The 114236-nt window shown below is 62.5% G+C and carries 104 protein-coding genes and 2 pseudogenes (2 of these 106 running past the window's edge); 53 read left to right on the top strand and 53 right to left on the bottom strand.

What is annotated here, in order from left to right:
• The 9 genes from pilW to OO258_RS00985 form a co-directional block, all read left to right on the top strand.
• Positions 1–519, top strand: the 3' portion of a protein-coding gene (pilW, locus tag OO258_RS01025; protein WP_110744928.1) for a type IV pilus biogenesis/stability protein PilW. It extends 243 nt beyond the left edge of the window; the window shows 519 of its 762 coding nt (coding positions 244–762); the start codon falls outside the window, past its left edge; it ends in the stop codon at positions 517–519.
• Entirely contained in the window at positions 516–1541 is a 1026-nt protein-coding gene (locus OO258_RS01020) for a RodZ domain-containing protein (RefSeq protein ID WP_266028511.1), read from the top strand. The genes pilW and OO258_RS01020 overlap by 4 nt, the downstream gene beginning before the upstream one ends.
• A gap of 3 nt (positions 1542–1544) precedes the next feature.
• Positions 1545–2654 carry a flavodoxin-dependent (E)-4-hydroxy-3-methylbut-2-enyl-diphosphate synthase gene (ispG, locus tag OO258_RS01015; RefSeq protein WP_110744926.1) on the top strand — a complete coding sequence of 370 codons (1110 nt, stop codon included), beginning with the start codon at positions 1545–1547 and terminating at the stop codon, positions 2652–2654.
• A 25-nt stretch (positions 2655–2679) separates the two neighbouring features.
• Positions 2680–3969, top strand: coding sequence for a histidine--tRNA ligase (gene hisS, locus OO258_RS01010; protein ID WP_266028510.1), 1290 nt, complete (start codon positions 2680–2682; stop codon positions 3967–3969).
• 38 nt (positions 3970–4007) lie between these two features.
• Complete coding sequence (locus OO258_RS01005) at positions 4008–4649, top strand: tetratricopeptide repeat protein (protein ID WP_266028509.1); 642 nt, start codon at positions 4008–4010, stop codon at positions 4647–4649.
• The gene (gene bamB / locus OO258_RS01000) at positions 4650–5792 is read left to right on the top strand and encodes an outer membrane protein assembly factor BamB (RefSeq protein ID WP_110744923.1); all 1143 of its coding nucleotides are present in this window, start codon (positions 4650–4652) and stop codon (positions 5790–5792) included.
• 116 nt (positions 5793–5908) lie between these two features.
• Positions 5909–7372 carry a ribosome biogenesis GTPase Der gene (der, locus tag OO258_RS00995; protein WP_105946966.1) on the top strand — a complete coding sequence of 488 codons (1464 nt, stop codon included), beginning with the start codon at positions 5909–5911 and terminating at the stop codon, positions 7370–7372.
• A 149-nt stretch (positions 7373–7521) separates the two neighbouring features.
• Positions 7522–8670, top strand: coding sequence for a pyridoxal phosphate-dependent aminotransferase (locus OO258_RS00990; RefSeq protein ID WP_266028507.1), 1149 nt, complete (start codon positions 7522–7524; stop codon positions 8668–8670).
• Entirely contained in the window at positions 8658–9449 is a 792-nt protein-coding gene (locus OO258_RS00985) for an amidohydrolase (protein WP_266028506.1), read from the top strand. Before OO258_RS00990 ends, OO258_RS00985 begins: the two co-directional genes overlap by 13 nt.
• Before the next feature lie 67 nt (positions 9450–9516).
• Here the strand turns inward: OO258_RS00985 and OO258_RS00980 are convergent, their stop codons facing one another.
• Both OO258_RS00980 and OO258_RS00975 read right to left on the bottom strand, forming a co-directional pair.
• Positions 9517–12072: a sulfite reductase flavoprotein subunit alpha gene (locus OO258_RS00980; protein ID WP_266028505.1), complete on the bottom strand. Its 2556-nt coding sequence runs from the start codon at positions 12070–12072 to the stop codon at positions 9517–9519.
• Positions 12073–12327: 255 nt separating this feature from the next.
• On the bottom strand, positions 12328–14619 hold the full coding sequence (locus OO258_RS00975; protein WP_266028504.1) for a TonB-dependent receptor: 2292 nt from the start codon (positions 14617–14619) through the stop codon (positions 12328–12330).
• 222 nt (positions 14620–14841) lie between these two features.
• Between OO258_RS00975 and OO258_RS00970 the strand changes: the two genes are divergently transcribed.
• Both OO258_RS00970 and OO258_RS00965 read left to right on the top strand, forming a co-directional pair.
• The gene (locus tag OO258_RS00970; protein WP_110744917.1) at positions 14842–15522 is read left to right on the top strand and encodes a Fe2+-dependent dioxygenase; all 681 of its coding nucleotides are present in this window, start codon (positions 14842–14844) and stop codon (positions 15520–15522) included.
• Positions 15523–15525: 3 nt separating this feature from the next.
• A complete protein-coding gene (locus tag OO258_RS00965; protein ID WP_266028502.1) occupies positions 15526–16275 on the top strand; it encodes a tetratricopeptide repeat protein in 750 nt (249 codons plus the stop codon).
• Positions 16276–16330: 55 nt separating this feature from the next.
• Here the strand turns inward: OO258_RS00965 and OO258_RS00960 are convergent, their stop codons facing one another.
• The gene (locus OO258_RS00960) at positions 16331–17494 is read right to left on the bottom strand and encodes a type III PLP-dependent enzyme (protein WP_016713187.1); all 1164 of its coding nucleotides are present in this window, start codon (positions 17492–17494) and stop codon (positions 16331–16333) included.
• Between the two features lie 494 nt (positions 17495–17988).
• Between OO258_RS00960 and OO258_RS00955 the strand changes: the two genes are divergently transcribed.
• From OO258_RS00955 to OO258_RS00945, 3 genes are all read left to right on the top strand, one after another.
• Entirely contained in the window at positions 17989–18486 is a 498-nt protein-coding gene (locus tag OO258_RS00955; RefSeq protein ID WP_266028500.1) for an RNA polymerase sigma factor, read from the top strand.
• A gap of 20 nt (positions 18487–18506) precedes the next feature.
• Entirely contained in the window at positions 18507–19469 is a 963-nt protein-coding gene (locus OO258_RS00950) for a FecR family protein (protein WP_266028499.1), read from the top strand.
• Between the two features lie 107 nt (positions 19470–19576).
• Positions 19577–22006, top strand: coding sequence for a TonB-dependent siderophore receptor (locus OO258_RS00945; protein ID WP_266028498.1), 2430 nt, complete (start codon positions 19577–19579; stop codon positions 22004–22006).
• A gap of 127 nt (positions 22007–22133) precedes the next feature.
• On the opposite strand, the gene OO258_RS00940 is transcribed toward OO258_RS00945, so the two are convergent.
• From OO258_RS00940 to OO258_RS00925, 4 genes are read right to left on the bottom strand one after another with little or no spacing between them, the layout of a single operon-like run.
• On the bottom strand, positions 22134–23291 hold the full coding sequence (locus OO258_RS00940) for a betaine/proline/choline family ABC transporter ATP-binding protein (protein ID WP_110744912.1): 1158 nt from the start codon (positions 23289–23291) through the stop codon (positions 22134–22136).
• Positions 23288–23941 carry an ABC transporter permease gene (locus tag OO258_RS00935; protein WP_003248487.1) on the bottom strand — a complete coding sequence of 218 codons (654 nt, stop codon included), beginning with the start codon at positions 23939–23941 and terminating at the stop codon, positions 23288–23290. The genes OO258_RS00940 and OO258_RS00935 overlap by 4 nt, the downstream gene beginning before the upstream one ends.
• Complete coding sequence (locus tag OO258_RS00930; RefSeq protein WP_110744911.1) at positions 23938–24849, bottom strand: glycine betaine ABC transporter substrate-binding protein; 912 nt, start codon at positions 24847–24849, stop codon at positions 23938–23940. The genes OO258_RS00935 and OO258_RS00930 overlap by 4 nt, the downstream gene beginning before the upstream one ends.
• A gap of 13 nt (positions 24850–24862) precedes the next feature.
• Positions 24863–25576 carry an ABC transporter permease gene (locus OO258_RS00925; protein ID WP_266028496.1) on the bottom strand — a complete coding sequence of 238 codons (714 nt, stop codon included), beginning with the start codon at positions 25574–25576 and terminating at the stop codon, positions 24863–24865.
• Between the two features lie 475 nt (positions 25577–26051).
• Between OO258_RS00925 and OO258_RS00920 the strand changes: the two genes are divergently transcribed.
• Positions 26052–27635 (top strand): peptide chain release factor 3, encoded by a 1584-nt coding sequence (locus OO258_RS00920; RefSeq protein WP_104960827.1) that lies wholly within the window; start codon positions 26052–26054, stop codon positions 27633–27635.
• A gap of 117 nt (positions 27636–27752) precedes the next feature.
• Here OO258_RS00920 and OO258_RS00915 read toward each other — a convergent pair whose 3' ends face one another.
• The 4 genes from OO258_RS00915 to OO258_RS00900 form a co-directional block, all read right to left on the bottom strand.
• Entirely contained in the window at positions 27753–28832 is a 1080-nt protein-coding gene (locus tag OO258_RS00915; RefSeq protein ID WP_266028494.1) for a polyamine ABC transporter substrate-binding protein, read from the bottom strand.
• 52 nt (positions 28833–28884) lie between these two features.
• Positions 28885–29226, bottom strand: a complete 342-nt coding sequence (locus OO258_RS00910; protein ID WP_266028493.1) for a cupin domain-containing protein — start codon at positions 29224–29226, stop codon at positions 28885–28887.
• A gap of 33 nt (positions 29227–29259) precedes the next feature.
• Positions 29260–30666, bottom strand: coding sequence for an NAD(P)/FAD-dependent oxidoreductase (locus OO258_RS00905; RefSeq protein ID WP_266028492.1), 1407 nt, complete (start codon positions 30664–30666; stop codon positions 29260–29262).
• A 64-nt stretch (positions 30667–30730) separates the two neighbouring features.
• On the bottom strand, positions 30731–31531 hold the full coding sequence (locus OO258_RS00900; RefSeq protein ID WP_110744906.1) for an AraC family transcriptional regulator: 801 nt from the start codon (positions 31529–31531) through the stop codon (positions 30731–30733).
• A 212-nt stretch (positions 31532–31743) separates the two neighbouring features.
• Between OO258_RS00900 and OO258_RS00895 the strand changes: the two genes are divergently transcribed.
• Complete coding sequence (locus OO258_RS00895; RefSeq protein ID WP_266028491.1) at positions 31744–32643, top strand: hypothetical protein; 900 nt, start codon at positions 31744–31746, stop codon at positions 32641–32643.
• Positions 32644–33090: 447 nt separating this feature from the next.
• On the opposite strand, the pseudogene OO258_RS00890 reads toward OO258_RS00895, so the two are convergent.
• A pseudogene (locus OO258_RS00890) lies at positions 33091–33172 on the bottom strand (hypothetical protein); the annotation flags it as partial.
• Positions 33173–33565: 393 nt separating this feature from the next.
• On the opposite strand from OO258_RS00890, the gene OO258_RS00885 reads away from it, so the two are divergent.
• Entirely contained in the window at positions 33566–34435 is an 870-nt protein-coding gene (locus OO258_RS00885) for a DMT family transporter (RefSeq protein ID WP_266028490.1), read from the top strand.
• Between the two features lie 284 nt (positions 34436–34719).
• Positions 34720–34941: pseudogene (locus OO258_RS27520) on the top strand (LysR substrate-binding domain-containing protein); the annotation flags it as partial.
• 190 nt (positions 34942–35131) lie between these two features.
• On the opposite strand, the gene OO258_RS00880 reads toward OO258_RS27520, so the two are convergent.
• The 9 genes from OO258_RS00880 to OO258_RS00840 form a co-directional block, all read right to left on the bottom strand.
• A complete protein-coding gene (locus OO258_RS00880) occupies positions 35132–36100 on the bottom strand; it encodes a peptide ABC transporter ATP-binding protein (RefSeq protein WP_266028489.1) in 969 nt (322 codons plus the stop codon).
• Positions 36100–37068 (bottom strand): ABC transporter ATP-binding protein, encoded by a 969-nt coding sequence (locus tag OO258_RS00875; protein WP_110744901.1) that lies wholly within the window; start codon positions 37066–37068, stop codon positions 36100–36102. Before OO258_RS00875 ends, OO258_RS00880 begins: the two co-directional genes overlap by 1 nt.
• A 10-nt stretch (positions 37069–37078) precedes the next feature.
• Complete coding sequence (locus OO258_RS00870; protein ID WP_009685150.1) at positions 37079–38005, bottom strand: ABC transporter permease subunit; 927 nt, start codon at positions 38003–38005, stop codon at positions 37079–37081.
• A 10-nt stretch (positions 38006–38015) separates the two neighbouring features.
• Positions 38016–39026, bottom strand: a complete 1011-nt coding sequence (locus OO258_RS00865; protein ID WP_110744900.1) for an ABC transporter permease subunit — start codon at positions 39024–39026, stop codon at positions 38016–38018.
• A gap of 91 nt (positions 39027–39117) precedes the next feature.
• Positions 39118–40728: an ABC transporter substrate-binding protein gene (locus OO258_RS00860; RefSeq protein ID WP_266028488.1), complete on the bottom strand. Its 1611-nt coding sequence runs from the start codon at positions 40726–40728 to the stop codon at positions 39118–39120.
• Between the two features lie 78 nt (positions 40729–40806).
• A complete protein-coding gene (locus OO258_RS00855; RefSeq protein WP_266028487.1) occupies positions 40807–42186 on the bottom strand; it encodes an OprD family porin in 1380 nt (459 codons plus the stop codon).
• 227 nt (positions 42187–42413) lie between these two features.
• Positions 42414–44006 (bottom strand): ABC transporter substrate-binding protein, encoded by a 1593-nt coding sequence (locus OO258_RS00850; RefSeq protein WP_266028486.1) that lies wholly within the window; start codon positions 44004–44006, stop codon positions 42414–42416.
• Positions 44007–44152: 146 nt separating this feature from the next.
• A complete protein-coding gene (locus OO258_RS00845; RefSeq protein WP_266028485.1) occupies positions 44153–45778 on the bottom strand; it encodes an ABC transporter substrate-binding protein in 1626 nt (541 codons plus the stop codon).
• A gap of 338 nt (positions 45779–46116) precedes the next feature.
• Complete coding sequence (locus tag OO258_RS00840) at positions 46117–46833, bottom strand: SIMPL domain-containing protein (RefSeq protein WP_110744894.1); 717 nt, start codon at positions 46831–46833, stop codon at positions 46117–46119.
• Positions 46834–47035: 202 nt separating this feature from the next.
• Between OO258_RS00840 and OO258_RS00835 the strand changes: the two genes are divergently transcribed.
• From OO258_RS00835 to OO258_RS00820, 4 genes are all read left to right on the top strand, one after another.
• Positions 47036–48292 carry an ATP-binding protein gene (locus OO258_RS00835; protein WP_110744893.1) on the top strand — a complete coding sequence of 419 codons (1257 nt, stop codon included), beginning with the start codon at positions 47036–47038 and terminating at the stop codon, positions 48290–48292.
• Positions 48292–48852, top strand: a complete 561-nt coding sequence (locus tag OO258_RS00830; RefSeq protein WP_025337806.1) for a response regulator transcription factor — start codon at positions 48292–48294, stop codon at positions 48850–48852. Before OO258_RS00835 ends, OO258_RS00830 begins: the two co-directional genes overlap by 1 nt.
• A gap of 219 nt (positions 48853–49071) precedes the next feature.
• Positions 49072–50013 (top strand): AEC family transporter, encoded by a 942-nt coding sequence (locus OO258_RS00825; protein WP_266028484.1) that lies wholly within the window; start codon positions 49072–49074, stop codon positions 50011–50013.
• A gap of 56 nt (positions 50014–50069) precedes the next feature.
• Positions 50070–51431: an amino acid permease gene (locus OO258_RS00820; protein ID WP_110744891.1), complete on the top strand. Its 1362-nt coding sequence runs from the start codon at positions 50070–50072 to the stop codon at positions 51429–51431.
• Positions 51432–51491: 60 nt separating this feature from the next.
• Here the strand turns inward: OO258_RS00820 and OO258_RS00815 are convergent, their stop codons facing one another.
• The 5 genes from OO258_RS00815 to gatC form a co-directional block, all read right to left on the bottom strand.
• Positions 51492–52535 (bottom strand): calcium/sodium antiporter, encoded by a 1044-nt coding sequence (locus OO258_RS00815; RefSeq protein WP_266028720.1) that lies wholly within the window; start codon positions 52533–52535, stop codon positions 51492–51494.
• A gap of 60 nt (positions 52536–52595) precedes the next feature.
• Entirely contained in the window at positions 52596–52970 is a 375-nt protein-coding gene (locus OO258_RS00810; protein WP_054881438.1) for a septal ring lytic transglycosylase RlpA family protein, read from the bottom strand.
• Between the two features lie 128 nt (positions 52971–53098).
• Positions 53099–54544 carry an Asp-tRNA(Asn)/Glu-tRNA(Gln) amidotransferase subunit GatB gene (gatB, locus tag OO258_RS00805; RefSeq protein WP_110744890.1) on the bottom strand — a complete coding sequence of 482 codons (1446 nt, stop codon included), beginning with the start codon at positions 54542–54544 and terminating at the stop codon, positions 53099–53101.
• A gap of 11 nt (positions 54545–54555) precedes the next feature.
• On the bottom strand, positions 54556–56007 hold the full coding sequence (gene gatA, locus OO258_RS00800) for an Asp-tRNA(Asn)/Glu-tRNA(Gln) amidotransferase subunit GatA (protein ID WP_110744889.1): 1452 nt from the start codon (positions 56005–56007) through the stop codon (positions 54556–54558).
• Between the two features lie 15 nt (positions 56008–56022).
• The gene (gatC, locus tag OO258_RS00795) at positions 56023–56310 is read right to left on the bottom strand and encodes an Asp-tRNA(Asn)/Glu-tRNA(Gln) amidotransferase subunit GatC (protein WP_003255165.1); all 288 of its coding nucleotides are present in this window, start codon (positions 56308–56310) and stop codon (positions 56023–56025) included.
• A gap of 205 nt (positions 56311–56515) precedes the next feature.
• On the opposite strand from gatC, the gene mreB reads away from it, so the two are divergent.
• The 8 genes from mreB to tldD all read left to right on the top strand — a co-directional run bounded on the left by mreB (position 56516) and on the right by tldD (position 67627).
• Positions 56516–57553, top strand: a complete 1038-nt coding sequence (gene mreB / locus OO258_RS00790) for a rod shape-determining protein MreB (protein WP_003255163.1) — start codon at positions 56516–56518, stop codon at positions 57551–57553.
• 195 nt (positions 57554–57748) lie between these two features.
• Positions 57749–58765 carry a rod shape-determining protein MreC gene (mreC, locus tag OO258_RS00785; RefSeq protein WP_371921793.1) on the top strand — a complete coding sequence of 339 codons (1017 nt, stop codon included), beginning with the start codon at positions 57749–57751 and terminating at the stop codon, positions 58763–58765.
• The gene (gene mreD / locus OO258_RS00780) at positions 58765–59253 is read left to right on the top strand and encodes a rod shape-determining protein MreD (protein WP_110744887.1); all 489 of its coding nucleotides are present in this window, start codon (positions 58765–58767) and stop codon (positions 59251–59253) included. Before mreC ends, mreD begins: the two co-directional genes overlap by 1 nt.
• 32 nt (positions 59254–59285) lie before the next feature.
• Complete coding sequence (locus OO258_RS00775; protein ID WP_266028482.1) at positions 59286–59897, top strand: Maf family protein; 612 nt, start codon at positions 59286–59288, stop codon at positions 59895–59897.
• 54 nt (positions 59898–59951) lie between these two features.
• On the top strand, positions 59952–61409 hold the full coding sequence (rng, locus tag OO258_RS00770; protein ID WP_266028481.1) for a ribonuclease G: 1458 nt from the start codon (positions 59952–59954) through the stop codon (positions 61407–61409).
• 88 nt (positions 61410–61497) lie between these two features.
• Positions 61498–65319 (top strand): YhdP family protein, encoded by a 3822-nt coding sequence (locus OO258_RS00765; RefSeq protein ID WP_266028480.1) that lies wholly within the window; start codon positions 61498–61500, stop codon positions 65317–65319.
• 14 nt (positions 65320–65333) lie between these two features.
• Positions 65334–66185, top strand: coding sequence for a carbon-nitrogen hydrolase family protein (locus tag OO258_RS00760; protein WP_266028479.1), 852 nt, complete (start codon positions 65334–65336; stop codon positions 66183–66185).
• A gap of 2 nt (positions 66186–66187) precedes the next feature.
• Positions 66188–67627, top strand: coding sequence for a metalloprotease TldD (gene tldD / locus OO258_RS00755; RefSeq protein WP_266028477.1), 1440 nt, complete (start codon positions 66188–66190; stop codon positions 67625–67627).
• A gap of 57 nt (positions 67628–67684) precedes the next feature.
• On the opposite strand, the gene yjgA is transcribed toward tldD, so the two are convergent.
• On the bottom strand, positions 67685–68206 hold the full coding sequence (gene yjgA / locus OO258_RS00750; protein ID WP_009683052.1) for a ribosome biogenesis factor YjgA: 522 nt from the start codon (positions 68204–68206) through the stop codon (positions 67685–67687).
• Between the two features lie 108 nt (positions 68207–68314).
• Between yjgA and pmbA the strand changes: the two genes are divergently transcribed.
• The 6 genes from pmbA to OO258_RS00720 all read left to right on the top strand — a co-directional run bounded on the left by pmbA (position 68315) and on the right by OO258_RS00720 (position 73579).
• On the top strand, positions 68315–69661 hold the full coding sequence (pmbA, locus tag OO258_RS00745) for a metalloprotease PmbA (RefSeq protein ID WP_266028474.1): 1347 nt from the start codon (positions 68315–68317) through the stop codon (positions 69659–69661).
• Positions 69662–69801: 140 nt separating this feature from the next.
• Complete coding sequence (locus OO258_RS00740; RefSeq protein WP_266028473.1) at positions 69802–70203, top strand: FagA protein; 402 nt, start codon at positions 69802–69804, stop codon at positions 70201–70203.
• Positions 70196–71572, top strand: coding sequence for a class II fumarate hydratase (locus OO258_RS00735; RefSeq protein ID WP_266028472.1), 1377 nt, complete (start codon positions 70196–70198; stop codon positions 71570–71572). Before OO258_RS00740 ends, OO258_RS00735 begins: the two co-directional genes overlap by 8 nt.
• 27 nt (positions 71573–71599) lie before the next feature.
• The gene (locus OO258_RS00730; RefSeq protein ID WP_266028471.1) at positions 71600–72061 is read left to right on the top strand and encodes a hypothetical protein; all 462 of its coding nucleotides are present in this window, start codon (positions 71600–71602) and stop codon (positions 72059–72061) included.
• Between the two features lies 1 nt (position 72062).
• Complete coding sequence (locus OO258_RS00725; RefSeq protein ID WP_266028470.1) at positions 72063–72674, top strand: superoxide dismutase; 612 nt, start codon at positions 72063–72065, stop codon at positions 72672–72674.
• A gap of 11 nt (positions 72675–72685) precedes the next feature.
• Positions 72686–73579 (top strand): ZIP family metal transporter, encoded by an 894-nt coding sequence (locus OO258_RS00720; protein ID WP_266028468.1) that lies wholly within the window; start codon positions 72686–72688, stop codon positions 73577–73579.
• Between the two features lie 104 nt (positions 73580–73683).
• Here OO258_RS00720 and OO258_RS00715 read toward each other — a convergent pair whose 3' ends face one another.
• The 10 genes from OO258_RS00715 to OO258_RS00670 form a co-directional block, all read right to left on the bottom strand.
• Positions 73684–73956 carry an HPr family phosphocarrier protein gene (locus OO258_RS00715; protein ID WP_110744875.1) on the bottom strand — a complete coding sequence of 91 codons (273 nt, stop codon included), beginning with the start codon at positions 73954–73956 and terminating at the stop codon, positions 73684–73686.
• A gap of 18 nt (positions 73957–73974) precedes the next feature.
• A complete protein-coding gene (gene rapZ / locus OO258_RS00710; RefSeq protein ID WP_266028467.1) occupies positions 73975–74829 on the bottom strand; it encodes an RNase adapter RapZ in 855 nt (284 codons plus the stop codon).
• 2 nt (positions 74830–74831) lie between these two features.
• Positions 74832–75296: a PTS IIA-like nitrogen regulatory protein PtsN gene (gene ptsN / locus OO258_RS00705; protein WP_266028465.1), complete on the bottom strand. Its 465-nt coding sequence runs from the start codon at positions 75294–75296 to the stop codon at positions 74832–74834.
• Between the two features lie 12 nt (positions 75297–75308).
• Entirely contained in the window at positions 75309–75617 is a 309-nt protein-coding gene (gene hpf / locus OO258_RS00700; protein ID WP_003255135.1) for a ribosome hibernation-promoting factor, HPF/YfiA family, read from the bottom strand.
• 79 nt (positions 75618–75696) lie between these two features.
• Positions 75697–77190 (bottom strand): RNA polymerase factor sigma-54, encoded by a 1494-nt coding sequence (locus tag OO258_RS00695; protein WP_110744872.1) that lies wholly within the window; start codon positions 77188–77190, stop codon positions 75697–75699.
• Between the two features lie 176 nt (positions 77191–77366).
• The gene (gene lptB, locus OO258_RS00690) at positions 77367–78092 is read right to left on the bottom strand and encodes an LPS export ABC transporter ATP-binding protein (RefSeq protein WP_110744871.1); all 726 of its coding nucleotides are present in this window, start codon (positions 78090–78092) and stop codon (positions 77367–77369) included.
• The gene (gene lptA / locus OO258_RS00685) at positions 78093–78617 is read right to left on the bottom strand and encodes a lipopolysaccharide transport periplasmic protein LptA (protein WP_063911362.1); all 525 of its coding nucleotides are present in this window, start codon (positions 78615–78617) and stop codon (positions 78093–78095) included.
• Positions 78604–79176, bottom strand: a complete 573-nt coding sequence (lptC, locus tag OO258_RS00680; protein WP_266028461.1) for an LPS export ABC transporter periplasmic protein LptC — start codon at positions 79174–79176, stop codon at positions 78604–78606. The genes lptA and lptC overlap by 14 nt, the downstream gene beginning before the upstream one ends.
• 8 nt (positions 79177–79184) lie before the next feature.
• Positions 79185–79709 carry a KdsC family phosphatase gene (locus OO258_RS00675; RefSeq protein WP_110744869.1) on the bottom strand — a complete coding sequence of 175 codons (525 nt, stop codon included), beginning with the start codon at positions 79707–79709 and terminating at the stop codon, positions 79185–79187.
• An 11-nt stretch (positions 79710–79720) separates the two neighbouring features.
• Positions 79721–80695, bottom strand: coding sequence for a KpsF/GutQ family sugar-phosphate isomerase (locus OO258_RS00670; protein WP_266028460.1), 975 nt, complete (start codon positions 80693–80695; stop codon positions 79721–79723).
• 249 nt (positions 80696–80944) lie between these two features.
• On the opposite strand from OO258_RS00670, the gene OO258_RS00665 reads away from it, so the two are divergent.
• The 10 genes from OO258_RS00665 to hisC all read left to right on the top strand — a co-directional run bounded on the left by OO258_RS00665 (position 80945) and on the right by hisC (position 88866).
• Positions 80945–81754, top strand: a complete 810-nt coding sequence (locus OO258_RS00665; protein ID WP_110744867.1) for an ATP-binding cassette domain-containing protein — start codon at positions 80945–80947, stop codon at positions 81752–81754.
• Complete coding sequence (mlaE, locus tag OO258_RS00660; protein WP_110744866.1) at positions 81754–82551, top strand: lipid asymmetry maintenance ABC transporter permease subunit MlaE; 798 nt, start codon at positions 81754–81756, stop codon at positions 82549–82551. Before OO258_RS00665 ends, mlaE begins: the two co-directional genes overlap by 1 nt.
• Positions 82551–83036, top strand: a complete 486-nt coding sequence (gene mlaD, locus OO258_RS00655; protein WP_010952152.1) for an outer membrane lipid asymmetry maintenance protein MlaD — start codon at positions 82551–82553, stop codon at positions 83034–83036. The genes mlaE and mlaD overlap by 1 nt, the downstream gene beginning before the upstream one ends.
• Positions 83037–83045: 9 nt before the next feature.
• Positions 83046–83693 (top strand): MlaC/ttg2D family ABC transporter substrate-binding protein, encoded by a 648-nt coding sequence (locus OO258_RS00650; protein ID WP_110744865.1) that lies wholly within the window; start codon positions 83046–83048, stop codon positions 83691–83693.
• Positions 83690–83992, top strand: a complete 303-nt coding sequence (locus OO258_RS00645) for an STAS domain-containing protein (protein ID WP_266028457.1) — start codon at positions 83690–83692, stop codon at positions 83990–83992. The genes OO258_RS00650 and OO258_RS00645 overlap by 4 nt, the downstream gene beginning before the upstream one ends.
• A 117-nt stretch (positions 83993–84109) precedes the next feature.
• Positions 84110–84349 (top strand): BolA family protein, encoded by a 240-nt coding sequence (locus tag OO258_RS00640; RefSeq protein ID WP_003255121.1) that lies wholly within the window; start codon positions 84110–84112, stop codon positions 84347–84349.
• A gap of 23 nt (positions 84350–84372) precedes the next feature.
• Entirely contained in the window at positions 84373–85638 is a 1266-nt protein-coding gene (gene murA / locus OO258_RS00635) for a UDP-N-acetylglucosamine 1-carboxyvinyltransferase (protein WP_266028455.1), read from the top strand.
• A gap of 91 nt (positions 85639–85729) precedes the next feature.
• Positions 85730–86365 carry an ATP phosphoribosyltransferase gene (gene hisG, locus OO258_RS00630; protein ID WP_266028454.1) on the top strand — a complete coding sequence of 212 codons (636 nt, stop codon included), beginning with the start codon at positions 85730–85732 and terminating at the stop codon, positions 86363–86365.
• Positions 86366–86491: 126 nt separating this feature from the next.
• Complete coding sequence (gene hisD, locus OO258_RS00625) at positions 86492–87817, top strand: histidinol dehydrogenase (protein ID WP_266028452.1); 1326 nt, start codon at positions 86492–86494, stop codon at positions 87815–87817.
• A 2-nt stretch (positions 87818–87819) separates the two neighbouring features.
• Positions 87820–88866 carry a histidinol-phosphate transaminase gene (hisC, locus tag OO258_RS00620; protein WP_266028451.1) on the top strand — a complete coding sequence of 349 codons (1047 nt, stop codon included), beginning with the start codon at positions 87820–87822 and terminating at the stop codon, positions 88864–88866.
• A gap of 71 nt (positions 88867–88937) precedes the next feature.
• Here the strand turns inward: hisC and OO258_RS00615 are convergent, their stop codons facing one another.
• Positions 88938–90122 carry an alkaline phosphatase family protein gene (locus OO258_RS00615; RefSeq protein WP_266028449.1) on the bottom strand — a complete coding sequence of 395 codons (1185 nt, stop codon included), beginning with the start codon at positions 90120–90122 and terminating at the stop codon, positions 88938–88940.
• Positions 90123–90261: 139 nt separating this feature from the next.
• On the opposite strand from OO258_RS00615, the gene OO258_RS00610 reads away from it, so the two are divergent.
• The 3 genes from OO258_RS00610 (at position 90262) to OO258_RS00600 (ending at position 92825) form a co-directional block, all read left to right on the top strand.
• Positions 90262–90912: a FadR/GntR family transcriptional regulator gene (locus OO258_RS00610; RefSeq protein ID WP_110744858.1), complete on the top strand. Its 651-nt coding sequence runs from the start codon at positions 90262–90264 to the stop codon at positions 90910–90912.
• Positions 90913–90925: 13 nt separating this feature from the next.
• On the top strand, positions 90926–92206 hold the full coding sequence (locus OO258_RS00605) for a CynX/NimT family MFS transporter (protein WP_266028447.1): 1281 nt from the start codon (positions 90926–90928) through the stop codon (positions 92204–92206).
• Positions 92207–92339: 133 nt separating this feature from the next.
• Positions 92340–92825, top strand: coding sequence for a nuclear transport factor 2 family protein (locus OO258_RS00600; RefSeq protein ID WP_266028445.1), 486 nt, complete (start codon positions 92340–92342; stop codon positions 92823–92825).
• Here OO258_RS00600 and OO258_RS00595 read toward each other — a convergent pair.
• Positions 92804–93676, bottom strand: coding sequence for a hypothetical protein (locus OO258_RS00595; protein ID WP_266028444.1), 873 nt, complete (start codon positions 93674–93676; stop codon positions 92804–92806). The two genes, OO258_RS00600 and OO258_RS00595, sit on opposite strands and share 22 nt — an antisense overlap.
• A gap of 82 nt (positions 93677–93758) precedes the next feature.
• Here OO258_RS00595 and OO258_RS00590 point away from each other — a divergent pair, with 82 nt between their 5' ends.
• The gene (locus tag OO258_RS00590; RefSeq protein WP_256590634.1) at positions 93759–94022 is read left to right on the top strand and encodes a GIY-YIG nuclease family protein; all 264 of its coding nucleotides are present in this window, start codon (positions 93759–93761) and stop codon (positions 94020–94022) included.
• 34 nt (positions 94023–94056) lie between these two features.
• On the opposite strand, the gene yejK is transcribed toward OO258_RS00590, so the two are convergent.
• Positions 94057–95064 (bottom strand): nucleoid-associated protein YejK, encoded by a 1008-nt coding sequence (gene yejK / locus OO258_RS00585; RefSeq protein WP_110745770.1) that lies wholly within the window; start codon positions 95062–95064, stop codon positions 94057–94059.
• A gap of 370 nt (positions 95065–95434) precedes the next feature.
• On the opposite strand from yejK, the gene OO258_RS00580 reads away from it, so the two are divergent.
• Complete coding sequence (locus OO258_RS00580) at positions 95435–95716, top strand: HU family DNA-binding protein (protein WP_003255106.1); 282 nt, start codon at positions 95435–95437, stop codon at positions 95714–95716.
• 50 nt (positions 95717–95766) lie between these two features.
• Here OO258_RS00580 and rlmF read toward each other — a convergent pair whose 3' ends face one another.
• The 5 genes from rlmF to OO258_RS00555 form a co-directional block, all read right to left on the bottom strand.
• Positions 95767–96720 (bottom strand): 23S rRNA (adenine(1618)-N(6))-methyltransferase RlmF, encoded by a 954-nt coding sequence (gene rlmF, locus OO258_RS00575; protein WP_266028441.1) that lies wholly within the window; start codon positions 96718–96720, stop codon positions 95767–95769.
• A gap of 178 nt (positions 96721–96898) precedes the next feature.
• Complete coding sequence (locus OO258_RS00570) at positions 96899–99745, bottom strand: valine--tRNA ligase (protein ID WP_266028439.1); 2847 nt, start codon at positions 99743–99745, stop codon at positions 96899–96901.
• 84 nt (positions 99746–99829) lie between these two features.
• On the bottom strand, positions 99830–100195 hold the full coding sequence (locus OO258_RS00565; RefSeq protein WP_266028438.1) for a DNA polymerase III subunit chi: 366 nt from the start codon (positions 100193–100195) through the stop codon (positions 99830–99832).
• A gap of 5 nt (positions 100196–100200) precedes the next feature.
• On the bottom strand, positions 100201–100629 hold the full coding sequence (locus OO258_RS00560) for a DNA polymerase III subunit chi (protein ID WP_266028437.1): 429 nt from the start codon (positions 100627–100629) through the stop codon (positions 100201–100203).
• Between the two features lie 50 nt (positions 100630–100679).
• On the bottom strand, positions 100680–102173 hold the full coding sequence (locus OO258_RS00555) for a leucyl aminopeptidase (RefSeq protein WP_110745765.1): 1494 nt from the start codon (positions 102171–102173) through the stop codon (positions 100680–100682).
• Positions 102174–102474: 301 nt separating this feature from the next.
• On the opposite strand from OO258_RS00555, the gene lptF reads away from it, so the two are divergent.
• Both lptF and lptG read left to right on the top strand, forming a co-directional pair.
• Positions 102475–103590 (top strand): LPS export ABC transporter permease LptF, encoded by a 1116-nt coding sequence (gene lptF / locus OO258_RS00550; RefSeq protein ID WP_266028434.1) that lies wholly within the window; start codon positions 102475–102477, stop codon positions 103588–103590.
• On the top strand, positions 103583–104644 hold the full coding sequence (gene lptG / locus OO258_RS00545; RefSeq protein WP_266028433.1) for an LPS export ABC transporter permease LptG: 1062 nt from the start codon (positions 103583–103585) through the stop codon (positions 104642–104644). The genes lptF and lptG overlap by 8 nt, the downstream gene beginning before the upstream one ends.
• A gap of 78 nt (positions 104645–104722) precedes the next feature.
• On the opposite strand, the gene OO258_RS00540 is transcribed toward lptG, so the two are convergent.
• From OO258_RS00540 to OO258_RS00505, 8 genes are all read right to left on the bottom strand, one after another.
• On the bottom strand, positions 104723–105211 hold the full coding sequence (locus OO258_RS00540) for an RDD family protein (protein WP_110745761.1): 489 nt from the start codon (positions 105209–105211) through the stop codon (positions 104723–104725).
• A gap of 89 nt (positions 105212–105300) precedes the next feature.
• Complete coding sequence (locus OO258_RS00535) at positions 105301–105513, bottom strand: cold-shock protein (RefSeq protein WP_110745760.1); 213 nt, start codon at positions 105511–105513, stop codon at positions 105301–105303.
• Positions 105514–105870: 357 nt separating this feature from the next.
• On the bottom strand, positions 105871–106992 hold the full coding sequence (gene gcvT / locus OO258_RS00530) for a glycine cleavage system aminomethyltransferase GcvT (RefSeq protein ID WP_266028430.1): 1122 nt from the start codon (positions 106990–106992) through the stop codon (positions 105871–105873).
• Positions 106993–107019: 27 nt separating this feature from the next.
• Positions 107020–108396 (bottom strand): L-serine ammonia-lyase, encoded by a 1377-nt coding sequence (locus OO258_RS00525; protein ID WP_266028429.1) that lies wholly within the window; start codon positions 108394–108396, stop codon positions 107020–107022.
• Positions 108397–108545: 149 nt separating this feature from the next.
• Positions 108546–111401 (bottom strand): aminomethyl-transferring glycine dehydrogenase, encoded by a 2856-nt coding sequence (gene gcvP, locus OO258_RS00520; protein ID WP_266028428.1) that lies wholly within the window; start codon positions 111399–111401, stop codon positions 108546–108548.
• A gap of 11 nt (positions 111402–111412) precedes the next feature.
• Positions 111413–111796 (bottom strand): glycine cleavage system protein GcvH, encoded by a 384-nt coding sequence (gene gcvH / locus OO258_RS00515; protein WP_266028427.1) that lies wholly within the window; start codon positions 111794–111796, stop codon positions 111413–111415.
• Between the two features lie 427 nt (positions 111797–112223).
• Complete coding sequence (gene nhaA / locus OO258_RS00510; protein WP_266028426.1) at positions 112224–113585, bottom strand: Na+/H+ antiporter NhaA; 1362 nt, start codon at positions 113583–113585, stop codon at positions 112224–112226.
• 296 nt (positions 113586–113881) lie between these two features.
• Positions 113882–114236, bottom strand: the final stretch of a protein-coding gene (locus OO258_RS00505; protein WP_266028719.1) for a TrkH family potassium uptake protein. Its footprint extends 1100 nt past the window's final position; only the last 355 of its 1455 coding nucleotides appear in the window; its start codon lies off the right edge, out of view; its stop codon occupies positions 113882–113884.

Raw genomic sequence — 114236 nt, 5'->3', positions numbered from 1 at the left:
CAGGCCGAAGCCGAGCCGGTATTGGCCGAGACCCACTTTCGCAAAGCCCTGCAGGTCAGCCGCGGCGACACGCGAATTCGCAACAATTACGGCAGTTTCCTTTATGCTCAGGGGCGATTTGCCGAGGCCGAGCAGATGTTTCGCCTGGCCAGTGCCGATACCCTGTATCCTGAGCGCTCACGCGTATACGAGAACCTCGGCCTGACCGCCCTGAAGCTCGAGCGCCGCGAGCAGGCGCACGGGTATCTGTCGAAAGCGTTGCAACTCAACCAGCGGCAACCGAAAGCATTGCTTGAAATGGCTGAGTTGTCCTACGAAAACAGGCATTATGTGCCGGCCCGGGACTACTACGATCGTTTCAGCCAGTTGAGCGACCACGATGCCCGTAGCCTGCTGCTGGGCAGCCGCCTTGCCAGGGTGTTCGACGAGCAGGGCACACTGGCCGAGCTTGGCCAGCAATTACAACGACTTTATCCCGGTACGCCGGAATATCAGCAATACCTGTCGGAGCAACGATGAACGCCGCGCATCCCGAAGTAGCAGTAGCGCCTGGCCAGAACCCCGGTGAGCTTTTGCGCCTGGCCCGTGAGAAACGGGGCTGGACTCAAGCCGAGGTGGCCCGCAAGCTCAACCTCACTGTCAGTTCGCTGAACCACGTGGAGACCGGCGCCTTCGACAAGCTGCCGGGGCATACTTTCGCCCGTGGCTACATTCGCGCCTACGCCAAGCTGATGGACCTCGACCAGGCCGCCCTGGTCGATGCCTTCGACCGCCACACCGGTACCCACGCCAAAGGCAGCGATGTGCATTCGCTGGGCCGTATCGAAGAGCCGGTACGCCTTTCGCACAACATCCTGCGCGGTGTCAGCCTGCTGTTGCTGGTGGCCGTGGTGGGTGGCGGCTTCGTCTGGTGGCAGGACCAGGGCAGCCTGCGCGGCAAGGACCTGGCCAAGATCGCCTTGGAGCACGTCGAAGTCGAGAGCGCCGACGGCACTACCCAGATTCACCCGCTCGATGAGCCTGAAGACCAGGCGGTATCCGCTGGCCAGCAAGCTGAAAGCGCGCCCTTGCCGTTGGAACAGGCTGCCGCCGGGCAACCGGCCGCTGCTACCGAGCAGGCACCTGCCAGCCCGGCACCCGGCGAAGCCGTAGCTGTTACCCCTGCACCTGCCCAGCAGGCGCCTGTACAGCCGGCTGTCAGCGCACCTGCCGCGCCGGTAGCGCCGGCTACTCCGGCCCCGGCTGCTGCACCGGCCGCGCCGGCGGTGGCTGCCGCCGAGCCCGCCGCAGTGCCGGCGGGTAGCGCCAAGGTTGCCATCCAGTTCACCGCCGATTGCTGGACCCAGGTCAGCGACGGCAACGGCAAGGTGCTGTTCAGCGCCATCAAGCGCAAGGGGGACAACCTCGAGCTGACCGGCAAGCCGCCATTCGCGGTACGCCTGGGCTTTGCCCGTGGCGCTCAGGTCAGCTACAACGGCCAGGCCGTCGATGTTGCCCCGTTCACCAGTGGCGAGACTGCTCGCCTGAAGTTGGGACAGTAAGTCATGCACGGCGAATCTCCGATCAAACGTCGCGAATCCCGCAAAATCTGGGTCGGCAATGTACCGGTGGGTGGTGACGCGCCCATCGCGGTGCAGAGCATGACCAACACCGATACCAACGATGTCGCCGCCACCGTGGGGCAAATCCAGCGCCTGGTCGATGCCGGCGTGGACATCGTGCGTGTTTCGGTGCCGGACATGGACGCTGCCGAAGCGTTCGGCAAGATCAAGCAGCTGGTCAGCGTGCCGCTGGTCGCCGACATCCACTTCGACTACAAGATCGCCCTGCGTGTGGCTGAACTTGGCGTCGACTGCTTGCGTATCAACCCAGGCAACATCGGCCGCGAAGACCGTGTTCGCGCCGTGGTCGATGCCGCCCGCGACCGTGGCATCCCGATCCGTATCGGGGTCAACGCCGGCTCCCTGGAAAAAGACCTGCAGAAGAAGTACGGCGAGCCGACCCCGGCCGCACTGGTCGAGTCGGCCTTGCGCCACGTCGAGCACCTCGACCGTCTGGACTTCCAGGACTTCAAGGTCAGCGTCAAGGCTTCCGACGTGTTCATGGCCGTTGAAGCCTACCGCCTGCTGGCCAAACAGATCGTGCAGCCGCTGCACCTGGGCATCACCGAAGCCGGTGGCCTGCGTTCAGGGACAGTGAAATCCGCGGTTGGCCTCGGTATGCTGCTGGCCGAAGGCATTGGCGATACCATCCGTATCTCGCTGGCGGCCGACCCGGTCGAAGAAGTGAAGGTCGGCTACGACATCCTCAAGTCGCTGCACCTGCGTTCGCGTGGCATCAACTTCATCGCCTGCCCGAGCTGCTCGCGGCAGAACTTCGATGTGGTCAAGACCATGAACGAGCTGGAAGGGCGCCTGGAAGACCTGCTGGTGCCGCTGGACGTGGCGGTGATCGGTTGCGTGGTCAATGGCCCGGGCGAAGCCAAGGAGGCCCATGTAGGCCTGACCGGCGGTACGCCGAACCTGATCTACATCGATGGCAAGCCGGCGCAGAAGCTGACCAATGACAACCTGGTCGATGAGCTGGAAAAACTCATCCGCCAGAAAGCGGCTGAAAAGGCCGAAGCCGACGCGGCGTTGATCGCTCGTGGCTGACACACAGAATTCGTAAGGACTTTTCGTGAGCAAATCGCTGCAAGCCATCCGTGGCATGAACGACATCCTGCCAGAACAGTCGCCGCTGTGGCGCTACTTCGAAGGCACCGTGGCCGGTCTGCTGGACACCTACGGGTACAGCCAGATCCGCACGCCGATCGTCGAGTTCACCGAGCTGTTCAAGCGCTCGATCGGTGAAGTGACCGACATCGTCGAGAAAGAGATGTACACCTTCGAGGACCGCAACGGCGATTCGCTGACCCTGCGCCCGGAAGGCACCGCTGCCTGCGTGCGCGCCGTGCTCGAACATGGCATCACCGGCAATGGCCAGGTGCAGAAACTGTGGTACATCGGTCAGATGTTCCGCCACGAGCGCCCGCAGAAGGGCCGTTACCGTCAGTTCCACCAGATTGGTGTGGAAGTGTTCAACCTGGATGGCCCGGACATCGACGCCGAGCTGATCATGCTGACCTGGCGCCTGTGGGGCCAGCTGGGCATCCAGGACGCGGTCAAGCTGGAGCTCAACAGCCTGGGCACCAGCGAAGCCCGTGCGCGCTACCGTGACGCGCTGGTCGAGTTCCTCTCGGCGCGCCTGGAGCAACTGGACGAAGACAGCCAGCGCCGCCTGAAGAGCAATCCGCTGCGCATCCTCGACAGCAAGGACCAGAACACCCAGGCGGTGCTGGTGGGGGCGCCGAAGCTTGAAGACTACCTGGACGAAGAGTCGCGCGTGCACTTCGAGGGCCTCAAGGCCCGCCTGGACGCTGCCGGCATTCCGTTCGTGATCAACACCAAGCTGGTGCGTGGCCTGGACTACTACAGCAAGACCGTGTTCGAGTGGGTGACCGACAAGCTGGGCGCCCAGGGCACGGTGTGTGCCGGTGGCCGCTACGACGGTCTGGTCGAGCAGATGGGTGGCAAGCCGACCACCGGCGTTGGTTTCGCCATGGGTATCGAGCGCCTGATTCTGCTGCTGGAAACCCTGGGCAAGGTACCAGAGTCCATCAGTCGCCAGATCGACGTCTACCTGTGCGCCTTTGGCGAACAGGCAGAACTGGCTGGCCTGCGCCTGTCCGAAGGCCTGCGGGACCGGCTGCCGGGCCTGCGCCTGGCGGTCAACGCCGGGGGTGGCAGCTTCAAGAGCCAGTTCAAGAAGGCCGACAAGAGCGGCGCACTGTTCGCCTTGATCCTCGGTGACGACGAACTGGCCAAGCAAGAAATCGGCTTCAAGCCCCTGCGTGGCCAGGGCGAACAACAGAACATTGCCTGGGATGCTCTGGCAGAGCACCTGGAAACCGCGATCGCGCAGGCGTAACGCGGTTCAACAACGAATAGGCGAAAAGGAGTATTGGGGTGTCGAGTACCGATGATGATGACCTGGCAGGGGTCAAGGACTGGTGGAACCGCAACGGCAAGCCGCTGCTGACCGGCGCATTGCTGGCTGGCGTGGTGGTGCTGGGCTGGAATACCTGGCACAAGTACCAGAGCAACCAGTCGCAAGGCGCCTCGCAGCTGTATCAGGCGCTGCTTGAAACCAGCCTGACGCCGAATGGCCAGCCAGACGCCACCAAGGTCGCGGAACTGGCCGGCAAGCTCAAGAGCGAGTTTGGCGGAACCGCCTACGCCCAGTATGGCAGCCTGTTCGTGGCCAAGGTCGCAGTCGAGAGCGGCAAGCTCGACGACGCTGCTGCCGAGCTGAAAAGCGTGCTGGACAAACCGGCCGACGCTACCCTGGGCGAAATTTCGCGCCAGCGCCTGGCACGTGTACTGGCTGCCCAGAACAAGGCCGAGGACGCCCTCAAGCTGCTCGACGGTGACGCCGACAAAGCCTTCCTGGCCAGCCGTGAAGAGTTGAAGGGTGACCTGCTGGTACAGCTGGGTCGTGCCGACGACGCGCACAGCGCTTACGAAAAAGCCAAGGCCGCGCTGTCTGATGATGCGGCGGTCGGTGGCCTGCAATTGAAGCTGGATGACCTGGCTAAAGGGGACGCGTAAGTGATCGGTTGGAAACATGCAGCAGTGCTGACCCTGGCCGTACTGGCCGCAGGGTGCAGCAGCAACAGCAAGAAGGAACTGCCCCCGGCCGAGCTGACCAAGTTCACCGAGGAAGTGGTGCTGAAGAAGCAGTGGAGCCGTTCGATCGGTGACGGCCAGGGTGAAACCTACAACACCCTGGTACCGGCCATCGAGAACGACCGCATCTACGCTTCCGACGTCAACGGTGAAGTCTTCGCCCTCGACCGCATCACTGGCGACGTGGTGTGGAAGAAGGACCTGGAGCTGCAGGTTTCCGGTGCAGTCGGCGTAGGCTATGGCCTGGTCATGCTCGGTACCCTCAAGGGTGAAGTGATTGCCCTGGATTCCAGTACCGGTGAGGAGCGCTGGCGCTCCCGCGTGACCAGCGAAGTGCTGGCTCCGCCTGCCAACAACGGTGACGTGGTGGTGGTGCAGACCCAGGATGATCGCCTTATCGGCCTGGATGCTGCCACTGGCGACCGTCGCTGGATCTACGAAAACTCCCCGGCCGTGCTGACCCTTCGTGGTACCGGTGCGCCGATCGCCACCAACCGCCTGGCCGTCGCCGGCCTGTCGACTGGCAAGGTAGTTGCGGTGGACATCAACAACGGCGTGCCGGTGTGGGAAAGCCGCGTGGCCATTCCGCAGGGGCGTTCCGAGCTTGACCGCGTGGTCGACATTGACGGCGGCCTGCTGCTGTCCGGTGGTACCCTGTACGTCAGCACCTATCAGGGCCGCGTAGCTGGCCTGGACCTGGAAAGCGGCCGCGAGCTGTGGCAGCGCGATGCTTCGAGCTACGTGGGTGTCGCCCAGGGCTTTGGCAACGTCTATGTGAGCGAGGCCTCGGGCTCGGTCGAGGGTATCGACGAGCGTTCTTCCAGCGCCCTGTGGACCAACGACTCGATGGCGCGTCGCCAGCTGACTGCCCCGGAAGTGTATTCCAGCTATGTGGCTGTAGGGGACTTCGAGGGTTACCTGCACCTGCTCAGCCAGGTCGATGGCCGCTTCGTTGGCCGTGAGCGTATCGACAGCGATGGCCTGCGCGCCCGCCCACTTGTGGTCGGTGACACCATCTATGTCTTCGGCAACAGCGGCAAGCTCGAGGCACTGACCATCCGCTGAAGCTATGCTTGAAGCCTTGGCTGGCTTCAAGCCGCGGCGTAGGACACGCCGCCCGTACTCCGGCCGCTGCCTTGCAGCGGCCTTTGCATTTTCAAGAATTCGAGAGTGGAGAGCCGATGGTTCCCGTAATTGCCCTGGTGGGCCGCCCGAACGTCGGCAAATCCACCATGTTCAACCGCCTGACCAAGACCCGCGATGCCATCGTCGGTGACCTGTCGGGTCTGACCCGTGACCGCCAGTACGGCGATGCCAGCTGGCAGGGTCGTTCTTTCATCCTGATCGACACCGGTGGCATCACTGGTGACGAAGTGGGCATGGACGAGAAAATGGCCGAGCAGTCGCTCATGGCCATCGAGGAAGCCGACTACGTGCTGTTCCTGGTCGATGCACGCGCCGGCATGACCGCCGCCGACCAGATGATTGCCGAGCACCTGCGCAAGCGCAACAAAGAGGCGATCCTGGTCGCCAACAAGATCGACAACATCGACGCCGATGTCGCGCGCGCCGAGTTCTCGCCGCTGGGTATGGGTAATGCCATCCCGGTGGCCGGTTCCCAGGGCCGCGGCATCAACGCGCTGATGGAAGCCGTGCTTGGCCACCTGCCGCGCGACCAGGTCGAGGAAGCGCTGGACGCTGAAGTCGCCGAAGGCGAAGAAGCCGTCCGGATTCCTGGCCCGAGCGAAAAAGATGGCATCAAGATTGCCATCATCGGCCGGCCGAACGTTGGCAAGTCGACCTTGGTCAACCGCATGCTCGGCGAAGAGCGCGTGGTGGTGTACGACCAGCCGGGCACCACCCGCGACAGCATCTACATCCCGTTCGAGCGCGACGACGAGAAGTACACCTTCATCGACACCGCCGGCGTGCGCAAGCGCGGCAAGATCCACGAGGAAGTCGAGAAGTTCTCGGTGGTGAAGACGCTGCAGGCGATCAAGGACGCCAACGTGGTGATCTTCGTCATGGACGCCCGCGAGGGTGTGGTGGACCACGACCTGAACCTGTTGGGCTTCGCCCTGGAAGCCGGCCGCGCCATCGTCATCGCCCTGAACAAGTGGGATGGTATGCAGCCGGGCGAGCGTGACTACGTGAAGACCGAGCTGGAGCGCCGGCTGTTCTTCGTCGACTTCGCCGACATCCACTTCATCTCCGCCTTGCATGGTACTGGCGTGGGTAACCTGTACAAGTCGGTGCAGGCCGCGTTCAAGTCGGCAGTGACGCGCTGGCCGACCAGCCGCCTGACGCAAATCCTCGAAGATGCCGTGAGCGAGCACCAGCCACCGCTGGTCAACGGCCGCCGCATCAAGCTGCGTTACGCCCACCTGGGTGGTGCCAACCCGCCGCTGATCGTGATCCACGGTAACCAGACCGAGAAGATTCCGAAGTCGTACTCGCGCTACCTGGAAAACACTTACCGCCGCGTGCTGAAGCTGGTCGGTACGCCGATCCGTATCGAGTACAAGGGCGGCGAGAACCCGTATGAGGGCAAGAAGAACACCCTCACCGATCGCCAGGTCAACAAGAAGCGCCGCCTGATGTCGCACCACAAGAAGGCCGAGAAGAAGCGTCGCGACAAGCGCTGATTCCGTGGCGGCTTCTTCGCGGGCAAGCCCGCGAAGAAGCCTTTTGATCCAAAGCAATCCCCCTAATGTTTCAACCTTTTTCCTGACCGCTCGATCCGCTATGCTCGGACCTCACCCCGTGCCGGATACACCCCAGGAAAGAGGGCTTCATGATCCGCAGCAAACTGCCGAATGTCGGCACGACCATCTTCACTACCATGTCCCAGCTCGCCGTGCAGACCGGCGCGCTTAACCTGTCGCAAGGTTTTCCCGACTTCAACGGCCCGCAGGCGCTGCTCGATGCAGTAGGCCGGCATGTGGCCGCCGGGCATAACCAGTATTCGCCGATGACCGGCTTGCCTGCGCTGCGCCAGCAAGTGGCGGCCAAGGTCGAGCGCTTGTACGGCGCCAGGGTGGATGTCGACCAGGAGGTGACCATCACCCCCGGCGCCACCGAGGCGATCTTCTGCGCCATACAGGCGGTGGTGCATGCCGGCGACGAGGTGATCGTCTTCGACCCTTGTTACGACAGCTACGAGCCTTCGGTGCAGCTGGCCGGTGGCCGCTGCGTGCATGTGCAGCTCAGTGACGGCAACTTCCGTATCGACTGGCAAACATTCAGTGATGCCCTGAGCCCGCGTACGCGCATGGTCATCCTCAATTCGCCGCACAACCCCAGCGGCGCACTGATCACCCGCGAAGACCTTGACCAGCTGGCACGCCTTATCGCTGACCGCGATATCTACCTGGTCAGTGATGAAGTCTACGAGCACCTGGTCTACGACGGCGTGCGCCACGCCAGCGTACTGGCCCACGCACAGTTGTACCAACGTGCCTTTGTGGTCAGCTCGTTCGGCAAGACCTACCACGTCACCGGCTGGAAGACCGGTTACGTGATTGCCCCGCCGGCGCTGAGCGCCGAGCTGCGTAAGGTGCACCAGTACGTCAACTTCTGCGGGGTGACGCCGCTGCAGTGCGCGCTGGCCGATTTCATGGCCGAGCACCCAGGGCATGTCGATGAGTTGCCGGCCTTCTACCAGGCCAAGCGCGACCTGTTCTGCGGTTTGCTGGAAGGCTCGCGCTTGCGCTTTACCCGCACGGCGGGCACTTACTTCCAGCTGGTGGACTATTCGCAGATCCGCCCGGACCTGAACGATGTCGACATGTCGCTGTGGCTGACCCGTGAGCACGGCGTGGCGACCATTCCGGTATCGGTGTTCTACCAGCAACCCATCCCCGAGCAACGCCTGGTCCGCCTGTGCTTTGCCAAACGAGAGGAGACGCTGCATCAGGCAGCGGAAAAACTATGCGCGATCTGAGCACACTGCCGAACCTGAAAGTCGCCCTGGTGCAGACCACCCTGGCCTGGCATGACCGTGAGGCCAACTATGCGCACTTCGAGGTGCTGCTGGAGCAGGTAGGTGAAGTGGACCTGGTGATCCTGCCGGAAATGTTCACTACCGGTTTTTCAATGCAGTCGGAAAGCCTGTGCGAGCCGGAAAATGGCCCGACCTACAAATGGCTGAAGGCCCAGGCCAAGAAGTCCAACGCAGTGATTACCGGCAGCGTGATCATCCAGGCCGCAGATGGCAGCCACCGTAACCGCCTGCTGTGGGCGCGCCCGGACGGGGAGATCTTGCACTACGACAAACGCCACCTGTTCCGCATGGCGGGTGAGCATAAGCACTACACCCCGGGTGAGCGCCAGGTGCAGTTCGAGATCAAGGGTTGGCGGATTCGCCCGCTGATTTGCTACGACCTGCGTTTCCCGGTGTGGAGCCGCGATGCCCAGGACACCGATCTGCTGCTGTATACCGCCAACTGGCCGGCTGCTCGCCGCCAGCACTGGAACCGACTGTTGCCGGCGCGAGGGATCGAGAACCTCTGCTATGTGGCGGCGGTGAACCGGGTGGGTACGGACGGCAAAGGCTTTGCCTATTCGGGCGACAGCCAGGTGCTGGACTTCCAGGGCGAGAGTTTGCTGAGTGCCGGGGAGGCAGACGGCGTGTTTACCGCCGTGTTGAGCGCTGCGGAGCTGGCAGCGTACCGGGCCAAGTTCCCGGCCAACCTGGACGCCGATACCTTCGAGCTGCACTGACAGCCTGTACTGGCCTCTTCGCGGGTAAACCCGCCAAGAGGCCGGGGCGAGTTACATCAATGCCTGGTCAGTAAACATCCCGCCTATATCGCCCATCCTCGATCAACTGCTGCACAGCGGCTTCCCCAAGCATGCCGTTGAGCGCAGCATCCACCCCTGCAGCCATCCCTTGCAGGCTGCCGCAGACATACACACAGGCGCCCTCAGCCACCCAGCCCTTGAACGCTTCAGCCTGCTGCAGCAACACATCCTGCACATAGACTTTTTCGGCTTGATCCCGCGAAAACGCAAGGTCCAGGCGTGCCAGATCGCCGCTTTGCAGCCACCCTTGCAGCTCCTCACCACACAGCAGGTCATGCGCGCGATTACGCTCGCCAAACAGCAGCCAGTTACGCTGCTCACCGGCATTCACCCGCGCCCGGAGCAGGCTGCGCAGGCCGGCCAGGCCGGTGCCGTTGCCAATCAGTATCATCGGTGCGGCGGTTTCTGGCAGATGGAAGCCGCTGTTACGGCGCAGGCGCAGGCTCAGGGTGCCATTCAACGGCAGGTACTCGGTCAGCCAGCCGGAGCCCAGGCCCAGGCTGCCATCGGCATGGCGTTCCTGGCGCACGATCAGCTCCAGCACACCATCACTGGCAATCGAGGCAATGGAGTACTCGCGGCTGCCAATCGGCACCAGGGCATCGACCATCGCCTGTGGATGCAGGCCGATAAGGTGATCGCGGCGTGTTGGTAGCTGGCGACCCGCGAGGGCCTGGGCAAGTGTTTCGTTCAGGCCATTCACTTGCACCGGGGTATTGGCGTCCAGCGCCATGCCTTTGAGGAACGCGTCGATCCGCGGTTGCCCATTCAGCGGCAGAATTTCCACCAGGTCACCGGCCTCCCAGCTGGCAGGCGCTTGGGGCTGCAGGCCGAGCAGGTAAACCGGCTGCCCCTGGCTGCCGGGGTTGAGCAGTTTGCGGTGCACCAGCGACCAGCTACCAAAGCTTGGCGGCTGCCAGGCGGCCACCGGCTGGGCACCCGTCAGCTGCGCCAGTTCCTGTTGCCACTGCTGCAGGGCCGCCTGATCGGCGTTGTCCACTTCTACCGGGCTGAACGCGCTGCTGGCACCGCGCTCGCCCAGCCACGCCTGCAGACGCCGGGCGAAGCCGCAGAAGTGCGGGTACTGGCGGTCGCCGAGGGCGAGCAGGGCGTAGTTGAGGTGGTTCAGTGCCCACGGCTGGCCTAGTACCTTGCGCTCGAAGGTGCGGGCGCTGTCAGGCGCTTCGCCGTCGCCGAAGGTGCTCACCACAAACAGCGCACGGCGGGCTTGGCGCAGGTCATGTTCACCCAGTTCGGCCAAGGCGCGTACCTGCACCGGCATGCCGGCGGCCTGCAGCTGGCTGGCGCTCTGCCAGGCCAGTTGCTCGGCGAAGCCGCTTTGGCTGGCAAAGCCGATCAGCCAGCTATCGCCGCTGCCATCGTTGCGGGCAACGTTGCCGCGGGCGGCACGCACCTGGCGCTTCTTGCGGCGGCGGTCGAGGTACAGCAGCCAGCCAGTGACGAAGAACAGTGGCATGGTCAGGCTGGCGACAGTGACGATGATGCGCCCTGGCAGGCCGAAGTACTCGCCCACGTGCAGGGCGTAGACGCTCTGCAGCAGTTGGGCCTTGAAGGACTTGTCAGTGTAGCGGTCGTGGTTTTTCACCTGGCCGGTGGCCGGGTCCAGCACCAGGGTGTTGAAGGCGCGAGGGTGTTCGGCGCTGTCGAGCAGGTAGAACAGGTTTGCCGGTTGCCCGCCGACCGGGGGCAGTCGCAGGTTGTAGGTGGCAAGGCCTGGACCTGCGGCGTTCTTGAGGTTGGCCCAGATGGCGTCGTAATCGACCACCAGTGGCGGGGCATTCTTGTCGACCTTCTGCGGCCCGTGGCGCCCACGGCCTTCGCCGCGCTTCTGTTGCTGACCCGCAGCCGGTTTATCGGCCAGCAGTTTGTTCAGGCCCTCGCGGTACCACTCATAGGACCAGAACAGGCCGGTCAGCGCGAACAGCAGGTAAAACAGCAGGCACCAGGTACCTGCGACGGCGTGCAGGTCCCAGTTGAAAGCACGGCCTTTCTTGGCCCAATCGAAGGTCAGCCAGGTGCGCCAGTCCAGCGCTTTGCGCGGCCAGCGCAGGTACAGGCCGGAGAGGCAGAAGAACACCAGCATGAGGGTACAGGCACCGGTGATCTGCCGGCCGGTATCGCCCATGGCCAGGAAACGGTGCAGGGTGAGCATGAGGTTGAAGAAGTCTTGCCCGGCCACTTCACCCTTGAGTTCGCCGGTGTAGGGGTCGGCGTAACGCAGCTGACCGCGGCGCTCGCCCGGTGGCGGCGTGAAGAAGATGCGTGCGGCGTTGCCTTCACGCACGTCGACCCACAGCATCGATACCTTATCGTGCTGCTGGGCTTCGACCCGTTGCACCAGTTCAGCTGGCGGCAGCACGCCTTCGGCGCGTACTTCGACCTTGAGCACATCGGCATTGAATGCGCGCAGCAGTTCTTCCTGGAACGAGTACAGCGCCCCGGTAACGCCCATCAAGGCCAGCACCAGGCCAGCGGTGATGCCAAAGAACCAGTGCAATTGGAACAGCGTCTTCTTCACCACATCGATCACCTTGTGTTGCTGCCGCAGACTGCGCGGCGTGCATTATGCCTTGATACGCAAAAGCCCCGCTCATTGAACGGGGCAGGGGGTGGCCTGCCTTTAGTGATGCCCGTGCTTAACCCTTCGCGGGACAAGCCCGCTCCCACAGATACACCACAGGATTCGAGCGCTGTGAGGGATCTGTTGGAGCGGGCTTGCCCCGCGAAAGGGCCGCTACAGGAGCAGCCTTTCCAGCGGATCAACCCAACGCCGACATCAGAAGTGCACGCTGGTGGTCAACAGTGCAGTCCGCCCGGCCGCCTGGTTGGCGAAGTGGGTGGAGAATGCCTTGTCGTAGTACACCTCGTTGGTCAGGTTCTGTACGTTCAGCTGCAGGTCGATGTTCTTGGTCAGCTTGTAGGCGGCCATGGCGTCGTAGCGTACGTAGCTGTCGACCATGGTGGTGTTGGCCACGTTGCCGTACACGTCATCCACGTAGAACGCACCACCGCCCACGGTCAGCTTTGGCGTGATCGAGTAGGTGGTCCACAGGCTGGCGCTGTTGTTCGGCGTGTTCGGCAGCTGGTTGCCGTCGTTGGCCTTGCCCACCGGGCCGCCGTCGATCTGGCGAGCCTGCATGTAGGTGTAGCCGGCGAATACCTGCCACTTGTCGGTCAGCTTGCCGCTGGCCGACAGTTCGATACCTTGAACCCGGGTTTCGCCGATGTTCTCGTAGGTGTTGGTGTTGACCTGGACCCGGGCGTTTTCCTTCTCGGTGCGGAACAGCGCCGCGGTCAGCGACAGACGCTCGTCAAGCAGGTCCCACTTGGTACCGATCTCGTAGTTGGTGGTTTCTTCCGGCTCCATGTCGCTGCCCAGCAGGTTGCCGTTACGGTCTGGCGTGCCGCCCAGCGGGTTGCCTTCGGTACCTTCGCCAAGCATGGCGCCAGGTGGCGTGGCGGAGGTGGCATAGGACACGTAGATGCTGCCGTTTTCGGCCGGCTTCCACACCAGGCCCAGCTGGCCGGTCACGAACTCGCTGACATCTTTGCCTTTGGCGGTGGTGGTGCCCGCAGCGTTGTAGGTCTTGTAGTCGGTGTCGAAGTGGTCGTAGCGCAGGCCCATGTTGACCAGCCACTCCGGGGTCAGCTCCAGCGTGTCGAACACGTAGATTGCCCGGGTCTTGCTGTTGGTGGTGGTGCCGGCATAGTTGCGCGAGATGGTGCCGTTCCACGGATCATCCGGGTTCGGGTTGCTCAGCGAGGTGCAGTTGTAGCCGCTGGTGGCGCCGATCATGCCCGGGGTGCAGTTGGAATTGGCAGCGCCGCCAGGCACGGTGTCAGTGTTGACGGTGTAGCTCGAGCGCTCGCTCTCTTCTCGGCTCAGCTCGATACCGGTCGAGAAGCTGTTTTTCAGGCCGCCGACGTAGAACTCGCCGAACAAGTCGGTCTGGTTGGTAGTGGTGGCAGTGTTGCCGACGCGGGTGTTGGCACGGCGCCAGACACTGCCGTTGTTGACGTTGCCCTTGCTGTCGTCAGGCTGGGTCAGGATGTAGTCCTGCATGCTGTTGCCGTGACGCAGTGTGTTCTTGATGGTCAGCGAGTCGGTCAGGTCGTGCTCGATGGCGAAGGTGGCGATGTCCACGCGGGTTTTGCGGAAGTCGCGACCGGTCAGGCCATAGAAGTTGTCGCTGTCGCCACCGTCGTTCGGCTTGCTCGGGTGCGCCGAGGTGCGCCCGGCGCTACCGTTTGCAGGGATGGTGTACGGAATGCCCGAGTCCGGCAGGTCGTCGCTTTCCAGGTGGTAGTAGTCAAGGTTGACGCGGGTTGGCGTACCCAGGCCGAAGGCCAGCGACGGGGCGATACCCCAGCGATCGTAGTTGACCTTGTCGCGGCCGGCGACGTTGCTTTCGTGGGTCATCAGGTTCAGGCGGCCAGCAACGGTATCGCTGAACTGATAGTTGCCGTCGAACGTGTAGCGCTGAGTCTGGTCGCTGCCCCAGGTCCAGGCGCCGTCCAGCGAGTTGCCCAAGTGTGCGCGCTTGCTCACCAGGTTGATGGTACCCCCTGCTGCCCCACGGCCGCCCACGGCCGAGTTTGGCCCTTTGGCCACTTCCACCGACTCGATGGCGAAGATTTCGCGGGTTTGCGCGCCAGTGTCACGCACGCCGTCCAGGTAGGTGTCGCCCTGGGCGTCGAAGCCACGGATGAACGGCCGGTCGCCTTGCGGGTTGCCGCCTTCGCCAGCGCCGAAGGTAATGCCTGGCACGGTGCGCAGGGCATCCTGCAGGGTCAGCGCGTTGGTGTCCTTGATCACCTGCTGCGGGATCACGGTAACCGAACGCGGGGTGTCCACCAGCGGTGCGGTGTACTTCTGCGAAGCGGCCTTTTCGACCTTGTAGTCGGTGCTGGCCTGTTCAGCCTTGCCGTTGACGCTGGTGGCGTCCAGGGTGATGGCGCTGCTGGCAGCCGGGTCGGCGGCGTGAACCGACGAGGCGCTTAGCGCGACACCGATGGCGGTAACGATCAGGCGTGGTGAGCTCACTGCAGATGGTACGTACTGGCGCATTGCTAAGAACCTTCCCCAAGGTGTTGAGGCGGCGGATACTAATGTAAGCAATTGTGACTCACAATTGAGATTCGTTACCATTCGTGAAGAATTTACAATCTTTACAATTTGCCCTTACGGTTTCATGCAGCTGAAACGTCTTAAGCGGTGAATGGGGCTTGTGTAGCGCAAAAGGGAATCAATATCATTGGCGCCTTTACATTTCCTTACGGTGCCGCCGCCATGCTGCTTCACATCCCAGGCCTGTTCGACGCAGATGAACTGGCCCGTATCCGCAAGGCGCTGGAGCAGGCCGACTGGGCCGACGGCAAGGTTACGGCTGGCTACCAGTCAGCCAAGGCCAAGCACAACCTGCAGCTGCCAGAAGGCCATGCGCTGGCCAAGGAAATCGGTAGTGCGCTGATCGACCGCCTGTGGAAAACCCCACGCTTCATGTCGGCAGCCTTGCCCCACAAGGTGTTCCCGCCGCTGATCAACTGCTACCGCGAAGGCGGCAGTTTCGGTTTCCATATCGACAATGCCTTGCGCCAGCCCAAGGGCAGCCCGGAGCGGGTGCGCACCGACCTGTCCTCGACGTTGTTCCTCAGCGACCCGGACAGCTACGACGGCGGCGAGCTGGTGATTCAGGACACCTTTGGCGAGCAGCAGGTCAAGTTGGCCGCCGGTGACCTGGTGCTATACCCCGGTACCAGCCTGCACAAGGTCAACCCGGTTACCCGTGGGCAACGCTATGCCGCGTTCTTCTGGACCCAGAGCCTGGTACGTGAGGACAGCCAGCGTGCGTTGCTGTTCGAGATGGATAACGCCATCCAGCAACTGACAGCCGACGTACCTGAGCACCCTGCGCTGCTACAGTTGACCGGTACCTACCACAACCTGCTGCGCCGCTGGGCCGAGGTCTGAGCCGTGTCCTATCAGTTGCGACGTGAGGAAGTAGTGGATGTGGCCGGCTTGCAGGCCATGCTCGAGGAGAGCCCCGGCAAGGCCGCCCAGGCAATTCTGGCAGCGGCGGGGCAGGGCGCGATCGAGGCACAGTTGCTGCTGGGGCAGATCCTGCTGGATGGCCGTGGTATCCAGGAGGATGCCACCGTTGCCCGCCGTTGGTTCGGTATTGCTGCACAGGGCGGTAGTCCCATGGCGCACAACATGCTCGGCCGTTGCCTGGAGCATGGCTGGGGGGGGGAGCCAAGCCTGGAACAGGCGGCCATTCATTATGCGCGTGCCGCAGACGCTGGGCTCGACTGGGGCCTTTACAACCTGGGTAACCTGCTGGCTACCGGGCGCGGGGTGCCGGCCAATCAGGCGCAGGCGCTCATGTGTTACGAAAAGGCTGCGCAGTTGGGGCATGCCAAGTCGATGAACCTGTATGGGCGTTACCTGGAGCAGGGTATTGCCACGGCACCGAGCCCCGCGCGGGCGGTGCGCTGGTATCGACGCTCGGCCGAGGCGGGGGATTTCCGCGGGATGTTCAGCCTGGCGTTGGTGTTGGTCGAGCGCGGGCAGTTGGCCGAGGCAGGGCAGTGGCTGGAGCAGGCCCGGGTTGCGGGGAACATGAATTTCCTGCGTGCTGCGTTGGTAACCCTGCAGGGCGCGGGGCCGGTGTTGATGGCCTTTGCCGCACGGTATGCCGAAGAGATCGAGCGGCGCGGCGAGTAAGAGGCCTGCACAGGAGAGCACACATGAAAACGGGGCCTTGCGGCCCCGTTCTGCATTACAGGTAGTAAGCCTTCAGCGGCGGGAAGCCGTTGAATTCCACTGCGCTGTAGCTGGTGGTGTAGGCGCCGGTCGACAGCCAGTACAGGCGGTCACCGATGGCCAGGTTCAGCGGCAGGCCGTACTTGTAGTTTTCGTACATGATGTCGGCGCTGTCGCAAGTCGGGCCGGCGATGACCACTTCCTCGGCTTCGCCTTTCTTCTCGGTCCAGATCGGGAACTTGATGGCTTCATCCATGGTTTCGATCAGGCCAGAGAACTTGCCCACATCGGTGTAGATCCAGCGCTCGACGGCGGTACGCGACTTACGTGCAACCAGCACCACTTCGCTGACCAGGATACCGGCGTTGGCGATCAGCGAACGGCCTGGCTCGAGGATGATTTCCGGCAGTTCGTCACCGAAGTCTTCCTTGAGGAAGCGAATGATCTCTTCGGCGTAGGTTTCCAGGCTGTTGGTCCGGGTGATGTAGTTGGCCGGGAAGCCGCCACCCATGTTGATCAGCTTCAGCTCGATGCCGTCTTCTTCCTTCAGGCGCTCGAAGATGACCTTGACCTTGGCGATGGCGGCGTCCCATACGCTGATGTCGCGCTGCTGCGAACCGACGTGGAAGGAGATGCCGTAAGGCACCAGGCCCAGGTCGCGGGCGAGGATCAGCAGATCCATGGCCATGTCGGTCTGGCAGCCGAACTTACGCGACAGCGGCCAGTCGGCAGTGGTCGAGCCTTCGGTCAGGATACGCACGTACACTTTCGAACCCGGGGCGGCCTTGGCGATGTTGCGCAGGTCGGCTTCCGAGTCGGTGGCATACAGGCGTACACCCTTCTCGTAGAAGTAGCGGATGTCCTTGGACTTCTTGATGGTGTTGCCGTAGCTGATGCGGTCGGCGCTGACGCCGCGGCCCAGCACTTTGTCCAGCTCGTAGATCGAGGCGATGTCGAAGCTCGAGCCTTTCTCTTTGAGCAGGTCGATGATCTCGACGGCCGGGTTGGCCTTGACCGCGTAGTAGACCTTGGCGAATTCGAAACCGGCGCGCAGGTCGTCATAGGCCTGGCTGATCATCTGCGTATCGATGAGTACGAACGGGGTTTCCTGCTTGTCGGCGAACGCCTTCATTTTCTGGAAGGTGTCACGCGCGAAATAGTCTTCGACCTGGATCGACATGCTCAGGGACTCCATGGGCAAACAAAAAGAATAAGTGGCTGCAAACTGAACGTCCTCCGTATCCCCACTTTGGTTCGCCTACTCAGTACTTGAGCCGGATGGATCGTTTCCAGCATGGACGTTCGGCGCGCACTTTAGGGCGTGAAGAATGCAGAATCAACAGGCAATCCGGGCGTGATCGGCGTTGATCGACGACCAGCCATTTGAATAACCGACTCGTGTGACCGGCTGATGTTCCCCGCGATGTTTCAAGCGTAAAAAATTGTGGAATGGAGCGTGTTGGGCCCTTCGCGGGCAAGCCCGCTCCTACAGGGGATACGCGTTCAATGTGGGAGCGGGCTTGCCCGCGAAAAGGGCGGAGGTGTTCATATTTATGGCCACATTTTCCTGGTACCCCCGTACAGGAAATCGCCTATAAATTTTTTGTTACCGACTGGCGGATTTGCCGGTTTTGATGAGAAACATTACTATTCGCACCCTTGTCTGCCTCCCTGATGACCCCGACCGTGTCCGGACCCAAAGGCTTCCTCGACCACTACCATGAGCTGATCGGCACCTGGACGCGCAAATTGCGCAGTCGGCAGCAGGCCGAGGACCTCACCCACGATGCCTTTGTCCGGGTACTGGAAAACCCGCGCGAGCGGGTCGAGCAGCCACGCGCCTACTTGCACCAGACCGCACGCAACATTGCCGTGGATGGTTTTCGCCGTGAGGATCGCCGCCAGGCCCTGGAGCAGGGGGGCTTCGACGCCGCTGCTGCCGGCAGTGGCGACCCAGAGGCGTACGTGCATGCGCTGGAGCTGGCTGACAGCGTGGAGCGGGCGCTGGCCGAGCTGCCACTCAACTGCCGGCAGGTGTTCATCTGGCAGAAGCTCGAGGGCCTGACCCAGGCCGAAATCGCCGAGCGCATGGGCTTGAGCAAGAACATGGTCGAAAAGTATATGATCCGCACGCTTCGGCACCTGCGTGAGCAGCTGGATGTGTCGGCATGATGAGTCAGGAGACCTTTTCGATGAAACCTCACGGTAGCGAAACCGTCCGCGAGCAGGCCGCCGCATGGTTCGCCCGTGTGCAGGATGCGCCCAAGGATGCCGGGCTGCAGAAACAGTTGCGTGCCTGGCTGGCCAGCGATGAGCGTCACCGCCAGGAATACGAGCATCTCTGCCGGGTGTGGCAGGCCGCCGATTTCATCCCACGCCAGCGCCTGGCAGCATTGGCCCAGCCGGCACCGGTACAGCAGTTGCCGCGTCGGCGTTTGCTGCGCCAGGCGCTGGCTGCCAGTGTCGCGGTGTTGGCGCTGGGCCTTGGCTGGGGCGGCTGGCACTACCAGCAACTGAACCATCAGGGCAGCTTGCAGACTGCCTTCAACGAGCGACGCCAGGTCGAATTGCCGGATGGCTCGCAGCTCGAGCTCAATGGCAGTACGCAACTGCAAGTCGACTTCAGCGCCGGGCAGCGGCATATCCGCCTGAGTGCCGGTGAGGTGATGTTCAGCGTCGCCCATGACAGCAGCAGGCCGTTCGTGGTCGACACTGCGCAAGGCCGCGTGACGGTCACCGGAACGCGCTTCGATGTGCGCCTGGACCCGGCCAGCACCCGAGTGGCGGTGGAGCAGGGTTCGGTACGGGTGCAGGGCCAGGGTGCGTCGTTGGCACAACTGACGGCTGGGCAGGGCTCGAATATAAATGCACAAGGCCTGGTAGCCGCACCTTATGCGGTGAACACCGGCGCCGTCACCGCCTGGCGGCAGGGCAAGCTGGTGTTCGACAACGCTACCCTCGCCGATGTGGTGGCCGAAGCTTCGCGCTACCGCAGCCAGCCATTGCGGGTCGCCCCGGGTAAAGCCGCCCAGTTGCGCCTGTCCAGTACCTTCAACACCGACGACACTGACGCGTTGCTGCGCGCCTTGCCGAGCATCCTGCCGGTGGCCATCAAGGCCCATGAAGACGGCTCGCGCGAAATAGTCGCGAAATAAATTCAGGTTTTTTTCCGCTCGTTCGTCTTCCTCGCCAGCTGCAACTGCCAAGCATTTCCATTTGCACGCGGTTGGCGTTTATTCCGCATTCAGGAAGTTTCGACGACGTGAACAACAACAAGCCCTTCCCACGCTTGAGCGCCCTGGCGCTGGCCCTGGCGGTCAGCGCCGCGGCCGTCAATAGCCAGGCCGTCCAGGCCGCCAGCCCGATCCAGATCCAGGCCCAGCCGCTGGCTTCGGCGCTGAACCAGCTTGGCCAGCAGACCAATCTGCAGCTGTTCTTCAGCCCCGAACTGGTGGCTGGCAAGCAGGCCCCGGCCGTGTCCGGCCCATTGGCGCCTGAGCAAGCCCTGCAGCAATTGTTGCAGGGCAGCGGCCTGACCTACGAAATATCCCAGGGCACCGTGGTGCTCAAACCGGCCCAGGTCGACGGCACCTTGACCACCGGCAGCCTGGAGCTGGCACCAACGGACATCAAGGTGGTCGGTGACTGGCTGGGGGATGCCCAGCAGAGTGTGGTGCAGAACCACCCTGGCGCGCGCACCGTGGTGCGCCGCGAGGCCATGGTCGAGAAGGGCGCGATGAACGTGCGCGATGTGCTGCGCGGTATCCCGGGTGTGCAGGTGCAGGACTCCAACGGCACCGGCGGTAGTGACCTGTCGCTGAACGTTGGGGTGCGCGGCCTGACGTCGCGCCTGTCACCGCGCTCCACGGTGCTGATCGACGGCATACCCGCAGCCTTCGCACCCTATGGCCAGCCACAGCTGTCGATGGCGCCCATTTCCTCGGGCAACCTCGACAGCATCGACGTGGTGCGTGGCGCAGGCTCGGTGCGCTATGGCCCGCAGAACGTCGGCGGGGTGATCAACTTCGTCACCCGGGCGATCCCCGAGAAGGCTTCGGCCGAGCTGTCCACCACCCTGGAAACCTCCCAGCATGGTGGCTGGAAGCATACCGAGTCGGCCTTCGTCGGCGGCACGGCGGAAAACGGCTTGGGCGTGGCGTTGCTATACACCGGGGTGAACGGCAACGGCTATCGCGAAAGCAATAACGGTAACGATATCGACGACGTCATTCTCAAGACCCACTGGGCGCCGACCGACGTCGATGAGTTCTGGCTCAACTTCCATTACTACGATGGCCGTGCCGACATGCCCGGCGGCCTGACCCAGGCCCAGTACGACAGCAACCCGTATCAGTCGGTACGCGATTACGACTACTTCGCCGGCCGCCGCAAGGATGTGTCGTTCAAGTGGCAGCGCCAGCTCGACGAAGCCACCCAGTTCGAAGTGCTGACCTACTACACCGACAGCTTCCGTGGCAGCGCCATTGCCGCGCGCGACATGAAGACCCTGTCGTCATACCCGCGCAATTATCACACCTTCGCCATCGAGCCCCGGCTGTCGCGGATCTTTTTCGCAGGCCCGACCACCCAGGAAGTCAGCGTCGGTTACCGCTACCTGAAAGAAGCGATGCGTGAGCAGTCCACCCGTCTGGCGCTGATCGACAATGTGCCGACGCCTACCCCGACTTCCGATGGCCACGTGTTCCAGGACCGCAGTGGCGGCACCGAGGCAAGCGCCTACTACATCGACGACAAGATCGATGTGGGCAACTGGACTATCACCCCGGGCATCCGCTTCGAGCACATCAACACTGACTGGCGCGATCGCCCGGTGCTTGGCGCCAACGGTCAGCCAGTGCCGGAGAAAAAGCGCAGCATCACCAGCAACGAGCCATTGCCGGCGCTGAGCGTGATGTACCACATCTCCGATGCGTGGAAGGTGTTCGCCAACTATGAGACCTCGTTTGGCAGCCTGCAGTACTTCCAGCTGGGCCAGGGCGGTACTGGCAACAGCACGGCCAATGGCCTGGAGCCGGAGAAGGCCAAGACTTATGAAATCGGCACCCGGTATGACAACGGTGGTTTCGCCGGTGAGTTGACCGCGTTCTACATCGACTTCGATGACGAGCTGCAGTACATCAGCAACGACGTGGGCTGGACCAACCTCGGTGCGACCAAGCACCAGGGCATCGAGGCTTCGGTGCGTTATGACCTTGCCGGGCTGGACCCGCGGCTGGACGGGCTTTCGGTGAGCGGTGGCTATACCTATACCCGCGCTACGTATGAGGGGGACATTCCGGGCTTCAAGGGCCGTGACCTGCCGTTCTATTCGCGCCAGGTGGCCACTGCCGGGGTGCGTTACGCCGTTAACCGCTGGACCTGGAACCTGGACGCCTATGCCCAATCGAAGCAGCGTGCGCCGGGTACCGGGATCAATGCCGACGGCAGCTTCAATGGCGATTACATTACCGAGCCAAGTGCCGACGGGCAGTATGGCGATATTCCGGGTTATGTGACCTGGCATGCCCGCGGTGGGTATGAATTCGGGCCTGAAGTGTCCAACCTGAAGCTGGCGGCGGGGGTGAAGAACCTGTTCGACAAGCAGTACTTCACCCGCTCCAGCGACAACAATGCCGGCCTCTATGTGGGTGAGCCGCGGACCTTCTATGTGCAGGCTAGCGTAGGGTTCTGATCTGAACTCGCCGGGGGCCGCTGTGCGGCCCATTCGCGGGGCAAGCCCGCTCCCACAGGCTTGATATCGACGCCGTCCTGTGGGAGCGGGCTTGCCCCGCGAATGGGGCGCAAGGCGCCCCCCGGCATTACGAAACCACTGCCTCGGCCGGCGAGACGATGCTGGTCTTGGCCCCGCGCGATCTCCCCGAGCTCAGGTACGCCGCGATCGATTCCTGAGTCACCTCGCCCAGGAATACCTGCTCGGCATCCAGCACTGGCAACCACGCGCGGTTGAACTCATACATGCGCGACAGCAGGATGCGCAAGTGCTCATCGTACGACGCCGTGGCATTGAACTGCCGCAGGAAATCACCGCAAGTGCCTTGCTGGCGGTGCATGTCGCGCCGGCGCACGTAGCCCAGGGCCTTGTTCTGTGCATCGGTCACTACCACGTAGCGGCGGTCGTGCTCATCCAGCAGCTCCAGCGCGTCGCTCACCGGTGTTTCCGGGCTCACCGAGGGCGCGTTGTCCGCCGCATCCTCGGCACGCACCAGCAACAGGCGTTTGAGGGTGCTGTCCTGGCCAACGAAGTTGCTCACGAAATCATCCGCTGGGTGCGCCAGCAGGGTATCCGGGTGATCCAGCTGCAACAGCTTGCCGGCACGGAAGATGGCAATCTTGTCGCCCAGCTTGATCGCTTCGTCGATGTCGTGGCTGACCATGATCACGGTCTTGTTCAGTGCCCGCTGCATCTCGAAGAACTCGTTCTGGATCATCTCGCGGTTGATCGGGTCGACCGCGCCGAACGGTTCATCCATCAACAGTACCGGAGCTTCTGCCGCCAGCGCACGGATCACGCCAATACGCTGCTGCTGGCCACCGGAAAGCTCGCGTGGGTAGCGTTGCAGGTACTGCTTGGGCTCCAGCTTGATCATGTGCATCAATTCGCGGGCGCGCTCGTGGCATTTCTGTTTATCCCAGCCAAGCAGGCGCGGGACCACGGTAATGTTCTCCTCGATGGTCATGTTGGGAAACAGGCCGATCTGCTGGATCACGTAGCCGATGTGCCGGCGCAGGGTGACTTCGTCCAGGCCGGTGGTGTCTTCGCCGTTGATGAACACCTGGCCGGAGGTCGGCGTGATCAGGCGGTTGATCATTTTCAGCGTGGTGCTCTTGCCGCAGCCCGACGGGCCGAGGAACACGCAGATTTCCCCTTCGTTGACGGTGAGGCTTACCGAGTCGACGGCTTTGACGTCCTTGCCGTTGACGTTGAAGGTTTTGCTGAGGTTCTTCAGTTCGATCATGAGCGCAGTCCTTCTGGAGTCAGGGCACGTTGCAGGGTTTGCAGCAGCAGGTCGGCGATGATCGCCAGCAGGCTGACCAGTACGGCGCCGACCAGCAGCATCGACATGTCGCTGCGGCTGATGGAAGTCAGAATCAGCACGCCGAGGCCGCCAGCGCCGATGGTGGCGGCAATGGTCATCACACCGATGTTCATCACCACGGCGGTGCGCACGCCGGCGAGGATCACCGGCACGGCGATGGGCAGCTCGACCATGCGCAGGCGCTGGCCGAAGGTCATGCCGATGCCACGCGCGGCTTCACGGATACCGGGCTCGACATTGGTCAGGGCCAGGTAGGTGTTGCGCATGATTGGCAGCAGCGAATAAAGAAACACGGCAGTGATCGCCGGCAAGGGGCCCAGCCCCTGGCCGAACTTGGAGTAGAACGGCAGCAGCAGGCCGAACAACGCAATCGATGGGATGGTCAGCAGCACCGTGGCGCTGGCCTGCAGCGGGCCGGCCACCGCCGGGAAGCGGGTCATCAGGATACCCAGCGGCACGCCAACGAGGATCGCCAGGCCGACGGCGATGCCGACCAGCATGATGTGCTGCCAGGTCAGTTGCAGCACCTGGGCCCAGTCGAGGTGGGCGAACGTGTCGAGCAGGCTCATGGCTGTACCTCCTTGAGGGGATGCTCTCGCAGGAAGGCGGCGGCCACTGCGGACGGGTTCTGGTGGTCCACGTCGACCTTGGCATTGAGCTGGCGCATGGTCTCGTCATCGAGCTGCTCGGCCAGTGGCTTGAGCAGGGCGACCAGTTGCGGGTTGGCGTCGAGCACGGCCTTGCGCACCACCGGGGCGGCGGTGTAGTCGGGGAAGTAGTGCTTGTCGTCTTCGAGCAGCTTGAGGTTGAACGCGCTCAGGCGACCGTCGGTGGTGTAGACCAGGCCTGCGAACACCTGGTTGTTGTGCATGGCCGTGTAGACCAGGCCTGCGTCCATCTGGCGGATATTGGCGCGGCCGACCTGCAGGTCGTACATCTCCTTGAGCCCGACCAGGCCGTCGGGGCGGTTGGCGAACTCGGTGTCCAGGGCCACCAGGTGGTTACGCTTGCGCTCGTCGCGCAGCACCTGGTTGAGGTCGCTGATCGAATTGATCTGGGGGTAGGCCTCGGCGACCTGCTTCGGCAAGCCGAGGGCATAGGTGTTGCTGAATTTCGATGGGGTCAGCCAGATCAGATCTTTCTTGGCATCCAGCTCCTTGACCTTGGCGTAGGTGGCCTCGGCACTGGGCATACGCTCATCGATGTGGTTGTAGGACACCAGCGACACCCCGGTGTATTCCCACATCAGGTCGAGCTGGCCGGTTTCCTGGGCCTGGCGAGCGATGCTGCTGCCAAGGCCGGTGGTGACGCGTACGTCAAAGCCGTTGGCGCGCAGGTATTGCGCGGTGATTTCGGCGAGCACGGTCTGTTCGGTGAACACCCGCGCGCCGATGCGCACCAGGGGTTTTTCCGCTGCCTGGGCAACTCCTGCGAACAGCAGGGCCGCGCCCAGCAGCAAGGCGATTCTCTTCTTCATGCGTTTCCTATCCTTATTGGGCCAGGCCACGTTCCAGCCAGCGCCTGCTGGAGAAACTCACCGCTGCGTCCAGCACCAGTGCCAGCAGCGCGGTGCAGGCGGCCCCCAGCAGCAGCTGCGGCTGGTTGTTCAGGGCAATGCCGGGGAAGATCAGGCTGCCCAGGCTGTTGGCGCCGATCAGGAATGCCAGCGGCGCGGTGCCCACGTTCAGCGCCAGGGCCACGCGCACGCCGCCGACGATGATCGGCACCGCGTTGGGCAGCTCCACCTGCCAGAGTTGCTGGCGCGGGGTCATGCCGATGCCGGTAGCGGCTTCCTTGAGCGAGGCGGGGACGTTTTTCAGGCCTTCGTAGGTGTTGCGCACGATGGGCAGGAGGGACGCGAGGAACAGTGCGAAGATCGCAGGCCCGGCGCCGATGCCCAGGATACTCAGGGCGATGGCCAGAACGGCAAGGGGGGGAATGGTGTTGCCAACGTTGAAGAACTGCATGAAGCGCTCGGCTTTGTCGACCCGGTGCGGTCGACTTAACGCAATGCCGGCGGGGATGCCCACGGCCAACGCCGCCGCCATCGAAGCCAGCACCAATACCAGGTGCGCTTGCAGGTAGAACCCAAGATCGTCGCGATAACGCGCGATCGTGTCGATGCCGATCCAGTGGACCAGCAGGGCCAGGATGACGAGCGCGGCGGCCCATCCCAACAGCCCCTTTCCGTAGCGTTTAGCCACAGGCGGACTCCTTGTGTTGTCGGCGAGCACACTTCTTGGAAGCCGGCCAATCCTGGCGGCGGGTGGTGTGTTCGCGAGTAGCAGCGAGATGCAAGCCGAAGGCTGCGATCAGGCCATGAGCCGAACCCCGTCGGGCCCGAAAATGCTGATGAAACCAGTCCCCAACCGAAGCGGGTTGCAGGGGAGTGGACGTCTCCGTGGGTGTAAAGGTTCCCATCTGAGGCGGCATTTGGCCAGTGTTAATCGCTGGGTGGCAGGATTTATAGCGAGAAAAAACAGCGCCTTAATGGGCTGCAGGCGTTGAAATAACTGCGCTTTGGTCATTTGTCGTGATAAAGCGATGGTCTGTTGGATTTCTTTTGTCTGTGCCGGCATCTTCGCGGGTAAACCCGCGCCTACTTCCGCAGATTTTGGTCCAGGCCCAACTTCAGGTATGATACTGCCCCTTTCAAATCCCCCAGTCAGGCGATTTCCCATGACCAACCAGGCCGCCGAAGTCGCGAAGCGCCGCACTTTCGCAATCATTTCCCACCCCGACGCCGGTAAGACCACCATCACCGAGAAGCTGCTGCTGATGGGCAAGGCCATTGCCGTCGCCGGTACCGTGAAGTCGCGCAAGTCCGACCGCCACGCCACCTCCGACTGGATGGAAATGGAGAAGCAGCGCGGCATCTCCATCACCACCTCGGTGATGCAGTTCCCGTACCGCGAGCACATGATCAACCTGCTCGACACCCCCGGCCACGAAGACTTCTCGGAAGACACCTACCGCACCCTGACCGCGGTGGACTCGGCGCTGATGGTGCTCGACGGCGGTAAAGGTGTAGAGCCGCGGACCATCGCCCTGATGGACGTGTGCCGCCTGCGTGACACGCCTATCGTCAGCTTCATCAACAAACTCGACCGTGACATCCGCGACCCGATCGAACTGCTCGACGAGATCGAAGCCGTTTTGAAGATCAAGGCCGCGCCAATCACCTGGCCGATTGGTTGCTACCGCGACTTCAAGGGCGTGTACCACCTGACCGGTGACTACATCGTGGTGTACACCCCGGGCCACGGCCACGAGCGCACCGAAGCCAAGATCATCCAGAAGCTGGACTCGGACGAAGCGCGTGCCCACCTGGGCGACCAGTACGATTCGTTCGTCGAGCAACTGGAGCTGGTGCAGGGCGCTTGCCACGAGTTCAATCAGGAAGAATTCATCAACGGTCAGCTGACCCCGGTGTTCTTCGGTACTGCGCTGGGTAACTTCGGTGTCGATCACGTGCTCGACGCGGTGGTCGACTGGGCGCCGCGTCCGCTTGGCCGTGTTGCCCACGAGCGCACCGTGGAGCCTGTGGAAGAGAAGTTCACCGGCTTCGTGTTCAAGATCCAGGCGAACATGGACCCGAAACACCGCGACCGTATCGCCTTCATGCGTATCTGCTCGGGCAAGTACGAGAAGGGCATGAAGATGCGTCATGTGCGGTTGAACAAGGACCTGCGCATCGGCGATGCGCTGACCTTCTTCTCCTCCGAGCGTGAACAACTGGAAGAAGCCTTTGCCGGTGACATCATCGGCCTGCACAACCACGGCACCATCCAGATCGGCGACACTTTCACCGAAGGCGAGTCGCTGGGCTTCACCGGTATCCCGCACTTCGCGCCGGAGCTGTTCCGCCGCGTACGCCTGAAAGACCCGCTGAAATCCAAGCAACTGCGTCAAGGCCTGCAGCAGCTTGCCGAAGAAGGTGCTACACAGGTGTTCTTCCCTGAGCGCAGCAACGACATCATCCTCGGTGCGGTCGGTGTGCTGCAGTTCGACGTGGTCGCCAGCCGCCTGAAGGAAGAGTACAAGGTCGAGTGCGCTTACGAGCCTATCACCGTCTGGTCGGCGCGCTGGATCAGCTGCGATGACAAGAAGAAGCTCGAGGAATTCCAGACCAAGGCCATGGAAAACCTGGCCATCGACGGCGGCGGTCACCTGACCTACCTGGCGCCGACCCGGGTCAACCTGGCGTTGATGGAAGAGCGCTGGCCGGACATCAAGTTCCGCGCTACCCGGGAGCACCACTGATCTCGAGAGCTTGCTCTTGACCTCTGTGGGAGCGGGTTTACCCGCGAATGCATCGGTAGATTCAACACTGCATTCGCGGGTAAACCCGCTCCCACAAGGACGTCGTAACGACTGAAATCAGTTACCGGCTTTGATACTGGTCCAGATTCGCGTACGTATACGGTCGATCTTCGCCGGCATCGCCTCCAGCGCATACAGCTTGCCCATCACCTCGTCGCTTGGGTAAATCATCGTATTGCCCTTCATTGCCGGGTCTACCAGCCCATCTGCCTTGAGGTTGCCGTTGGCGTATTGCACATGGTTGCTGATGTTGGCCATCACCTCCGGCTGCAGCAGGTAGTTCATGTAGGCATACCCGGCCTTTTCATCGGGTGCATCGGCCGGCATGGCCACCATGTCGAACCACATCGGCGCGCCTTCCTTGGGAATCGAATAGCCCACCTTCACGCCATTGTTCGCCTCGTCGGCACGGTTCTTCGCCTGCAGCACATCCCCCGAGAAGCCCACCACCACGCAGATATCGCCGTTGGCCAGGTCGCCGGTGTACTTGGACGAGTGGAAATAGCTGATGTACGGCCGTACCTGCATCAGCAGCGCCTTGGCCTTGTCGTAGTCCGCCGGGTTCTGGCTGTGGTGCGGCAGGCCCAGGTAGTGCAGGGCGATCGGCAGCAGTTCGGGGCCGTTGTCCAGCACCGCGACGCCACAGCTTTTCAGCTTGCTCATGTACTCGGGCTTGAAGATCAGGTCCCAGGAGTCCACGGGCGCGTTGTCGCCGAGCACCGCCTTGACCTTGTCGATGTTGTAGCCGATGCCGGTACTGCCCCATAGGTACGGGAAGCCGTACTGGTTGCCCGGGTCGTTGACCTCCAGCGCTTTGAGCAGCACCGGGTTGAGGTTGTGCCAGTTGGGTAACTGCGACTTGTCCAGGCGCTTCAGGGCCTTGCCCTGAATCTGCCGGGCCATGAAGTGGTTGGAGGGAAACACCACGTCGTAGCCGGAGTTGCCGGTCATCAGCTTGCCGTCGAGGGTTTCGTTGCTGTCGTATACGTCGTAGGTGGGCACGATACCGCTGGCTTGCTGGAAGTTCTTCAGCGTGTCCGGGGCAACGTAGCTGGACCAGTTGTAGATCTTTACCGTTTCGGCGGCACCGGCCACGCTGGCGGCCAGCATCAAGGGGGCGAGAAGGAGTGTGCGCATGTCGGGTTTACCTTGCTTTGTCTGTTGTTATCGAAGGCAGGCGATCAGCGGATCAGAAGATAAGTACGTAGGTCTTGCGCACGGTCTCCTGGATATCCCAGGTGCCGGTGCTGTTGGCCGGTAGCATCAGTGCGTCTCCGGCTTCTATGACCAAGGGCTCGCCACCGTCCGGGGTGAAGGTGCAGCGGCCCTTGATGAAATGGCAGAACTCCTGTTGCACGATCTGCCGCCGCCAGCGCCCTGGGGTGCATTCCCAGATGCCGGTTTCGACGCCATCGCTGCGCTCCACGCTGTTGACCGAGGTCACGGCCACTGGCTCGCCGAGCGGTACCGCAACGGGGTTGGAACTGTCGAGCACGGCGCTGTCGGTGTTCTTGAACTGGGTGATGCTCATGACCGGTGGATCCTGTGTCGGGTAAAAGGGAAGTCAGTGCATGAAGCCTTCCATGAGGTCCGCAAGGTTGCTGGCCAGGCGCCGCCTCCACGGCGCACTGGCGGGGTTGGCGAGGGTCCGGTCCTCGTGGACGAAACTCTGGATGATCGCGTTGTAGCCCAGCCAGCGGCAGGGTTCGGGTGGCCAGCTGGCCAGGCTTGATACGGGTCGGTTGTCGAGTACCCAGGGTTGCGCGGTCAGCTCGTTGTGCTGGTTGAGGATCAGCGCTGCCAGGGTGCGTCCGCCCAGGTTGGTGGCACCGACGCCTTCGCCGCCGTAGCCGCCGGCCAGGGCGATGCCGCGCTGGCGGTCGCAGAGCATGTGCGGGCGGAAGCGCCGCGCCATGCCGAGGTTACCGCCCCACGAATGGGTGATGCGCACGTGCTTGAGCTGTGGGAACAGCTCGCTGAACAGGTAGCGGCGCAGCTCGATTTCGTGCTCGTCGAGGTTGAAGTTTTCGCGTAGGCGGCCACCAAAGCGGTAGCCACCCCGTGCGCCGAACACCAGGCGGTTGTCAGCAGTCCGCTGGCCATAGGTGACTTGGCGGCTGCTTTCACTGAAGGCCTGGCCCTGGCTCAGGCCAATCTGCTCCCAGGTGGTTTCCGGCAACGGCTCGGTGGCTACCAGCAGGCTCTGTACCGGCAGCTGATGTTTGCCCAGCGGCGGCAGGCTGGCTGCATAACCCTCCACGGCGGGCACCATCCATTGGCAGCGGATGCGCGCCAGCGGAGTACGTACCTCGCCGGGCTGCCAATCGATGGCCGGGGTGTTCTCGTAGATCGGTACGCCCAGCGCCTCAACTGCCCGGGCCAGCCCGCGCACCAGCTTGGCGGGCTGAATGGTGGCGGTGTGCGGGCTGTAGATGGCGCCATAGGCGTTGCTGACCCGCAGCTGGGCGTCCAGCTGTTCGGGGCGCAACCAGCGATAGTCGTCCTCGGTCATGCCCTGGCGATACAAGTCATCGAGGTAGCCACGCAGGCTGCGCTCCTGTTCCGGGTAGCGCGCGGCGCAGTACAGCACACCGCCTTTGCGGTAGTCGCAGTCGATGCCTTCGCGCTGCAGCACGCGGTGTACTTCATCGGGAATACCGTGCAGCAGGTCGATACTGCTGCGTCGCTGTTGTGGCGACAGGCTGGCAAGCAGGCGGTCTTCGCCAAGCAGGTTGCCCATCAGCCAGCCGCCGTTGCGCCCCGAGGCGCCGAAACCGGCGATGTTGGCATCGATGACTGCAATGTTCAGCTGGGGTGCCTGGCGCTTGAGGTAATAGGCGGTCCACAGGCCGGTGTAGCCGGCACCGATGATGCACACATCCGCGTCCAGGTCGTCGCGCAGGGCTGGGCGGGCGCACAGTGGCTCGTCGAGCTGGTCCATCCAAAGGCTGAGCGTGCGCAGGGGTTGCATCGGGTTTGGCTCCACATCCGTCAAGGTCTGTGGGCGATGCTAGTGGTGTCAGTGGGCGGCTGTCTTACGTGCGTGCACGCAGGGAAATTTGCTTCAGGTAGGCCTTGGGCGTGAGCCCGGTGTGTTCGCGGAAGCACTTGTAGAACGCCGACAGCGAGTTGAAACCGGCGTTGTATGCCAGGTCGTCGATCGGCGTTTCGACGCTGTCGTCGTCCAGGCAGGCCATCAGGTGCTGCAGCCGCGCCTGGTTGACGTAGCGGTAGAAGCTTTGCCCGAGCACCTGGTTAAGCAGGTAGGAAATCTGGTTGCGGCTGTACCCGCTGGCTTCCGCTACTTGCTGCAGGTCCAGTTCTGGGTCCAGGTACGGGCGCTGGCGCTGGAAGTAGTGCTCCAGGTCCTGGGCCATGGTCGACAGCTGCCGCGGTGACAGGCCCAGGCGGCTGGTGGCCGGGCGCGGGCCGCTGCTGACCAGGCCATTGCCATGTTGGCGTACCAGCGTGGCGTACTCGTTGACCCGCCAGATCAGGCCGTCCCTGACGGTGATCGCCTCGCTGGACTGGAACGCCACCAGGCCGTCGCCGCCCTGCACCGTGACCTGATACTGGATGAACGCGGTGCAGCCATCGACGCGGATGCGGTCGCTGTGGACGATGTCCTCGCCGGCTTCATGGGGCAGGCAGGCGCGTACGTAGTCGCGCAGCTCCTGATAGCCGAGCACGCGGTTCTGGAAGAAGTCGTGGTACTGAATATCGGGGTGGTAGAGCGCCATGACGCCATCGAGGTCGCGGTGCTTCCAGCAGAGGTGGTAGCGCAGCACGGTGTCGGCGGTGAGCGGGGTCTGGGCAGCGTCGTCGGGAAGCGTCATGACCGAATCATGCCCCGTCGACTGGCCTTGTTACAAGAATGCAGAACACCTGATGCATTAGCGCCAGTCGCGCATTTTGCACGGTCCTGATTCAGCGGAGCTTTCTAACTCATTGATTTGTATGGGCGTCATTTTTTGTCACAACTGGCACAGCCGCTGCAATGGTTAATGCGCGAATGGAATTTTCGCTAACAACATAAGGCGCACACATCATGATCACCCCTGCCGACTATCCCGTTGTAGATACGCAAAGCCGCTCAGGTGTTTCCTGGGCGGCGATCTTCGCTGGCGCGGCTGCCGCCGCGTCGGTGTCCCTGATACTGGTGGTACTGGGCGCCGGCCTTGGCTTTGCGGCCACCTCGCCTTGGGCTGACGAAGGCGCGAGTGCGAAAGCCCTGGGCGTTTCGACCATCGTCTGGCTGCTGGTGACCCAAATCATTGCTTCAGGCCTTGGCGGTTATATCGCGGGTCGGCTGCGGGTGAAGTGGGCCAACCTGCACGGCGATGAAGTGTACTTTCGTGATACCGCGCATGGCTTCCTGTCTTGGGCGGTGGCCACTTTGGTGGCGGCGATGCTGATACTGGGTGCTGCAGGTAATCTGGTGGGTGCCGGTGCCAGTGCGGCTTCCCAGGCGGCCACCGTATCCGCCGCCGCGGGTGCTTCGTCGGCAACCGGTAGCGACAACGACTCGATGGGCTACTTCGTCGATAGCCTGTTCCGTGGCGACGGCCCGGCGCCGGTCAGCGAGGATGCTGCAAATGGCGTAGCCGCACGCATTCTGGCCAAGGGTATTGCAGGGGACGGTGCGTTGCCCGCCGAAGACCGGGCTTACCTGGCGCAGTTGGTTGCGCAACGCACTCGTCTGACCCAGGCCGAAGCTGAAGCGCGCGTGGACCAGGTGATGACCCAGGTACAACAACTGAAAACCGATGCCAAACAAGCGGCTGAAACCGCTGCCAAAGTTGCTGCCTGGACAGCGCTGTGGACCTTCGTCGCGTTGCTGTGTGGGGCCTTCTTCGCCAGCTTGGCTGCCCTGTATGGCGGTCGTCTGCGTGACCGGGTGCAGTGGGTTGAGGGCGACTACGTTACACACCGCACCGTTCAACGTTAAGCAAGGAGAATCACTATGCGCTCGATACTGCTGTGGATGCTTGGGGTACCGATCCCCGTGATCATCCTGATTGCCCTGTTCATGCATTGATCGGAAGGGCGGCTTAGGCCGCCCTTCGCGACAAAAGGCTGCTCTGCTCCCACCCTAGGGAGCAACTGTCTTGCTCAATTTCTAGAATCTAGCGTGATCCTTGTGGGAGCGGGCTTGTCCCGCGAACACCGGCGGAGCCGGTGCCATCCACGGTGTTGGATTATTCGCGGGCAAGCCCGCTCAGGTACGCCGCAGGCTTGAGCAGTACCTGAGGAGACAACTGGCTTGCACAACACCTGAAAGCTGGCGCGATCAAGGTGGGGCCTTGTGTCGCAAAAGGGCTGGGAAGCAGACCGGACAACTCAACGCCTAGAGAAACTGCTCCGCATAGTGGCAGGCAACCTGTCGCGTACTCACCTACCTCAGCGCCGGCACCTCCTTGGCACCGTACGGTCGCATACGGACAGCCCTTGTGAAACGTACACCCATCCGGCGAATTCATCGCAAAAGATGCAGGTCCTCTATCCCGACGAAATTCTCCATGCTTTTTGACTTTATCGCCTTCGCGAATCCAGAAGCTTTGGGGGCTTGAGACCAATAAATTCAATAGAAGTTGGTGTGCTGATGAGCGCCAAAGGTCTCTTTGAATTAGTGATACTTAGTGTAGGAGTAAAGGCGGGTGTGTTGTCTGAAAGTTCCTACAGTATGCTATTGGCGCTTCCCATTGTCTCTACGGTACTAACTAACCCGTTAATGGCGTTGCTAGGCTGGTGGGCGTGCAGAAATAGGTCGATCTGTAGGCGCTCGTCCAAAATAGATGTTTGATTTCTGCTGTTTTCCCGATTACTGTCTGGGGAGGTTGAGGAATAACTCATAATTAAAGGCCGTTACTATGGACGTATTCATGGGGTTGCTGGCTGCGGTGTTCTGGGGGGCTACCGACTTCTTGGTCGGCGTGAACGCAAGAGCGGTCGGAGTAAAGCGGGCGGTATTTTTCGGGCAGTTGCTAGGGCTTTTCTTGATGGCAGTATTGATTGCTGTTTCAGCCGATCAGTGGCAAAAGTTTATATCTGCACCTTGGCTCACCATAGGGTTAGGAGTTGTCGCCTCTCTAAGCACCGTAGTAGGAGCGCTGGCGCTTTCAAAAGCTTTCGCTATTGGCAAGACAGCCGTCGTGGCGCCCCTGGTCACTTCGTATGGTGTTTTTACAACGCTGTTGGCATGGCTGGGTGGCGATGCCCTCTCCGCTTGGCAGGTGGTCGGTATCCTTGTCTGCTTTTTCGGCGTGCTGTTGGCCTGCCGCAGCGATAAGGGTGGTGATTTCGATCGTAAGGTCACCAGTGTGAAGTCTGTGTGGTTTGCTTTGTTGGCGGCCATGCTCTACGGCATCAGCTTCTGGATTCAGGGGAAATTCGCCTTGCCGGCGCTGGGACCGGTGAACATGCTGGCGCTAGGGTATGCGGTAGGGGTCATGTTCCTGATCCGTGAAGCCGTCAGGTTTCTGCGGGACCATACGACGATAACGCTGAAGACCTATGGCTCACTGTGCGGGGCCAGTCTTTTCAACTTGGGAGGGTTTTCTGCGTTTTCTTGGGGGGCGCTAAATGGCTCGGTTTCCGTTGTCACCGTCATCAGTACTTTGTCGGGTGGTATTGCCGCGATCCTGGGGTACTTCTTTTTTCGCGAGCGGCTGTCAGTTATCCAGATCGGCGGTGTTAGCCTAGTGCTGTCAGGGGCTTTGCTTCTGCACCTGTATGGGTGAGATTTTTTCGGTATGTAAAATTGTAGATTTTTTGGGAGTTGTGCCAGTGGCGCATGTCTTCGCTGTGGTCCTGTAGATATGAGTGCTCAGGGCAATGGACTATCAATGCTGCCTTGCGAAAGTTTATGTTGATATAGCTGCGTGAGTCGTCAGCAAATATATTTCGATTAAAGGAGCGATTTCTCGAAAGCCCGTAAGGGCTTATCCGTGTCGCGGTGCCACGTTCGTTGTATGTGTTGTGTCATCAACTCGTTCCTGAGTTTCTTTAATGCTACCCCAGCGTCAATGTCCAGCTCATTTCTAATGAAGGGGATTTTGACTTCATTAACGAGGGTGTCGACGTTGGCATAAGAGTCACTGATAGCCCACCCTTAGGGCTGGTGGCACGCGAATTGTTTTCTGTCGACTTTGTTGTCTGTGCATCGACCAGCTACCTTGATAAACACGGCCGTCGCGTTCACCCCGGCCCGAAACACCGACCTCACACACGCCGTGCGCCGAAGTGAATTTCCAATTTTTGCTTTTCACTGAACTCAAAACGGTATGCAGCTGTGTTCCGTCAAGGCCGTCGGGGCTGGAACGCATGCTCAGTCCTACACTATTAGCCCTGCTAAGTGCGCGGTGGTCAGGAAGAGTGACTGGGCAGCAAAGCAAACTGCTGTTTTTCGCATTGAGTGCTGCCCAGTTTTCTAACAGTTAAAGAAACTGCTCCGCATAATGGCAGGCAACCTGCCGTGTACTCACCTGCCTCAGCGCCGGCACCTCCTTGGCACACCGTTCGGTCGCATACGGGCAGCGTTTGTGAAACGCACACCCATCCGGCGGGTTCAGCGGGTTGGGCAGCTCCCCGACGATACGAATTTTCGGCTTCAACGGGTCTGGATGAATCGCGGGTGTCGCCGACAGCAACGCCTGGGTATACGGGTGCAGCGGCTTCTCGTAGATGTCCTCCTTCGGCCCCATTTCTGCTGGCCGCCCCAGGTACATGACCAGTACCTGATCCGCCACATGCCTTACCACCGCGAGGTTATGCGAGATGAACACGTAGGCGGTGTTGAACTCTTTTTGCAAATCCATGAACAGGTTCAGCACCTGGGCCTGGATCGACACGTCCAGCGCGGAGGTCGGTTCGTCGGCCACCAGCACTTTCGGTTGCAGCATCATCGCCCGGGCGAGGGCGATACGCTGGCGCTGGCCACCGGAAAACATGTGCGGGTAGCGCTGATAGTGCTCGGGGCGCAGGCCGACCTGCTCCATCATCTTCTGCACTTTGTCGCGGCGCTCGGCCTTGCTCAGCGAGGTATTGATCAGCAGCGGTTCGGCCAGTTGGTCACCGATCTTCTGCCGTGGGTTGAGCGAGGCGTAGGGGCTCTGGAACACCATCTGCACATCGCGGCGCAGTTGCTTGCGCTCTGCCTTGTTGGCGCCCTTCACCTCGGTGCCGGCAATTTGCAGTGAGCCGGACGATGGCTCTTCGATCAGCGTCAGGGCGCGGGCCAGGGTCGACTTGCCGCAGCCGGACTCGCCAACCACGGCGAGGGTCTTGCCGGCCTCCAGCTCGAACGACACGCCGTTCAGCGCACGGACCAGGGCATGGCCCTTGAACAGCCCGCGGGAGACTTCGTAATGCCGGGTCAGCTCCCGGGCAGATAGAACGACGGCCATCACGCCACCTCCTGGTTCAGCGGGTAGAAGCAACGCACCAGGCTATGGGCCTGAGGGTCGAGGGGCGGGCGCTGGCGCCGGCAGTTGTCCTGCACATACGGGCAGCGCGGCGACAGCAGGCAGCCAGCGGGGCGGTCGTAGCGGCCGGGGACGATGCCGGGCAGGGTGGCCAGGCGTTCGGCACCGATGCTGTGCTCAGGGATCGCCGCCAACAGGGCTTCGCTGTAGGGGTGCGCGGGGACGTCGAACAGGTCGGGTACCTGGCCCACTTCCACGGCCTGGCCGGCGTACATCACGCACACCCGCTTGGCCGTTTCGGCAACGACGGCAAGGTCGTGGGTGATCAGGATGAGCGCCATATTGCGCTCCTTCTGCAGGTTCACCAGCAGCTCCATGATCTGCGCCTGGATGGTCACGTCCAGCGCGGTGGTCGGTTCGTCGGCGATCAGCAGCTTGGGCTCGCCAGCGATTGCCATGGCAATTGCCACGCGCTGGCTCATGCCCCCGGACAGCTGGTGCGGGTAGGCATCCAGTCGGCTTTCGGCGGCCGGGATCTCGACCTTTTTCAGCAGCTCCAGGGCACGCTGGCGCGCGGCCTTGCCCTTCAGGCCCAAGTGCTGGCGCAGCACTTCCTCGATCTGGTAGCCAACGGTGTAGCTGGGGTTGAGCGCGGTCATCGGGTCCTGGAAGACCATGGCGATGTCCTTGCCCACCACCTTGCGCCGTTGCCGGCCGCTGAGCTTGAGCATGTCGGTGCCGTCGAAGGTAAGGGCGTTGGCGGTGATGCGCCCGGGGGCATCGATCAGGCCCATCAGGGCCATCATGGTGACCGATTTGCCCGAGCCGGACTCGCCGACAATGGCCAGGATTTCTCCGGCGTCCACCGCCAGGTCCAGGCCATCGACCACCGGTACTGCGTTGGCGTCGCCGAAGCGCACATTCAGGTTGTTGATCTGCAACAGTGACATGGCGTCCTCCTCAGGCGGCGTTCTTGAGTTTCGGGTCCAGCGCATCGCGCAGGCCGTCGCCCATCAGGTTGATTGCCAGCACACTGAGCAGGATGGTCAGGCCGGGCAGGCTCACCACCCACCAGGCGCGCTCGATGTAATCCCGGGCCGAAGCCAGCATGGTGCCCCACTCGGGGGTAGGCGGCTGCACGCCGAGGCCGAGGAAACCCAGCGCAGCGGCGTCGAGGATCGCCGAGGAAAAACTCAGGGTTGCCTGCACGATCAGCGGTGCCATGCAGTTGGGCAGCACGGTGACGAACATCAACCGTGGCAAACCGGCGCCGGCCAGGCGGGCAGCGGTGACGTAGTCGCGGTTAAGTTCGCCCATTACCGCGGCGCGGGTCAGGCGCACGTAGGACGGCAGGGAAACGATGGCGATGGCAATCACGGTGTTGATCAGGCCAGGGCCGAGGATGGCGACGATGGCCACAGCCAGCAGCAATGACGGCAGCGCCAGCATCACGTCCATCAGGCGCATGATCGACGGGCCGAGCAACTGCGGGAAAAAGCCTGCGAGCAGGCCCAGGAGGATGCCCGGGATCAGTGACATCACCACCGACGACAGGCCGATCAGCAGCGACAGCCGTGCACCTTGAATCAGCCGTGAAAGCAGATCACGGCCCAGTTCGTCGGTGCCCAGGATGAACTGCCAGGTGCCGCCTTCCAGCCACACGGGTGGGGTCAGCAGAAAGTCGCGGTACTGCTCGCTGGGGTCATGCGGGGCTACCCACGGCGCGAACAGCGCGCAGAACACCACCAGGCACATGAAGGCCAGGCCCATCACCGCGCCTTTGTTGCGCGCGAAGGCTTGCCAGAATTCTTTGTACGGGGAGGGGTAGAGCAGGCTCTGGTCCACCGGGCTGGCCGGCGACACGGATTTTGGAATCGGGCTAGTCATGGCTTGGGCCTCAGCGCTGATGACGGATGCGTGGGTTGGCCAGGCCGTAGAGAATGTCCACGACGAAGTTGACCAGAATCACCAGGCAGGCGATCAACAGGATGCCGTTCTGGACCACGGGGTAGTCACGGGCACCGATGGCTTCGATCAGCCATTTGCCGATGCCCGGCCAGGAAAAGATGGTTTCGGTCAGCACCGCACCGGCCAGCAGCGTGCCGACCTGCAGGCCGAACACGGTCAGCACCGGGATCAGCGCATTGCGCAGACCATGCACGAACACCACACGGGCCGGTGACAGGCCTTTGGCGCGGGCGGTGCGGATGTAGTCCTCACGCAGCACTTCGAGCATTGAAGAACGGGTCATGCGGGCGATCACCGCCAGCGGGATGGTGCCGAGCACGATGGCCGGCAGGATCAGGTGCATCACAGCATCCTTGAACGCGCCTTCTTCATCGCTGAGCAGGGTGTCGATGAGCATGAAGCCGGTTTTCGGCTCGATGTCGTAGAGCAGATCGATGCGCCCGGAAACCGGGGTCCAGCCCAGGCTGACCGAGAAGAACATGATCAGGATCAGGCCCCACCAGAAGATCGGCATCGAGTAGCCAGCCAGCGAAATGCCCATCACCCCGTGGTCGAACAGCGAGCCGCGCTTGAGCGCGGCGACTACCCCGGCCAGCAAGCCGACGATGCCGGCGAACAGCAGGGCGGCGAAGGCCAGTTCCAGGGTGGCCGGGAACAAGGTGATGAACTCGCTCCACACGCTTTCGCGGGTGCGCAGCGACTCACCCAGGTCGCCCTGTGCCAGCTTGCCGACATAGTCCAGGTACTGGACCGGCAGTGGCTTGTTCAGGCCCAGGCGTTCCATGGCCTGAGCATGCATTTCGGGGTCGACCCTGCGCTCGCCCATCATCACTTCCACCGGGTCGCCGGGGATCAGGCGTATGAGCGCGAAGGTGAGCAAGGTGATGCCGAAAAAGGTCGGTATCAACAGGCCAAGGCGCCGGGCAATAAAACTCAACATTGTCGGGGTTACCTCATCAGGCCGTGGGGCGATCAGCCCGGTACGGCAGTGCCGCCGGTCCCCGTGTGGGTGGCCGGCGGTCGTTGTTGTTCTACTTCACCTTGGTCGTGGCGAAGTTATTGTTGGTCAGAGGGCTGATCACGTAGCCCTCCACGTTGTCACGCATGGCCGTGAACACCTTGGGGTGGGCCATGCTGATCCAGGGTTGGTCGTCATCGTACACCTTCAATGCCTCGCTATAGAGCCTTGCGCGCTCGTCGTTGTCGATCACCTCACGGGCGCGGGTGATCAGCTCCTGGAACTTAGGGTTGCACCAGCGGGCATAGTTCTCGCCGTTCCTGGCCGCCTCGCAGCTCAGCAGCGGGGTGAGGAAGTTGTCCGGGTCGGCGTTGTCGCCAGCCCAACCGGTAGACACCAGGTCGGCTTCGCCATTCTTGGCGCGGCGCAGCATCTCGGCCCACTCCATCACGCGTATATCCAGCTTCAGGCCGATCTGCTTGAGGTCGGCTTGCAGCATCTCGGCGGATAGACGCGGGTTAGGGTTGGTCATGCCGCCGCCGTTACGGGTGAACAGGGTGATCACCGTACCTTCGGGTACCCCGGCCTGCTTGAGCAGGGCACGGGCTTTGTCGAGGTCGCGCGGCGGGTTCTGGTTGCGGGGGTTGTAGCCGATCATGGTCGGGGGGTAAGGGTTTACCCCCACCAGTGCGTTGCCTTTGCCAAACAGCTGGTCGACATGGGCCTGGCGGTCGAAAGCCATGTTGATGGCTTTACGCACACGCACATCGTTGAGGTATTTGTGCTGGGTATTCATGGCGATGTAGCCGGTGACCAACGCTTCGGTTTGGGCAACCTTGAGACTGGGCTCGGCCATTATCGACGGCACGTCATCCGGCTTGGGGTACAGCGCCACCTGGCACTCGTTGGCGCGCAGTTTCTGCAGGCGCACGTTGCTATCGGTAGTGATGGCGAATATCAGGGAGTCGGCTGGCGGCTTGCCGCGGAAGTAGTCCGGGTTGGGTTTGAAGCGGACCTGGGCGTCCTTGTTGTAACGCTGGAAGATGAATGGGCCGGTACCGATCGGCTTGCTGTTCAGCTCGGCGGTCTTGCCGGCCTTGAGCAACTGGTCGCCGTACTCGGCGGAGTAGATCGAGGTGAAGCCCATGGCCATGTCCCGCAGGAACGGCGCTTCTGGGCGGGTGAGTGTGATCACCACGGTGTAGTCGTCGCGCTTGTCCACCGATTTGAGCAACCCCTTGAACGCCATGCTTTCGAAATACGGGTAACCGACGCTGGTCTTGTCGTGCCACGGGTGGGCAGGGTCGAGCTGGCGGCGCAGGCTCCACAGCACATCATCGGCGTTGAACTCGCGGCTGGGAGAGAAGTAGTCGGTGCTGTGGAATTTCACGCCCTTGCGCAGGTGAAAGGTGTAGGTCAGGCCGTCTGCCGAGATATCCCAGCGTTCGGCCAGGGCCGGCTGCACGTCAGTGGTGCCAGGCTTGAAGTCGACCAAGCGGTTGAACAGCGTTTCTGCGGTGGCATCGAAGGTCACGCCAGTGGTGTACTGGACCACGTCGAACCCCTCCGGGCTGGCTTCGGTGCACACCACCAGCGGCTTGGCCGCCACCTGCGTGGCGCCGCCGAGCACCAGCGCGGCCAATGCCAGACGCAGTGGTAGCGATTTGATGAAAGCTCTCTGCATGGGTTGAAGACTCCCTGCTTGCATTGATTCCAGCGTAGCCGCCACGGCCCGCCGTGAAGCGGACCGTGGCGCCAACGGTCAGAGAATATTGAATGGAATGGTGGTGACCACGCGGAACTCATCCAGGCTGCCATCGCCCTGTGCCTTGCTGGCGCGGTGGGTGGTGTAGGTGGCACGGATGCTGGTGTCTTTCAGTGACCCGCTCTGCACCGCGTAGCTGGTGCCGATGCCCCACTCATAGTGGGTTTCGCCATCCAGGCCGTTCACGTCATACGCGGTCCCACGGTAGTGGGTGCCATCGATCCCCCAGCCGCGGGCGTTGTACAGGTTGAACTTGAGCCCCGGCACGCCGTAGGGCGCCATGTTCAGTACGTAGGAAATCTTCAGCGATTTCTCGTTGGGACCGTTGAAGTCCGACAGCAGCGAGTTCGCCAGGTAGATGCCGTTGGTTTCGTGCAGGTAGTCGAAGTACTCGTTGCCGTTGACCTGCTGCCAGGAGGCGCCGAGGGTGTGCGCCTGGTGGGTCAGGTCGAACGACAGGCTGTAGGTGTCGTTGTCGATCTTGCCCATCTTCTGGCTGCCGGCGTCGACCGTCTTGTAGTAGTTCAGGCCGGTACTCAGGCTGAGCACTGCACTGTCGCCGAGCACGTGGTTGGCGCCGAAGTAGTACTGGTTCCAGAAATCGTCGGCTTTGGTCGCGTACAGGCTGGTACTCAGGCTCTTGAACGGCTGGTAGTTGATGCCGGCGGTACTGGCGCGGTCGGTTTCCACGCCAGTGGCACTGTACTCGCTGCGGAACTTGCTGAGGCTTTGCTCGGTTCGTGGCGAGACGCGGTCAAAGGTGCCCAGGTCGAAGCTGAGGTTGTCGAATTCGGCGCTGTGCAGGAACGCGCCCTGGAAGCTGGATGGCAGCGCGCGGTTACCGATGTAGGCGATCATCGGTGTGTCCACTGTCTGGCGGCCGAGGGTAAGGGTGGTGTTGGATACCCGCGCCTTGATGTTGCCCAGGCCCAGCTTGCTCCACTGGCCAATGGGGTCGCCATCGCTGTGGGTCAGCGTGCGGTTGTTGGGGCCGGCAATCGCTTCGCGGCTCTGCTGCAGGGCGATGGCGTTGTAACCGGCCGCCTCTACGGCGATGCCCACGGTGCCCTCGGTGAAGCCGGAACTGTAATTGAGGATGGTGCCCTGTACCCAGTTTTCGCGGCTGTGCGTGGGGTGGCGGGTGCCGTCGTTCTTGTAGTACTTCCACAACGGGGCGCGTGCGGCACGCTCGCGGGCGTACCAGTTGCGGGTACTGCCGGACAGGCTCTGACCGTCGATGAAGCCGCTGGCCTGGGCCTGCGCGCTTTCACTTTTCAGGGTGACGGGGATGAAGTCCTGGCTTTGCGGGTCAGCCTGGGCCACGGTGGATACGGCACTGATGGATAAGGCCAGTGCGGTCAAGGTGAATACTCTCAAGGTTAAAGCTCCCTTTCTTTTCTAGTTATGCCGGCCTTGTGGGCCGGGTGATTGCTGCGGTGTTGCCAGGGTCGCCGCGGGATCGCCGGGCAGAATCGGGGCGTTGTGTTGGCCGTTCTGGCCTCTTCGCGGGCAAGCCCGCTTCCACAGGTAGGGCGCAGTGTCCGAACCTGTTGAGATCCTGTGGAAGCGGGCTTGCCCGCGAAAAGACCGGTACTGGCTAACGCTTAATCAACACTCACACCGGAAAAAACATTGCGCCCAAATGGGCTGACCTTGAATTCGGATACCTTGGTGCTGAGCGGCTGGTTAACCGTGGAATGTGCCACCGGGGTAATGGGTACCTGCTGCTTGAGCCGTTGCTGGGCTTGCTGGTACAGGGCGCTGCGTTGCGCCTGGTCGGTGACCTGCTTGGCCCGCTTGACCAAGTTGTCGTACTGCGGGTCGCACCATTGCGAGTAGTTGTTGCTGCCGATGGCATCACAGCTGTAGAGGGTACCCAGCCAGTTGTCCGGGTCGCCGTTGTCACCGGTCCAGCCGATCAGGGCAATGTCGTGTTCGCCGCTTTTCATGCGCTTGAGGTATTCGCCCCATTCGTAGCTGACGATGCGCACCTTGAAGCCAAGCTTGTGCCAGTCGGCCTGGAGCATTTCCGCCATCAGCTTGGCATTGGGGTTGTACGGGCGTTGCACCGGCATGGCCCACAGGGTGATCTCGGTGCCCGGCTTGACCCCCGCCTGCTGCAGCAACTGCCTGGCCTTTTCCGGGTCGTAAGGCGCGTCCTTGATACTTTCGTCATAGGACCATTGGGTCGGCGGCATGGCGTTGACGGCCAGTTGGCCGGAATCCTGATACACCGCCTGGATGATGGCTTTCTTGTTCACCGCCATGTCCATCGCCTGGCGCACTTCCAGGCGGTTGAACGGTGCGTGCTGGGTGTTATAGGCGATGTAGCCGAGGTTGAAGCCCGGTTGCTGCAGGACCTGCAGTTTGCTGTCGGCCTTGAGTGCCGGCAGGTCGGCCGGGCGTGGATGCAGGGTGACCTGGCACTCGTTGCGGCGCAGCTTCTGGATGCGCACCGAAGGGTCGACGTTGATCGAGAACACCAGGTTGTCGAGTTTCACCTGCTCCGGCGCCCAGTAATCCTTGTTGCCCTTGTAGCGGATCTGCGAGTCCTTCTGGTAGCGCTGGAACACGAAGGGGCCAGTGCCGATCGGCTGCTGGTTGATGTCGCTGGCACGCCCACTGGCCAGCAAGGTGTCGGCGTACTCGGCGGAGAGAATCGAGGCAAAGCTCATGGCCAGGTTCTGGATGAACGCGGCATCGACCGTGTTCAAAGTGAACACCACGGTCAGTGGGCCGGTTTTCTCGACCCGGGCGATGTTCTTGTCCAGGCCCATGCTGATGAAGTAGGGGAACTCGGTAGGGTAGGCCCGGCGGAACGGGTGGTCCTTGTCGAGCATGCGGTTGAAGGTGAACAGCACGTCATCGGCATTGAAATCTCGGCCTGGGGTAAAGGCCTTGTTGCTGTGGAACCTGACCCCTTCACGCAAGTGGAACGTGTAGCGCAGGCCGTCTTCGGACACCTCCCAACGGGTGGCCAGGGCAGGGTGCACGGCAGTACCGCCGCGCTCGAACTCGACCAGGCGGTTGTAGACCGGCTCGGCGGCGTCGTTGTCGGTGGCGCTGGTGTACTGGGCGGTGTCGAAACCGGCAGGGCTACCTTCAGAACAGAACACCAGGTTGTTGGCCAGCAGGACCGGGGATTGGCTGACCAGGCCCAGGGCCAGCAACGCGGAAAGGCGGGTAACGTGGCGCATGGCAAATCCTTTTTCATCTGTTCGCGCCGCCTCCGGGTACGAATGGCGGCAACAGTTCGCCGACCCCGCAGCGTATGGCCGCAGGACGACATGAAGAGGTGGCGGGGGTGAAGGGCACCCGCGATTCAGCGGGTGCCTCAGTCAGCCTATTTGTCCACGCTGACGCCGTAGAAGGAGTTCAGCGCGAATGGGCTGATCTTGAAGTCCTTCACCTTGGCGCTCATGGGCTGGTAGACGGTGGAGTGGGCGATCGGGGTGATCGGTACCTGCTCCTTGAGGATGTGCTGCGCCTTTTGGTACAGCTCGGTACGTTTGGCCTGGTCGGAAGTGGCCTTGGCCTGCTTGATCAGGTCGTCGTAGGGCTTGTAGCACCACTTGGAGAAGTTGTTGCCGTCGATGGCATCGCAGCCGTACAGGGTGCCCAGCCAGTTGTCCGGGTCACCGTTGTCGCCGCTCCAGCCGATCAGCATGGCGCCCTGTTCGCCGCCTTTGGAGCGCTTGATGTATTCGCCCCATTCATAACTGACGATCTTTGCCTTGATGCCGATCTTGTTCCAGTCGGACTGGAGCATTTCGGCCATCAGCTTGGCATTGGGGTTGTACGGGCGTTGCACCGGCATGGCCCACAGGGTGATCTCCGTGCCTTCCTTGATACCGGCTTCCTTAAGCAGCTGCCTGGCTTTTTCGGGGTCGAACGGGGCGTCCTTGATGCTGGTGTCGTACGACCACTGGGTGGGCGGCATGGCGTTGACTGCCAGCTGGCCGGCGCCCTGGTAGACCGACTCGATGATTTTCTTTTTGTCCACGGCCATGTCCAGCGCCTGGCGCACTTTCAGCTGGGCCATGGGGTTGGGCTCGCTGCTGCCCTTGATCTTGTCCATCACGTTGTAGGCGATGTAGCCGAGGTTGAAGCCGGCCTGCTGTGGCATCTGCAGGTTCTTGTCGGCCTTTAGCGGTTCGATGTCGGCCGGGCGCGGGAACAAGGTGACCTGGCACTCGTTCTTCTTCAGCTTCTGCATGCGCACCGAGGCATCAGTGGTGATGGCGAAGATCAGGTTGTCGATCTTCACGTCTTCAGGCTGCCAATAGTCCTTGTTGCCCTTGAAGCGGATCTGCGCATCCTTCTGGTACTTGCTGAACACGAACGGGCCGGTGCCGATGGGTTTCTGGTTGATGTCGGCGGCCTTGCCGTCCTTGAGCAACTGGTCAGCGTATTCGGCAGACTGGATCGAGGCAAAGCTCATGGCCAGGTTCTGGATGAACGCGGCGTCGACTTCGTTGAGGGTGAACCTGACCGTGTGCTCGTCGAGCTTCTCCAGCTTGGCGATGTTCTTGTCCATGCCCATGTCGGTGAAGTAGGGGAACTCGGTGGGGTAGGCCTTGCGGAACGGGTGGTCCTTGTCGAGCATGCGGTTGAAGGTGAACAGCACGTCGTCGGCGTTGAACGGGCGAGTTGGCTTGAAGTAGTCGGTGGTGTGGAACTTCACCCCTTCGCGCAGGTGGAACGTGTAGGTTTTGCCGTCGTCGGACACTTCCCATTTGGTCGCCAGGCCCGGGATCACCGCAGTGCCGCCGCGTTCGAACTGGGTCAGGCGGTTGAATACGGTCTCGGCCGAGGCGTCGAAGTCGGTCCCGGTGGTGTACTGCCCTGGGTCGAAACCGGCCGGGCTGCCTTCGGAGCAGAACACCAGGTTGGACGCGGCGAGGGCCGAAGGCGCACCGGTGAGCAAGCCTGCACCTAGCAGGAACGGAATGACTGCGTGTTTGAGCATGGTGGCCTCATTGTTGTCATTTTTCGATTGAGGTGGCCTCGTGAGCCGACCTGCGGATACTTATGCAGGGGGTGTTCCCAATGCAATACATACAAGGATAGTTGGCGCCAGAAATGTGGAACGAGCGTACATGGATGTCGCATCGGTATAACTTTCGGCGAAGTTAAACGTTTGCGAGGGCAAAATGATGGCTTTTTTCAGAATATTTCGGCGCGGGGATGGGTGTAGGACGCACCTTGCTGGTGCGTAGGAGATGTCTGAAATCGCTAAATTGTGCGGTTGGGTCGGGGCTCTGTGGCAGCGGGCGTGCCCGCTGCCACAGGTGTTTCGTGAGTCTGTTACGGCATCTGCACTTCAATCAGCCCGTCGGCGTTCATGCTCACCTCACTGGTCCCGGCTTCGATGTCCGGCGCCGGCGCCGCTTCATCCGCGCCCATGGCCTTCATCGCCATCGGTGCGCTACGCAGGTACGGGCGAGGGTAACCACTGCTGTTCAGGTTCAGGCTGACCACCTTGTAGCCCTTGCCACCCAGCGCTTCGGTGGCCAGTTGCGCGCGTGCCTTGAAGGCGTCGACCGCATCCTTGAGCAGTGCATCTTCGCTGGACTTGCGCGTGGCCGGGGCGATGGAGAAGTCCATGCCACCCATTTTCAGTTCTTGCAGCAGGTCGGCGGTAAGCTGCGACAGGGCTGGGAAATTGGCGCTTTCCAGGCGCAGTTCGGCACGTTCGCGCCAGCCGGTGATCTTCTGGCCCTTGCTGTCATACACCGGGTAGCTGTTGCGGCTACCCTGGCTGATCTTCACGTCCTTGACCTGGCGCGACTGCTGCACGGCCTTGTTCATGGTTTCGGTGATCTGCTTGGCAAGCTTGCCCGGGTCGGTATTCTGCGCTTCGCTGTACAGGGTCACGACCATCAGGTCGCGCGCCACTTCCTTGCTGACTTCGGCACGCAGCGATACCTGGTTGTAGCGCGGTTCATCGGCAGCCAGGGCCGGCAGGCTGGCAAGCAGGCCGCAGGACATGATCAGGGCGGCGCCGCGACGTGGGATTTGCATGTGGTACTCCTTGGCAATAAAAGGCGTGGGCTCTGGTCATCCATGCCACGCATGGCCCATCAGACCGGGAACAGTGTAGTGGGTTCACAAGTGCCATCATGACAGTGTGACAAAGTGTGGCGCTTTGCCGCATCGCTGCAGCAGGGCGCCCGGCTTCGGTATACTCCAGCCGATTTTTCTGGAGCACTCATCAGGAGAGCTCATGCTCGCCGCCGTACAACCGTTGTCCGCTACCCGCCAGAACCTCTGGCGCCTGACCGTCATTCGGGTCCTGGTCCTGGCTGCCCAGGCCGGTTCGGTGGGTGTCGCCTACTGGACCGAGCTGCTGCCATTGCCCTGGCTGTCGCTGGCCGGCACCTTGGCCTTGTCCTCGCTGCTGTGTGCCTTCACGGCCCTGCGGCTGCGCCTGTCGTTGCCAGTCACCGAAATGGAGTACGCCCTGCAGCTGGCCTGTGACCTGCTGATCCACAGCGCCTTGCTGTATTACTCCGGTGGTTCGACCAACCCGTTCGTGTCGTATTACCTGGTGCCGTTGGCGATTGCCGCAGTGACCCTGCCGTGGCTGTATTCGCTGATCCTGTCCGGTATTGCCTTGACTGCCTACAGCCTGCTGCTGGTGCAGTTCTACCCGCTCGAAGGCCTGCCGATGGCGCGGGACAAGATGCAGGTCTACGGCATGTGGCTGAGTATTGCCCTGGCCGCCGCCGTCATTACCTTCTTTGCTGCACGGATGGCCGAAGAACTGCGCCGGCAGGAGCAGCTGCGTTCCGAGCGGCGTGAAGAAAGCCTGCGCGACGAGCAGTTGCTGGCCGTCGCCACCCAGGCTGCCGGTGCTGCACATGAGCTGGGCACGCCGTTGGCGACCATGAGCGTGCTGATCAACGAAATGCGCCAGGACCACACCGACCCGCTGTTGCAGGAAGACCTGCAGATCCTTCAGGACCAGGTAAAGCTGTGCAAGGAAACCCTGCAGCAGCTGGTGCGTGCCGCCGAAGCCAACCGCCGCCTGGCGGTGGTTGAACAGGATGTCACGGCTTGGCTGGACGAAGCGCTGAACCGCTGGCACCTGATGCGCCCGGAAGCCAGCTACCGCTTCCAGCGCCTGCGCGACGGCCAGGTGCCACGCCTGACCCCGCCGCCGGACCTGACCCAGGCATTGCTGAACCTGTTGAACAACGCCGCCGATGCCTGCCCTGATGACCTCGAGGTGCACCTGGACTGGGATGCCCAAGACATCGTCATCAGCATCCGCGACCATGGCCCTGGCGTGCCGCCGGCCATCGCCGAGGCCATCGGCAAACCCTTCATTACCACCAAAGGCAAAGGCTTCGGCCTTGGCCTGTTCTTGAGCAAGGCCAGCGTGACCCGTGCGGGCGGCTCGGTGAAACTCTATAGTCATGAACAGGGTGGCACCCTGACCGAACTGCGCCTGCCCTATGGCAAGCGAGGAGATGAATGATGAGCGAAGAAAACCAAGTCGAAGGCGAAGAGCTGCCGCACCTGCTGCTGGTGGATGACGATGCCACCTTCACCCGGGTCATGGCGCGTGCCATGAGCCGTCGTGGTTTCCGCGTAAGCACTGCCAGCTCGGCCGAGGAGGGCCTGATCCTGGCCCAGCAGGACCTGCCGGACTATGCCACGCTGGACTTGAAGATGGACGGCGACTCCGGCCTGGTGCTGCTGCCCAAGCTGCTGGAGCTGGACCCGGAAATGCGCGTGGTGATCCTGACCGGCTATTCGAGCATTGCCACTGCCGTGGAAGCGGTCAAGCGCGGCGCGTGCAACTACCTGTGCAAGCCGGCTGACGCCGATGATGTGCTGGCGGCGTTGCTGTCGGAGCACACCGACCTGGATACCCTGGTGCCGGAAAACCCGATGTCGGTCGACCGCCTGCAGTGGGAGCACATCCAGCGCGTGCTGAACGAGCACGAGGGCAATATCTCCGCTACCGCGCGAGCGCTGGGCATGCACCGGCGGACCTTGCAGCGCAAGCTGCAAAAGCGCCCGGTCCGGCGCTGATTCTTGCTGGGCTTGGGCCGGCCCTTTCGCGGGCTTGCCCGCTCCCACAGGACCAGCACAGGCCTCAAGTCTTGTCGAATACCTGTGGGAACGGGCAAGCCCGCGAAGAGGGCATAACTGACAGAGGCTTCTCTTTAATCACCCCGCGATCCCCGCAAATACCAGCCGTTGGCGTATCATTAGCCACCTAACGGCAACCCTCTCCAGGATCGCTTGCGCATGCTCGCCCTTCTTATCCAGACGCTGAACATCACGGCACCGGTCTTCGCCATGCTGTTCATGGGCGTGCTGCTCAAACGCATCCGCCTGATCGACGATAATTTCAACCGCGTCGCCTCGCAGCTGGTGTTCAACGTGTGCATGCCGGCGCTGCTGTTTCTTGGCATCTACCACGCCGACCTGGCTGCAGCAGTCAAGCCCGGGGTCATCCTGTACTTCATCGTTGCCACGTTGGTGGGCTTCGCCATTGCCTGGGGGCTGGCCATCTGGCGCAGTCCGCTGGCCGACCGTGGTATCTATACCCAAGGCGCATTCCGCGGCAATAACGGCGTCATCGGCCTGGCCCTGGCTGCCAGCCTGTACGGCGACTACGGGATTTCTCTGGGGGCGGTGCTCGCCGGCCTGGTCATCCTTATGTACAACTCGCTGTCTGCGGTGGTGCTTGCGGTGTACAGCCCGGACCTCAAGTCCGACCCGTGGAGCATCTGCAAGAGCATTTTCAGCAACCCGTTGATCATCAGTGTGCTGGTAGCCACCCCCATGGCCTACGGCCAGGTGCCGCTGCCCAACTGGCTGCTGACGTCGGGCGACTACCTGGCCCAGATGACCCTGCCGCTGGCGTTGATCTGCATTGGCGGCACCTTGTCGCTGGCGGCACTGCGCGACAGCGGCAGGTTGGCGTTCGATGCCAGCCTGGTGAAGATGGTCTGGCTGCCGGTGGTCGGTACGCTGGGTGCCTGGTTGTGTGGCTTCCGTGGTGCGGAACTGGGCATTCTGTTCCTGTACATCGGTAGCCCGACCGCAGCAGCCAGCTACGTCATGGCACGGGCGGCAAACGGGAACCATCAGCTGGCGGCGTCGATCATCGTGATTACCACGCTAATGGCGGCGATTACCACCAACATCGGCATTTTCATCTTGCAGTGGGGCGGATGGATCTAGATCCTTGACTGCAAATAACAGCGACAACACTGCCTCACTGAGCTAAAGGACACTTCATGCAAGACCAGAGCACGCCCGAGCAGTTACAGCGCGGGCTGAAGAATCGCCATATCCAGCTTATCGCGCTGGGCGGGGCCATCGGTACCGGGTTGTTCCTGGGCATTGCCCAGACCATCCAACTGGCCGGCCCCTCCGTGTTGCTGGGCTATGCCATCGCCGGCCTGATGGCGTTCCTGATCATGCGCCAGCTGGGCGAAATGGTCGTGGAAGAGCCGGTGGCAGGCAGCTTCAGCCACTTTGCCCACCAGTACTGGAGCGAGTTCGCCGGCTTTGTCTCGGGCTGGAACTACTGGGTGGTGTACGTGCTGGTCGGCATGGCCGAGCTGACGGCGGTCGGGATCTATGTGCAGTACTGGTGGCCGGAATTCCCCACCTGGGCCACGGCGGCGATCTTCTTCGTGGTGATCAACCTGATCAACCTGACGCAGGTCAAGGTCTACGGCGAAATGGAGTTCTGGTTTGCCCTGGTCAAGGTGGTGGCCATTGTCAGCATGATCGGCTTTGGCGCCTGGTTGCTGAGCAGCGGCCATGGTGGCCCGGATGCCAGCGTGGCCAACCTGTGGCAGTACGGCGGCTTCTTCCCCAACGGCGTAAGCGGCCTGGTGATGGCCCTGGCGGTAATCATGTTCTCGTTCGGTGGCCTGGAACTGGTGGGCATCACCGCCGCCGAGGCCGACAACCCGCGCCAGAGCATCCCCAAGGCCACCAACCAGGTGGTGTACCGCATCCTGATCTTCTACATCGGTGCATTGGCGGTGCTGCTGTCGTTGTACCCTTGGCAGAAGGTAGTGCAGGGGGGCAGCCCTTTCGTGATGATTTTCCACGAACTGGACAGTGACCTGGTGGCGACCATCCTCAATATCGTGGTCCTGACTGCCGCGCTGTCGGTGTACAACAGCTGCGTGTATGCCAACAGCCGCATGCTGTTCGGCCTGGCCAGCCAGGGCGATGCACCGCGCCAACTGCTGAAGGTCAGCCGCAGCGGCGTGCCGCTGACCGCGCTGGGGGTGTCGGCGTTCGCCACGGGCCTGTGCGTACTCATCAACTATCTGATGCCGGGCGAAGCCTTTGGCCTGTTGATGGCCTTGGCGGTGTCGGCGTTGGTGATCAACTGGGCAAGTATCAGCATTACCCACCTGAAATTCCGCAAGGCCAAGTTGGCCGCCGGCATCACCCCGTTTTACAAAAGCCTGGGGCATCCGCTGACCAACTACCTGTGCCTGGCCTTCATTGTGCTGATCCTGGTAGTGATGTACCTGACGCCGCCGATTCGCATTTCGGTGATGCTGATCCCGGCATGGATTGCCGTGCTGTGGGTGGCCTTCAAATTGAAGAAAGCTCGGCAGGTTCGTCGGTAGATCTTCTGCGTTTTGTGGGATCGAGCGGCGCCCGTGCCGCGCTCGATCCCAACGACGCGTTCAATGTTGGCGGCGCCAGGCGCGCACGGTGGTGTACAGCAACACCAAGGCAAGCACCGGCAGTACATAGAACAGCATCAATTGCTCCAGTCGGCCGGCCAGCGGCATGCCCATGGTAAAGGCTGCCACGTGCAGGCCGTAGGCCAGGTACAGGCACAGGAACACTAGGCCTTCTGCGCGCGTGATGCGGTACCCGGAATAGAACACCGGCAGGCTCAGCACTGCCACGCCAAGCATCACCGGCAGGTCGAAAGACAGCGCATTGGGCGAGATCGACAGCGGCTCGGGGGTGACCAGTGCGGTCATGCCCAGTACGGCCAGCAGGTTGAACAGGTTGCTGCCGATCACCGTGCCCACGGCAATCTCCCGTTCACCACGCAGGGCGGCAATCAGCGCGGCGGCCAGTTCCGGGAGCGAGGTGCAGATGGCGACGACGGTCAGGCCGATGATCCGTTCGGAGAGGCCCAGGTCGGTGGCCACCTCCACCGCGGCCTCGAGCAGCAGGTGGCCGGCCAGGCTGAGCAGGCCAAAACCGGTCAGCACTTGCAGCAGTGTGCCTGACCAGAAGCGTCCAGCACTGGCTCTGGCCGTGTCCGGAGCAGGGTAGGTACGTGCGTAGTGGCGGGACTGGTGCCAGAGCATCGCCAGGTAACAGGCCAGGCTCAGCAGCAGGACCACCCCTTCGACGCGCCCCAGGTGGCCATTGGCAGACAACGCATAGACCAGCCCACTGGCGGCGATCATCAGCGGTATGTCCAGGCGCACCAGTTGCCGCGACACGCGCAGCGGGATGATCAGGGCCGCCAGCCCGAGTATCACAAGTACGTTGAAGATATTGCTGCCGACCACGCTGCCGACCGCCACGTCTGGCGCGCCCTGGTAGGCTGCCTGCAGGCTTACGGTCAGTTGCGGGGCGGTGCTGCCAAAGGCCACCAGGCTGAGGCCGATGATCAGCGGGCGAACGTGCAGGCGCTGCGCCAGGCGCAAAGCTGCGCGCACCAGCAGTTCGGCGCCGCCTACCAGCAACAGCAGGGCGATGCCCAGTTGCAGCAGGCTGAAAGTAGGAAGGGTGGCCAAGTCGAAAATGGTCGGACTCCTGTCGCGTCAGTCGCTAAGCCCTTGTACTCGCACGCGAGCCGTTCCGCTACGGAGCATGCCGATTTTTTCTGCGGCGGCGCGTGACAGGTCAATCAGGCGGCCGCGGGTGTGCGGGCCACGGTCGTTGATGCGTACCACCACGCTGCGCTGGTTGGCCATATTGGTAACCAGTACGCGGCTGCCGAAGGGCAGGCTGCGATGGGCGGCGGTCAGCCCGTGCTGGTTGAACGGTTCGCCACTGGCGGTGCGTTTGCCATGGTGGCGCGAGCCGTAGTAGGAAGCAGTGCCCGTCTGGTCGTAGCCGCGCGGGTCGATGTCATGGCTGGCGCAGCCGGCCAGGAAAGAAAACAGGGCGAGGGTGCCGAGGGATCGTTTTAGCAAGTCAGGTGCTCTCCGGTGCGGCCATTCGCGGGTAAACCCGCTCCTACAGGTAAAGCGCTGGCTTGTGCAGGAGCGGCTCTAGCCGCGAACGAGGGCAAAGCCCTCGCAGCATTACAGGGGTAAAACAATCACCCTTCGAGCTTGGCTTTGAGCAATTGGTTCACCTGCCCCGGGTTGGCCTTGCCTTTGGAGGCTTTCATGGCCTGGCCGACGAAGAAGCCGAACATCTTGCCGCGCTTGGCCTCGTCAGCCGCGCGGTACTGTTCGACCTGCTCGGCGTTTGCAGCCAGCATTTCGTCGAGCATCTTGTCGATCGCACCGGTATCGGTGACCTGCTTCAGGCCTTTGCTCTCGATGATGCTGTCGGCATCCCCTTCGCCGGCAGCCATGGCCTCGAACACGGTCTTGGCGATCTTGCCGCTGATGGTGTTGTCGCGGATGCGCAGCAGCATGCCACCCAGTTGCGCGGCGCTGACCGGCGCCTGGTCGATCTCGACACCCAGCTTGTTCAGCAGGCTGCCCAGTTCGACCATGACCCAGTTGGCGGCCAGCTTGGCGTCGCCACCCGTCTTCACCACTTCTTCAAAGTAGTCCGCCTGCTCGCGGCTGGACGCCAGCACGTTGGCGTCGTAGGCCGACAGGCCATACTGGCTCTGGAAGCGCTCGACTTTTTGCGGTGGCAGCTCCGGCAGGCCGGCGCGGATGGTTTCGAGGTAGCTGTCCTCGATCACCACCGGCAGCAGGTCCGGGTCGGGGAAGTAACGGTAGTCGTTGGCTTCCTCCTTGCTGCGCATGGAGCGGGTCTCGTCCTTGTTCGGGTCGTACAGGCGGGTTTCCTGTACCACCTTGCCGCCGTCTTCGATCAGGTCGATCTGGCGCTGGATCTCGCTGTTGATCGCACGCTCGATGAAGCGGAACGAGTTGACGTTCTTGATCTCGCAGCGGGTACCGAATTCGGCCTGGCCCTTCGGGCGGATCGACACGTTGCAGTCGCAACGCAGTGAGCCTTCTGCCATGTTGCCGTCACAGATGCCCAGGTAGCGCACCAGCGCGTGGATCGCCTTGACGTAGGCAACGGCTTCCTTGGCGCTGCGCATGTCAGGCTCGGAAACGATTTCCAGCAGCGGGGTGCCGGCACGGTTCAGGTCGATGCCGGTGGAGCCGCTGAAGTCTTCGTGCAGGCTCTTGCCGGCGTCTTCTTCCAGGTGCGCGCGGGTTACGCCGATGCGCTTGATGGTGCCGTCTTCCAGGGCGATGTCCAGGTGGCCCTTGCCGACGATCGGCAGGTCCATCTGGCTGATCTGGTAACCCTTGGGCAGGTCCGGGTAAAAGTAGTTCTTGCGCGCGAACACGTTGCGCTTGCCAATTTCGGCGTCGATCGCCAGGCCGAACATGCACGCCATGCGCACGGCTTCCTGGTTCAGCACCGGCAGTACGCCAGGCATGCCAAGGTCAACCAGGCTGGCCTGGGTATTCGGCTCGGAGCCGAAGGTGGTGGCGCTGCCGGAGAAGATCTTCGACTGGGTGGCGAGCTGAGTGTGGATTTCCAGCCCGATCACAACTTCCCATTGCATGTGTGAATTCCTCAGAAGCCGTTGGGGGCGCGGGTGTGCCAGTCGGTCACTTGCTGGTAGCGGTGCGCGACGTTGAGCAGGCGGCCTTCTTGGAAGTAGGGCGCCAGCAGTTGTACGCCGACCGGCAGGCCGTCGACGAAGCCAGCTGGCATCGACAGGCCCGGCAGGCCCGCCAGGTTGGCGGTGATGGTGTAGACGTCTTCCAGGTAGGCGGCGACCGGGTCGCTGCTCTTGGCGCCGAGCTTCCAGGCCGGGTTAGGCGTGGTCGGGCCGAGGATCAGGTCGACATCGTTGAAGGCAGCCATGAAGTCGTTCTTGATCAGGCGGCGGATCTGCTGTGCCTTTACGTAGTAGGCGTCGTAGTAGCCGGCCGACAGGGCGTAAGTACCGACCATGATGCGACGTTGTACTTCCACGCCGAAGCCTTCGCCACGCGAACGCTTGTACAGGTCGGTGAGGTCTTTCGGTTCTTCGCAGCGGTAGCCGAAGCGCACACCGTCGAAGCGCGACAGGTTGGAAGAGGCTTCCGCCGGAGCGATCACGTAGTAGGCCGGAATGGCGTGCTGCATGTTCGGCAGGCTGATTTCCTTGACCACGGCACCGAGCTTTTCCAGCTCCTTGACGCTGGCCTGGACCAGCTCAGCGATGCGCGGGTCGAGGCCGGCACCGAAGTACTCCTTTGGCAGGCCGATGCGCAGGCCCTGCAGCGAAGCATTGAGGCTGGCGCTGTAGTCCGGCACGGGTTCTTCGATGCTGGTGGAGTCCTTGGCGTCGAAACCGGCCATGCCTTGCAGCAGCAGGGCGCAGTCCTCGGCAGTACGGGCCAGCGGGCCGCCCTGGTCGAGGCTGGAGGCATAGGCGATCATGCCCCAGCGCGAAACACGACCGTACGTCGGTTTCAGGCCAGTGAGGTTGGTCAGTGCCGCCGGTTGACGGATCGAACCGCCGGTATCGGTGCCGGTGGTGGCCGGCAGCAGGCGTGCAGCCACAGCGGCAGCCGAGCCGCCCGACGAACCACCCGGCACATGTTCGAGGTTCCACGGGTTCTTCACCGCGCCGTAGTGGCTGGATTCGTTGGCCGAACCCATGGCGAATTCGTCCATGTTGGTCTTGCCCAGGGTGACCATGCCGGCTTCGGCCAGTTTGGCGACCACGGTGGCGTCATAGGGCGCCTTGAAGTTGTCGAGCATCTTCGAGCCGCAGCTGGTGCGTACGCCGTTGGTGCAGAACAAATCCTTGTGGGCGATCGGCGCGCCCAGCAGCGCGCCGCTCTCGCCGGCGGCGCGACGGGCGTCGGCGGCGCGTGCCTGGTCCAGGGCCAGGTCTTCGGTGATGCTGATGAAGCTGTTGATCTGTGGGTCGAGCTGCTTGATGCGCGCCAGCAGCGCGCCGGTCAGCTCTTCGGAGGAAAACGACTTGTCGGCGAGTCCGCGGGCGATCTCGGCCAGGGTCAATTGATGCATGGCAGGCTCTATCCCTTACTCGATGACTTTGGGAACCAGGTACAGACCGCTTTCGGTCGATGGCGCGATTGCCTGGTAGGCGTCGCGTTGGTTGCTTTCGGTGACCTGATCGGGGCGCAAGCGCTGGCTGGCCTCCAGTGGGTGGGCCAGGGGCTCGATGCCCGTGGTGTCGACCGCTTGCATCTGGTCGACCAGGCCGAGAATGCTGTTCAGGGCGTCAGTAATGCGTGGCAGTTCGCCATCATTCAGGCCCAGGCGGGCCAGATGGGCGATCTTTTCCACGTCGCAGCGTTCAAGCGCCATGAGGATCTCCAGGGGAAACAAAGAACGGAATTTGGGTCCGCAGTGAGGAACATGTCAGCTTTCTGACGGTCTAACGGCCGCGAATTTCTGCTGGCGTGCTCGGAAAAACAGCCAATTTAACATATTGGCTCCTTGCCCAAAATCCCTGCCATTGTTAGAGTTTGCCGCACTTTTTTACCCACGCTTTCCCCAGGGTCACTTTCCCATGTTCAAGAAACTGCGTGGCATGTTTTCCAGCGATCTTTCCATCGACCTGGGTACTGCCAACACCCTTATTTACGTGCGTGAGCGCGGTATCGTCCTGAATGAGCCCTCGGTTGTTGCCATCCGTACCCATGGCAACCAGAAAAGCGTCGTCGCCGTCGGTACCGAAGCCAAACGCATGCTGGGCCGTACGCCTGGCAACATTGCAGCCATTCGTCCGATGAAGGACGGCGTCATCGCCGACTTCAGCGTCTGCGAAAAAATGTTGCAATACTTTATCAACAAGGTTCACGAGAACAGCTTCCTGCAGCCAAGCCCGCGCGTGCTGATCTGTGTACCGTGCAAGTCGACCCAGGTAGAGCGCCGCGCCATTCGCGAGTCGGCCCTGGGTGCCGGTGCCCGTGAAGTGTTCCTGATCGAAGAGCCGATGGCCGCTGCCATTGGTGCCGGCCTGCCGGTCGAAGAGGCCCGCGGTTCGATGGTCGTCGACATTGGTGGTGGTACCACTGAAATCGCCCTGATCTCGCTGAACGGTGTGGTCTATGCCGAATCCGTCCGCGTTGGCGGCGACCGCTTCGACGAAGCCATCGTCACCTACGTGCGTCGCAACTATGGCAGCCTGATCGGCGAATCCACCGCCGAGCGTATCAAGCAGGAAATCGGTACTGCCTACCCGGGCGGCGAAGTCCGTGAAGTCGACGTGCGTGGCCGTAACCTGGCCGAGGGCGTACCGCGTGCCTTCACCCTCAACTCCAACGAAGTGCTCGAAGCGTTGCAGGAATCGCTGGCGACCATCGTCCAGGCGGTCAAGAGCGCCCTGGAGCAATCGCCGCCCGAACTGGCCTCGGACATCGCCGAGCGTGGCCTGGTGCTGACCGGTGGCGGTGCGCTGCTGCGTGACCTCGACAAGCTGCTGGCCCAGGAAACCGGCCTGCCAGTGATCGTCGCCGAGGACCCGCTGACCTGTGTCGCCCGTGGCGGCGGTCGCGCCCTGGAGATGATGGACAAGCATGCGATGGACCTGCTCTCCAGCGAGTGATTCCGCTCGCTGTTCACGAGCGCCCGGTTTACAGGTAGTACGCACAGTGCTACCTGTATGTGCTGGGCTGGCGCCCGTTCGGGCGCCGTATCCGTCAATCCGCAACCAGGCTGGTGCGTTGTCCCATGTCCAATGACCTCCTGAGTCGTCCACGAGGAACGGCCCATTAAACCGCTTTTCTCCAAGGGCCCTTCGCTGGGCGTTCGCCTGCTCGTCCTGGTGGTGATGTCGGTCGCGTTGATGGTTGTCGACGCGCGCTTCGATGTGCTCAAGCCCGTGCGCAGCCAGATGGGCCTGGTGCTGATGGAATCCTACTGGATCACCGACCTGCCGCAGCGTGCCTGGCAAGGCGTGGCCGGCCAGTTCGGCAGCCGTACCGAGCTGATAGCCGAAAACGAGAAGCTCAAGACCGAAGCCCTGCTGCTGCAGGGGCGCCTGCAGAAGCTGGCGGCCCTGACCGAGCAAAACGTGCGCTTGCGCGAGTTGCTCAACTCCTCGGCGCTGGTCAACGAGAAGGTCGAGGTCGCCGAGTTGATCGGGGTCGACCCCAATCCGTTCACCCATCGCATCCTGATCAACAAGGGTGAGCGCGACGGTGTGTTCCTCGGCCAACCGGTGCTTGATGCCCGCGGCCTGATGGGCCAGGTGGTCGAGTTGATGCCCTATACCTCGCGGGTGCTGCTGCTGACCGACACCACCCACAGCATTCCGGTGCAGGTCAACCGCAATGGCCTGCGGGCCATCGCCAGTGGCACGGGGAACCCGGAGCGTCTGGAGTTGCGCCATGTGGCCGATACCGCCGACATCAAGGAAGGCGACCTGCTGGTCAGTTCCGGCATGGGCCAGCGTTTCCCTGCCGGCTACCCGGTGGCCACGGTGAACGAAGTGATCCACGACTCCGGCCAGCCCTTCGCCATCGTTCGCGCTATCCCAACCGCCGCGCTGAACCGTAGTCGCTACATGCTACTGGTGTTCAGCGACCGTCGTAGCCCCGAGCAGCGCGCGACCGATGCCGCTATCGCCCAGGAAGAGGCTGACCGCAAAGGCGCTACCCCCGCCGGCCAGCCGGCTGCCAGCGGCGAGCAGGCTGCTCCTACCGCTACGGCCCCGGTCGCACAGCCACCGGCTGCCACGCCAGCGGTACAGCCCGCAGCCCCGGCCGCACAGCCCGCTGCCCCGGCTGCCGCACCCGTTACCCCCCGGAGGCAATGATGGCTGCATCACGCCGTAACAACGGCTGGGTTATCTGGCTGACTTTCGCCATCGGCCTGTTGCTCAGCGTTTCGCCCATGCCGCACTTCATGGAAGTGTTCCGGCCCATGTGGCTGGCCTTGCTGGTGTCGTTCTGGACCTTGAACGTGCCGAGCAAGGTTGGCATGACCACGGCATTCGTGCTGGGCCTGGCCGAGGACGTGCTGTACGGCACCCTGCTCGGGCAGAACGCGCTGATCCTTACCCTCATAACCTTCCTGGTGCTGTCCTTGCAGCAGCGCCTGCGCATGTTCCCCATGTGGCAGCAAAGCCTGGTCATCCTGGTGATTTTCGGTATCGCCCAGCTGATCCAGCTATGGCTCAGCGCCCTGACCGGCAACCGCCTGCCTACCCTGGCACTGGTCTGGTCGGCGGTGATCAGTGCCTTGCTCTGGCCGTGGATCAGTTTCGCCCTGCGCGACCTGCGCCGACGCTTGCATATCAACTGACGGCAAAGTGCCGCTGACAGGGAGATGTCTGCATGAACCCGCTACACCTGGCTTCTGGCTCGCCTCGTCGGCGTGAACTACTGACCCAGATCGGCGTACCGTTCAGCGTCGTCAGCGCCCCCATCGATGAAACCCCGCTGAGCGGCGAAAGCGCGCCGGCCTACGTTGAGCGCCTGGCCCGGGCCAAAGCGGCCGCTGGCCTGGCCACTGTCACCGGTCCGGCGGTGGTGCTCGGCGCAGACACTGCGGTGGTGCTCGATGGTCGAATTCTCGGTAAACCGGAAAACCGCGAAGATGCCCTGGCCATGCTGGCTGACCTGTCTGGCCGGGAGCATCAGGTACTGACTGCGGTCGCCCTTGATGATGGCCAGCGTGTGCAGAGCCTGTGTGTGACGAGCAGGGTACGTTTCCGCGAGATCACTGCTGGCGAGGCGCAACGCTACTGGGCCAGCGGGGAACCCGCCGACAAAGCCGGCAGCTATGCCATCCAGGGCCTGGGCGCGGTCTTTGTCACTGGCCTGTCCGGCAGTTACTCGGCGGTGGTCGGCTTGCCACTCTGTGAAACGGCCGATCTGCTTGGCCAGTTCGGCATCGCCTGCTGGCAATCACCTGTGCATACGCCAGAGGTAACAAACCAGCGGTAGCCAGCACTGCATAGCCCATCCATCATTACAAAAGACCTTTGACGAGAGCCTGCCATGAGTGAAGAGATCCTGATCAACATCACCCCGATGGAGTCACGCGTGGCGGTGGTGGAAAACGGGGTGCTGCAGGAAGTGCACGTCGAGCGTACCCAGCGCCGTGGCATCGTCGGCAACATCTACAAGGGCAAGGTGGTGCGTGTGCTGCCGGGCATGCAGGCGGCCTTCGTCGACATCGGCCTGGAGCGCGCCGCGTTCATCCACGCCTCGGAGATCTCGCAGCGCGAAGGTTCGGCGGTAGAGAACATCACTGCATTGGTGCACGAGGGCCAGGCCCTGGTCGTGCAGGTGACCAAGGACCCGATCGGCACCAAGGGGGCTCGCCTGACCACCCAGCTGTCGATCCCGTCGCGTTACCTGGTGTACATGCCGCGTAGCAGCCATGTCGGTATTTCGTTGAAAATAGAGGACGAAGCGGAGCGCGAGCGCCTCAAACAGGTGGTCAGCGCCTGCATGGACAGCGAGAACATCAAGGATGCCGGCGGCTTCATCTTGCGCACTGCCGCCGAGGGCGCGCGTGCCGAAGAAATTCTGCAGGACATCCGCTACCTGCGTCGCCTCTGGGAGCAGATTGGCACCCAGATCCAGACCTGCGGTGCGCCCACGGTCATCTACGAGGACCTGGGCCTGGCCCTGCGTACTCTCCGCGACCTGGTCAACCCGAAGATCGAGAAGATCCGTATCGACTCGCGCGAGACTTTCCAGAAGACCACGCAGTTCGTCGGTGAGCTGATGCCGGAAATCGCCGACCGCCTTGAGCACTACCCTGGCGAACGGCCGATTTTCGATCTGTATGGCGTCGAAGACGAGATCCAGCGCGCCCTGGAGCGCAAGGTGCCGCTGAAGTCCGGTGGCTATCTGGTGGTCGACCCGGCCGAAGCGATGACCACCATCGACGTCAACACCGGGGCTTTCGTTGGCCACCGCAACCTTGAAGAGACCATCTTCAAGACCAACCTCGAGGCTGCCACCGCCATCGCCCGGCAACTGCGCCTGCGCAACATCGGCGGCATCATCATCATCGACTTCATCGATATGGAAGATGAGGACCACCAGCGCCAGGTGCTGCGCACCCTGGAGAAGCAACTCGAGCGTGATCACGCCAAGACCAACATCATCGGCATAACCGAACTGGGCCTGGTGCAGATGACCCGCAAGCGCACGCGCGAAAGCCTCGAGCAGGTGCTGTGCGAACCCTGCCTGGCCTGTCAGGGCCGTGGCAAGCTGAAAACGCCCGAGACCATCTGTTACGAAATCTTCCGCGAGATCCTGCGTGAGGCCCGTGCCTATCAGGCCGAAGGCTACCGTGTGCTGGCCAACCAAAAGGTGGTCGACCGCCTGCTGGACGAAGAATCGGGCAACGTGGCGGAGCTTGAGGCCTTTATCGGTCGAACCATTCGCTTCCAGGTCGAGTCGATGTATTCGCAGGAACAGTACGACGTGGTGCTGCTCTGAGGCCTTCTGAACTACGCCGCGGCATTGTCACGCTGGCAAAACCTGCGCGACGGGCCATCATGGATAAACGACTTGGAGGGCCACGGCCATGGGACGTCTGACCCGCGTTCTTGTCGCCTTGACCCGCTGGGGGCTGGGCATTTGCGCCCTGTTGGCGGTATTGGTGGCGCTGTACGTCAGCCTCGGCCGTGAACTGGTGCCCCTGGTAGCCGAGTATCGCGCCGATGTAGAGAGCAAGGCCGAGCAGGCGCTTGGCCTGCCCGTGCATGTAGGTGCGCTTGAAGGGCACTGGAGCGGCCTGGCGCCGGTGCTTCGGGTACGCGACCTGCAATTGGGCGAGGGCGCCAAAGCGTTGCGGCTGGATGAGGTCATGGTAGTGCCCGACATATGGGCCAGCCTCACCGCCCGTGAGGTGCGCCTGGCGCGCATCCAGCTGGGTGGCTTGCAGCTCATCCTGCGTGAGAACGACCAGGGCGCCTGGAGCCTTGAAGGGTTACCGAAGAAAGACGACACACCGCTGGACCCTGCCGACCTGCTGCAGCGCCTGCGCCAACTGGGCCGCGTCGATGTGTTCGACAGCCAGGTCACCGTGCACCCATGGCAGCGCGACCCGCTGACCCTGACTTACGTCAGTGCGGGCCTGCAGGCCGGTGCTTCGCGCCAGGCACTGGACCTGCGGGCGACCTTGCCCGATGGCCAGCCACTGGCGCTGAGCCTGCATAGCCGGGTGTCGGCCAAGGCCTGGCGCGATGGCGAGGTTGAAGCCTATCTCAGCTTGCCGCAAAGCGACTGGTCGCACTGGTTGCCGCCAAGCCTGCTGGGGCAATGGCAGGCTGATACCCTGCGCGCGGGGGGGGAGTTCTGGGTCGACTGGGGCAAGAGGCAGTTGCAACAGGCCGTGGTGCGGCTCAACGCTCCGGAACTGAAGGGCGCCTACAGCGGGCGCAAGGCCGCCACCCTGAATAACCTGGCCCTGAGGGCCTGGTTCCAGCGCCGGGAGCAAGGCTTCGACGTGGCCGTCGACTCGCTGGCCATGGACATCGGCAAGACGCGCTGGGAATCGCACCTGCAGTTGCAGCAACGCCCTGGCGAGAACGACGCTGATGAACGCTGGCAGGTTCAGGCCGACCGGCTTGACCTGACGCCATTGACCCCGCTGATCAATGCCCTGGCGCCGCTGCCGGACAAGGTTATGGCCGTGGTTGATGGCCTGAACGTGACTGGCGCGCTGCGCAATGTACGGCTAGAGGCCCGGCCCAAGGCTGAAGGGGACCAGCGCCTGCAATTCGCAGCCAACCTGGACAAGGTCGGCTTCGATGCCTATCACAATGCCCCGGCCGCGGGTAACGTCAGCGGCAGTATCAGTGGTGACCTTGGGCACGGTGAACTGCGTCTGGACACTGATGCGTTCATGCTGCATTTGTACCCGATCTTTGCCAAGCCCTGGCATTACCAGAAGGCCAATGCGCGCCTGGTCTGGGCACTCGACAAAGACGGCTTCACCTTGATTGCGCCGTACCTCAAGGTGCTGGGCGAGGAGGGGAAGATCGCCGGGGACTTCCTGATTCGCCTGCTGTTCGAGGAAGGCCGCGAAGACTACATGGACTTGCGGGTTGGCCTGACCGAAGGCGATGGCCGCTATACCGCCAAGTACCTGCCCGAGGTACTCAGCCCGGCCCTCGACGAGTGGTTGCGCAGTGCAATCGTCAAGGGCGCCGTGGACGAAGGTTATTTCCAGTACCAGGGCTCGCTGAACCACGGCGCGGCGCCTGAAGCGCGCAGCATCAGCCTGTTCTTCAAGGTGCATGACGCTGCACTGGACTTCCAGCCTGGCTGGCCTCAGGTACAGCACGTGGATGGCGATGTGTTCATCGAAGACAGCGGCGTACGCATCAAGGCCCAACGCGGTGTGCTGCTCGACACCAAGGTCAGTGATGTGACGGTGGATATCCCGCATGTCGAGGAGGGCCAGCACAGCCATCTGTTCCTCGATGGCGACTTTGACGGCAGCCTGGGCGATGGCTTGAAAATTCTCAAGGAAGCGCCGATTGGCACGGGTGAGATCTTCGCCGGCTGGGAAGGCGAGGGTCCGCTCAAGGGCAAACTCAAGCTCGATATCCCGTTGGCGCATGGGCAGCGGCCGAAAGTGCAGGTCGACTTCGCCACCAGTGATGCACGCCTGAAAGTTGTCCCACCGAGCCTGGAGTTGAGCCGCCTCAAGGGTGATTTCAGCTTCGACTTCGACAAGGGCCTGAGCGGCAAGGGCATCAGCCTGCAGGCGTTTGGCAAACCGGTAACCGCACAAATCACCGCCGAAGGCCAGGCCGGGCAGATGCAGACCCGCATCGATGCCAGTGGCCAGGTTTCGCTCAAGGCGCTGACCGACTGGTTGCACTTCAACCAGGCTTTGCCGGCATCCGGCGACTTGCCGTACCAGTTGCAGCTCAGCCTCGGCAGCCGGGACAACCGACTGAGCGTCACCTCCAGTCTCAAGGGCCTGGCCATTGACCTGCCAGCGCCGTTCGGCAAGGCGGCGGCCGATACCCGTGACAGCCGTTTCAGCATGAACCTGCAAGGCCCGGAGCGGCGTTTTGACGCTGCCTACGCCGACCTTGCCCGTTTAGCCTATGCCGCGCCGGGTGACAAGCTGGCCCAGGGTCGGGGCGAGTTGCTGTTGGGTACAGGTGACGCCCAAGTGCCGGCCGGCCAAGGCCTGCGGGTGCGTGGGCGTCTGGATACGCTGGATCTGGCACCTTGGCAGGAGCAGGCGGCGCGTTTGGCCGGCGACGACCCGGGCGGCAGTGCGCGGCAGAACCTGCAAAGCGTTGACCTGAGCATTGGCCAGTTGAAAGCCTTCGGCATGGACCTGAACCAGGCGGTGGTTCGCCTGGCCCGGGGCGGCCCGGCCTGGGACCTGCGCCTGGACAGCAAGGAAGTCATCGGCAACGCCCGTGTGCCGGATGCCAAGGGCGCGCCCATGGTCGTGCGCATGCAGACCTTGCGCCTGCCCGCGCCCAGCCCAGCTGAAAAGCAAGCTGAAGAACAAGCCCAGGATGGCCCCGACCCGCTGGCGTCGTTCGACCCGCGCAAGGTCCCGGCGCTGGACCTGAGCATCGACAAGCTGTACCGAGGTGACGACCTGTTCGGCAGTGCCGCAGTCAAGCTGCGGCCAACCGCGCGTGGTGTGACCGCCAGTGATATCGACCTTGACTTCAAAGGCTTGCGCATCGACGGCGGCGGTGGCTGGGAGGGCGAAACCGGCAAGACCAGCAGTTGGTACAAGGGCCGCCTGGATGGCAAGAACCTGGCCGATGTCCTCAAGGCTTGGGGTTTTGCCCCGACGGTGACCAGCCGAGATTTTCGCCTGGACGTTGACGGCCGCTGGCCGGGCTCACCGGCTGCGGTGGGCCTGAAACGCTTCTCGGGCAGCATGGACGCGGCGTTGCGCACGGGCCAGTTCGTCGAGGTCGAAGGCAGCGCCCAGGCGTTGCGGGTGTTCGGCCTGCTCAACTTCAATTCGATCGGTCGCCGTCTGCGCCTGGACTTCTCCGACCTGTTCGACAAGGGCCTGGCTTATGACAGGGTTAAAGGGCTGCTGGTGGCCAGTGATGGGGTCTACGTGACCCGCGAACCGATCACCATGACCGGCCCGTCGAGCAGCTTCGAGCTGGAGGGCACGCTGGACATGGTCCGTGACCAGGTTAATGCCAATCTGCAGGTCAGCCTGCCGGTGACCAACAACCTGCCGCTGGCCGCGCTGATCGTCGGCGCGCCGGCAGTGGGCGGGGCGTTGTTCCTCGTCGATCGGCTGATCGGTGACCGGGTGTCGCGCTTTGCCAGCGTGCACTACCGTGTCGAAGGGCCGTGGAAAGAGCCTAGAATCACCTTTGTGAAACCTTTCGAAAAATAGTGCCAGGAGTGCCCATGAAGGCAGCGGTAATCCAGATGGTCAGCCAGGACGATGTGCTGGCCAACCTGCAGCGTGCCGCCGCCCTGTTGCAGCAGGCTGCATTGGGCGGCGCGCGGTTGGCGGTGCTGCCGGAAAACTTTGCCGCCATGGGCCGCAAGGACGCCGCTGCCATAGGTCGTGCCGAAGCCTTGGGTGAAGGGCCGATCCTGCCATGGTTGAAACGTACCGCTCGCGACCTCAAGTTATGGATAGTCGCCGGTACCTTGCCCCTGCCGCCGGTCGGCCAGCCCGAGGCCAAGGCTCATGCCTGCTCGCTACTGATCGATGAACACGGCGAGGTAGCAGCGCGCTATGACAAGCTGCACTTGTTCGACGTGGACGTGGCCGACAACCGCGGGCGTTACCGTGAATCGGATGACTATGCCCACGGCGCCCAGGTGGTGGTGGCTGATACGCCGGTTGGGCGGCTGGGGCTGAGCGTGTGCTACGACCTGCGCTTTCCCGAGTTGTACAGCGCGTTGCGCGCTGCCGGTGCAGAACTGATTACTGCTCCGGCGGCTTTCACGGCAGTGACTGGCGCCGCGCACTGGGAGGTGCTGGTGCGGGCCCGGGCCATCGAAACCCAATGCTACCTGCTGGCTGCGGCGCAGGGCGGCACCCACCCAGGCCCCCGGGAAACCCACGGCCATGCGGCGATTATCGACCCTTGGGGCCGCATCATCGCAGAACAGGCGCAAGGCGAAGCGGTACTGCTAGCCGAGCGCAACATTGAAGAACAAGCGTCCATCCGGGCGCGCATGCCGGTGGTATCGCACCGGCGCTTTTTTTCGCAGGGCGCGTTGCGACCTGCGCACACCTCGGAGTGACTATGAGCCAGATGTTATCCACCGTCAGTGAGCAGCTCCTGGCCCCAGGCGGCTTGAGCCTGGACAGCCTGCAGAGCGTGCTGGGTGAGTTGGCCGGCCGCGGCATCGACGCCGCCGACTTGTATTTCCAAGGCCAGATCTCGGAAACCTGGGCGCTGGAAGACGGCATCGTCAAAGAGGGCAGTTTCAACCTGGACCAGGGCGTCGGCGTGCGTGCCCAGTCCGGTGAAAAGACCGGTTTCGCCTATAGCAATGCCATCAACCTCGAAGCGCTGACCTCGGCAGCCCGCGCTGCCCGTTCGATTTCCCGTGCCGGGCAAAACGGCACGGTGCAGGCCTTCCGCAGCCAGGACGTGACCGCCCTGTACGCAGCGGATAACCCGCTGGACGTGCTCAGCCGTGCCGAGAAGGTCGAGCTGCTCAAGCGTGTCGATGCTGCCACCCGTGCGCTCGACCCGCGTATCCAGCAGGTCAGCGTGAGCATGGCCGGGGTGTGGGAACGCATCCTGATTGCGGCGGCTGATGGCAGCCTGGCCGCCGACGTGCGCCCGCTGGTGCGCTTCAATGTCAGCGTCATCGTCGAGCAGAATGGCCGTCGCGAGCGTGGTGGGCAGGGCGGTGGCGGCCGTACCGACTACCGTTTCTTCACCGAAGAGCGGGTCATGGGTTATGCCCGCGAGGCGTTGCGCCAGGCACTGGTCAACCTGGAAGCGATCCCCGCACCGGCCGGTACCTTGCCGGTGGTGCTGGGCTCGGGCTGGTCGGGCGTACTGCTACACGAAGCGGTCGGCCACGGCCTGGAAGGTGACTTCAACCGCAAGGGCAGTTCAGCGTTCAGCGGCCGGATTGGCGAGAAGGTTGCCTCGAGCCTGTGCACCATCGTCGACGATGGCACCCTTGAAGGCCGCCGCGGCTCGTTGAGCGTGGACGACGAAGGTACCCCGACCGAGTGCACCACGCTGATCGAGAACGGCGTGCTCAAGGGCTACATGCAGGACAAGCTCAATGCGCGCCTGATGGGCATGGCGGTGACCGGCAACGGCCGCCGTGAGTCCTACGCGCACCTGCCGATGCCACGCATGACCAACACTTACATGCGTGCCGGCGAAAGCGACCCCCAGGAAATCATCGCGTCGGTGAAGAAGGGTATCTACTGCGCCAACCTCGGTGGTGGCCAGGTGGACATCACCAGCGGCAAGTTCGTGTTCTCGACCAGTGAGGCCTACCTGATCGAAGACGGCAAGATTACCGCACCGGTGAAGGGCGCGACCCTGATCGGCAACGGGCCGGAGGCGATGAGCCGGGTGTCGATGGTCGGTAATGACCTGGCGCTGGACAGCGGGGTGGGGACGTGTGGCAAGGACGGGCAGTCTGTGCCGGTCGGGGTAGGGCAGCCGACCTTGAAGCTGGATGCGATTACCGTGGGCGGTACCGGGGCTTGAGGGCTTCGGGAACCGTTGTGGGGGCGGGCATGACCGCCTCCACAGGGTCCCGGTCCGTCAGCGTAGCCCGCGCTGCAACTCGTCGAGGTCGCGAATGTACTTGAAGACCTTGCGCGCGGCGGCCGGTGGTTTGTTCCGGGCCTTTTCGTGCTGGGCATGGCGCACCAGCGAACGCAGCTGCTGGCGATCGGTGTCGGGGTACTCGTTGACGAAGCGCTCGAGGTCTTCGTCGTTACCGTCGATCAACCGGTCACGCCAGCGCTCCAGGCCATGGAAGCGCTCGTTGTACTGGCGGGTCGAGCTGTCCATCTGCTCGAGCAAGGCATGGATGGCATCCAGGTCCTGCACACGCATCAGCTTGCCGACAAACGACATGTGGCGTTTGCGGGCACCATGAGCGGTGTGCTTGCTGGCCTCGGCCAATGCCTTGCGCAGCTCGTCGGTCAACGGCAGGCGCGCCAGGGTATCGGCCTTGAGCGTAGTGAGGCGCTCGCCGAGTTCGACCAGGGCATGCAGCTCGCGCTTGATCTGGGTTTTGCTTTTTTCGCCGTCGAAGGCGTCGTCGTTTGAATCAACCATGGTGGCAGTCCGCTAAGAATCGCCGCCATGATAACCAGTCGGGGGCCGCTTGTCCGGCCCGGTCGTAGAATGACCCTCGCCGAACGCAGAATTTGAGTGGAGAGAACCATGAGTGCAGTCCAGAGCGTAGGTCCGAAAGACCTGCCAGCATTGCAGGAGCAGGTCGAGGCGATCATCACCGAGGCGCGCCGCCAGGGGGCCAGTGCCTGCGAAGTGGCTGTGTCGCTGGAGCAGGGCCTGTCCACCACCGTACGCCAGCGCGAGGTCGAAACGGTCGAGTTCAACCGCGACCAGGGCTTTGGCATCACCCTCTACGTTGGCCAGCGCAAAGGCTCGGCCAGCACCTCGGCCAGTGGCCCGGACGCGATCCGCGAGACCGTCGCGGCTGCCTTGGCCATTGCCAAACACACTTCCGAGGACGAATGTTCGGGCTTGGCCGACGCGGCACTGATGGCCCGTGAAGTCCCGGACCTGGACCTTTATCACGACTGGGACATCGAGCCGGAGAGGGCGATCGAGATGGCCCTGGCGTGTGAGGCGGCCGCTTTCGACGCCGACCCGCGCATCCTCAACGCCGATGGCACCACCCTCAATACCCACCAGGGCTGCCGTGTGTATGGCAACAGCCACGGCTTCATCGGCGGTTATGCCTCGACTCGGCACAGCCTGAGCTGCGTGATGATTGCCGAAGGCGACGGGCAGATGCAGCGTGACTACTGGTATGACGTGAACCGCCAGGGCAGCCTGCTGGCCGACCCGCGTAGCATCGGCGTGCGCGCTGCCCAGCGGGCCGCCAGCCGCCTGGGCGCACGGCCGGTGCCCACTTGCGAGGTGCCGGTGTTGTTCTCGGCTGAACTGGCCGGCGGCCTGTTCGGCAGCTTCCTGTCGGCGATTTCCGGTGGGAACCTCTACCGTAAGTCGTCGTTCCTCGAGGGCACCATCGGTCAGCGCTTGTTCCCGTCCTGGCTGACACTCGACGAGCGCCCGCACATCCCGCGTGCCCTCGGCAGTGCTGCATTTGACGGTGATGGCCTGGCCACCTATGCCAAGCCGTTCGTCGACAAGGGTGAGCTGGTGTCGTACCTGCTGGGGACTTACTCGGGGCGCAAGCTGGGCTTGCCGAGCACGGCCAACTCGGGGGGTGTGCACAACCTGTTCGTCAGCCATGGTGTCGAAGACCAGGCTGCATTGATTCGCCGTATGGGGCGCGGGTTGTTGGTAACCGAGTTGATGGGGCATGGCTTGAACATGGTGACTGGGGACTATTCCCGCGGTGCGGCGGGGTTCTGGGTAGAAAACGGCGAGATCCAGCATGCCGTGCAAGAAGTGACTATCGCCGGAAATATGAAGGACATGTTCCAACAGATTGTCGCGATTGGCAGCGATCTTGAAACCCGTAGCAATATTCACACGGGCTCGGTGCTGATCGAGCGTATGACTGTTGCGGGTAGCTGATATTTAGCCTGTCCCGGCCCTTTCGCGGGCGCAAATCTGAAGACCCGGCCCTTGCGCCGGGTTTTTTGTCTCATCACCTTTCGCTTGAAGTGATTCTGTTTATCAATTAATAATGAATATCATTATCCAGTAACTCGGCGATGATGTTCATGAAACCCGTCCTCCGCGAACTGCCCTACCTGGAAAACTGGCGCTGGCTCAGCCGGCGTATCCGCTGCGCACTTGAACCTGACGAGCCGCGCCTGATCGAGCATTACCTGGCCGAAGGCCGCTACCTGGTGTGCTGTACCGAGACCTCGCCATGGACGGTGGCACTGACCTCCTTCCGCCTGCTGCTGGATACCGCCTGCGACCGCATGCTGCCCTGGCATTGGCGCTGCCTGTGCCTCGACCAGGCCTGGCGCCCGCTGCTGGACCTGCGCAATCTCGACCGCCAGGAACGCAACCAACGCTGGCAAACCTACGCTCTGCAGCTGGCTGATTGCCGCCTGCTGCCGTCGATTTCTCCCGATGAACTGATGCAAGGATTTGATGATGAGTGATACCCGTATCGAGCGTGACAGCATGGGCGAGCTGCAGGTGCCTGCCCAGGCCCTGTACGGTGCCCAGACCCAGCGCGCGGTCGACAACTTCCCAATCAGCGGTCAGCGCATGCCGGCCCAGTTCATTCGTGCGCTGCTGCTGGCCAAGGCTGCTGCCGCCAAGGCTAACGTCGAGCTGGAGCAATTGACTGCCGCGCAGGGCCAGGCCATCGGCAAGGCCGTCGAGCAACTGCTGGCCGACGACTTCATCCAGCACTTCCCTGTGGATGTGTTCCAGACCGGTTCCGGCACCAGTTCGAACATGAACGCCAACGAGGTGATCGCTACCTTGGCCAGCCGCGTTCTGGGTGAAGCAATCAATGCCAACGACCACGTCAACTGTGGCCAGAGCAGCAACGACATCATCCCCACGACTATCCACGTCAGTGCCGCATTGGCGCTGCACGAGCAGCTGTTGCCGGCGCTGAGCCACCTGGTCCAGGTGATCGAGGCCAAGTCGGTGCAAGTGCATCAGTATGTCAAAACCGGCCGGACCCACTTGATGGATGCCATGCCGGTGCGCATGAGCCAGGTGCTGGATGGCTGGGCCGCGCAGGTAAACGGCGCCAAGGCACACATCGAAGCCACCCTGCCGAGCCTGCAGGCGTTGGCCCAGGGCGGCACCGCCGTGGGTACCGGCATCAACGCTCACCCACAGTTCGCTGCCAGCTTCGCCCGCCAGCTCAGCGGCCTGACCCAGGTCGAGTTCACCCCGGGGCAGAATCTGTTTGCCTTGATCGGCTCGCAGGATACCGCCGTGGCCCTCTCCGGCCAGCTCAAGACCACCGCAGTGGCACTGATGAAAATCGCCAACGACCTGCGCTGGATGAATTCCGGCCCGTTGGCCGGACTCGGGGAGATCGAGTTGCAAGGCTTGCAACCGGGTTCTTCGATCATGCCGGGCAAGGTCAACCCGGTGATTCCGGAGGCCACAGCCATGGTCGCCGCCCAGGTGATCGGCAATGACGCCACCATCGCCGTGGCTGGCCAGTCTGGCAACTTCGAGCTGAACGTGATGCTGCCGGTGATTGCCCGCAACCTCCTGGAAAGCATCGAGCTGATGGCCAACGTCAGCCGCCTGCTGGCCGACAAGGCCATCGCCAGCTTCAAGGTCAACGAGGGCAAGCTCAAGGAAGCTTTGGCGCGCAACCCGATCCTGGTCACTGCGCTGAACCCCATCATCGGCTACCTCAAGGCCGCCGAAATCGCCAAGACCGCCTACAAGCAGGGCCGCCCGATCATCGATGTGGCGCTGGAGCACACCGACCTGTCGCGTGACCAGCTTGAAGCGCTGCTGGATCCGGAAAAACTCACCGCTGGCGGCATCTGACCCTGCGTTGCCGCCCAGGAGACCACCATGCAGCACTGGAAACGCACCACGGAAACCGCCAACCGCCTATTCGAGCAAGGCGAGCTGGTCGATGCCCGGGAACACTACCTGCAAGCCTTGGCGCTGGCCCAGGTGCTGTTCGAGCGCTGGCATGACGTCGACGAAGCGGTGGCCGCGTTCGTCATCGCCCACCACAACCTGGCCGACCTGCACCTGCGCCTGAACCAACCGCAGGAAAGCGCCGACTACCTGTGCGCCGCTCACCAGCGGTTGTTGCAGGCCAGCCAGGAGGCGCGCTTGCCGCAGCCGCTGCGCGACGCCGCCTTGCGCCACAGTGGGCGCACCTACACCGAACTGCTGAGTTTCATCGCCGAGTACGGCCAGTACCCGCGTACGGAACGCCTGCTCAACCGCCAGGGTGCCGGTGCCAGCGAACTTGCTGGCCAGCCGCACATGGCGCCCAGAACCCATGCCTACGGAATTCACTGACATGCCTCATACCCTGCCTGCAATGCCTTACGCCTACGATGCGCTGGAACCGCACATCGACGCCCAGACCATGGAAATCCACCACACCAAACACCACCAGACCTACGTCAACGGCCTCAATGCCGCCCTCGAAGGTACCGAATGGGCTGAATGGCCGGTGGAAAAACTGGTCGGTGCGGTCAAGCAACTGCCGGAACACCTTCGCGGTGCTGTGACCAACCACGGTGGCGGGCACGCCAACCACAGCCTCTTCTGGACCGTGATGTCGCCGCGGGGCGGTGGTGAGCCTGTCGGCCAGTTGGCTCAAGCGGTGGCTGCACAACTGGGCGGTTTCGAGGCCTTCAAAGAGGCATTCACCAAGGCTGCACTGACCCGCTTTGGCAGCGGCTGGGCCTGGCTCAGTGTCACACCGCAGAAAACCCTGGTGGTGGAGAGCAGCGGCAACCAGGACAGCCCGCTCATGCACGGGAATACGCCGATCCTTGGCCTGGACGTGTGGGAGCACGCCTACTATCTGAAGTATCAGAACCGTCGTCCGGAATACATCGGTGCGTTCTACAACGTCATTGACTGGGCAGAAGTGGAACGCCGTTACCTCGAAGCCCTGAAGTGAGTCGAACCGGTATGCGCTCTGAGGTAATGTCTGTCAGCAGTGTGCGCCTGTTCCGCCTGGCGCTTGGGACTTTGCTTTTGCTGGCCGGCACCGCGCTGCTGGTAGCGCGTGGCCTTGCCTGGCTGGACCTGGAGCCACGCATGCTGCGCGCCCTGGAGGGCGGCGCAGTATGCGCACTCGGCACGGCGTTGGGCGCAGTACCGGTACTGGTCATTCGCAACATGCCGGTGGCACTGGCCGATACGCTGCTGGGCTTCGGCGCTGGCGTGATGCTGGCAGCCACCGCGTTTTCCCTGATCATCCCAGGGCTGGGCGCCGCCCAGTCCATCGGTTTCAGCCCTTGGGGGGCGGGTGGCCTGATCAGCTTTGGCTTGTTGTTCGGTGCGCTGTGCCTGTTTCTGGTTGACCTCAAGGTCTCTGGCGCTTCGCCCGAGGCGCTGGTCGGCACCGGCAACCAGCCGGTGATTGCTGCGCGTATCTGGCTGTTTGTCATTGCCATCATCGCGCACAACATCCCCGAAGGCATGGCTATCGGTGTGTCGGCCGGTGGTGGCATGGCCGATGCCGACAGCCTGGCCATGGGCATTGCCTTGCAGGATGTGCCTGAGGGGTTGGTCATTGCGCTGGTGCTGGCCGGGGCGGGCATGTCGCGCTTCAGGGCCTTCCTGATCGGCGCCGCGTCAGGCTTGGTCGAGCCGGTGGCCGCAGTGATCTGTGCCTGGCTGGTGAACATTGCCGAACTGCTACTGCCGCTGGGCCTGGCCTGCGCGGCGGGGGCGATGCTGCTGGTAGTGACTCAGGAGATCATCCCGGAGTCGCGCAGCAACGGCCATCATCGCTTGGCGAGCCTGGGGCTATGTGTTGGCTTCTGCCTGATGATGGTGATGGATACCGCGATGTCCTGATCGGTCGTCAGGACAATCGGGATGCCTGTGGGGGGCGGCTTCGCGTCGCGATTGGGGCGCACAGCGGCCCCCGGCGATCCTGAGCAGTACAGGTAAACTGCGGGTTATTCGCCTTCGTCGAAGAAGTTGTTGATCAACTCGACCAGCGCATCCATGGCATCGGTGTCCTGCTCACCCTCGGTGTGCAGGTGCACCTGGGTACCTTTGCCAGCCGCCAGCATCATCACCGCCATGATGCTCTTGCCATCCACCAGTTTGTCCGGCGCGCGGCCTACCCTTACTGTGCAAGGGAAGCGGCCGGCCACGCCGACGAACTTGGCTGCCGCCCGGGCATGCAGACCCAACTTGTTGATGATGGTGATTTCGCGGGCGGGCATGTAGGGTGGATCCTTGGGCTAGAGGTCGCGGTGGCGGACCTGGACGTTTTTCAGGGACTGTTGCAACTGTTGACCAAGGCGCTCGGTGATGTATACCGAACGGTGGTGACCGCCAGTGCAGCCAATGGCAATGGTGACGTAGGCTCGGTTGCTGGCGGCAAAGCGTGGCAACCACTTGAGCAGGTAGCTGGAGATATCGTTATACATGTCTTCGACATCCGGCTGTGCGGCCAGGTAATCGATAACCGGTTGATCGAGGCCGGAATGCTCGCGCAATTCGGGCTTCCAGTACGGGTTGGGCAGGCAACGCACATCGAACACCAGGTCAGCGTCGACCGGCATGCCGCGCTTGAAGCCGAACGACTCGACCAGAAACGCAGTGCCAGGCTCGGGCTGGTTGAGCAGGCGCAGCTTGATCGAGTCACGCAACTGGTACAGGTTCAGGTTGGTGGTGTCGATCTTGAGGTCGGCCAGGTCGGCGATCGGCCCCAGTAACTCGCTTTCTACGCGGATCGCTTCGGCGAGCGAGCGGTTGGCGTTGGTCAACGGATGGCGCCGGCGGGTTTCCGAGAAGCGCTTGAGCAGTATGTCTTCGTCGGCATCCAGATACAGCACGTCGCACTGGATGTGCCGGGCACGCGCGTCTTCAAGCAGCTCCGGGAAGCGCGTCAGGTGGCTGGGCAGGTTGCGCGCATCGATCGATACGGCCACCTTGGGTTGCAGCAGTTCAGTGTTGATCAGTGCATTTTCCGCCAACTGCGGCAGCAGCCCGGCAGGCAGGTTGTCAATGCAGTAGAAACCGTTGTCTTCCAGGACATCGAGGGCGGTGCTCTTGCCGGAGCCGGAGCGGCCGCTGACAATGATCAAGCGCATGGTCAATGCTCGTTCTGTACGTCCAGGACAACCTGGAACAGGGCCTCACTGCTGGTGGCCGCACGCAGGCGATCGCGGACCTCCTTGCGATCGAGCATGCTGGCGATCTGGCGCAGCAGTTCCAGATGCGCATCGGTGGCGGCCTCAGGCACCAGCAGGACAAACAGCAGGTCCACCGGCGCGCCATCAATGGCGTCGTAATCGATTGGGGCTTCCAGGTGCAGCAGGGCGCTGACCGGGGCGGAGCATCCTTCAAGGCGGCAGTGCGGGATGGCAATGCCGTTGCCAAAACCGGTCGAACCGAGTTTTTCCCGGGCGACCAGTTTTTCGAAGACGTCTTGCATCTCCAGTTCGGGTACTTGGCCGGCGATGACAGTGGCGACCTTTTCCAGGGCGCGCTTCTTGCTGCCGCCCGGCACGTTCACAAGCGAACGGCCGGGGGTCAGGATGGTTTCAAGTCGGATCATGGATGAGGGGGATCAGCGGGCAGCTGCACCTTGCAGCAAGCTTTGCTGTTTTTCCTTGTGTTTTTTCAGTTGGCGGTCGAGCTTGTCGGCCAAGGCGTCGATCGCTGCATACATGTCTTCGTGTTCGGCGTTGGCTACCACTTCACCGCCGGGAATCTGCAGGGTCGCCTCGACCTTCTGTTGCAGCTTCTCGACCTTCATGATGACCTGCACGTTGGTGATCTTGTCGAAGTGACTTTCCACGCGGGCGAGCTTTTCAAGCACGTAATCGCGCAGTGGCTGGGTGACTTCTACATGCTGTCCACTGATATTGACTTGCATACAGCTTCTCCTTTGTTGCCCGTGCATAAAGAGGCAGGTATTGCACCTGCCCCACAAACGCTGTGGCACATCCCAGGGGCTACATCAGTCGCTTGCGCTCGCTCGACGGTGCGATGCCGAGGGACTCGCGGTACTTGGCGACGGTGCGACGGGCTACCTGGATGCCTTGTGCCTCCAGTAAACCAGCGATCTTGCTGTCACTCAATGGCTTTTTCTGATTTTCCGCCGCAACCAGTTTCTTGATGATCGCGCGGATCGCTGTGGACGAGCATTCTCCGCCTTCTGCGGTGCTCACGTGGCTGGAGAAAAAGTATTTCAGTTCGTAGATGCCACGCGGGGTATGCATGTATTTCTGCGTGGTAACCCGCGAAATCGTCGACTCGTGCATGCCCACTGCCTCGGCGATGTCATGCAGCACCAACGGCTTCATGGCCTCGTCGCCGTGGTCGAGGAAGCCACGCTGGTGCTCGACGATTTGCGTGGCCACCTTCATCAGGGTTTCGTTGCGGCTTTGCAGGCTCTTGATGAACCAGCGCGCTTCCTGCAGCTGGTTGCGCATGAACGTGTTATCTGCGCTGGTGTCGGCTCGTCGCACGAAGCCGGCGTACTGCGGGTTGACGCGCAGGCGCGGGATGGCTTCCTGGTTCAGCTCGACCAGCCAGCGATCGCTGTCCTTGCGCACGATCACATCAGGTACCACGTATTCGGGTTCGCTGGACTCGATCTGCGAACCGGGGCGCGGGTTGAGACTTTGCACCAGCTCGATCACCTGGCGCAGCTCGTCTTCCTTGATTTTCATGCGCCGCATCAGCTGGCTGTAGTCACGGCTGCCGAGCAGATCGATGAAGTCGGTGACCAGGCGCTTGGCTTCGCTCATCCACGGGGTGTTGGCGGGCAGCTGGCGCAGTTGCAGCAGCAGGCATTCGCCCAGGTTACGCGCGCCGACGCCGGCCGGTTCAAACTGCTGGATGCGGTGAAGCACCGCTTCGACCTCGTCCAGCTCGATATCCAGCTCCGGGTCGAAGCCCGCGCAGATCTCCTCGAGGGTGTCTTCCAGGTAGCCCTGGCCGTTGATACTGTCGATCAGGGTCACGGCGATCAGCCGGTCGGTGTCGGACATCGGGGCCAGGTTCAGTTGCCACAGCAGGTGGCTTTGCAAGCTTTCGCCGGCCGATGTGCGGGTGGTGAAGTCCCACTCGTCGTCATCGTTGCTCGGCAGGCTGCTGGCACTGGTCTGGTAGATGTCTTCCCAGGCGGTGTCGACCGGAAGCTCGTTGGGGATACGCTCGCTCCACTCACCGTCTTCCAGGTTGTCGGCACTCACGGTGCTTTCCTGGAAGCTGTTGTCCTGGACTTCGGCGGCCGGCTTGTTCTCGGCGTTGTCCGCCATCGGGTCGCTATTGTCGAAGTCGTCGCCGTCTTCCTGACGTTCGAGCATCGGGTTCGACTCCAGCGCTTCCTGGATTTCCTGTTGGAGGTCCAGGGTGGATAGCTGGAGCAGGCGGATGGCCTGTTGCAACTGCGGTGTCATCGTCAGTTGCTGGCCCATTTTTAGGACGAGCGATGGTTTCATGGCTGGGGCTTAATACCTTGTTCGCCGGCGCGCATGCGCCATCCACTACACGAGGGCGCCGGGGCGCCAGATCAAGCAAGTTTTATGCCTTAAATTGTAGCGTTTGCCTAGAGTACCGTAACAACTTTAACCCGGGTCTCGGGGCTATTAGCCAGTACTCCAGGCCTGTGCCAGGGTCAGAGGCGGAACTCGTGGCCCAGGTAAACCTCTTTGACCAGATCGTTGGCCAGGATGGTTTCGGCGTCGCCTTCAGCGATCAGCCGGCCATCGTTGACGATATAGGCGGTTTCGCAGATATCCAGTGTCTCGCGCACGTTGTGGTCGGTGATCAGTACACCGATGCCCTTGGCCTTGAGGTGGTGGATGATCTGCTTGATGTCGCCGACCGAGATCGGGTCGACACCGGCAAAGGGTTCGTCCAGCAAGATGAATTTGGGCGCGGTCGCCAGTGCACGGGCAATCTCGACGCGTCGGCGTTCACCGCCGGACAGGCTCATGCCGAGGTTGTCGCGGATATGGCTGATGTGGAACTCCTGCAGCAGGCTTTCCAGCTCTTTGCGCCGGCCGTCGCGGTCGAGGTCCTTGCGGGTCTCGAGGATGGCCATGATGTTATCGGCCACCGACAGCTTGCGGAAAATCGACGCTTCCTGCGGCAGGTAGCCGATGCCGGCGCGGGCACGGCCGTGCATGGGCTGATGGCTGACATCGAGGCTATCGATCAGCACCCGGCCCTGTTCGGCCTGGACCAGCCCGACGATCATGTAGAAGCAGGTGGTCTTGCCGGCGCCGTTGGGGCCGAGCAGGCCGACGATCTGGCCGCTGTCGATTGACAGGCTGACGTCACGTACCACCTGTCGCCCCTTGTAGCTCTTGGCCAGGTGCTGGGCTTTGAGGGTTGCCATTTACTCGGCCTTCTTCTTGGGCTGGATCACCATGTCGATACGCTGACGCGGTGAGGTCACGTTGCCACCACGACCGGCGGTCGCCACCTGGGTCTGGGTGTTGTAGACGATTTTCTCGCCCTCGGTGGTGTTGCCTTCGTTTTCGACCTTGGCGCGATCGGTAAGGATCACCAGGTCTTTTTGCGACTGGTACTGGATGGTTACGCCCCAGCCTTTCATCTTGTCCGGCTTGGCCGCGCTCTGCTGCTGCTCGAAGTAGGCCAGGTTGCCCACCGAGGTCACCACGTCGATATCGCCAGAGGCGGAGCGAGTGATGGTCACGGTGTTGCCTTTGATCATCATCGAACCCTGGGTGATGATCACATCGCCGGTGTAGGTGGCCACGCCTTGCTTGTCATCCAGGTGGGCATTATCGGCCTGGATGCGAATAGGCTGGTCACGGTCATTCGGCAGGGCGAGGGCGCTCGCGCTTCCCAGTGCTGCGCTCAGGCTGAGCAAAAGGGGGAGGGTTTTAACGAGCCTCATACTGTCCTCTTACGTTAGAGAGCAAGTCCATCTTGCCTTCTTTCAAATACGCTTTCATTCCTTTGCCCGTAGTTGTGCCACCGGCGCCGTCGATTCTAACGGCTTGCTCGGTCTGCGCATATTGCTTCTGCGGGAACACGGTCATGCGTGAGCTGGTAATGATGATTTCGCGCTGTTTTTCATCAGTGCGCGCAACCCGGACGTTGTCGATCAGTTCGACCTCGGTGCCGTCCGGGTTCACCTCGGCGCGGGTGCTCTGTACGTGCCACGGGAACTCGGTACCGCGGTACAAGTGCAGGTCCGGGGTGGTCAGCAGGGTGATTTCACTGGCCTTGAGGTGTTCGACCTTGTCCGCGGTCATTTCGTACTGCAGTTTGCCATCTGGCAGGAACTGCAGGCTGTGGGCATTGATGGCGTAATAGTCGATGGCGCTTTCGTCAACCTGGGCCACTGGCTTGTCGAGGAAGCTTTCCGGGCTGACATTCCAGTAGCCAATGGCTACCAGCAGGGCGGCGATCGCCCCGAGCAGCACAATGTTTCGGGCTTTCTTGCTGAACATGGGCAGCCTTACAGGTAGTTGGCGTTGGCAGCGTCCAGGGTACCCTGGGCCTGCATGATCAGTTCGCAGAATTCACGGGCCGCGCCTTCGCCGCCCCGTGCCTGGGTCACGCCGTGGGCATGCTGGCGTACGAACGGCGCGGCATTGGCGACCGCCATGCCCAGTGCTACTCGGCGGATGACTGGCAGGTCGGGCAGGTCGTCCCCCAGGTAGGCCACTTGATCATAGCTTAGGCCCAGTTCGGCGAGCAGGCCGTCAAGCACCACCAATTTGTCCTCGCGGCCCTGGTACAGGTGCGGGATGCCGAGGTTCTTCGCCCGGCGCTCGACCACCGGGGTCTTGCGCCCGCTGATGATCGCGGTGGTCACGCCAGAATTCATGAGCATCTTGATGCCCTGGCCGTCGAGCGTGTTGAAGGTCTTGAATTCGCTGCCGTCCTCGAGGAAGTACAGGCGCCCGTCGGTGAGCACGCCGTCCACGTCGAACACTGCCAGCTTGATGCTTTTGCCGCGTTGCATGAGGTCCTGGTTCATTCCATCGCTCCTTACATCACGCCGGCGCGCAGCAGGTCGTGCATGTTCAGGGCGCCGGTCGGGCGGTCCTCGCGGTCCACCACCACCAGCGCGCCGATTTTATGGTCTTCCATGATTTTCAGGGCCTCGGCGGCGAGCATTTCGGCGCGCGCGGTTCTGCCATGAACGGTCATGACCTGGTCGATCAGGGTAGTGTGTACATCGATGTTGCGGTCCAGGCTGCGGCGCAGATCGCCGTCGGTGAAGATTCCGGCCAGCTTGCCATCGGCTTCGACGATCACGGTCATGCCCAGGCCTTTGCGGGACATTTCCAGCAGCGCGTCCTTGAGCAGGGTGCCCCGAGGTACCTGAGGCAGCTCATCGCCGGCGTGCATCACGTTTTCGACCTTCAGCAGCAGGCGGCGGCCCAGCGCACCGCCAGGGTGCGAGAAGGCGAAGTCCTCGGCCGTGAAGCCGCGGGCCTCGAGCAGGGCGATGGCCAGGCAGTCGCCCAGCACCAGCGATGCGGTGGTCGAGGAGGTGGGGGCCAGGTTCAGCGGGCAAGCCTCTTGCTCGACGCGGGCGTCAAGGTTGACCTCGGCGGCCTGGGCCAGCGGTGAAGCGGGATTGCCGGTCAGGCTGATCAGCTTGATGCCCAGGCGCTTGATCAGTGGCAGCAGGGTGACGATTTCGGCAGTGCTGCCGGAATTCGACAGGGCAAGGATGACATCGTCGCGGGTGATCATACCCATGTCACCATGGCTGGCTTCGGCCGGATGCACGAAAAACGCCGGGGTACCGGTGCTGGCCAGGGTCGCGGCGATCTTGTTGCCGATGTGCCCGGACTTGCCCATGCCGACCACGACGACCCGGCCCTTGCTGGCCAGGATCAGTTCGCAGGCCTTGACGAAATTGTCGTCGATGCGCGCCAGCAGGCCCTCTACGGCCTCGAGTTCCAGGCGCAGGGTGCGTTGGGCGGATTGGATCAGCTCGCTGGATTGGCTCATGTCGAAAAAGCAATGCCTGATGAAAAGGCGGCGATTATAGCCGCAATGTAAGAAACCCTCACGCTTTCGATTGCCACAGGTAAAACACCGACCTGCCTGTCGCGGCGCTGAACGACTCGTTGCCCGGCCTTGGGGCGGCGCTGTCAGCGGTGCTATAGTTCGCCGCTATTCGGCCTGTCAGGGGTGCGTGTGCCTTCCAGATGGAGGCCGGCGTCCATATGGACGAGGCTGCATCAGCAAGGAGTCTAGATGAGTGTGGATAGCGCCTACGCGGTCGAGTTGAAGGGTGTTACCTTCAAACGCGGTTCGCGCAGCATTTTCAGCAACGTCGACATTCGCATCCCGCGCGGCAAGGTCACCGGTATCATGGGGCCATCGGGTTGCGGCAAGACCACGTTGCTCCGCCTGATGGGCGCGCAGCTGCGCCCCTCCGGCGGTGAGGTATGGGTTGCCGGGCAGAACCTGCCGACGCTGTCGCGCAGTGACCTGTTCGACGCCCGCAAGCAAATGGGGGTGCTCTTCCAGAGCGGTGCATTGTTCACCGACCTCGATGTGTTCGAGAACGTTGCGTTCCCGTTGCGCGTGCATACGCAGCTGTCGGACGAAATGATCCGTGACATCGTGTTGATGAAGCTGCAGGCCGTGGGCCTGCGCGGTGCCATCGACCTGATGCCCGACGAGCTGTCCGGTGGCATGAAGCGCCGTGTCGCACTGGCCCGGGCGATTGCCCTGGACCCGCAGATTCTCATGTACGACGAACCGTTCGTCGGCCAGGACCCGATCGCCATGGGCGTACTGGTGCGCCTCATCCGTCTGCTCAACGATGCCCTGGGCATCACCAGCATCGTGGTTTCCCATGATCTGGCGGAAACCGCCAGTATCGCGGACTACATCTATGTGGTCGGTGATGGCCAGGTGCTGGGCCAAGGCACGCCTGACGAGCTGATGGGCTCGGACAACCCGCGGATTCGCCAGTTCATGAAAGGCGACCCGGACGGCCCGGTGCCCTTTCACTTTCCTGCGCCTGACTACCGCGCCGACCTGCTGGGGGCGCGTTGATGCGCAGAAAATCCTTACTCGAACGTGTCCGCCTGCTGGGCCGCTCGGCAATCGACGTGGTGGCGGTACTGGGGCGCTCCTGCCTGTTCCTGTTCCATGCACTGGTCGGTCGCGGCGGCATCGGCGGCGGCTTCCAGTTGCTGACCAAGCAGCTGTACTCGGTGGGCGTGCTGTCGCTGGCGATCGTCGTGGTGTCAGGCGTGTTCATCGGCATGGTGCTGGCGCTGCAGGGCTACAGCATCCTGACCAAGTACGGCTCGGAGCAGGCGGTGGGGCAGATGGTCGCCCTGACCCTGCTGCGTGAGCTTGGCCCGGTGGTGACAGCACTGCTGTTCGCCGGTCGCGCCGGTTCCGCCCTGACTGCCGAAATTGGCAACATGAAGTCCACCGAGCAGCTGTCGAGCCTGGAAATGATCGGCGTCGACCCGCTCAAGTACATCGTTGCACCACGCCTGTGGGCCGGTTTCATCTCGCTGCCGTTGCTGGCGCTGATCTTCAGCGTGGTCGGCATCTGGGGCGGGTCGTGGGTGGCAGTGGACTGGCTGGGCGTCTACGAAGGCTCGTTCTGGGCCAACATGCAGAACAGTGTTTCTTTCACCGACGACGTGCTCAACGGCTTGATCAAGAGCCTGGTATTCGCCTTCGTCACGACCTGGATCGCCGTATTCCAGGGGTACGACTGCGAGCCCACCTCAGAAGGGATCAGCCGTGCCACCACCAAGACCGTGGTCTACGCCTCGTTGGCAGTGCTGGGTCTGGACTTTATTCTGACCGCCTTGATGTTTGGAGATTTCTGATGCAAAACCGCACCCTGGAAATCGGTGTCGGCCTGTTCCTCCTGGCCGGGATCCTGGCGCTGCTGCTGCTGGCCCTGCGTGTCAGCGGGCTGTCGGCCAGCCCGAGCAGCGATACCTATAAAGTTTATGCCTACTTCGACAATATCGCCGGTTTGACGGTCAGAGCTAAAGTGACCATGGCCGGCGTGACCATCGGCAAGGTCACCGCCATCGATCTGGACCGTGATTCCTACACCGGTCGGGTGACCTTGCAGCTGGACAAGTCGGTGGACAACCTGCCGACCGACTCCACTGCCTCGATCCTGACCGCTGGTCTGCTTGGCGAGAAGTACATCGGCATCAGCGTGGGCGGTGAGGACGAAGTGCTCAAGGACGGCGCGACCATCCACGACACCCAGTCGGCACTGGTGCTGGAAGATCTGATTGGCAAGTTCCTGCTCAACTCCGTTGGCAAGGAACCGAAAGAAGCGCAACCGGCTAATTAAGGAGTTTCCATGATTTCGATCCTGCGACGTGGCCTGCTGGTTCTGCTGGCGGCCTTCCCCCTGCTGACCATGGCGGCGCAAACCCCGCACGATGTGGTTCAGGGCACCACCACTGAACTGCTCGGCGACCTCAAGGCCAACAAGGAACAGTACAAGTCCAACCCCAACGCCTTCTACGATGCGCTCAACCGCATTCTTGGCCCGGTGGTGGACGCGGACGGTATTTCCCGCAGCATCATGACCGTCAAGTACTCGCGCAAGGCTACCCCGGAGCAGATGCAGCGCTTCCAGGAAAACTTCAAGCGCAGCCTGATGCAGTTCTACGGCAACGCGCTGTTGGAGTACAACAACCAGGGCATTACCGTCGACCCGGCCAAGGCTGATGACGGCAAGCGTGCCAGCGTCGGCATGAAGGTCACCGGCAACAACGGTGCCGTATACCCGGTGCAGTACACCCTGGAAAACATCGCCGGTGAGTGGAAGGTGCGTAACGTCATCGTCAACGGCATCAATATCGGCAAGCTGTTCCGCGACCAGTTCGCCGATGCCATGCAGCGCAACGGCAACGACCTGGACAAGACCATCGACGGCTGGGCCGGCGAAGTGGCCAAGGCCAAGCAGACTGCCGACAGCTCGCCGGAGAAGACCGTCAAATGAGCGAGGCTGCCGTAAGCATGGTCGAGCCGGGCGTGTTGTGCCTGGCCGGCGTGCTGGACTTCCGCAGCGGGCCGGCCTTGCGCAAGCAAGGCAAGGCGTTGATCGCGGCTAGCCGTGACGCGCAACTGGTGCTTGATTGCACGGCAGTACAGCGCTCCACCAGTGTCGGCCTGTCGCTGCTGCTGGCGTTCATGCGTGATGCCCAGGCGGCCGGCAAGGCTTGCCAGGTGCGCGGCATGCCTGACGACATGCGTGAAATTGCCGAGGTCTATGACCTCGATGAAGTGCTGGCAACCTGATGGCCCGGCACGGATGATGGCCCCTCGGTCAGCGAAGCCCTCGTTGGGCTTCGCAGGCGAGGGGCTTTTTTGTATGATGGCCGACCCGTGCGCATCGGGCGCCGATTGAGGTTGAGCATGCAGGCCGTAGAAGTTAAAAGCTTCCTTGAAGAGAAATTGCCGGGTTCCCGGGTCGAAGTTGAAGGCGAAGGCTGCAACTTCCAGTTGAACGTGATCAGCGACGAGTTGGCTGGCCTGAGCCCGGTCAAACGCCAGCAGGCGATCTATGCTCACCTGAATCCGTGGATCGCCAATGGCAGCATCCATGCGGTAACCATGAAATTTTTCAGCAGCGCAGCCTGGGCTGAGCGCACCTGAGCCAACTTGGCGGCGAGATTCCAATGGACAAACTGATTATTACTGGCGGCGCTCGCCTTGACGGCGAGATCCGCATTTCGGGCGCGAAGAACGCAGCCCTGCCGATTCTGGCGGCGACCCTGCTGGCCGATGGCCCGGTCACCGTGGGCAACCTGCCACACCTGCACGACATCACCACCATGATCGAGCTGTTCGGGCGCATGGGCATTGAGCCGGTGATCGACGAAAAGCTGGCGGTGGAGATCGACCCGCGTACTATCAAGACCCTGGTCGCGCCTTACGAGCTGGTCAAGACCATGCGTGCCTCGATCCTGGTGCTGGGCCCGATGGTCGCTCGGTTCGGTGAGGCCGAAGTGGCCCTGCCTGGCGGTTGCGCCATTGGCTCGCGCCCGGTCGACCTGCACATCCGTGGCCTCGAAGCCATGGGCGCGAAGATTGAAGTCGAAGGCGGCTACATCAAGGCCAAGGCGCCGGAAGGTGGCCTGCGCGGTGCGCACTTCTTCTTCGATACCGTCAGCGTTACCGGTACCGAGAACATCATGATGGCCGCTGCCCTGGCCAAGGGCCGCAGCGTGCTGCAGAACGCCGCGCGCGAGCCTGAAGTGGTCGACCTGGCCAACTTCATCAACGCCATGGGCGGCAACATCCAGGGCGCTGGCACCGACACCATCATCATCGATGGCGTCGAGCGCCTGGCATCGGCCAGCTACCGCGTAATGCCTGACCGCATCGAAACCGGTACCTACCTGGTTGCCGCTGCCGTAACCGGTGGCCGCGTCAAGGTCAAGGACACCGACCCGACCATCCTTGAAGCGGTACTGGAAAAACTCAAGGAAGCCGGCGCCGACATCAACACCGGTGAAGACTGGATCGAGCTGGACATGCATGGCAAGCGGCCAAAAGCCGTCAACCTGCGCACCGCCCCGTACCCGGCATTCCCGACCGACATGCAGGCGCAGTTCATTTCGCTGAACGCCATTGCCGAGGGCACTGGTGCAGTCATCGAAACCATCTTCGAAAACCGCTTCATGCACGTGTACGAAATGCACCGCATGGGTGCGCAGATCCAGGTCGAAGGCAACACCGCCATCGTCACCGGGGTCAAGACGCTGAAGGGCGCCCCGGTGATGGCCACCGACCTGCGTGCTTCCGCCAGCCTGGTGCTGTCGGCACTGGTAGCCGAAGGCGATACCCTGATCGACCGCATCTACCACATTGACCGTGGCTACGAGTGCATCGAAGAAAAACTGCAGATGCTCGGCGCGAAAATCCGCCGCGTACCGGGCTAGTAGCCCACTGGTGCATGGACGCACCATTCGAATTGAATGCGGCCAGGTCGATGACCTGGCCGGCAGTAGCCGCTTAAGGACCGACGTTCCAATGTTGACCATCGCGCTTTCCAAAGGCCGTATTCTCGACGATACCCTGCCGTTGCTGGCCGAGGCCGGCATCGTGCCGACCGAGAACCCGGACAAGAGCCGCAAACTGATCATCCCCACCACGCAGGCCGACGTGCGCCTGCTGATCGTGCGTGCCACCGACGTGCCGACCTATGTCGAGCATGGTGCCGCCGACCTGGGTGTGGCCGGCAAGGACGTGCTGATGGAGTACGGTGGCCAGGGCCTGTATGAGCCGCTGGACCTGCAGATTGCCCAGTGCAAGCTGATGACTGCTGGTGCAGTCGGTGCTGCCGAGCCCAAGGGCCGCCTGCGGGTCGCCACCAAGTTCGTCAACGTAGCCAAGCGCTACTACGCCGAACAGGGCCGTCAGGTCGACATCATCAAGCTGTATGGCTCGATGGAACTGGCACCGCTGATCAACCTCGCCGACAAGATCATCGACGTGGTCGACACCGGCAACACCCTGCGTGCCAACGGCCTGGAGCCCCAGGAACTGATCGCCACGATCAGCTCGCGCCTGGTGGTCAACAAGGCCTCCATGAAAATGCAGCATGCCCGTATCCAGAGCCTGATCGACACCCTGCGTCAAGCGGTCGAATCGCGACACCGCGGTTGACTCCTGCGCGCGACCTTCGCTGTCGCGCCCGTCTATCCGCGTCATAGCCATTTTTCTCGGGTGCCCGCGCGGATGGACTGGTAGCCTAGGGCGCCTGAGCATTCGCTAATAATCGAGGCCCTCGCCATGACCGTGTCCACTGCAATTGCCCGTCTCAATGCTGCTGATCCGGATTTCGCCCGACATCTGGATCATCTGCTGAGCTGGGAAAGTGTGTCCGATGACGCGGTCAACCAGCGCGTGCTCGACATCATCAAGGCTGTGCGTGAGCGCGGCGACGCGGCGCTGGTGGAGTTTACCCAGCGTTTCGATGGTGTTGACGCCAAGTCGATTGACGACCTGATCCTCAAGCGCGACCGCCTGGAGCTGGCGCTGACCCGCATTACCCCGGTGCAGCGCGAAGCGCTGGAAAAAGCCGCTGAGCGTGTGCGCATCTACCACGAGCGGCAGAAGCAGGATTCCTGGCAGTACACCGAAGCCGATGGCACCGTGCTGGGGCAGAAAGTCACGCCCTTGGACCGTGCCGGTCTGTATGTGCCGGGCGGCAAGGCGTCGTACCCGTCTTCGGTGCTGATGAACGCCATCCCGGCCAAGGTGGCCGGTGTAGCTGAAGTGGTGATGGTGGTGCCGACCCCACGTGGCGAGGTCAACGAGCTGGTGCTGGCCGCTGCGTGCATTGCCGGTGTCGATCGCGTGTTCACCGTCGGTGGTGCCCAGGCCGTCGCGGCGTTGGCCTACGGCACCGAGAGCGTGCCGCAGGTGGACAAGATCGTCGGCCCGGGCAACATCTACGTTGCCACCGCCAAGCGCCACGTATTTGGCCAGGTGGGCATCGACATGATCGCCGGCCCGTCCGAAATCCTCGTGGTGTGTGACGGCCAGACCGACCCGGACTGGATCGCCATGGACCTGTTCTCCCAGGCCGAGCACGATGAAGATGCCCAGGCCATTCTGGTCAGCCCGGATGCCGCCTTCCTCGACCGTGTTGCCGCCAGCATCGACAAGCTGATGCCGACCATGGAGCGCGCCGAAATCATCGAGAAGTCGATCAATGGCCGTGGCGCCCTGATCCAGGTGCGGGACATGCAGCAGGCCATCGAGGTCGCCAACCGCATTGCGCCAGAGCACCTGGAGCTGTCGGTAGCCGACCCGCAGGCCTGGCTGCCGCAGATTCGCCACGCAGGCGCGATCTTCATGGGCCGCCACACCAGCGAAGCGCTGGGCGATTACTGCGCCGGTCCTAACCACGTACTGCCAACGTCCGGCACCGCGCGTTTCTCGTCGCCGCTGGGGGTGTATGACTTCCAGAAGCGTTCTTCGATCATCTTCTGCTCCGAACAAGGTGCGTCCGAGCTGGGCCACACTGCTTCGGTCCTGGCCCGTGGCGAGTCGCTGACCGCCCACGCCCGCAGCGCTGAATACCGTATCCTGGCCCAAGAGAAGGGGAACTGAGCATGAGTCGATTCTGGAGCCCCTTCGTCAAGGGTCTGGTGCCATACGTGCCGGGCGAGCAGCCCAAGCTGGCACGGTTGGTCAAGTTGAACACCAACGAAAACCCCTACGGCCCTTCGCCCAAGGCGCTGGAGGCCATGCGCGGCGAGCTCAACGATAACCTGCGGCTGTATCCGGACCCGAATGGTGACCGGCTTAAGCAGGCCGTGGCCGAATACTACGGTGTGACCACCGCGCAGGTGTTTGTCGGCAATGGCTCGGACGAGGTGCTGGCGCACATCTTCCACGGCCTGTTCCAGCACGATGCACCCCTGCTGTTCCCGGACATCAGCTACAGCTTCTATCCGGTCTACTGTGGGCTGTATGGCATCGCCTTCGAACAAGTAGCGCTGGACGAGCAGTTCCAGATCCGCATCGAAGACTACAACAAGCCCAATGCCGGCATCATTTTCCCCAACCCCAATGCACCCACCGGCTGCTTGATGCCGCTGCAGGCAGTGGAACAGTTGCTGCAGGCCAACCGTGATTCGGTGGTGGTGGTGGATGAAGCCTACATCGATTTCGGTGGCGAAACCGCCATCAGCCTGGTTGACCGCTATGACAACCTGCTGGTTACCCAGACCCTGTCGAAGTCGCGCTCGCTGGCTGGCTTGCGGGTAGGCCTGGCAGTGGGGCATCCGGACCTGATCGAGGCGCTGGAGCGGATCAAGAACAGCTTCAACTCGTACCCGCTGGACCGTGCGGCAATCGTCGGTGCGGCAGTGGCGTTCGAAGACCGCGCTTACTTCGAGGAAACCTGCCGCAAGGTGATCGACAGCCGCGAGCTGTTGGTAGCCCAGTTGCAGGCCAAGGGCTTTGAAGTGCTGCCATCGGCTGCCAACTTCATCTTTGCTCGCCACCCGCAACAGGATGCCGCCGAGCTGGCAGCGCGCCTGCGCGAGCAGGGTGTGATCGTGCGGCACTTCAAACAGGCGCGGATCGCCCAGTTCCTGCGCATTACCATCGGCACGCCAGAGATGAACCAGGCGCTGCTTGATGCGTTGAACTGACCGGCATCGCTTTCTGCTGTTACGTGGCCCTTTAGCGGTATAAGGCTGCTCCAGCAGAAAGCGCGTCCTGCTTAATAGCTGATCTCTTCTATGGCAAACGTCTTGGCCGCCGGCCTGTTGCGCACCGCCACCGGTGTGCCGTCCAGCACCAGCGCATAGTCGTTCTGCTGCCCCATGCCTTCAGGGTCGGTCCATTGCTCGGCCCTGGCTGCTACTTGGGCAACCACATGCCCATTCTTCAGTATCGTCAGGTAGCCATTGGCATCGCTGTTCCAGCGCAGTCGCCCTTTGTGCTCATCAGCCCGCGCCTTGCGCACGCCCGTATCACCGAGCAAGGGCGTGCCGTCCAATAGCCACTCCGGCTGCAACCTCAGGCCCATATGGCGTAACACAGTGGGCGCCACCGAGGTCTGCGCGGGAAGGCCGTACAGGTTGTCGGGCCCTGGCATTTCCGCGGGCACGCTCAGTTCGGTCAGTTCCTGATTCAGCGGTTTGTTGCTGGCGATGAAGATGCTTTTTTCCTGCTCCGAAGCGCTGCCGTGGCCTTTGCCCCAATAATCGCGACCGTGATCGGTGCTGACGATCACCAGCCAGTCTTCCTGCGGGAACATGTGACGTCGCTGGTCTACCTTGTCCAGCAGCCGACCGAGCTCGCTGTCAACCTTGCGCAATGCCTGTTGGTAACGCTCGCCGTACCCCTGGTTGTGGCCCACCTGGTCCGGCTCGTCCAGTTGAACGAAGGTGAAGTCTGCGGGCGTATCGGTGAGTATCTGCAAGGTGCGATCGATCACCTGTGCATCCGTCAAACCACTTTCGCGCACGTCGGCGCCGTGGGCGTCTTCCAGCAGGAACGCTGTGTTGATGGGGTGCCAGTTGACGATGCTGGAGAGGTAAGCGTTGGGCAAGGCCAGGCGCAACCGCTTGAACAGGCTGGGAAATGCCGGGTTCACCCGCAGGGACTCGGCGTCCGAGTCGACGCCATGTTTGTTGCTCCAGACGCCTGTCAGCAGGGTGACCCAACCGGGGCCGCTCAAGGTGGGTTGCTCACTGGCTTTGCCGTTCACGCCCCCGGCGTAGGCCCTGCCATGGTACAGCCGTTGCGTCAGGTTCGTGGCGTCGCCCAGCTGCAGATATTCCTGCAGCTGCACGCCGTCCAGGCCGATGAACAATGCCTTTGGCCGGCTGGGTTGGCGGCTCGGCTCACAGCCAGGCAGCAGGGTCAGGAACAGCATTAGCAGCAGGCTTGCCAGTCGCATGTTGGTATCTTCCTGGGAGTACCCGGCGAGCGTTGCAATTCGCCTTCTCCTGCACAACTGGCAGAAATACCAGGCGGTTTGCGCTGTTAACCGCTATCCAGTACCCTGAGCGAATTCATCGGATGATTGGTTGAATGGCATGACTAGTGAGTTGACCAAGCGTTCCTTGGTCGAACTGGCGGTGGAGCGCATGCGCGAGCGTATCGTGCTGGGCCACTGGCAGGTCGGCCAGCGTCTGCCGACCGAACCTGAACTCGCCCAGCAGCTGGGCATCAGCCGTAATACCGTGCGTGAGGCCATGCGCGTGCTGGCTTTCAGTGGCCTGGTCGAAATCCGCCAAGGCGATGGCAGTTACCTGCGCACGGCCCAGGATCCGTTGCAGGCGGTGCAGGCAATGTCCCGCTGCACAGCTGAGCAGGCCCGCGAAACCCGGCATATCCTCGAAGCCGAGGCCATTGGCTTGGCAGCGGTGCGGCGCACCGAGGCTGACCTGCAGGCGCTACGCGAGGCCCTGGCCGGCAGTGCCGGGCACTTTCACGGGGATGTCGATACCTATGTGGCCTGCGACCTGGTGTTCCACCAACGGTTGGTCGATGCCGCCCACAACCCGGCGTTAAGCGAGTTGTATCGCTACTTTTCCGGGGTGGTGGCTGCCGCGCTGCAACACAACATGGCCACCGTGCCACGCTGCCAGGCCACGTTCGACCTGCATGGGCAGATCCTCGACGCCATCGAGCAACGAGACGCGGAGCGGGCCAAGCGCCTGAGCCGTACCCTCATCGAATCCTGAACCCGAGAAGGCCATGGCTGAATCCATCACCCGCAACACCCCGCCGAACCCGCGGGACCTCGAAGAATTGCTGATCGACGCCGAGGCTGACGACGAGCAGGTTCAGCAGCAGCCCGCGCTGCCAAGGCGGCCCTGGTTGCTGCTGCTGGGCCTGGTGCTGGTGGCGCTTAACCTGCGCCCGGCGCTGTCGAGCATGGCGCCGGTGCTGGGCCAGGTCTCCGATGGCCTGGGGCTAAATGCCTCGCAAGCGGGCTTGCTGACCACCTTGCCGGTGCTCTGCCTGGGCTTGTTTGCACCGCTGGCGCCTGTGTTGGCGCGGCGCTTTGGCAGCGAGCGGGTGATTCTCGGCATCCTCCTGACGCTGGCGCTGGGTATTCTGGTGCGAAGCACCTTCGGCGCCATTGGGGTGTTTTTCGGCAGCCTGATGGCGGGTGCCAGCATCGGTATTATCGGTGTGCTATTACCCGGGATCGTCAAACGCGACTTCCCGCAGCATGCGGGTACGTTAACCGGTGTGTACACCATGGCCTTGTGCCTGGGCGCGGCCATGGCGGCAGGTGCCACCGTGCCTTTGGCCCAGCATTTCGCTGGCAGTTGGGCGCTGGGCCTGGGCTTCTGGGTACTGCCGGCCTTGCTGGCCATGCTGGTGTGGCTGCCCCAGGCGCGCCAGGGGCATGGCCTGCACAAGGTGGCTTATCGCGTGCGTGGCCTGTGGCGCGATCCGCTGGCCTGGCAGGTTACCCTGTACATGGGCTTGCAGTCGTCGCTGGCCTACATCGTCTTTGGTTGGTTGCCCTCGATCCTGATCGGCCGTGGCCTGAGCCCGACCGAGGCAGGGCTGGTGCTATCGGGGTCGGTGATCGTGCAACTAATCAGCTCGCTCAGCGCGCCCTGGCTGGCCACCCGCGGCAATGACCAGCGCCTGGCGATCGTGCTGGTCATGCTGATCACCCTGGCGGGGTTGTTCGGCTGCCTGTATGCGCCGCTTTCCGGACTGTGGGGGTGGGCGGTGGTGTTGGGCCTGGGGCAGGGCGGTACCTTCGCCTTGGCGCTGACCTTGATCGTGTTGCGCTCGAAGGACGCCCACGTTGCCGCGAACCTGTCGAGCATGGCCCAGGGCGTAGGTTACACGCTGGCGTCGATGGGGCCGTTTGCAGTGGGGTTGGTGCATGACCTGACCGGGGGATGGGCGGCGCTGGGCTGGATCTTTGCTGTGCTTGGGATAGGCGCCATTGTGTTCGGGTTGGGGGCTGGACGGGCGCTGCATGTGCAGGTGAGCAGCGAAAAAGTCTGAGAAAGACGTTGGCTGTGCCAGCTTGTCCGCGGTTGCATCGAGGCACCGAATCGCCGCGAACAGGCCGGCACTGGCGTAAGCCTGCGGTGCAGATTATCGTGCTGCTTTCGACCACAGGACGGACTATCCCCACATGAGCGACGCCAACCGCGACCTGATCACACGCTTCTACCAAGCCTTCCAGCGCCTGGATGCCGAGGCGATGATCGCCTGCTACAGCGACGACATCGTCTTCAGCGACCCGGTTTTCGGCACCCTGCGTGGCCGGGACGCTGGCGACATGTGGCGGATGCTCACCAGCCGAGCCAAGAACTTCACCCTGACCTACGACAGTGTCCGTGCCGATGAGCGTGGTGGGGGCGCGCACTGGGTGGCGACTTACCTGTTCAGCCAGACTGGCCGAGTGGTGGTCAATGACATTCAGGCGCGCTTTGTGATTCGCGATGGGCTGATCTGCCAGCACGACGACACTTTCGACCTGTGGCGCTGGTCGCGGCAGGCGTTGGGTGTGCCTGGCGTACTGCTAGGCTGGTCGCCAATGTTGCAGAACAAGGTACGCAAGCAAGCGTTCAACGGCCTGCGGGCGTACCAGCATGCTCAAGGCGCAGGTACGGCCTGATCCCCCTCGTGGTAACTGAACCGGGCATTTTCCTGCAGGTTGTCCGGTAGTCGAATGCGGATGACCGGAATGAAAGTGCCATTGGTGTTGTGCCAGTCCTGCTGGTCTGCCTGTGCCTGCTGCAATGCGCCATGCTCCCCTTCGATATGGAAGAAAGATTGAATCGGCAGCTTCTCGGCGTTTGCTTCATCCCAGGTGCCGATCACAATCTCGTTCCACGGGAATGGCATGTGCTGGGCATACAGCTGTTTGGCGCGTACGCTTTGATAGAAGGCGTCGGCCCGTTCCGGGACTCGGGCCCGCCGGACATCAAACGCACACTGGCGTTTGTAGTCACCGCTTTCGCTGAACCGGGCCATCCAGTCTTCGGCGGTGAGCACGCCTTGCTCGTGGCAGGCGGCTTCCACTTCAGCGGATTGCCGATTGTCGCCGCAGCCCCGTGTATCGCGCTCCCACGAGTCGCCGTCAGTTGGCCAGGCGCAGAGCATTTCATACCACAGCGAGCCCTTTGGGCGCTGCAACAGAGGGTACAGGGTGAAGCCGCTGCGGCCGTCGGCAGCCAACCGCGTTGTGGGAATATCGCTACGCAAGTACGAGAATGAAACGCCGCCCTTGTCCTTGCTGTTCTGGCTATGATGCCAGGTGTGGTAATGCGGCGAAGGCTTGGTTGATCTGAGCAGCACACCCGAACAGGCGTGGGCCGGTACGGCATTGCCCGCGCATTGCGCCGGGGTGGCGTTGTAGTTGTTCTGCATCTGTTCGGCGGTTCGTGCGCCAATCGAGGCCTGGGCGCTGAACGCAGCCGCAAGCAACACTGCACCCAGACCGGTGCGGGTATATGAGTCGAGCATGATGAAGCCCTCAATGAGTGGGCTCACCAAACTAATGATGGAAAGAGCAGGCGTCGTGAGTGAACAAGTTCCGGATCAGGCAATGAAACCCTGGTATGTCTACCTGGTTCGGGCAGCCAATGGCTCGTTGTACTGCGGTATCAGCGATGACCCGCAGCGGCGTTTCCTGGCGCATCAGAAAGGGCAAGGCGCCCGTTACTTCAAGACCAGCCCGGCGCAGGCGCTGGTCTATGTGGAGCAATGGCCGGACAAGGGCGAGGCATTGCGCCAGGAGCGGCTGGTAAAGCGGCTGCGCAAGTCGGCGAAGGAGGCGCTGGTGGCGTCTTATCTCATCGGCTCGGCTTGAGATGGCCTGGGCTACGAAGCAGCCCCGGTACTGATCAGTCTTTACGCCGCTTGAGCTGGTCCACCAGAGTGGTCGGCAGCCCTTTGATAATCAAAGTCCCTGCTTCTTCGTCATACTCCACCTTGTCCCCCAGCAAATGCGCCTCGAAGCTGATCGACAGCCCCTCGGCCCGCCCGGTGAAGCGGCGGAACTGGTTGAGGGTGCGCTTATCTGCCGGGATCTCTGGCGACAGCCCGTAGTCCTTGTTGCGAATGTGGTCGTAGAACGCCTTGGGCCGGTCCTCGTCAATCAGGCTGGACAGTTCTTCCAGCGTCACTGGCTCGCCCAGCTTGGTCTGGGTGGTGGCGTACTCGACCAAGGTCTGGGTTTTTTCGCGGGCCGATTCTTCCGGCAGGTCTTCGCTCTCGACGAAATCGCTGAAGGCCTTGAGCAGGGTGCGGGTTTCGCCCGGGCCGTCGACGCCTTCCTGGCAGCCGATGAAGTCGCGGAAGTAGTCCGAAACCTTCTTACCATTTTTGCCTTTGATGAACGAAATGTACTGCTTGGAGTTCTGGTTGTTCTTCCACTCGGACAAGTTGATGCGCGCTGCCAGGTGCAGTTGGCCGAGGTCGAGGTGGCGGGAAGGGGTCACGTCGAGCTCGGCGTTCACCGCCACGCCTTCGCTGTGGTGCAGCAGGGCGATCGCCAGGTATTCGGTCATGCCTTGCTGGTAGTGGGCAAACAGGATGTGCCCCCCGGTGGACAGGTTGGATTCTTCCATCAGCTTCTGCAGATGTTCGACGGCCACCCGGCTAAAGGCCGTGAAGTCCTTTTCTTCATCCAGGTATTGCTTCAGCCAGCCACTCAGCGGGTAGGCGCCAGACTCGCCGTGGAAAAAGCCCCAGGCCTTGCCTTGTTTGGCGTTATAGCTGTCGTTGAGGTCGGCGAGCAGGTTTTCGATGGCGTCGGAAGCGGCCAGTTCGGAGTCGCGGGCATGCAGTACGGCGGGGCTGCCATCGGGCTTTTTGTCGATCAGGTGAACGATGCAATGACGGATTGGCATGGGATTCTCGGCGAGCTGCAAAAGTCGTCAAGTTTAACCCAGACATCAGGTGATGCAGTGGCCGGATGTTGGCAGAAATGCCGGTTGTTCGTTTTTTGTTCAATTTTGTGCGTTTTAGGCTGAAACCCCCGAAAAACCTGCATTAAATCGAAGTGCGCAGCGGATATTTATCCGTTCCTGTGGTAGCTTTGCGCGGTCTTGCGCCCCTTGTGTGGCGCATTGCTGGCAGCTTGCTGTCGGCGTGTCGAACCAAACGCCGATTTACGTATCTACATACGCGATTGGCGCGGCCCTCCATTTCAAGGGGCTGGCCCGATAACGTCGTAGTTCGCTGCATAACCATCGAATTTGATAGGGAAGGAACACCACCATGGCATTGACCAAAGACCAACTGATTGCCGACATCGCCGAATCGATCGCCGCGCCAAAAGCCACCGCCAAGAACGCTCTGGAGCAACTGGGCCAGATCGTTGCCGACCAGCTGGAAAACGGCGCTGAAATCACTCTGCCAGGCATCGGCAAGCTGAAAGTCTCCGAGCGTCCTGCCCGTACCGGCCGCAACCCTTCGACTGGCGCTGCCATCGAAATCGCTGCCAAGAAAGTCGTCAAGTTCGTTCCAGCCAAAGTGCTGACCGACGCCATCAACAAGTAATTGTTGAAGCTTTGACGAAACCGCGCCCGGCTTGCCCGGGCGCGGTTTTTTCATGCCTGTGATTTACGCGTGGCGTGCCAGGCCTGGCGCGTTGCATCGTCGTGGAAACTCCAGGCGACCATGCGGCTCTGCTTTTGGCCCTGGCCCATTTCGATGATGCGCACGGCCTTGGTGCCGGCTTTCTTCAGTGCGGCTTCGATCCCTGGCAGGTTGCTGGCCTTGGATACCAGGCTGGTGAACCACAGCACCTGCCCGGCGTACTGCACGCTTTCGCCGACCAGTTGGGTGACAAAGCGGATTTCGCCGCCCTCGCACCACAGTTCATTGTTCTGGCCACCAAAGTTCAGTACCGGGAGCTTGCGCTTGGGGTCCTGCTTGCCGAGGTTCTTCCACTTGCGCTGGCTACCGCGCGTAGCTTCGTCGCGTGAGGCATGGAAGGGCGGGTTGCACAGGGTGAGGTCGAAGCGTTCGTCCGCTTGCAGCAGGCCGCTGAGGATGCTCCCGCGGTTGGCCTGCTGGCGTAGGCTGATAGCCTTGCCGAGGTTGTTGGCCTGGACGATGGCCTTGGCCGAGGCCAGGGCTACCGGGTCGATGTCGGAGCCGAGGAAGCGCCAGCGGTAGTCGCTGTGGCCCAGCAGCGGGTAGATGCAGTTGGCGCCTACGCCGATGTCCAGCGCACGTACCTGAGCGCCTTTGGGGATTTCGCCCGCGTTGTCCGTGGCCAGCAGGTCGGCGGCTACGTGGATATAGTCGGCGCGGCCGGGAATGGGCGGGCAGAGGTAGTCGGCGGGAATGTCCCAGTGCTGGATGCCGTACTGGGCCTTGAGCAGGGCACGGTTGAACACCCGCACGGCTTCAGGGTTGGCGAAGTCGATGCTGGGTTTGCCGTGGGGGTTGGTGATGGTGAAGCGTGCCAGGTCAGGGTGGGCCTTGATCAGGCTGGGGAAGTCGTAGCGGCCTTGGTGGCGGTTGCGCGGGTGCAGGGTGGGTTTGTTCGGGGTCATGGCAGTGTCCAGCCCTATACGAGCGGTGGTTTGAAGAACCTGGGGCGGCTGTGCAGCCCTTTTGCGACACAAGGCCGCTCCCACAGAAGGTTGGCGCCTTGAAGGTTGGCGCCGTCCTGTGGGAGCGGCCTTGTGTCGCGAAAGGGCCGTGCAGCCGCCCCAACGGTCTCTCTAGTGATTACAGCGCAGCAATCCGCGCATGCTGCTCGGTAAAGTTGGCCAAGGCCTGCTCGGACTCGGCCAGCTTCGCGCGTTCCTTCTCGATCACCGCCGGCGGGGCTTTGTCGACGAAGGCGGCGTTGGACAGCTTGCCACCCACGCGTGCCACTTCGCCCTGCAGGCGCTGGATTTCCTTGTTCAGGCGCGCCAGCTCGGCATCCTTGTCGATCAGCCCGGCCATTGGCACCAGTACTTGCAGGTCACCGACCAGGGCGGTAGCGGACAGTGGCGCTTCGTCGGCATCACCCAGCACGGTGAACGACTCGACCTTGGCCAGCTTCTTCAGCAGCGCTTCGTTTTCCTGCAGGCGACGCTGGTCGTCAGCGTTGGCGTTCTTCAGGAACAGCGGCAGCGGCTTGCCCGGGCCGATGTTCATCTCGGCGCGGATGTTGCGCAGGCCAACCATCAGCTCTTTCAGCCACTCGATGTCGCCTTCGGCAGCGCTATCGATGCGGCTCTCGTTAGCCACCGGCCACGGTTGCAGCATGATGGTCTTGCCTTCGATGCCCGCCAGCGGCGCAATGCGCTGCCAGATTTCTTCGGTGATGAACGGCATGAACGGGTGCGCCAGGCGCAGCGCCACTTCCAGCACGCGCACCAGGGTGCGGCGGGTACCACGCGCGCGCTCGACCGGGGCGTTTTCGTCCCACAGTACGGGCTTGGACAGTTCCAGGTACCAGTCGCAGTACTGGTTCCAGATGAACTCGTATAGTGCCTGGCTGGCCAGGTCGAAGCGGAACTGCTCGAGCTGGCGGGTCACTTCGGCCTCGGTGCGCTGCAGCTGCGAGATGATCCAGCGGTCCGCCAGCGACAGCTCGTAGGCTTCGCCGTTCTGGCCGCAGTCCTCGCCCTTGTCGAGCACGTAGCGGGCAGCGTTCCAGATCTTGTTGCAGAAGTTGCGATAGCCTTCGACTCGGCCCATGTCGAATTTGATGTCGCGGCCGGTCGAGGCCAGCGAGCAGAAGGTGAAGCGCAGGGCGTCGGTGCCGTAGCTGGCGATGCCTTCGGGGAACTCGGCCTTGGTCTGCTTGGCGATTTTCTCGGCCAGCTTGGGCTGCATCATGCCGCTGGTGCGCTTTTCCAGCAGGGCGTCGAGGGTAATGCCGTCGACGATGTCCAGCGGGTCCAGCACGTTACCCTTGGACTTGGACATCTTCTGGCCCTGGCCGTCACGCACCAGGCCGTGCACGTACACGGTCTTGAACGGTACCTGCGGGGTGCCGTCCTCGTTCTTGATCAGGTGCATGGTCAGCATGATCATGCGCGCAACCCAGAAGAAGATGATATCGAAGCCGGTCACCAGTACGTCGGTGGAGTGGAACTTCTTGAGGAATTCCGTCTGCTCCGGCCAGCCCAGGGTAGAGAAGGTCCACAGGCCCGAACTGAACCAGGTGTCGAGCACGTCGTCGTCCTGGCGCAGGACCACATCGGCCCCCAGATTGTGCTTGGCACGCACTTCTTCCTCGTTGCGGCCAACGTAGACCTGGCCGGCCTCGTCGTACCACGCCGGGATGCGGTGGCCCCACCAGAGCTGACGGCTGATGCACCAGTCCTGGATGTCACGCATCCACGAGAAGTACATGTTTTCGTACTGCTTGGGCACGAACTGGATGCGGCCGTCTTCCACGGCGGCGATGGCGGGTTCTGCCAGCGGCTTGGTGGATACGTACCACTGGTCGGTCAGCCACGGCTCGATCACGGTGCCCGAGCGGTCGCCTTTTGGCACTTTCAGGGCGTGGTCGTCGATGCTGACCAGCAGGCCCTGGGCGTCCAGGTCTGCGACGATCTGCTTGCGCGCAACAAAGCGGTCAAGGTTGGCGTACTGGGCCGGCAGCTGGGTGTCGATTTGCTCGTTGACGCTGCCGTCGAGGTTGAACGCCTGGGCGCTGGCCAGCACGAAGGCGTTCTTGTCGAAGATGTTCAGCAGCGGCAGGTTATGGCGCTTGCCGACTTCGTAGTCGTTGAAGTCGTGTGCCGGGGTGATCTTCACGCAACCGGTACCGAAAGCCGGGTCGCAGTAGTCGTCGGCGATGATCGGGATGCGGCGGCCGACCAGCGGCAGCTCGACGAACTTGCCGATGAGTGCCTGGTAGCGCTCGTCGTTCGGGTTGACCGCAACGGCGGCGTCGCCCAGCAGGGTTTCCGGACGGGTGGTGGCAACCACCAGGTAATCCTGGCCTTCGGCAGTCTTGGCACCGTCGGCCAGCGGGTAGCGCAGGTTCCACAGGTGGCCTTTCTCGTCGTGGTTTTCCACTTCGAGGTCGGAGATGGCCGTGTGCAGCTTGGTGTCCCAGTTGACCAGGCGCTTGCCGCGGTAGATCAGGCCGTCTTCATGCAGGCGCACAAAGGCTTCCTTGACCGCTTCGGACAGGCCGTCATCCATGGTGAAGCGCTCGCGGCTCCAGTCGACCGACGAGCCCAGACGGCGGATCTGGCGGCTGATGTTGCCACCGGACTGGTCCTTCCATTCCCAGACCTTTTCCAGGAACTTTTCGCGGCCCAGGTCGTGCCGGTTCTGGCCTTTGGCTTCAAGCTGGCGCTCGACCAGCATCTGCGTGGCGATACCTGCGTGGTCGGTGCCGGGCTGCCACAGGGTGTCGCGGCCTTGCATGCGGCGGAAACGGATCAGGGCGTCCATGATCGCATTGTTGAACCCGTGGCCCATGTGCAGGCTGCCGGTTACGTTTGGCGGCGGGATCATGATGGTGTAGGACTCGCCTGCACCTTGTGGAGCGAAATAGTTCTCGGACTCCCAGGTGTTGTACCAGGAAGTTTCGATGGCGTGCGGCTGGTAGGTCTTATCCATGCGCGGCGGGACCCTGTGCATTTATTCGGGAAAGCCGGGAAGTATAACCAAGCTGGAGGCCGCAGGCGACACCGATGCCCGGCTCTACTCGGAACGCTTGATCAAACGCTCGATCCGCGCATCCAGCCGGCGCTTGATCTCGTTCTCGATATGTGGGGTGAAGTCGTTGATCACGTCCTGCATGATCATCTGGGCCGCCGCGCGCAGCTCGCTTTCCAGGTGCAACAGGGTGTCCTGGCGGCGGGTCTGGGGGTCTTCCTCGGGTTCGACAGCGGTGGGTTCGGCAACCGACGCGGGGTTGCCAGCAGGTTCTTCCAGCAGCAGCGGTATCTGCTCTACCGTTTCGGTCAGCAGCGGCGGTTGCAGGTCGGCGTCGCCCAGCAGCTGGCGGATCGACTCGAGGTCGTCGAGCAGATGGGCGGAATCGGGCAGGGGGGAGTGCTTGTCCATCGTCGTCAAAGTCGCTGTAAGCGGTGGTCTTGCAGAGCATAGCCCTGTTCACGGTAGAAACGGAATCGCTCACGTGCCGATTGGCGGATGCCGGGGTCCTCGACGACGATTTCCGCCACCCGCTCGAACTGGCCGACAAAGGCCGGCACACTGGCGCCCAGGTTGATCAGCAGGTCGCGATGGTCACCGGCGTTGTCAGCCAGGCCCAGGGCCACGCCGGCATCGGCATGCACCTCGGCCATGTCGTGAGGTACGAACGCTTCGCCCTTGAAGCGCCACAGGCGCTGATCCAGCTCGTCGCGCTGCTCGGCGTCCTGGCAGTGCAGATAAACCCGGTGGCCAAGGCGCCAGGCCTTCTCGCACAGCTTGCAGGCGAAATCGAGCCGCGCCGACAGCGAGTCGGTGGGCAGGATGTAGAAGTCGACTTTGCTCATGGTCGTTATCGCCGGCCGGCGGCGCGCCAGGCGCCACCGGTTTCACGGCATCAGGCGCCAGCGCGGTCCAGCAGGTACTGGGTCAGCAGGGGCACCGGGCGGCCAGTGGCGCCCTTGTCCTTGCCACCACTGACCCAGGCGGTGCCGGCGATGTCCATGTGCGCCCAGTTGTAGGCTTTGGCAAAGCGTGACAGGAAGCAGCCGGCGGTGATGGTGCCGGCTTTCGGCCCACCGATGTTGCCCATGTCGGCGAACGGGCTGTCCAGTTGCTCCTGGTACTCATCGAACAGCGGCAGCTGCCAGGCACGATCGTCGGCGCGCTTGCCGGCGTCGAGCAACTGGCCGACCAAGTCGTCGTTGTTGCCCATGAGGCCGGTGGTGTGGCTGCCCAGGGCGACAATGCAGGCGCCGGTCAGGGTGGCGATATCGATCACGGCCTGTGGCTTGAAACGCTCGGCGTAGGTCAGGGTGTCGCACAGCACCAGGCGGCCTTCGGCGTCGGTGTTGAGGATTTCCACGGTCTGCCCGCTCATGGTGGTGACGATGTCACCTGGGCGGGTAGCGCCGCCGCTTGGCATGTTCTCGGCGCAGGCCAGCAGGCAGACGAGGTTGATCGGCAGTTGCAGTTCCAGCACGGCGCGCAGGGTGCCCAGCACGCTGGCGGCACCACACATGTCGTACTTCATTTCGTCCATGCCGGCGCCAGGCTTGAGGCTGATGCCACCGGTGTCGAAGGTAATGCCTTTACCGACCAGCACGAATGGCTTGTCGGCCTTCTTGGCGCCCTGGTAGTTGAGCACGATCAGGCGTGGCGGCTGGTCGCTGCCCTGGCCCACGGCGTAGAACGCGCCCATGCCCAGGTCCTTGATCTTCTTCTCGTCCAGCACTTCAACCTTCAGCGCCTTGTGCGCTTTGCCCAGGTCCTTGGCCTGCTCGGCGAGGAAGCTAGGGTGGCACAGGTTTGGCGGCAGGTTGCCGAGGTCGCGGGTATAGGCCATGCCGGTGGCGATGGCTGTGGCGTGCCGGACTGCGCGCTCAACCTCGGCCAGCCCGGCCTTGTCGGCCAGTAGGGTGACCTTTTTCAGGGCGCGCGGCTCGGCTTTCTGGCTCTTGAAACGGTCGAACACGTATTCGCCGTCCTGCAGGGTTTCGGCCAGCAGGCGATACTTGCCGTAATGGGCGTCGCGGTTGCTGACAGCGATATCGTCCAGTGCCAGCACCGCATCTGCGCCGTTCAGGCCCTTGAGCACGCCAGCGACACTGGTGACCAGCTTGCGCCAGGCGCGGTCGCCCAGGGCTTCTTCCTTGCCGCTGCCCACCAGCAGCACACGCTCGGCCTTCAGGCCCGCAAGGTTGTGCAGCAGCAGGGTCTGGCCAGGCTTGCCGGCCAGGTCGCCGCGCTTGAGCACGGCGCTGATGGCGCCTGCGCTGGCCTCGTCGACCGCCTTGGCAACAGCGCCGAGTTTGCGGTTTTCACCTACCGGAATGACCAGGGTGGCGGTTTTTACAGATGCAGCAGCTACGCTTTTTACAACCAGTTCCATGTCAGGATCCCCGAATGATCGATACGAATGGCGCTGTGCGTTGCAGCGCTCTGGACGGGCCTGGCCGCGTCGTCGCGTGCCAGCGCAAAAGCAGCCAGTTTGAGCCTGCGGCAAGCATGCTGACAACCCCGTTGTGCAGCTTCATGCGCGGCCAAGTGACAGGGGCGGTCAATCACAGGATAATGCGCGCACTTTACATGGAGGTTCGCCTTTGGCGAACCGGCATTGGTCTTGGATGTACTAAGTCATTGTCTGGCGCCATTGCATGGCCGTCTGCCCTGACAACCCAGGAGTGTCTGGTTTGATCGTCTTTCGTTATTTGTCCCGCGAGGTCCTGGTGACCTTGAGCGCCGTCAGCGCCGTGCTGCTGGTGATCATCATGAGCGGGCGCTTCATCAAGTACCTGGCCCAGGCTGCCCAGGGCGTGCTCGACCCGAGCGTGCTGTTCCTGATCATGGGTTTCCGCATGCCTGGCTTCCTGCAGCTGATCCTGCCGCTGGGGCTGTTCCTTGGCATCCTGCTGGCCTATGGGCGGCTGTATCTGGAAAGCGAGATGACCGTGCTGTCGGCCACCGGCATGAGCCAACAGCGCCTGCTGGGCCTGACCATGGCGCCGGCCGCCCTGGTTGCCCTGCTGGTGGCCTGGCTGAGCCTGAGCCTGGCACCTTTGGGCGTGGCCCAGGTGCAGCAGATCATCGCTCAGCAGGACGCCCTGACGGAGTTCGATACCTTGGTACCGGGGCGCTTCCAGACCTTGCGTGACGGCTCACGGGTAACCTATACCGAGCAGCTGTCGGACGACCGCATAAACCTGGCCGGGGTGTTCATCTCCGAGAAGCGCTTCAACCAGGACAAGACCAAGGACCGCGCGCCATCGGTACTGGTCGCGGAAAAAGGCCACCAGGAAATCCAGGCGGACGGCAACCGCTATCTGGTGCTGGAGAACGGCTACCGCTACGACGGCAACCCGGGCCAGGCCGATTACCGTGCAATCAAGTACGACACCTACGGTGTGCTGCTGCCCAAGCCGGAAGTTGCTGAAGAAGTGACTGATCGCGAAGCGATTCCGACTTCCGAACTGTTCGGCAAGAAGGGCCTGCGTGAGCGTGCCGAGCTGCAATGGCGGCTGTCGCTGCCGATCCTGGTCTTCGTCGTCACCCTGCTGGCAGTGCCGCTGTCGCGGGTCAACCCGCGCCAGGGCCGCTTCCTCAAGCTGTTGCCGGCCATTCTCCTGTACATGGCTTACCTGACAATGCTGATTTCCGTACGCGGCGCCCTCGAGAAGGGCAAATTGCCGATTGGCCTGGGCATGTGGTGGGTCCACGCCCTGTTCCTGCTGATCGGCCTGGGCCTGATGTACTGGGAACCGTTGCGCCTCAAGCGCGCCGCCCGCCGTGCGGAGGTGGCCCATGGCTAAGCTCGATCGCTACATTGGCCAGAGCGTGCTGCTGGCCATCCTGGCTGTGCTGGGGATCATTCTCGGCCTGGCTTCGCTGTTTGCGTTCATTGATGAAATGAGCGACCTGAGCGACACCTATACAGTGATGGAAGCAGGCAACTTCGTCCTGCTGACCGCACCGCGCCGGCTGTACGAAATGCTGCCGATGGCCGCGCTGATCGGCTGCTTGATCGGCCTGGGCAGCCTGGCCAGCAGCAGCGAACTGACCATCATGCGCGCGGCTGGGGTTTCGATCGGCCGTATCGTCTGGGCGGTAATGAAGCCCATGCTGGTGCTGATGCTGGTCGGCCTGCTGATTGGCGAGTACGTGGCCCCGGTGACCGAGAACAAGGCCCAGGCCGACCGTTCCCTGGCCCAGGGCGGTGGTGAAGCACAAAGTTCCAAGCGCGGCATGTGGCACCGCCAGGGCGAGGAGTATGTGCACATCAACGCCGTGCAGCCCAACGGCCTGCTGCTGGGGGTGACCCGCTATCGCTTCGACAGCGAGCGCAAGATTGTCACTTCGAGCTTTGCCCGTCGTGCGCAGTACCAGCAAGACCACTGGCTGCTCGCCGATGTGCGCACCACCTACTTCCGGGGCGACCACACTGAGGTGGTAACCGCGCCCGAAGAGCGCTGGGATGTGTCCCTCACGCCGGAGCTGCTCAATACCGTCATCCTGGCGCCCGAGTCGCTGTCGATCACCGGGCTGTGGGACTACATCCACTACCTGTCCGACCAGGGCCTGAACAACGCCCGTTACTGGCTGGCGTTCTGGACCAAGGTGCTGCAGCCGATGGTGACGGCGGCGCTGGTGCTGATGGCGATCTCGTTCATCTTCGGCCCGCTGCGGTCGGTGACCCTTGGCCAGCGCGTGTTCACCGGCGTGCTGGTGGGCTTCGTGTTCCGCATCGGCCAGGATTTGCTTGGGCCTTCCAGCCAGGTGTTCGGCTTCCCGCCGTTGCTGGCGGTAGTGATACCCGCGGGCATCTGTGCCTTGGCCGGTGTCTGGCTGTTGCGCCGGGCGGGTTGATAGCCCGAGCTGCATGAAAAAGCCGACCTCAGGGTCGGCTTTTTTGTGGCTGATGTCCCGTCGTCGGCAGGGCTCAAGTCATCTCTTTTGCTTCGGCACCCGCACCAGCTGGCTTTCTGAATAGATGTCATGCCAGCCGCGCTTGCGCTTGTCGATCAGCACCCAGAAGAACCCCAGCCCGAGGCACAACCACGACGCGATCGATACCACGAAGCGCAACAGCGCTTGCCACAGGCTGATCGCCGAGCCATCTGCATTCTGCACCCGCACGCCCCACACCTGCATGCCCAAGGTTTGCCCACCATGGGTCCAGAACTTGGCAAAGAAGCCGAACAAGGCAAACAGCAACAACGTCGACAGCAGCGGGTCGCCATCCAGTGCGCCGGCCTCGGTCAGCTCGCGCATGCGTGCTTCGCCGATGATCGCCATCTGGATCATCTTGTAGGCGCCTGCAGTCACGATCAGCAGTGCCGTGCACAACAGAAAGTCATAGAACATCGCCGCCAGGCGCCGGCCCAGGCCGACCGGCGGAAAATCACCCTGGGGTGTGAGCAGAGGCTTGGTCATGCAGAACAGCTCCAGAAATCGAAGCCACTATTCTACGGGCAAAAAAAAGCCCCTGCACTTGGCAGGGGCTTTTTGAAGTCGGGTTCGGCTTAGCCCAGGACCTGAACTTTGTCAGCCTGCATGCCTTTCTGGCCTTGAACGGCTTCGAAGGTGACCTTCTGGCCTTCTTTCAGGCTCTTGAAGCCGTTGCCTTCGATAGCGCGGAAGTGTACGAACAGATCCGGACCGCTTTCTGGGGTGATGAAGCCGTAACCTTTTTCGTCATTGAACCACTTGACGGTACCGTTCTGACGCTCAGCCATTGTCTTATTTCCTATGAAGCTTAAATTTTGATGACAGTTCTTTCGCACTTTTCTGTAAGCGAAAGATTACTGGGCTGGGTTGCAGGAAAGTAAGAGACGTCGAACGGGTTGTAGCAAATCTCGGCTACTGGCCCAGGTCACGAACTGTTGCGACCCATGCAAACACAGTGCTGTGACTCTACGCCAACTCCCGAGCGAAAAACAAGCCCTTGGTCGTAGGGAAAATTGACCGTTTGCCGACAACCGGCCGTTTGCCCGGAAACGGCATGGTGCCTGGCCTGGCGGTATGTTCAAAAGTTATTGGGGAGGTTCGAAAACGAATATCTCGAACCCGCCCCCAACCCTCACAAAGCAGTTTCAGCCACGGTAGTAACGTTGTGCTACGAAAGGCATTTTACTGACTTTCAAGGCAACCTTCTTGCCGCGCACGACAGCAAACAGTGGTGTGTCGAGAGCGCTATGTTCACTATCGATATAACCCATTGCAACGGGTGCGCCGAGTGTCGGGCCAAATCCGCCGCTGCACACTTTGCCCACCGGTTTGTCGTTGGCATCTACTATATCCGCGCCTTCGCGTACTGGCGTGCGTTCTTGCGGCAACAGGCCGACACGTTTGCGCGCCACGCCATCGCGTTGGTGGGTGAAGATCGTCTCGGCCCCCGGGAAACCGGCAGCGCGTGCGCCATCGGCACGGCGCACTTTGGAAATCGCCCACAGCAGGCTGGCTTCGATCGGCGTGGTCTCGCTGTTCATGTCGTGGCCATACAGGCACAGACCGGCTTCCAGGCGCAGCGAGTCACGAGCGCCCAGGCCGATCGGCTGTACTTCCGGCTCGGCCAGCAGGCGACGAGCAAGGGCCTCGGCTGCGTGGCCCGGTACCGAAATTTCGTAGCCGTCTTCGCCGGTGTAGCCCGAGCGGCTGACGAAGCAGTCTTCACCCAGCAGTTTTACCGGGCGGAACTGCATGAAGGTCATGCCTGCCACTTCCGGGGCCAGGCGCTCCAGCACCGTGACTGCTGCCGGCCCCTGCAGGGCAAGCAGGGCACGTTCCTCGAACAGCGGCTGCACCTGGCAACGGTCGCCAATGTGTTTTTGCAGGTGGGCCAGGTCCTGGTCCTTGCAGGCAGCATTGACCACCAGGAACAGGGTGTCGTCGCCCAGGTTGGCCACCATCAGGTCATCGAGTATGCCGCCTTGCTCATTGGTGAACATGGCATAGCGCTGCATGCCTACCGGCAGGTCGATGATGTCCACCGGCACCAGGGTTTCCAGGGCCTTGGCGGCTTCGCTACCGCGCAGGATGATCTGGCCCATGTGCGAGACATCGAACAGGCCGGCCTGCTCGCGAGTGTGCAGGTGTTCCTTGAGCACGCCCAACGGGTATTGCACGGGCATGTCGTAGCCGGCGAACGGCACCATGCGCGCACCCAGTTCCAGGTGCAGGGCATGCAGTGGGGTCTTGAGCAGTGTTTCGGACATCGGTGACTCCTTGGTGTAGTTGTCGGGTCAACATTCGATGATGTTGACGGCCAGGCCGCCACGGGCGGTCTCTTTGTATTTGCTTTTCATGTCGGCGCCGGTCTGGCGCATGGTGCGGATGACCTTGTCGAGCGAAACGAAGTGTTGCCCGTCGCCGCGCAAGGCCATGCGGACCGCGTTGATCGCCTTCACCGAGCCCATGGCATTGCGTTCGATGCAGGGCACTTGGACCAGCCCGCCAATCGGGTCGCAGGTCAGGCCCAGGTTATGTTCCATGCCGATTTCAGCGGCGTTCTCTACCTGCTGCACGCTACCGCCCATCACTTCGCAGAGCGCCCCTGCGGCCATCGAGCAGGCCACGCCGACCTCGCCCTGGCAACCCACTTCGGCGCCGGATATCGAGGCGTTTTCCTTGTAGAGGATGCCGATGGCCGCAGCGGTGAGCAGAAAGCGCACCACCCCGTCCTCGCTGGCCCCCGGCACGAAGCGCATGTAGTAGTGCAGTACAGCCGGGACGATGCCAGCGGCGCCGTTGGTGGGGGCGGTAACCACGCGGCCGCCATTGGCGTTTTCCTCGTTCACCGCCAAGGCGTAGAGGTTGACCCAATCGAGCACTGACAGCGCATCGCGCAGGCTGGCCTCCGGGTGCTGGCTCAGTTGACAGTACAGCGCTGGTGCCCGACGTTTGACCCTGAGCCCGCCAGGCAGAATGCCCTCATGCTGGCAGCCGGCTTCGACGCAATCCTGCATCACCTGCCAGATGCGCAGCAGCCCGGCGCGGGTTTCCGGCTCTGGGCGCCAGGCGGCCTCGTTCGCCAGCATTACCTGGCTTACCGACAGGTTTTGTGTGGTGCAGTGGCCAAGCAACTCTTTGGCGGTCTTGAACGGGTAGGCCAGTACAGTGCTGTCCTCGACGATGCGGTCGTGGCCGGCGGCGTCCTCGTCGACCACGAAACCGCCGCCTACCGAGTAGTACTCGCGGCTGCGGATTTGCAGGCCGGCGTCGTCGAACGCACGAAAGATCATGCCGTTGGGGTGGTAGTCCAATGGCTTGCGGATCATCGCCAGGTGCTGCTTTTCGATGAAGGCGATGCAGTGCTCGCCAAGCAGGTTGATGCGACCGCTGTCGCGGATGGCCTGCAGCCGGGCGGGAATGCTGTCGGTGTCGATGACGTCGGGGTGTTCACCCTCAAGCCCCAGCAGCACGGCCTTGTCACTGCCGTGGCCCTTGCCGGTGGCACCCAGTGAACCGTACAGCTCGGCCTTGACGCTTGCGGTACTCGCCAGCAGGCCGTCACGGCGCAGCCCTTCGGCAAACCGCGCAGCGGCACGCATCGGGCCGACCGTGTGGGAGCTGGAGGGGCCGATGCCGATCTTGAACAGGTCGAAGACGCTCAGTGACATGGTGACCTCCTGCCAAGTTCGTTGGATGGACGGGGAGCTTTGTACAAGCGGGTTTACCCGCGAATGCGGTACTGGCTGCACCGCCGCATTCGCGGGTAAACCCGCTCCCACAGAGCCCGCCACCCAAGCCAGGTGGCGGGGAGGGGCTATCAGGCGTCCTGATAGCTCTCGATCGACGGGCAGGCACACACCAGGTTGCGGTCGCCGAACACGTTGTCGACCCGGCCGACCGGCGGCCAGTACTTGCTTTCCACCAGGCTCGCCAGCGGGTATACCGCCTGCTCGCGGCTGTAGCCGTGGGCCCATTCGCCAACCAGCTCGGCCGCAGTGTGCGGGGCGTTTTTCAGCGGGTTGTCGTCCTTGTCCAGGCTACCGTTCTCGACCGCGCGGATTTCCTCGCGGATCTGGATCATCGCGTTGCAGAAGCGGTCCAGTTCTTCCTTGGACTCGCTTTCGGTCGGTTCGATCATCAGCGTGCCGGCCACTGGGAAGGACATGGTCGGGGCGTGGAAGCCGAAGTCGATCAGGCGCTTGGCCACGTCGTCGACGCTGATGCCGCTGGTGTCTTTCAGCGGGCGCAGGTCGAGGATGCACTCGTGTGCCACCAGGCCATTGCCGCCGGTATACAACACAGGATAGTGCTCTTCCAGGCGGCGGGCGATGTAGTTGGCGTTGAGGATGGCCATCTGCGAGGCACGCTTCAGGCCGGCACCGCCCATCATGCGGATGTACATCCAGGTGATCGGCAGGATGCTGGCGCTGCCGAATGGCGCGGCGCATACCGCGCCCTGGGTGTTTTCCAGCTGCCCATGGCCCGGCAGGAACGGCGCCAGGTGCGACTTGACGCCAATCGGGCCGACGCCCGGGCCGCCACCGCCATGCGGAATGCAGAAGGTCTTGTGCAGGTTCAGGTGGGACACGTCGCCGCCGAACTTGCCCGGGGCGCACAGGCCGACCATGGCGTTCATGTTGGCGCCGTCGATGTACACCTGGCCACCGTTGTCGTGGATGATCGCGCAAATTTCGCCGATCGCTTCCTCGAACACGCCGTGGGTCGAAGGGTAGGTGATCATGATCGCCGCCAGGCGCTCGCGGTGTTCGATGGCCTTGGCGCGCAGGTCCTCGACATCGACGTTGCCACGGGCGTCACAGGCGGTGACCACCACGCGCATGCCGGCCATGTGGGCGGTGGCAGGGTTGGTGCCATGGGCCGACGAAGGGATCAGGCAGATGTCACGGTGGGCTTCGCCACGGCTGCGGTGGTAGGCGCGGATGGCCAGCAGGCCTGCGTACTCGCCTTGCGAACCGGCGTTGGGCTGGAGCGACACGGCGTCGTAACCGGTGGCAGCGCACAGCATGGCTTCGAGCTCGGTGGTCATCTGCAGGTAGCCCTGGCTCTGTTCGGCCGGGGCGAACGGGTGCAGGTTGCCGAACTCGGCCCAGGTCACCGGGATCATCTCGCTGGCAGCGTTCAGCTTCATGGTGCACGAGCCCAGCGGGATCATGCTGCGGTCCAGCGCCAGGTCCTTGTCGGCCAGGCGGCGCAGGTAGCGCATCAGCTCGGTTTCGCTGTGGTAACGGTTGAACACCGGGTGTTCGAGGATGGCCGACTGGCGCAGCAGGGCGGCAGGCAGCAGCGAACCGGTGCTGGCGGCCAAGGCGGCGAAGTCAGGTTGCGCCTGGTCGCCAGCGAACAGCTGCCACAGCGACTCGACGTCAGCCTGGCTGCTGGTTTCGTCCAGCGAAAGGCCCAGGTGGGCAGCGTCGACCTGGCGCAAGTTGATGCCCTGGGCGCGCGCCTGCTCATGCAGGCTGGCGGTAGCTGTGCCGGTAGCCAGGGTCAGGGTGTCGAACGCACTGCTGCCCACTACCTGAACGCCCAGCACCTTCAGGCCGGCGGCCAGAATCGCGGTGAGTGCGTGAGTGCGCTCGGCGATGCGCTTGAGGCCGGCCGGGCCGTGGTAAACGGCGAACATGCTGGCGATGTTTGCCAGCAGCACCTGAGCGGTGCAGATGTTGCTGGTGGCCTTCTCGCGGCGGATGTGCTGCTCGCGGGTCTGCATGGCCAGGCGCAGGGCGGTCTTGCCGAAGCGGTCGATCGACACGCCAACCAGGCGGCCCGGCATGTCGCGCTTGAACGCGTCACGGGTGGCGAAGTAGGCGGCATGCGGGCCACCGAAGCCCAGGGGTACGCCAAAACGCTGGGCGCTGCCGATGGCCACGTCGGCGTCAAACTCGCCTGGAGGGGTCAGCAGGGTCAGGGCCAGCAGATCGGCAGCGACGGCGACCAAGGCGTTGGCGGCATGGAAGCGCTGCACCACGTCACGGTAGTCGAACACTTCACCGTTGCTGGCCGGATATTGCAGCAGTGCGCCGAAGAAGGCGCTGACATCACCCAGCTCGCGCTCGTCGCCGACCACCACCTCGATACCCAGCGGCTCGGCACGGGTGCGCAGCACGTCGAGGGTTTGCGGGTGGCAGTGCACAGAAGCGAAGAAGGCGTGGCTGGCTTTGTTCTTCGACAGGCGCTTGCAGAAAGTCATTGCCTCGGCAGCAGCAGTGGCTTCGTCGAGCAGGGAGGCGTTGGCGATCGGCAGGCCGGTCAGGTCGCTGATCAGGGTCTGGAAGTTCAGCAGCGCTTCCAGGCGGCCTTGGGAGATTTCTGGCTGGTACGGGGTGTAGGCGGTGTACCAGGCCGGGTTTTCCAGCAGGTTGCGCAGGATCGGCGCCGGAGTATGGGTGTTGTAGTAACCCTGGCCGATGTAGCTTTTGAACAGCTGGTTCTTGCCGGCGATGGCCTTGAGCGCGGCGAGCGCGTCGGCCTCGCTCTGGCCATCGTGGGAGCCAAGCACGCTGGTTCCCTTGATGCTGTCGGGGATGACCGCGGCGGTCATGGCGTCCAGCGAGTCGAAGCCCAGGGCGGCGAGCATGGCCTGCTCGTCAGCAGTGCGCGGGCCGATGTGACGGGCGATGAATTCGTTGGCGGTGCCGAGGTTGATGGTCATGGCGGGCTTCCTCAGGCGTCGTCGTTGGCTTTGAGCAGGCGGTCGTAGGCATCCTGGTCGAGCAGGGCGGTGACGGCGGCGGCATCCACAGGCTTGAAGCGGAAGAACCAGCCTTCACCCATCGGGTCTTCGTTGACCAGTTCCGGGCTGTCTTCGAGCTGGGCGTTGACCTCGACCACTTCACCGGTCAGCGGCATGTAGACGCCGCTGGCGGCCTTGACCGATTCGACGGTGGACGCTTCGCTGCCTTTCTCGTACTGCTGCAGCTCTGGCAGCTGGACGAACACCACATCGCCAAGGGCGTTCTGCGCGTAGGCGGTGATGCCCACGGTGACGCTGCCATCGGCTTCGACGCGCAGCCATTCGTGATCTTCAGTGAAACGCAACTCGCTCATGGGGAATCCTCAGGAAGCAGGGCGGTGGGCGCGGTGGCTCCGCGCTCTTGGGCTGCGGTTCTCTAAGCAAAAAAGCGGCCAATTAATAAAAAACTATATAAAACAACAATTTAAGTAATTTCTTGAGTAGCCATGTGATTATCTTGTAACGAAAACGCTACAGATGGCATGGCAGGAAAAACCGTTTGGGGATCAAACCCTTGTGCAGGCGCTCTTGAGTGGGTATGTATCGATTTCGTTACGTCGTATTTAAATCGATACATACCAATCCGCGCCCGGCCTGCCACTTGCTTTTGGAGGCCGCCATCAGGGTGGCTGCCAGCATGGGAATGGCGAGATCCGGACGGTGTGTCAGCTCAGGGTTGTAGGGGGCAGATATGGCGATCCACGTGCTCGATCATGCTGGACCGCCACACCAGGAATGTTGCTAGGCGGGCGAACTTGCTTTGGTCGCAGATGCTGCGCTGCGTATGCTCCATACACCCCAGGTCAAGCCCAGTACGGCAGAGATCAACGACGCGGACAGAACGCCGAGTTTCGCTGCTCCCAGTGAGCCAGGGTCGACGAAGGCGAGGTTGGCGATGAAGATCGACATGGTGAAGCCGATGCCGGCCAGTAGCCCAACCAGAACGATGCTACGCCAGTTGACGTCAGCGGGAAGTACGCACCAGCCCAGGCGGACCATCAGCCAACTGACACAGACGATGCCCAAGGGCTTGCCAGCGACCAGTGCGACAGCCACGGCGATCATGACCCACTGGGGGGCCTCGGCGGACAGGTCTACGCCCGAAAGGCTGACGCCGGCATTGGCCAAGGCAAAAACAGGCATGATGCCGAAAGCTACCCAAGGGTGCAGGGCACCTTGCATGCGTACCACCGGCGGCACCAGTTCGCGCTGCGCCAGACGCAGTCGTTTCAACGGGTCGATGAGGTCGCTGGCATCTTGCTCAGGGGCTTTGGCGCGCCCCAGCAATTCTCCGGTGAAACGGGTAATTGCATCCAGTGGCCGCTCACGCATCGGCATGGCGGTCACCGGTGTCATCAGGCCCAGCACAACGCCTGCGAGGGTGGGGTGGGCTCCGGTCAGCAAGATGCCCAGCCAGACCAGAGCGCCAGGAACGATATAGGCGTAGGCCGTACCCACACCGATCTTCTGCAGCCCGACCACCATTAGCAGGCCGATCACGGCAACGCCGAAACCGCTGTAATCAAGGCCGCCTGAATAGAAGAATGCGATGATCAGGACTGCGATGATGTCATCGATGATTGCCAGGGCGAGCAGAAACACCCGTACGTTGGACGGGATGGATTTGCCGAGCAGCGCCAATACGCCGACCGCAAATGCGATATCCGTGGCTGTCGGAACTGCCCAGCCTTGTTGTTCTGCCGACGCGTGCCCAAAACTCAGGTAGAGCAGCGCGGGCACGGCTACCCCGCCGACGGCGGCTGCCATGGGCAGCGTGGCCTGGCGCAGGCTGGACAGGGCGCCCTCGTGGATCTCGCGGCGGATTTCCATGCCAACGACCAGGAAGAAGATGGTCATCAGGCCGTCATTGATCCAGAAATGCAGGGACTGCGAATAGACCAGCGAACCCACGCCGATCGTCAACGGCGTATGCCAGAGGGCTTCATAACTGTCGGCAGACGGGGAGTTCGCCCAGATCAGGGCGGCGACGGCGGCAATCAGTAGAACAACGCCACTGACCGCTTCAATGTGCACAAAGCGCTCAAGGTTGGCGAAGGCGCGCTCGGCCAGCTTTTGGGCGCGAGGCATCTCTTTTTTTTGCATAGGCGCAGGTACTCCCGCATGGCGGCCCGACCTGCGCTGTTTTTTAACCTGCTTCACTGCACTGTGCAGTTGGCACCCGTCCGGTAGTCTACCGAACAATCGTTCCCATTTGAACCAAGCGGGTTGCGTAATCAAGCGTTGCCAGGCCCCCGCCACACCCCCCAACCGGCCGGTGGCTGGCAGCGTCGCAGGCACTACTTGCACGTGGTGAGCTGAACCGCGGACCGGGAGACCGGGCTGGCTTGGGGGCCCGGTCCTTGCCCAGTTTGATGACTGAATGATCGTATGACGTCTGCCTAGAATCGCCAGAACGCTGGAGAGACCAGAACCAGTACGGTGAGGATTTCGAGTCGTCCAAGCAGCATGCCGACAGTCAGCAACCACTTGGCCGCGTCAGACAACGAGGCGAAATTACCCGCGGGACCAATAATCGTCCCCACGCCTGGCCCAACGTTGCACACGGCGGTGGCCGCACCGCTCAACGCCGTTGTCCAGTCGAGCCCGAGCAGAGACAGACCAAGGGCGATGAACGCGATGGTAACCGAGAAAAAGAATGAGAACGTCAACAAGGAGCGCACGATATCTTCATCGATGGGGTGCCCATTGTATTTCTTCGAAATCGTTGCCCGCGGATGAATCAACTGTTTCAGG

Origin of the sequence: Pseudomonas sp. DCB_BI, from assembly GCF_026240995.1 — a bacterium.
GTDB lineage: Bacteria > Pseudomonadota > Gammaproteobacteria > Pseudomonadales > Pseudomonadaceae > Aquipseudomonas.
This window is presented reverse-complemented; position numbering and strand designations above follow the sequence as displayed.

Bases quoted from the DNA above. Each gene is read 5' to 3' on its own strand.
- OO258_RS00985 (WP_266028506.1), top strand. From the start codon at position 8,658: ATGCGCGATCTGAGCACACTGCCGAACCTGAAAGTCGCCCTGGTGCAG.
- OO258_RS00675 (WP_110744869.1), bottom strand. From the start codon at position 79,709: ATGAACCAGGACCTCATGCAACGCGGCAAAAGCATCAAGCTGGCAGTG.
- hisD (WP_266028452.1), top strand. From the start codon at position 86,492: ATGACCGTGTCCACTGCAATTGCCCGTCTCAATGCTGCTGATCCGGAT.
- gatA (WP_110744889.1), bottom strand. From the start codon at position 56,007: ATGCATCAATTGACCCTGGCCGAGATCGCCCGCGGACTCGCCGACAAG.
- mreB (WP_003255163.1), top strand. From the start codon at position 56,516: ATGTTCAAGAAACTGCGTGGCATGTTTTCCAGCGATCTTTCCATCGAC.
- OO258_RS00715 (WP_110744875.1), bottom strand. From the start codon at position 73,956: ATGCCCGCCCGCGAAATCACCATCATCAACAAGTTGGGTCTGCATGCC.
- OO258_RS00560 (WP_266028437.1), bottom strand. From the start codon at position 100,629: ATGAGCAAAGTCGACTTCTACATCCTGCCCACCGACTCGCTGTCGGCG.
- mlaD (WP_010952152.1), top strand. From the start codon at position 82,551: ATGCAAAACCGCACCCTGGAAATCGGTGTCGGCCTGTTCCTCCTGGCC.
- OO258_RS00825 (WP_266028484.1), top strand. From the start codon at position 49,072: ATGCTCGCCCTTCTTATCCAGACGCTGAACATCACGGCACCGGTCTTC.
- mreD (WP_110744887.1), top strand. From the start codon at position 58,765: ATGGCTGCATCACGCCGTAACAACGGCTGGGTTATCTGGCTGACTTTC.
- OO258_RS00930 (WP_110744911.1), bottom strand. From the start codon at position 24,849: ATGAAGAAGAGAATCGCCTTGCTGCTGGGCGCGGCCCTGCTGTTCGCA.
- OO258_RS00940 (WP_110744912.1), bottom strand. From the start codon at position 23,291: ATGATCGAACTGAAGAACCTCAGCAAAACCTTCAACGTCAACGGCAAG.
- yjgA (WP_009683052.1), bottom strand. From the start codon at position 68,206: ATGGTTGATTCAAACGACGACGCCTTCGACGGCGAAAAAAGCAAAACC.
- yejK (WP_110745770.1), bottom strand. From the start codon at position 95,064: ATGCCAATCCGTCATTGCATCGTTCACCTGATCGACAAAAAGCCCGAT.
- murA (WP_266028455.1), top strand. From the start codon at position 84,373: ATGGACAAACTGATTATTACTGGCGGCGCTCGCCTTGACGGCGAGATC.
- gcvP (WP_266028428.1), bottom strand. From the start codon at position 111,401: ATGACCATCAACCTCGGCACCGCCAACGAATTCATCGCCCGTCACATC.
- gatC (WP_003255165.1), bottom strand. From the start codon at position 56,310: ATGGCGCTTGAACGCTGCGACGTGGAAAAGATCGCCCATCTGGCCCGC.
- lptB (WP_110744871.1), bottom strand. From the start codon at position 78,092: ATGGCAACCCTCAAAGCCCAGCACCTGGCCAAGAGCTACAAGGGGCGA.
- OO258_RS00910 (WP_266028493.1), bottom strand. From the start codon at position 29,226: ATGAGCATCACCCAGTTCAAGAACACCGACAGCGCCGTGCTCGACAGT.
- mlaE (WP_110744866.1), top strand. From the start codon at position 81,754: ATGCGCAGAAAATCCTTACTCGAACGTGTCCGCCTGCTGGGCCGCTCG.
- OO258_RS00905 (WP_266028492.1), bottom strand. From the start codon at position 30,666: ATGCAACCCCTGCGCACGCTCAGCCTTTGGATGGACCAGCTCGACGAG.
- tldD (WP_266028477.1), top strand. From the start codon at position 66,188: ATGAGCCAGATGTTATCCACCGTCAGTGAGCAGCTCCTGGCCCCAGGC.
- OO258_RS00775 (WP_266028482.1), top strand. From the start codon at position 59,286: ATGAACCCGCTACACCTGGCTTCTGGCTCGCCTCGTCGGCGTGAACTA.
- OO258_RS00535 (WP_110745760.1), bottom strand. From the start codon at position 105,513: ATGGCTGAGCGTCAGAACGGTACCGTCAAGTGGTTCAATGACGAAAAA.
- OO258_RS00730 (WP_266028471.1), top strand. From the start codon at position 71,600: ATGCAGCACTGGAAACGCACCACGGAAACCGCCAACCGCCTATTCGAG.
- rng (WP_266028481.1), top strand. From the start codon at position 59,952: ATGAGTGAAGAGATCCTGATCAACATCACCCCGATGGAGTCACGCGTG.
- OO258_RS00900 (WP_110744906.1), bottom strand. From the start codon at position 31,531: ATGACGCTTCCCGACGACGCTGCCCAGACCCCGCTCACCGCCGACACC.
- OO258_RS01020 (WP_266028511.1), top strand. From the start codon at position 516: ATGAACGCCGCGCATCCCGAAGTAGCAGTAGCGCCTGGCCAGAACCCC.
- OO258_RS00740 (WP_266028473.1), top strand. From the start codon at position 69,802: ATGATGTTCATGAAACCCGTCCTCCGCGAACTGCCCTACCTGGAAAAC.
- OO258_RS00605 (WP_266028447.1), top strand. From the start codon at position 90,926: ATGGCTGAATCCATCACCCGCAACACCCCGCCGAACCCGCGGGACCTC.
- gcvH (WP_266028427.1), bottom strand. From the start codon at position 111,796: ATGAGCGAGTTGCGTTTCACTGAAGATCACGAATGGCTGCGCGTCGAA.
- OO258_RS00835 (WP_110744893.1), top strand. From the start codon at position 47,036: ATGCTCGCCGCCGTACAACCGTTGTCCGCTACCCGCCAGAACCTCTGG.
- OO258_RS00760 (WP_266028479.1), top strand. From the start codon at position 65,334: ATGAAGGCAGCGGTAATCCAGATGGTCAGCCAGGACGATGTGCTGGCC.
- OO258_RS00695 (WP_110744872.1), bottom strand. From the start codon at position 77,190: ATGAAACCATCGCTCGTCCTAAAAATGGGCCAGCAACTGACGATGACA.
- OO258_RS00970 (WP_110744917.1), top strand. From the start codon at position 14,842: ATGCTGCTTCACATCCCAGGCCTGTTCGACGCAGATGAACTGGCCCGT.
- OO258_RS00840 (WP_110744894.1), bottom strand. From the start codon at position 46,833: ATGCAAATCCCACGTCGCGGCGCCGCCCTGATCATGTCCTGCGGCCTG.
- OO258_RS00580 (WP_003255106.1), top strand. From the start codon at position 95,435: ATGGCATTGACCAAAGACCAACTGATTGCCGACATCGCCGAATCGATC.
- OO258_RS00525 (WP_266028429.1), bottom strand. From the start codon at position 108,396: ATGTCACTGAGCGTCTTCGACCTGTTCAAGATCGGCATCGGCCCCTCC.
- OO258_RS00615 (WP_266028449.1), bottom strand. From the start codon at position 90,122: ATGCGACTGGCAAGCCTGCTGCTAATGCTGTTCCTGACCCTGCTGCCT.
- OO258_RS00975 (WP_266028504.1), bottom strand. From the start codon at position 14,619: ATGCGCCAGTACGTACCATCTGCAGTGAGCTCACCACGCCTGATCGTT.
- OO258_RS00860 (WP_266028488.1), bottom strand. From the start codon at position 40,728: ATGCAGAGAGCTTTCATCAAATCGCTACCACTGCGTCTGGCATTGGCC.
- OO258_RS00960 (WP_016713187.1), bottom strand. From the start codon at position 17,494: ATGTCGATCCAGGTCGAAGACTATTTCGCGCGTGACACCTTCCAGAAA.
- ispG (WP_110744926.1), top strand. From the start codon at position 1,545: ATGCACGGCGAATCTCCGATCAAACGTCGCGAATCCCGCAAAATCTGG.
- lptA (WP_063911362.1), bottom strand. From the start codon at position 78,617: ATGAGGCTCGTTAAAACCCTCCCCCTTTTGCTCAGCCTGAGCGCAGCA.
- gatB (WP_110744890.1), bottom strand. From the start codon at position 54,544: ATGCAATGGGAAGTTGTGATCGGGCTGGAAATCCACACTCAGCTCGCC.
- OO258_RS00735 (WP_266028472.1), top strand. From the start codon at position 70,196: ATGAGTGATACCCGTATCGAGCGTGACAGCATGGGCGAGCTGCAGGTG.
- OO258_RS00765 (WP_266028480.1), top strand. From the start codon at position 61,498: ATGGGACGTCTGACCCGCGTTCTTGTCGCCTTGACCCGCTGGGGGCTG.
- OO258_RS00540 (WP_110745761.1), bottom strand. From the start codon at position 105,211: ATGACCAAGCCTCTGCTCACACCCCAGGGTGATTTTCCGCCGGTCGGC.
- OO258_RS00955 (WP_266028500.1), top strand. From the start codon at position 17,989: ATGACCCCGACCGTGTCCGGACCCAAAGGCTTCCTCGACCACTACCAT.
- gcvT (WP_266028430.1), bottom strand. From the start codon at position 106,992: ATGTCCGAAACACTGCTCAAGACCCCACTGCATGCCCTGCACCTGGAA.
- OO258_RS00665 (WP_110744867.1), top strand. From the start codon at position 80,945: ATGAGTGTGGATAGCGCCTACGCGGTCGAGTTGAAGGGTGTTACCTTC.
- OO258_RS00670 (WP_266028460.1), bottom strand. From the start codon at position 80,695: ATGAGCCAATCCAGCGAGCTGATCCAATCCGCCCAACGCACCCTGCGC.
- lptG (WP_266028433.1), top strand. From the start codon at position 103,583: ATGGCTAAGCTCGATCGCTACATTGGCCAGAGCGTGCTGCTGGCCATC.
- OO258_RS00845 (WP_266028485.1), bottom strand. From the start codon at position 45,778: ATGCTCAAACACGCAGTCATTCCGTTCCTGCTAGGTGCAGGCTTGCTC.
- pmbA (WP_266028474.1), top strand. From the start codon at position 68,315: ATGAGTGCAGTCCAGAGCGTAGGTCCGAAAGACCTGCCAGCATTGCAG.
- OO258_RS00935 (WP_003248487.1), bottom strand. From the start codon at position 23,941: ATGAGCCTGCTCGACACGTTCGCCCACCTCGACTGGGCCCAGGTGCTG.
- rlmF (WP_266028441.1), bottom strand. From the start codon at position 96,720: ATGACCCCGAACAAACCCACCCTGCACCCGCGCAACCGCCACCAAGGC.
- OO258_RS00820 (WP_110744891.1), top strand. From the start codon at position 50,070: ATGCAAGACCAGAGCACGCCCGAGCAGTTACAGCGCGGGCTGAAGAAT.
- OO258_RS00590 (WP_256590634.1), top strand. From the start codon at position 93,759: ATGAAACCCTGGTATGTCTACCTGGTTCGGGCAGCCAATGGCTCGTTG.
- OO258_RS00570 (WP_266028439.1), bottom strand. From the start codon at position 99,745: ATGGATAAGACCTACCAGCCGCACGCCATCGAAACTTCCTGGTACAAC.
- OO258_RS00565 (WP_266028438.1), bottom strand. From the start codon at position 100,195: ATGGACAAGCACTCCCCCCTGCCCGATTCCGCCCATCTGCTCGACGAC.
- OO258_RS00895 (WP_266028491.1), top strand. From the start codon at position 31,744: ATGATCACCCCTGCCGACTATCCCGTTGTAGATACGCAAAGCCGCTCA.
- OO258_RS00555 (WP_110745765.1), bottom strand. From the start codon at position 102,173: ATGGAACTGGTTGTAAAAAGCGTAGCTGCTGCATCTGTAAAAACCGCC.
- hisG (WP_266028454.1), top strand. From the start codon at position 85,730: ATGTTGACCATCGCGCTTTCCAAAGGCCGTATTCTCGACGATACCCTG.
- OO258_RS00645 (WP_266028457.1), top strand. From the start codon at position 83,690: ATGAGCGAGGCTGCCGTAAGCATGGTCGAGCCGGGCGTGTTGTGCCTG.
- OO258_RS00990 (WP_266028507.1), top strand. From the start codon at position 7,522: ATGATCCGCAGCAAACTGCCGAATGTCGGCACGACCATCTTCACTACC.
- OO258_RS00610 (WP_110744858.1), top strand. From the start codon at position 90,262: ATGACTAGTGAGTTGACCAAGCGTTCCTTGGTCGAACTGGCGGTGGAG.
- der (WP_105946966.1), top strand. From the start codon at position 5,909: ATGGTTCCCGTAATTGCCCTGGTGGGCCGCCCGAACGTCGGCAAATCC.
- OO258_RS00720 (WP_266028468.1), top strand. From the start codon at position 72,686: ATGCGCTCTGAGGTAATGTCTGTCAGCAGTGTGCGCCTGTTCCGCCTG.
- OO258_RS00830 (WP_025337806.1), top strand. From the start codon at position 48,292: ATGAGCGAAGAAAACCAAGTCGAAGGCGAAGAGCTGCCGCACCTGCTG.
- OO258_RS00915 (WP_266028494.1), bottom strand. From the start codon at position 28,832: ATGCGCACACTCCTTCTCGCCCCCTTGATGCTGGCCGCCAGCGTGGCC.
- OO258_RS00865 (WP_110744900.1), bottom strand. From the start codon at position 39,026: ATGTTGAGTTTTATTGCCCGGCGCCTTGGCCTGTTGATACCGACCTTT.
- OO258_RS00600 (WP_266028445.1), top strand. From the start codon at position 92,340: ATGAGCGACGCCAACCGCGACCTGATCACACGCTTCTACCAAGCCTTC.
- OO258_RS00595 (WP_266028444.1), bottom strand. From the start codon at position 93,676: ATGCTCGACTCATATACCCGCACCGGTCTGGGTGCAGTGTTGCTTGCG.
- ptsN (WP_266028465.1), bottom strand. From the start codon at position 75,296: ATGATCCGACTTGAAACCATCCTGACCCCCGGCCGTTCGCTTGTGAAC.
- OO258_RS00885 (WP_266028490.1), top strand. From the start codon at position 33,566: ATGGACGTATTCATGGGGTTGCTGGCTGCGGTGTTCTGGGGGGCTACC.
- OO258_RS00640 (WP_003255121.1), top strand. From the start codon at position 84,110: ATGCAGGCCGTAGAAGTTAAAAGCTTCCTTGAAGAGAAATTGCCGGGT.
- OO258_RS00850 (WP_266028486.1), bottom strand. From the start codon at position 44,006: ATGCGCCACGTTACCCGCCTTTCCGCGTTGCTGGCCCTGGGCCTGGTC.
- rapZ (WP_266028467.1), bottom strand. From the start codon at position 74,829: ATGCGCTTGATCATTGTCAGCGGCCGCTCCGGCTCCGGCAAGAGCACC.
- OO258_RS00870 (WP_009685150.1), bottom strand. From the start codon at position 38,005: ATGACTAGCCCGATTCCAAAATCCGTGTCGCCGGCCAGCCCGGTGGAC.
- OO258_RS00725 (WP_266028470.1), top strand. From the start codon at position 72,063: ATGCCTCATACCCTGCCTGCAATGCCTTACGCCTACGATGCGCTGGAA.
- hpf (WP_003255135.1), bottom strand. From the start codon at position 75,617: ATGCAAGTCAATATCAGTGGACAGCATGTAGAAGTCACCCAGCCACTG.
- lptC (WP_266028461.1), bottom strand. From the start codon at position 79,176: ATGTTCAGCAAGAAAGCCCGAAACATTGTGCTGCTCGGGGCGATCGCC.
- nhaA (WP_266028426.1), bottom strand. From the start codon at position 113,585: ATGCAAAAAAAAGAGATGCCTCGCGCCCAAAAGCTGGCCGAGCGCGCC.
- OO258_RS00880 (WP_266028489.1), bottom strand. From the start codon at position 36,100: ATGGCCGTCGTTCTATCTGCCCGGGAGCTGACCCGGCATTACGAAGTC.
- OO258_RS00950 (WP_266028499.1), top strand. From the start codon at position 18,507: ATGAAACCTCACGGTAGCGAAACCGTCCGCGAGCAGGCCGCCGCATGG.
- OO258_RS00650 (WP_110744865.1), top strand. From the start codon at position 83,046: ATGATTTCGATCCTGCGACGTGGCCTGCTGGTTCTGCTGGCGGCCTTC.
- OO258_RS00920 (WP_104960827.1), top strand. From the start codon at position 26,052: ATGACCAACCAGGCCGCCGAAGTCGCGAAGCGCCGCACTTTCGCAATC.
- OO258_RS00875 (WP_110744901.1), bottom strand. From the start codon at position 37,068: ATGTCACTGTTGCAGATCAACAACCTGAATGTGCGCTTCGGCGACGCC.
- hisC (WP_266028451.1), top strand. From the start codon at position 87,820: ATGAGTCGATTCTGGAGCCCCTTCGTCAAGGGTCTGGTGCCATACGTG.